Raw genomic sequence first — 115,343 nt, 5'->3', positions numbered from 1 at the left:
CCGGCGTTCGTGCGCCTGCTCGCCGCCCGTCTCCGCCTCGACGTGGCCGACCTCGACGCCGCCGACCCCAGGGCGCGGGCGCTGCTCGCGGAGCGCTGGGCCCGCCAGTTTCGCGTGCTGCCCCTCCACGCCACCGACGACCAGATCGTCCTCGCCACCGCCGATCCGCTCGACCTCGAATGCGAGCGCACGCTGGCCTTCGCCACCGGACGCGCCGTGCGCTTTGCCGTCGCCGCGCCCTCGGCGCTCGCCGAGGCCATCAGCGCCGCGTACAGCGACGGATCGGGGGCCAATCCCCGCCCCGAGCCGCCCCGCGACGTCCAGATGCTGAGCGCCGAGCAGGAGGTGGCGCCGCCGGTGCTTGGCGAGGACGACGGCGCCAGCGTCACGCGCCTCGTGGACGAGATCCTGGCCGACGGCGTGGCCGCCCACGTGAGCGACATCCACATCGAACCCGAAGAGCAGGGCATCGCCGTGCGCCACCGCGTGGACGGCGTGCTGCGCCATGTGCGTACGCTGCCCCGCGGCGTGGCCCGATCGCTCGTGTCGCGCATCAAGATCGTCTCGGGCCTCGATATCGCCGACCGCCTGCGCCCGCAGGACGGCCGGGCCCGCGTGGCCGTGAACGGCACCGCCGTGGACCTCCGCGTGTCCACGCTCCCGGCATCGCGGGGCGAGAAGGTGGTCATCCGCGTGCTCGACCGCCGCTCGGCGCTGCGCTCCCTCGACGCCATGGGCTTCCACCCCGAGGAGCACGAGCGCATCGAGACCCTCCTGCAGTGCCGCGAGGGGCTCATCCTCGTTACCGGGCCCACGGGCTCCGGCAAGACCACCACGCTCTACGCGGCGCTCCAGCGCCTGCAGCAACGCAACGTGAACATCGTGACGGTCGAGGATCCCATCGAGTACCGCATCCAGGGCATCGTCCAGGTGCAGGTGCACGAGCGCGCCGGGCTCACCTTCGCGTCGGCGCTGCGGTCCATCATGCGGCAGGATCCGGACGTCCTGCTCGTGGGCGAGATCCGCGACCGCGAGACGGCGGAGATCGCCATCCAGGCCTCGCTCACCGGGCACCTCGTGCTGTCCACGCTGCACACCAACGACGCCGCCAGCGCCGTCACGCGGTTGGCCGATTTCGGCGTCGCGCCGTACAAGATCGCCACCGCGGTCAAGGGACTGGTGGCGCAGCGGCTCGTGCGCCGGCTGTGCGCGTGCGCGTCCGACGGCGGCCGCCCCGCGGGCGAGGTCGAGCGCCGCCCGCAGGCCGCCGTGGCCGAGCGGACGGTGTGTGCGCAGTGCGGCGGCGACGGATTCCACGGCCGGCTGGCCATCGTCGAGGTGCTCATCGTCGGCGCCGAGTTCGAACGGCGCGTGGCGGCCGGCGATTCCGCGGAACGGCTGGGGGAGGCGGCGCGGGACGGCGGCATGCGCAGTCTGTGGGAGTCGGGGCTGGCGCACGTGCGGGCCGGCCGCACCACGCTCGAGGAACTGCGACGCGTTGCCGCGCCCCCCGCCGCGGGTAACTTCAGGGCGTCGCGTCCGGTGGCGCGATCCGCACCCGTCCAGAGGAGCCCCGTGTTCGAATCCCCGATCAGCGTCGACGTCGGCACCGTGGAGGTCTACGTCGTGCATCCCGATCCCGACGGGTGGCGGGTGCTCGTGCTGCAGCGCGCCGCGGACGTCATCCGTCCGGGCTCGTGGGAGGTGGTCACCGGAAGCATCGACGCCGGCGAACGGCCCGAAGCCGCGGCCGCGCGCGAACTGCGCGAGGAGACCGGACTCGCCGCCGACCGGCTGTACAGCGTGGCCGTGCAGCCGTTCTACCTGCCGCGGCGGTCGACCATCCAGCTCTCGGTGGTGTTCGCCGCGTTCGTCGATGCCCCGGGCGCCGTGGCGCTGAGCCACGAGCACGCCCGCTTCGAGTGGCTGTCCGTGGAGCATGCGGCGCAGCGGTGCACCTGGCCGCGGTCGCGCCGCACCATCGGCGACATCGCGCAGCTGCTCGGCCCCGACAACGTCGCCCGCGTGGACGACGTGCTGCGCATCCGCTAGCCGCCGCCGTCCGGCTTGCGGGGCTCCGCCGGCCGCGCCGCGGTCCGCGACACCACGTCGGGCGAGGGCGCGTTGGGCTTCACCCGCACGCTCTTGGCCGGGATGCCCACGTACACGTGATACGGCCGCACATCCTTGGTCGCCATCGCCATCGCGCCCACCATCCCCTGCTCGGCCACGTGCACGCCGGCCAGGATCGTCGCGTGGTACGTGATCCGCACGCCGTCGCCGATCACCGTGGCCGAGTTGGTCACCTCGCGCGGATCCACGATGCTGTGCGTGTGGCTGTACACGTTGGCGTAGTCGCTGATCGACACGTTGTTGCCCAGCTGGATGCCGCCCCGGTCGTCGAGCAGCACGTGGCGGTGCACCACCACGTCGTCGCCCACTTCCATGTTGTAGCCGAACGAGAACTCGACGTGCTGGAAGGCCTTGAAGTTCTCGCCGCACTTGCGGAAGATGTGCTGCGCCAGCAGCCGCCGGAGCAGCACCCCCAGCCACACGTTCTGCCCGCCGATCGCGGTGCGATCGAACGAATACCAGAGCCAGAGCAGGGGCTTTACCCGCTGGAACCGGGCGTCGTCGCAGTCGGAGTAGTACTCGGGCTCCAGCGTGACGTTGCGGGGGTCCATGGCCGAGAGCGCGAGGCGCGTGGCGTGCGGCAGCTTGGCATCCTCCACCGCCGTTTCCCAGTTGGCGGCGTATTCCGGATAGCAGAGCTCGGTGAGCGTGCGCCGGCACAGGAGCGCGCGGTCGGCGGCCGCGTCGGCGAGCGTCGCGTGCAGTCCTTCGAGCCATTCCGCGGCCACCGTCGAGATGGCGCGCTCCGGCAACCCGCGCAGCGGGAGATAGGTCACGGTTCCGGATCCTCGCGCGGCGATCCCGAACCGCCGTGGTCGCGGTCGCGCTGCATGGCCCGCGCCCGCACGTGCGCCTGCTCGGCTTCGATCGTCCGCTCGATGTTCTGCCAACTGTTGTCCGTCACCGCGCCCATCGTGACCGTGAGCGGCTGGTTCAACTGCAGCCCGTCGTCGAACAGATAGAAGGCGCGCTGCACATCGCGCACCTGCAACCGGTTCTGGCCGAACCCCGGCGTGATCGGCAGCACGCGCAACGGCGTGAAGTCACGCCCCGGCGCGCGAATGGTCAGGTCGAGCGGCGTGAACGCGGCGTCGGGCGCCATGCCGTAGAACGACACGTACCACACGTTGTCCTCGCGCAGCCCGTACTGCTGCGCGTACGCCGCGATCGACCGGCGCTGGCTGGCCAGCAGGTCGTGCAGCGCCCGGTACGCGTCGGGCGACAGCGTGCGAATCACCGACTCGTTCATCGGCAACAGCTGCACCAGCACGCCGTCCAGGGTGAGCTTGATCGAGATGTCGTCCTGGCGGAGCGACCCGTACCCCGCCGGGATCAGGCCGCCGGCGGCGGTGTCGGCGGCCGACGTGGCCGACATCGACCGATTGGGTGCTCCCGCCTGCGGCGCCGAACCGGACGTCCCGGTGGCGCAACCCGCCGCCGCCAGCGCTCCCCACGCACCGAGCACGAACCGTCCCGGCATTCGCAGCCGCCCCATGTCAGACTCCCCCTTCGTCCGGTGGTGCCTCCGATACCTCGTCCCGCCACGACGCGCCGCTCACCAGATCGACGAGCGCCTGGGCCAGGTCGTTCCGGCCCTCGCCGGTCTCCGAGCTGAACGGGATCACCTGATCTTCCGACATTCCCGTCTGCCGCGCCAGCGCCGTCAGACGCTCGGCGCGGGCTGCGCGCTTGAGCTTGTCGATCTTCGTGGCCACGAGAATCGTCGGCGCGCCCAGCTCGGCCAGGAATTCGAGCATGTCCAGATCGTCTTCGGTGGGTTCGTGACGGGCGTCGAGCAGAAGCACCACGCCGCGCAGTTCGCGGCTCCCCGCCAGGTACCCTTCGATCAGCGGCTTCCACTCGGCGCGCCGCGACTTGGCCACGCGCGCGTAGCCGTAGCCCGGCAGGTCGGCGAGCGTGAACTGGTCGTTGATCTTGAAGAAGTTGATCTGGCGCGTGCGGCCCGGTGTATGGCTCACGCGCGCCATCTTCTTGCGTCGCACGAGCGTGTTGAGCAGCGACGACTTGCCCACGTTGGAGCGGCCCGCGAACGCCACCTCGGGCAGCGACGCCGGCGGACGCCAGCCGTCGGCCGTGACCATCGGCCCCGTGAACTCCATCGAGCGGATGACGAGCGGATCGGCGTGCCGGGTGGCCGGCGCGTTCATTGGGTGAGCGCCGCCGCTGACGGCGCGTCGCCGGCAAACGAGCCGTGCACCAGCGCGATGGCCAGCACCTCGTCCATCGTCTTCACCGGATGGAACCGCACCGCCTCGCGCACCTCGGCCGGCAGCTCCTCCACGTCGCGCAGGTTCTGGTGCGGGATGATCACGTGGACGATGTGGTTGCGATGCGCCGCCACCGCCTTCTCGCGCAGCCCACCGATCGGCAGCACGCGCCCCCGCAGCGTCACCTCGCCCGTCATCGCCACGTCGCCGCGCACCGGCACGCCGGTGAGCGCGCTCGCGATCGCGGTGGCGATCGCGATCCCGGCCGACGGGCCGTCCTTGGGCGTGGCGCCGTCGGGGATGTGGATGTGCAGGTCCCGGGACCGCGTCAGTTCGCGATCGATGCCCAGCGCCGCCGACCGCGACCGCGTGTAGCTCAATGCCGCGCTGGCCGATTCCTTCATCACGTCGCCCAGCGTGCCGGTCAGCTGCAGCCGCCCGCGGCCCGGCACCGCGCTCACCTCGATCTCCAGCACGTCGCCGCCCATGGCCGAATAGGCGAGGCCGGTGGCCACGCCCACCTTGTGCTCGAGCGTGATCGCCGTGGGATCGTACGGCGCCACGCCCAGCAGGTCCTTGAGCTCGGCGGTGCGCACCACGTCGGGCGCGGCGGGCGCGGCCGGCGCGGGGGCACCGCTCGCGCGCTCGGCGCGCCGCCGCGCCAGCTTGCGCGCCACGCGCGCGATCTTGCGCTCCAGTTCGCGCACCCCGGCTTCGCGCGTGTACTCCTGGATGATCGCCGGCAACGCGTCCGTCTCCCACGTCACCGTCTCGGGCGCCACGCCGTTGGCGCGGAGTTGCTTGGGCACCAGGAACTGCCGCGCGATGGCCAGCTTCTCCTGGTCCAGGTACCCCGACAGCCGGATGATCTCCATCCGGTCGCGCAACGGCTCGGGAATCTGCGGCAGGTAGTTGGCTGTGGTGATGAACAGCACCTGCGACAGGTCGTAGTCGATCTCGAGATAGTGGTCGTTGAATGCCCGGTTCTGCTCGGGATCCAGGACCTCGAGCAGCGCCGCCGCGGGATCGCCGCGGTAGTCCTGCCCCAGCTTGTCCACCTCGTCGAGCAGGATCACCGGGTTCACCACCTCGGCGCGCCGCATCGCCTGGATCACGCGTCCCGGCATCGACCCGATGTACGTGCGGCGGTGCCCGCGGATCTCGGCCTCGTCGCGCACGCCGCCCAGCGACATGCGCACGAACTTGCGCCCCATCGCCCGCGCCACCGAGCGGCCGAGCGACGTCTTGCCCACGCCCGGCGGCCCCACCAGGCAGAGGATCGGTCCGTCCATGGTCCCCACCAGCGACAGCACGCCGATGTAGTCCAGGATGCGGTCCTTCACCGGCTCCAGCCCGTAGTGGTCCTCGTCCAGGATGCGTCGCGCGTGCGCCACGTCCAGCACGTCGTCGGTGCGGGCCGTCCACGGCAGAGCCAGGATCCAATCCACGAAATTGCGCGACACCGTGCTCTCGGGCGCGATCGGCGACATCCGGCGCAGCTTGCGCACCTCGCGCAGCACCCGCGTCTTCACCGCGTCGGGCAGGCCCTTGCGCTCCACCTGCGCTTCGAGTTCGGCCAGGTCGTCGTCGTCCTGCCCCAACTCACGATGGATGGCCTTGAGCTGCTCCTGGAGGTAGAACTCGCGCTGGTTCTGGAACAGCGAGCCGCGCACGTCCTGCTCGATCTTGTGTTCGAGCCGGAGCAGCTCGATCTCGTTCACCAACGCGGCGTCGAGCAGCCGCAGCAGCGCGTCCACGGTGTCGGCTTCGAGGAACTGCTGCCGCGTCTCCAGCGGCACGCCCAGATGGGCGGCGATGGCGAACGCCTGCCGCGCCGGCGACGGCGCGCTCTGGATGATCGCCACCACCTCGTCGGGGATGCGGCGGTGCAGCGAAACGTATTCCTCGAACTGCGACACCGCCCGCCGGGCCAGCGCCGCCGTGTCGGACGACGCCGCGGCCACCACCGGCTCGGCGTGGGCCAGCGTGGCCCGCAGCACGCCGGCCGACGGCGTGTAGCGCGCCACCCGCGCGCAGGCCACACCCTCGAGCAGCAGCTTGGTGGCCCCGTTCGGAAGCCGCGTGTGCTGGAGAATGCGCACCACCACGCCCACGCGGTACAGGTCGGACGCGGCGGGCTCGTCGGCGTCGCTCTCGCGCTGCGTGACCACCAGCAGGTGCTGGTCGCCGGCCAGGGCGGCATCGACGGCCGCCAGCGAGCCGTGGCGCCCCACTAGCAGCGGCATCACCACGTACGGGAAGAACACCACGTCGCGGAGCGGAAGCACCGGCAGCCGCTCGGCCAGCGGCACGCGCTCGCCGTCGGGGGTGAGGATGGGCATTCTGTAACTTAACGATCCCGGCCGGGTGGGCAGTAGGACGGTAGGGCAGTAGGGGGGTAGGGGGGCAGGGCGGAAAAAAAGCAACGGCGGGCCGAGTCTGCCGGCCCGCCGTGTTTCCGTCCTACGTCTGTCCGTCCTACTCCCCTACCGTCCTACCGTCCTACGCTTCTTTCTTCTTCCGCTGAGGTGCGATCTCCAACAACGGCGGCGTGCCGTTCAGCACCGAGCTCTCGGTGAGCTTCACCTCTTCCACGTCGTCGCGCGTGGGCAGGTCGAACATCACGTCGGTGAGGATCTCCTCGAGGATTGCCCGCAGGCCGCGCGCGCCGGTGCCGCGCTTGAGCGCCTTGGTGGCGATCGCGCGCAACGCGCTGTCCTCGAACGTCAGCTTCACCTCTTCGAGCTCGAACAACTTGGCGTACTGCTTGGTGAGCGCGTTCTTGGGCTCCTGGAGGATGCGCACCAGCGACTCCTCGTCCAGCGAGTTGAGCGCCACGGTCACCGGCAGGCGCCCCACCAGTTCGGGGATCAGCCCGTAGCGGAGCAGGTCGTCCGGCTCCACCTCGGCAAACGGGGTCTTGCTCACCACGCCGGGCGCGGCCGCGATCTCGGCGCCCGAGAATCCGATCTGCCGCTTGCCCGTGCGCGCCTCGATGATCTTCTCGAGGCCGTCGAACGCGCCGCCGCAGATGAACAGGATGTCCTTGGTGTTGATCTGGATGTATTCCTGCTGCGGGTGCTTGCGGCCGCCCTGCGGCGGAACGCTCGCCACCGTGCCTTCCAGGATCTTGAGCAGCGCCTGCTGCACGCCCTCGCCCGATACGTCGCGCGTGATGCTGGGATTCTCGGACTTGCGCGCGATCTTGTCGATCTCGTCGATGTAGACGATGCCGCGCTCGCACTCGGCCACGTTGAAGTCGCCCGCCTGCAACAGCCGGACGAGGATGTTCTCCACGTCCTCGCCCACGTAGCCGGCTTCGGTGAGCGTGGTCGCATCAGCGATCGTGAATGGCACGTCGAGAATGCGGGCCAGCGTCTGGGCCAGCAGCGTCTTGCCCACGCCCGTGGGGCCGATGAGCAGGATGTTCGACTTGTCCAGCTCCACGTCGTCGTCGCGCAGCGACGCCGAATTGATGCGCTTGTAGTGGTTGTACACCGCCACGGCCAACGCCTTCTTGGCCTTCTCCTGGCCGATCACGTACTGGTCCAGGATGTCCTTGATCTCCTGCGGCGTGGGAACCTGGGTGATCGCCTCGGCGACCTCCCGCTCCTCGTCCTCCGCCAGGATCTCGTTGCAGAGCGCGATGCACTCATTGCAGATGTACACGGACGGGCCCGAAATGAACTTCCGGACCGAGTCCTTGGACTTTCCGCAGAACGAACAGCGCAGGTGTTTGTCGTGGGACATGCTGGACACTCAACTCACCCCGAGGGATACGCCGGACCGGTCGCGCACTGTCTGAGGATATACAGCCGACGCACAACCGGTCAAGGAACTGACGAGCCAGGCTCGTGAATGTTTTCACGAGCCCTGGCCAGAATGGTGACGCAGTCTACTTCTTGGCCGCCTGGGCGGCGATGGCGTTCTCGGCCGCCGGAATCTCGGCCGCGTTGGTGATCACCGTGTCCACCAGCCCGTATTCCTTGGCCTCGTCGGCCGACATGAACCGGTCCCGGTCGGTGTCCTTCTCCACCTGCTCGATGGGCTGGCCGGTGTGCTTGGCCATCAGCTCATTGAGCTTGGCCCGCAGGTACAGGATCTCCCGGGCCTGGATCTCGATGTCCGATGCCGTGCCCCCGCCGCCCGACTGCGACGGCTGGTGGATCATGATCCGCGAATGCGGCAGCGCGAACCGCTTGCCCTTGCGCCCCGCCGCCAGCAGGAAGGCGCCCATGCTCGCCGCCATCCCCATGCAGATCGTGTTCACCGGCGCCTTCAGGTACTGCATCGTGTCGTAGATCGCCAACCCCGCCGATACGCTGCCGCCCGGCGAGTTGATGTACAGATGGATGTCCCGCTCCGGATTGTCCGCCTGCAGGAACAGCATCTGCGCGATGATGATGTTGGCCACGTCGTCATTCACCGGCGTGCCGAGGAAGATGATGCGGTCCATCAGCAACCGCGAGAAGATGTCGTAGCTGCGTTCGCCGCGGCTCGACCGCTCGATGACGTAGGGAGGATAGATCGTCGACATGGGTGTGTGGCTCATCAGTTGGCCTGCTCCACGGTGTTCCGTTCCAGCAGCCAGCCGAAGACCTTGTCCTCGGTGAGGCTGCGCTCGATTTCCTTCAGTCGCCCCGCCTTCTGCAGCGACGCGTACACCTGGCCCGGCTCGGCGCCCCGCTTCTGCGCCACCTCGGCCACGCGCTCGTCCACATCCGCTTCCGTGGCCGCCAGATGCTCCCGCTCGGCCAGCGTGTCGATGATCAGGTCGCGGCGCACCTGCCGCTCCGCCACCGGCAGGAACTCCGACACGAACCGGTCGCGCTCGTCTTCCGTTACCTGGTACACCTGGAGATAGGCGTCGATCATCTGATTCACCCAGCTCGGAGGCACGTCGAACGGATTGGCCGCCGCGATCTGCTCCACCAGCTGCTGCCGCACCGCCGCGTCGGCCTCGCGCACCGCGTGCTCGGCCAGATCCTTGCGCACCGTGGCCCGCAGCCCCTCCAGCGACTCGAAGTCGCCCACCTCGCGGGCGAACGCGTCATCCAGCGGCGGCACCGACTTGCGCTTCACTTCCTGCAGCGCCACCCGCACCGGCTTGGTCTTGCCGCGCTGCGCCTCGTCCGGGAAGTCCTCCGGCCAGCGCACCGCGCGCTCCAGCGTCTCGGACGGCGCCATCTCCATGATCAACTCTTCGATGCCCGGGATGGCCTGGTTGCCGCCCAGCACGATCGTGTACTCGCGCCCCTCCGGGATCTCGCCGTCATCCTCGGCCGTGGCCAGGAGGACGGTGACCATGTCGCCCGGAAGCGGACGCTCCAGCACCGGCGACCACGCCGCGCGCTGGTCGCGAAGCTGTTCGATCTGCTCGTCCACGCCGGTCTCGGCCACCTCGCCCGCCGGGCGCTGGACCTTGAACCCCTCCACGCGCGCCAACTCGATCTCGGGCCGCACCTCGAGGTGCAGCTCGAACGTCATCCCCTCGCCGTCGTCGAACTTGAGGTCGTGCACGTGGGGCTGGGCCGCCACCTTGAGCTTCTGCTCATCGATGACCTGCTGGAATGCCTCCTGGACCACCCGCTCGATGACTTCCTGGCGGATGGCGTCCTTGAACCGCTTCTTCACGAGGTCCGGCGGCGCCTTGCCGGGCCGGAAGCCGGGCAGGCGCACCGTGGAGGCGTAGCGGCGGGCGGTGGTCGTCTCCACGGCCTTGATCGCGGCGGCGGGCACGCTGACCGCCAGCAGGCGCTCCACGCCGGCGCTCTTCTTGGTGGTGATCTGGATGTCCATGTCGTCTGAGTTGGGCGCCGGCGGCGGCCTGAAAGCCCCACCGCCGGAAGGGGGTGGCCGAGCGGCCGCCAGTCACCTGAAAGCTAACCCGGGGGGGAGGGGGGGCCTAGGGTCGAACCCCCGCGATTGAACTCCGTACGTGGCGATGCGAGAGGGGGGACTCGAACCCCCAAGCCTTGCGGCACAGGATCCTAAGTCCTGCGCGTCTGCCAGTTCCGCCACTCTCGCGATGACCATGAAACTATGCATGATCGCGCACGGCGCCACACCGAGCCGCCGCCCCGAATAACGAAGGGGGCCGGCGCAACGCCGGCCCCCTTCCAAATCCCACCGTCCTACCCTCCTACCGTCCTACCGTCCTACTGAATTTGAATGTTCACGGGCCGCGTCTGCTGTGCCCGCGCATTGTACACCAGCAGTTGCAGGTAGTCGCCCTTCTTCACCGAGTTCACGGCCTTGGTCAGATCGTCCAGGCTGTGGATCTCCATCCGCTTGGGATACATGCTCCGCACGATGATGTCGCCGTTGGGATCCAGCCCCGTGCTCGTGGACGACGGATCCGGATACGCCGGTCCGGTGGGCGACACGTTGGTCACCAGCAGCCCCTGGCGGTACTCCGTAGGAATGCTGTCCTGTTGCACCATCCCACTGGGCACGGGCGCCACGGAGATCCCCAGACGGGACTCCGCCTTGGCCGCGCCGCCTCGGGAGTTGTTTCCCTGATCGTTGCTGGCCACGGTCGTCGTCGCGCTGCTGGGCGGCGTGCCGAGCTTCACGGCAAACGTCTTCTGCTGGCCGTACCGCATGACGTCCAGGTTCACCGTCTGGCCGGGCTCGTAGTTCCGGATCATGCGCTGCAGCGACGCCACGTCCTTCACGGGCTGGCCGTTGACGGCGGTGATCACGTCACCTGCTTCCATGCCCGCCTTCTCGGCCGGGCTCGGCCCGTTGTCGTCGGTGAAGCCGCCCACCAGGGCGCCGTGAATACTCGCCAGCCCCGACACCTTTGCCGTGGCCGCGTCCACTTCAGTGATCGACACGCCGAGCACCGCGCGGCGCACCTTGCCGTACCGGATCAGGTCGTCCATCACCTTGCGGGCCAGGGAAATGGGAATGGCAAATCCGTACCCGGCGTAGTACCCGGTGCCGCTGGCCAGCGCGCTGTTGATGCCGATTACCTGGCCCTGCAGGTTCACCAGCGGACCGCCGCTGTTGCCCGGATTGATGGCCGCATCCGTCTGGATGTAGTCCTGGATCGAGTACTGCGACTTGAGCAGGTTGCCCAGCTGCCGTCCCTTGGCGCTCACGATGCCCGCGGTCACGGTGAAGTTGAGTCCCAACGGATTGCCGATCGCCACCACCCACTGGCCGATCTTGGCCGCGGAATCCTCGCCCAGTGATACGGTGGGCAGGTTGTCGGCGTCGATCTTGATCACCGCCACGTCGGTGGTCGGGTCGCGGCCCACCACTGTGGCCTTGAACGTGCGGTTATCCAGCAGCTTCACGGTCAGCTTGTCGGCGCCCGCCACCACGTGATTGTTGGTGAGGATGTAGCCGTCGCGCGAGACGATGAACCCCGATCCGCTCGATTCCTCGGGCTGGTTGTTGGGTGGCATCTGGAACTGATGGAAGAACTGATCCAGCCCCGGGGGCATGTTGTTCTGGCCCCGCGCCTGCGGCTTGGGCTGCGTCTCGGCCTGGATGGATACCACCGCCGGCGTGACGTTCGTGGCCACCCACTCGAAGGCGTCGGAGAACGCGTCCGCCATCTTCACCGACGGCGGCGGTGTCAGCGCCGCCGTGCTGAATTGCGGCCGCGAGGCCTGGGCCCAACTGAGTCGCGTCAGGTTGAACCCCGACGCGAAGATGAGACCGCAAAGGAAGGCCACCGTGACGGCGGCGCCGAGCTTGATGCGAGAGCCTGTAGACATGTTCGTCATTCCACGTGTGAGTCAGGATGTCGGGTTATACACAGGTCCGAGCCGTTGGTTCACGCCGGCGCCTGCCGCCGGTGCGCTGTTTGGACACATAGCCTGCGCCCGCGGTTTCCGCGAGTGGATCGCGAAATCGAGAGCGGGCGCCGGAAGTTTTTCTCCGGCGCCCGCTCTCGTTCGCTACGGTCGTTAACTACTTCTTGGTGTCGTCCACGATCTCGTAGTCGGCCTCGACCGCGTCCTCGGATTTCTCACCCTCGGCCGCGCTCGCGCCGTCCGGCGCGCCGCCTTCCGGCGCCGCCTGCGACTGCGCGTAGAACGACTGGCCCGCCTCGGCGAACGTTTTGGACAGATCCTCCTGCGCCGCGCGGATCTCCCCCATGTCGTCGCCGCGCAGCGCCTTGCGCGAACGCTCCACGGCCGCGTCCAGCTTGCCCTTGAGGTCCGCCGGGAGCTTGTCCGACCACTCCTTGGCGTTCTTCTCCACCTCGTACGTCATGCTGTCCAGCCGGTTGCGCGTGTCGATCTCCTCGCGACGCTCCTTGTCGGAGGCGGCGTTCTTTTCCGCGTCCTTCACCATGCGGTCGATCTCGCTCTCCGACAGCCCGCTCGACGCCTCGATGCGGATCTTCTGTTCCTTGCCCGTGGCCTTGTCCTTGGCCGCCACGTGCAGGATGCCGTTGGCGTCGATGTCGAACGTGACCTCCACCTGCGGCACGCCGCGCGGAGCGGGCGGGATGCCCGTGAGCTGGAACTTGCCGATGGTCCGGTTGTCGCGGGCCAACTCGCGCTCGCCCTGCAGCACGTGGATCTCCACCGTGGTCTGATTGTCGTCGGCGGTGGAGAACACCTCCGACTTCTTGGTCGGGATGGTCGTGTTGCGCGGGATGAGCACCGTGGTCACGCCGCCCATCGTCTCGATGCCCAGCGACAGCGGCGTCACGTCGAGCAGCAGCACGTCCTTCTGCTCGCCGGTGAGCACCGCGCCCTGAACGGCGGCGCCGATCGCCACCACTTCATCGGGGTTGACGCCCTTGTTGGGCTCCTTGCCGAAGAACTTCTTGACGATCTCCTGGATCTTGGGAATGCGCGTGGAGCCGCCCACGAGCAGCACCTCGTCGATCTCCTCGGGCTTGAGCCCCGCGTCCTTGAGCGCCTGCTCCATGGGCGGCAGCGTGCGCTGGATCAGATCGTCCACCAACTGCTCGAACTTGGCCCGCGACAGCGTGTAGGTCAGGTGCTTGGGACCGCTCGCGTCGGCCGTGATGAACGGCAGGTTGATGTCGGTGGACATCGTGCTCGACAGCTCCATCTTCGCCTTCTCGGCGGCTTCCTTCAGCCGCTGGAGCGCCATCGGGTCCTTGGAGAGGTCGATGCCCTGATCCTTCTTGAACTCGGCCACGATCCAGTCGATCACGCGCTGGTCGAAGTCGTCGCCGCCCAGGTGCGTGTCGCCGTTGGTGGACTTCACCTCGAACTGGCGCGAGCCCTCCACGTCGTACAGCTCGAGCACCGAGATGTCGTACGTGCCGCCGCCCAGGTCGAACACCGCCACCTTCTCATCCTTCTTCTTGTCGAGTCCGTATGCCAGCGCCGCCGCCGTGGGCTCGTTGATGATGCGCAGCACCTCGAGCCCCGCGATCTTGCCCGCGTCCTTGGTGGCCTGCCGCTGCGCGTCGTTGAAGTACGCCGGCACGGTGACCACGGCCTTGGTCACCGAGTGCCCCAGGTAGTCCTCCGCCGTCTGCTTCATCTTCTGGAGGATCATCGCCGAGATCTCGGGCGCGGTGAACCGCTTGCCCTGCACCTCGACCGTGGCCACATCGTTGGGGCCCGCCAGCACCTTGTAGGGCACGCGCGACGTCTCGTTCTTGACCTCGCTCATCTTGCGCCCCATGAACCGCTTGATCGAGAACACGGTGTTCTGCGGGTTCGTGACCGCCTGCCGCTTGGCCACCTGGCCGACCAGGCGCTCCCCATCCTTGGTGAACCCGACAACCGAAGGCGTCGTCCGACCACCCTCCGCGTTCGGAATCACGACGGGGTCGCCCCCCTCCATGACCGCCACGACCGAGTTGGTGGTACCCAGATCGATGCCGATGACTTTGTCCGCCATGTCTTCCCCTGTGAGTGGATGCGCGGCATGCACGACGCCGTTGACGCCGGCATCTATCGCAAGTCAGGGGCCGGATATCTGCGCCAGTCTGGCAGAATCGCCCCCGCTCAGCCATTCTCAAGTCTGACAGTCTGGCGCCAGTGCCCTGGGCCTGACGCCAAGGCAGCCCCGGACCGCCATGCACGCCCCAATCCACGCATGATCCCGCTCAGCGACGAGAACGTCTCCCTCCGGCCGCCGGTCATGACCTGGGCGCTGCTGGCCACGATGTTCGCGGTGTGGATCTTCGTCCAGGGCGCCGGGCTGAGCGACATCAGCCTGATCAGCAGCGTGTGCAACCTGGGGATGGTGCCGGGAGAGATCACGCACCTGGCCCCGTTGGGGTCGGCGCTGCCCATGGGCAACGGCCTGGCGTGCGTGATCGACAACGATCGGATCAACATCTTCACGCCGCTGATCTCGATGTTCCTGCACGGCGGATGGCTGCACATCCTGGGCAACGCCGTGTTCTTCTGGGTGTTCGCGCGCGCGGTGGAAGACACGATGGGGCCGGGCCGCTTCCTGGCGTTCTACCTGATCTGCGGGCTCATCGCCGCCGCCGTCCAGATCGCCTCCGACCCGGCGTCGCCCGTGCCCACGGTGGGCGCGTCGGGCGCCATCTCCGGCGTCATGGGCGCTTACCTGGTGCTGTATCCCCGGGTGCGCGTCCACATGCTGTTCATTTTTGTGATCTTCTTCAAAGTGTTCCGCATCCCGGCGTGGATCGTGCTCATCTGGTGGTTTGCCGTGCAGCTCCTCACGGCCCTCCCCTCGCTGTCCGCCGGCGTGCCCGACCTCTCCGGCGGCGTGGCGGTGTGGGCCCACGTGGGCGGGTTCCTGTCGGGCATGCTGCTCATCCGCGTGTTTCTCCGCCCCGACTACATGGAACAGCGCCGCCGGCTGGTGCCGGTGGCCTGACCCGGCACCCTGAAAGGGGCCGCGCCGGCTCCCGACGCCGGGTATTCCCCTTCAAATCCGTCCGTTTTCACCCTCTTCCCGCGCCTTGGGCCCGCCGGATAGGTTCCGGCACCCCAACCTCCTTGGCCCCCCAATGTTCGGTCGGCTCATCCCGCACGACGAGCAGTTCTTCCAGGCTTTCAACCAGTTGGCCAAACAGTTGGTGGCCGCCGCCCGCAAGCTCGCCCAGCTCTTCGACGACGCGGAGCACGCGGCGGCGCACGTGCGAGCGCTCAAGGAAATCGAGCACCAGGCCGACGACATCACGGCCGCGGTGAACCTCCGGCTCAACCGGAGCTTCATCACGCCGTTCGACCGCGAGGACATCCACATGCTGGTGTCGCGGCTGGACGATGTCGTGGACCTGATCGACGGCGCCGCCCGCCGCTACGAGATGCTCCACATCAAGGCCGTGCGCCCGCAGGCCAAGGCACTGGCGCGCGTGCTGGTGGACGCCGCCGATCACCTGCACCTGGCCGTGGAGGGGATCAAGAAGCCCGCCGAGGTCACCCGCCAGGTGGCCGAGGTGAAGCGGCTGGAGGAGGAAGCCGACGCGATCTATCAGGAAGCCGTGGGCGGCCTGTTCGCCAACGGCGGCGACGTCCTGGACGTGCTCCGGTGGAAGGAGATGTACGACACGCTCGAGCGCACCACCGACTATTGCATGGGTGTGGCGCAGGTGCTGCAGAGCATCTCCCTCAAGAACGCCTGACGTGGCCGCGTTCATCGTCGGGATCATTCTCGTCGCGCTCGTCTTCGATTTCAGCAATGGGTTTCACGATTCGGCCAATTCCATCGCCACGATCGTCGGGACCCGCGTGCTGAGCCCCCTCGCCGCCGTGGTCTGGGCCGCCACCTTCAACTTCGCGGCGCTGTTCGTGGTCAAGACGGCGGTGGCCACGGCGATCGGCTCGGGGATGGTGGAGATGAGCATCGTCACGCCGAACGTGATCCTCGGCGCGCTGCTCGGGGCCCTCGCCTGGAACATCATCACCTGGTACTTCGGCATCCCGTCCAGCTCGTCGCACGCGCTCATCGGCGGCTACGCCGGCGCCGCCATCGCCAAGGCCGGCATCACGGCGATTCTCTGGGGCACCAAGTGGAAGCAGACGCTCGCCTTCATCGTCATCTCGCCGGTCGTGGGCCTGGTGGCGGGCTACTTCCTGATGGTCGCCGTGTACTGGATCTTCCGGCGCAGCGCGCCGGCCCGCGTGGACCGGTTCTTCCGGCCGTCGCAACTCGCCAGTTCGGCTCTGCTCTCGCTGTCGCACGGCGGCAACGACGCCCAGAAGACCATGGGCATCATCGTCGCGCTGCTGGTGGCCACCCAACCGGTGTTCGCGCACCAGACCGGCCTGCTGCACCACCTCTACGTGACCGATGCCAAGACCATCCCCCTCTGGGTGGAGGTGTGCGCGTACACGTCCATCTCTCTGGGCACGCTGTTCGGCGGGTGGCGCATCGTGCACACGATGGGCTCGCGCATCACCAAACTGCGGCCCGTGGGCGGCTTCTGCGCCGAGACCGGGGGCGCGATCTCGATCCTCTTCGCCACGCGGTTCGGGATCCCGGTGAGCACCACGCACGCGATCACGGGTTCGATCGTCGGCGTGGGGGCCACCCACCGCCTTTCGGCGGTGCGGTGGGGGGTGGCGGGCCGGATCGTGTGGGCCTGGGTGCTCACCATCCCGGCCGCCGGCGGGTTGTCGGCGGTGGGCTATATCCTTCTGCGGGCGCTACTTGGGCCGTGACGCAGGCGTGACATCGCCGCTACGACACGGTCACCGCCCATGCGGAGGCGGTATACTAGAGTAGGAGGAATGTCCGTGCCGCCCACCGTGCCCACCGCGTCTACCCCATCGCTGTTCTTCAATCGCGAGCTGAGCTGGCTGGCGTTCAACCAGCGCGTGCTCCATGAGGCCGAGGACGACCGGAACCCGCTCCTCGAGCGGGTGAAGTTCCTGTCCATCTTCGCCTCGAACCTGGACGAGTTCATCATGGTCCGCGTGGCCGGCCTGCGCCGGCAGGTGGTGGCCGGGGTGCAGCACACGCCCCCGGACGGGCTCACGCCGCAGGAACAGCTCGACGCGATCAGCCGCAAGATCGGCGAGCTGCTGGCGGTGCAGCGCGAGTGCCTGCGCGAGCTCCTGGCGCGCCTGGGGGATCACGGCGTGCGGCTGGTGCCGGTGGACGAGCTGCTGGCCGGCGAGCGCGCCGCCATGGACGCGTACTTCCGGCGCGAGGTGTTCCCGGTGCTCACGCCACTGGTGGTGGACCCCGGGCATCCGTTTCCCCATATCTCCAACCTGTCCATCTCGCTGGCCGTCGAGATCCGCGATCCCGACACGGGCGCGGTGCGGTTTGCGCGGGTCAAGGTGCCCAAGAGCCTGCCGCGCTGGGTGCCCATCGAGGGGCGGGTCACGCAGTTCGTGCCGCTGGAGGAATTGGTGGGAGCGCACCTGGACGCGCTCTTCCCGGGCGTGGACGTGCTCGACTGGTATGCCTTCCGCGTCACCCGCTACTCCGATCTCGAGCTGCCCGAATTCCTCGACGAGCCCGAGGATCTGCTGGCGACGATCGAGGAGCAGGTGTTCAAGCGGCGGTTCGGCGAGGTCATCCGCCTCGAGGTGGTGGACGCGATGCCGGCCCATCTGCGCCAGCTGCTGCTCGAGGAGCTGCGCGACGAGCGCGACGTGCTGGCCGGCGCGCTCACCGACCGCGACGTGCACGAGGCCGGCGTGCTGCTCGGCCTGGGCGATCTGCTCTCGCTCGCCGCGCTCGACCTGCCGGCGCTCAAGGACGCGGCGTTCACGCCGGCCACGCCGCCCGGTCTCCGCGACACGTCGCGCTCCATGTTCGACGTGATCCGGGAACGCGACATGCTGGTGCACCATCCGTTCGATTCGTTCACGGCGAGCGTGGAGCGGTTCATCGAGGAGGCGGCGCTCGACGATCAGGTGCTGGCCATCAAGATGACGCTGTACCGCACGTCGGGCGATTCGCAGATCGTGGACGCGCTCACCGAGGCCGCGCAGCGGGGCAAGCAGGTGGCGGTGATCGTGGAGCTCAAGGCGCGGTTCGACGAGGTGAACAACATCAACTGGGCGCGGACGCTGGAAGAGGTGGGCGTCCACGTGGCCTACGGCTCGGCCACGCTCAAGACCCACGCCAAGACGGTGCTCGTGGTGCGGCGCGAGAGCGACGGCATCCGCCGCTACGTCCACATCGGCAGCGGCAACTACAACTCGCGCACGGCCCGCATCTACACCGATATTGGGCTCTTCACCTGCAACCCGCAGATCGGCGAGGAGGTCACCGACCTCTTCAACGCCCTCACCGGCTTCTCGCGCAAGCGGTCGTACCAGACGCTGCTCGTGGCCCCCACGGCCATGCGCGCGCGCTTCATCGAGCTGCTGGAGCGCGAGTCGGCGCACGCCCAGGCCGGACGCCCGGCCCGCGTGATCGCCAAGATGAACGCGATCGTGGACGAGGAGATCATGCGCGCGCTGTACGCGGCGTCCGCGGCCGGCGTGGACATCGATCTCATCGTGCGCGGCATCTGCTGCCTGCGCCCCGGCATTCCCGGGGTCAGCGACCGTATTCGCGTGACCAGCATCATCGGGCGGTTCCTGGAGCACTCCCGCGTGTGGTACTTCGCCAACGGCGGAGCGGGGCAGTACTACCTGGGCTCGGCCGACTGGATGCCGCGCAACTTCGACCGCCGCGTGGAAGCGGTGGTGCCGGTGGAGGACCGCACGCTGCATCCGCGGCTGCGGGCGCTGTTCGAGACGCTCCTCGGCGACAACCGCCAGGCGTGGGACCTGGACGCCGACGGCATCTGGCACCAGCGCACGCCCGACGGACCGGTGCGGGCCACGCACGTGATCCTGCTGCGCGATTCGTGGGGGCGGCCGGCCGCCGACGTGACCGACGAGATGCCGGCGGTGCCGCAGCACGCCGGCACCGCCCCCTGATATCGGCGCCCCGCTAGACCTCGAGCGCCGCCGAGGAGTGCACGGCGCCGTCGGGGGCCACGATCTCCACCGGACGCCTGGCCACGCGCGCCAGCAGGTCGCTCTTCCGCTGCGCGCCCCACACTTCCAGGCGCAACGCGCGCCCCGAGCGCGCCGGCACCGGCGTCACGCGTAGCGCCCGCCGCAGCCAGCGCACGCGCACGTCGCGCACCGCGCCCATGTGCCCGCGGTCCAGGCCGTCGGCCAGGCGCAGGATGGCGGCCAGCCGGCGGATGCGCTTGCGCACGTCGGGCGCCAGTCCGGCCAGGCTCTCGTCGCGCTTGCTCGGCCGCTTGCCGCGGTGGTAGCGCGCCACGTTGGCCACCATCACCTGCTCGGAGGGCGACATGCCCAGCAGCTCGGCGTGCAGGATGAGATGGTACGAGTGCTTGTGATGGCCGCGGAACCCGATGTGGTAGCCCACGTCGTGCAGCAGCGCGGCGTCGGCCAGGATCTGCCGGTCCTCGGGCAGGCACCCCAGCCGCGGCCCCACGCCGTCGAACAGGCGGAGTGCCAGCGCGCGCACGCGGTCGGAATGCACGGCGTCGAAGTGGCAGCGCGCGCCGAAGTCGCGCACCGATTTCTCGCGCGCCTGCCCGGGATCGGCCACCGTGGGCACCACGCGCGCCGCTTCGAGCAGCAGCCCCTCGCGGATGCCGTAGGCCGACACCTGCAGCGTGCGCGCCTCGATGCGCGCCATCACCTCCATGCCCACGGCGATGCCGGCCACGATGATGTCGGCGCGCCCGGTGTTGAGCCCGGGCACGCCGCGCCGCTCCGCCGGCGTGAGCCCCGCGAGCATCTCCAGGATCCGCTCCACGTCCACGTGCGGGATCGCCGTGCCGTGCACGCTGCGCGCCGTGGTCATTCCCTGCCGGGCCAGGTACATGCCGGCCAGGTTCGTGAACGTGCCGCCCGACGCGATGAGCCGCGCGCCGCGCCATTCCCGCACCGGCAGGTGCGGCCGGATGAGCTCGCGCGCGTGCCGGCGGAGCTTGGCCAGGCCCTTGTGCGCGTCCCGCCCGCCGAGGAACCGCTCGCTCAACCGCAGCGCGCCCAGCGGAAGCGACGCCAGATGCTCCACCATGCCGTCGGAGCTGAGCGCCAGCTCCAGCGAGCCGCCGCCGATGTCCATCACCACCGCGCGCCCCGCGCCCAGCTCGAAGTGGGCCAGCGCGCTGCGGAACGCCAGCCGGGCCTCCTCCTCGCCGGAGAGCACGCGCATGCGGAGACCGGTGGCGCGCTTCACTTCGGCCACGAACGCGTCGCCGTTGGACGCTTCGCGCACGGCGCTCGTGGCCACGACCTCGATCCGGCTGGCGTGCTGCTGCCGGGCCAGCATCGTCATCCGGCGCAGCGTGTCCAGCGCGCGGGCGATCGCGCCGTCGTCCAGCGCGCCGCGTTCGGTGAGCCCCGACCCCAGCCGCGGGGCCGCCTTCATCTCGTCGGCGATCTGGATGCGGCCGTCCGGCCAGACGTCGGCCAGGATCTGCCGCACGGAGTTCGACCCGACGTCGATGGCGGCGATGCGCTGCGGACGCCCGGCGACGGCGCGCGTCACGCCCGCGCGATCGCGCGCGCCTGAGCGGCCGGTCGCATGACGATCTGCGCCTCGGCCATCGCCATGCGGTAGTCCGCGATCAGGTCGTCGAAGATGCGATCCCATCCACGCTGCGCGGCAAAGGTGAGTGCGGCATCGCGCATCGCGGCCAGGCGCGTGGGCTGCGCCACCGCGGTGCGGATGCCATTGGCAAGATTCAATCCCGCGCCCGGATAATACAAGAGGCCGCGGCCGCCCGTGACGAGTTCGCGCGTGGGATCGGCGTCGGCGGCCACGATCGGCACTCCGGATGCCATCGCTTCGAGCAGCACGTTGCCGAACGTGTCGGTGGTGGACGGGAACACGAACAGGTCGAGCGAGGCGTAGAATCGGCTCAGCGCCTCGCCCTCCAGGCGGCCGAGGAACCGCGCCGACGACGGCGCGGCCCGCCGCAGCGGTTCCAGGTACGGGCCGTCGCCCGCGAACGCGAACACGAACCGGCCCGGCGTCGCGCGCTCCAGCAGGTGCATGGCGGTGAGCATCGTCTCCAGCCCCTTCTCCCGCGCCACCCGCCCCACGTTGCCCACCAGCAGACGCCCGTCCCGGACGCCGAGTTGCTCGCGCAGCGCCTGCGACCGATGCGCCGGATTGAACTGCGCGGTGTCCACGCCGCGGCTCCACACCTTCACGCGCTTGAAGCCGCGGTGGCGCAACTCTCCCGCGACCGACTCGCTGGGCGCATACGTGCGCCGCCCGCCGTTGTGGAACCAGCGCAAGAACGCCCACCCCGGGGTGGCCAGCAGCCCCAGCCGATAGAACCGCGCGTACGCGCTGAAGCTCGTGTGGTACGACGTCACGAGGGGGATCCCCAGCCGCGCAGCCGTCCGGCGGCCGGCCATGCCCACGCCGAACGGCGTCGCGGCGTGCACGAGCGTTGGCCGCCAGGCGCGGACCTCGGCGTGCACCGCGGCCGGATTCGGGAGCGCGATGCGCAATTCGGGGTAGGCCCAGAAGGGCACGCTGGGCAGTCGCCGGACGTCGGTGTCAGGCGTCGTGCCGGGTCCGTCCACCGTCCACACCCGCACCGTGCCGCCTCGCGCCACGACCGCCCGCTCCAGGCGCTCCAACGTGCGCGTCACCCCGTTGAGCTGCGGCAGGTGCGTGTCGGTGAACAGCGCCACGCGCAGTGGCGCATCCCGCGCGATCATCAGAGCCGCGCGTAATGGAATTGCCGCCGCACCTGCAGCCACCGATCCAGATGGATGACAATGCTCTCCGCGGTGGCGCGGTGCTGTAGGTCCGACGGGTGCAGCGCCACCCGGGTGACCCAACAGTGGCGTTCGGCCATCCAGCGCGCCCCGGCAATTGCCGCTGACGCGTGGGCCCGCAGTAGTGTGCGGCCGCTCCACCGGATCACGGGCGACGGGATGCGCGTGGCGCGGGCGTGCAGCCGGATCTCGCGTACGTCCTCGCTGATGCGCAGGCCGGCCCGGCGCACGGCGCGGTAGCTGGCTTCACGCGCCAGCCACGCCGGCGCGGCGAATCCGATCGGGTCGAGCCCGAGTCCCCGCAGGCGCGCCACCCCACGATTGATGCGCTCGCCGGCCTGGCGCTCGTCGAGCGTCAGGAACTCCCCCTCACGGTCCGTCCGACCCCATGCGCGCACGGCGTCCGCGAAGCCGCGCCGCAGGCCCGCTTCGTCGTGCCGTTCGCCGTGCAGGAATACTTCGGCGCCTTCGCGCGCCTTGGCGCGCAGCCACGCCGCGAACCGCGGATGCTCCTCCAGCGGCCACCGCCCGTGCCAGTTGGGCACCACGAACAGCGCCGGCGTCACGCTGCGCTCCGCGCACAGATCCCAGAGGGCGCGCACGTCGCGCTCCAGCGCCGGCGTCACGTCGTGGATCGAGACCAGAAGCTTCATGTCCTCACCAGCCCACCGTAGACGATGAACAGTCGCGCCAACACCGCCTGCCAGTCGTGCTCCCGCTCGGCATAGGCGCGCCCGCGTAACCCCAGCGCCGGAAGGTTCTGTTGCAGTAGTGCCCGCAGCGTCTCGGCCACCGAGTCCGGCGATGCGGTGGCGAACGCCGCGCCCGAGCCCGAGCGCTGCACCATCTCCGCCACGCCGCCGCGATCGGCGCACATCACCGGAACACCGCTCGCGAGCGCTTCCAGGGCGGCCAGCCCGAATGTCTCCACCGAGCTCGGCGCCACGCACAGGTCGGCCGCTGCCATCAGGTGCGCCAGCCGCGTCCGACTGGCAACGTGCGGCAGCCATCGCACGCGAAGGCCCCGGGCCCGCGCCCTCAATGCGCCTGCGCGCGGCCCATTGCCGACGATCACCAGCTCGGCGTCCATGCGGGACTCGGCCACGCGCCAGCCGTCGATCAGCGTCTCCAGTTCCTTGTCCCGTGCTAGGCGGCCCACGTACAGCACCATCGGCCGCGTCGAGAGGCCCGCCATGCGCCGCGTCCATGCCCCCCGCGCGCGGAGGGCCGGATTGAACAGCGCGAGATCCACCCCCAGAGGAACGCGCGTCGTGCGGTCGATGCCCGCCGCGGCCAGCTCGCGGGCCACGAAGTCCGAGGCCACGATCGTCGTCGCGAACTGCCGGTCCAGCGCACGCAGGTATCGCCACGCCAGCTGCTCGGCCAGGCGCCGGTGCGGCGCCGCATGCTCGGGTGACGGCGCGATCATGCGCGGCAGATGGCTGTGGTAGAACGCCACCAGCGGAACCTCGGTCCCGCGGGTCGCTTGCCGCAGCAGCCAGGGCACCAGGCCGATGCTCCCCACCTCGATCACGTCGGGCCGCTCGTGCTCCACGATGCGGCGGGTCGATCGCGTGGCCAGCATGAAGCGGTATGGCGCTTGCGTCGGCACGCGGGGTCCTCCCAGGCGATAGCACCGCATGCCGCGGGTCTCCGTGATCGCGTCGCGGCGCCCCGGCACGACCACGACATGGCGCAGTTCCGGGTGCGCCTCCACGTACTTGGCCTTCTCGAACAGGTAAGTGCGCACCCCGCCGCTGGTCTCGCCGAAGAACTCGGTGATGTCGAGCACCGATCGCCGCGCGTGCGGGCGGAGCCGCGGGGGCAGTGCCTGCGCGCCGATGTCCAGCCCGCGTTGCGGTCGCGGCACCTCGAGCAGGGCCCGCTCCACGGCCCGCTCTCCCCGCGGGTCGGCGTCGGCCGCTGACGCGGCGCGCGATACAGCGGCCGACGTCACCACGCCAGCACCGCGAGCGCCGCGGCCACGGCAATCAGCTGGCCGGCGATCACGTCGCCCGGATAGTGCACGCCCAGCAGCACCCGCGTCAGTCCGATCGCCGTCGCGCACAGCACCACCGGCACCGCCAGAGCGGGGAACAGCACCGCGTACACCACGGCAATCGACATCGCCGCCGCCGCGTGGCCTGACGGGAACGAGAACCGGTCGGGTTCGACGATCGCCGGTCGTCCGTGGGCGGAACACGACGGCCGCGGGCGCCCCACGCTGCGTTTGAACAGTTGTACGATCAGGTGCGACACCACCAGCGCCGCCAAGGGCTTCCATCCGGCGCGCGCCATGCCCCGGATACCCATGAGCGGGAGGGCCGCCACCGTCACGCTGCTCCACACGCCGCCCGCATGGGTGATCGCCACGAGCAGGTTGCGCAGCGCGCGCCGCGATGACCGGTCCAAGGCCCATCGGGCGTACAGGTCGCGATCGTGAGTGGCGAGTCGAGAGAGCAGCGCGGTTGCCATGCTGCCGGGGACACTAGAGGTGGTGTGTCACGTCCCCCCGCGAACGGCGCAACGAAGCTGTCACCGGCACGACGCGTCTGCGCGTTCCCTCAGGTCGGCCGCGCCGCGCCCTCGTCGGGCAGGAACACGCTGATCGTCGTGCCCCGTCCCACCGTGCTGTCGGCCCGCACCGCGCCGCCGTGCGCTTCGGCCAGATGCTTCACGATGGCCAGCCCCAGGCCGGTGCCCCCCTCTTCGCGCGACCGCGCCGCATCCACGCGATAGAACCGCTCGAACACGCGCGGCAGATGCTCCGGCGCGATCCCGATGCCCGTGTCGCGCACCCCCACCCACACGCCGCCGGCCTCGCGCGCCGCGAACAGCGTCACCGAGCCCGCGGGCGTGTAGCGCACCGAATTCTCGATCAGGTTGCCGAGGATCTGGCGCAACGCGGTGGCATCGGCGCGCACCGGGGTCGCGTCGTCGGGGATGTCCGTGGCCAATGCCAGCCCCTTGGTTCTCGCCGCGCGCTCCACGCCGGCGATCACGTCCGCGGCCAGTGCCCGGAGATCCAACGGCCGGGGATCGGGCTTCCAGCCGCCCGATTCATACCGCGACAGGTCGAGCAGGTCGTCCACGATGCGCTGCATGCGCTGCGCGCTCGACCGGATCATCCCCGCGAACCGCTGCCGGTCGTCGACGCCGAGGTCGGGATCGAGCAGCGTTTCGGCAAAGCCGCTCACCACGGTGAGCGGCGTCTTGAGCTCATGCGAGGCGTTGGCCACGAATTCGCGGCGCACGTTCTCCAGCCGGCGGCGGGCCGTGAGATCCAGCAGCGCCAGCACCGCGCCGCCGCCGGGCAGCGGTCGGGCCACGAGCGCCAGCACGCGGCCGCCGAGTTCCACCTCGCCGGTGTCGGGCGACTCGCCGGCCATGCCCGCGCGCAGGGCGTCCCGCAGGGGCCGGCCCGGCGGAAGCCGGTCGGCCGCGAACGGAACCGGGTCGGGCACGTCGAGCAGGCGGCGGGCGCTGCTGTTCAGCCGCACCACCTGGTTGCGCGCGTCCACCACCATGATGCCTTCATCCAGCGCCTCGATCGTCGCGCGCATCAGGCCTTCCTCGGCCTGCAGCGCCGCTAGCCGTCCGGCCAGCTGTTCCGCCATCCGGTGGAGCGCCGCCGCCAGATCGCCCACCTCGCCCGGCGCGTTGAGGCTGGGCCGGCGGGTCAGGTCGCCGTCGGCCAGCGCGCGCGCCACGTTGCGCAGCTCCACCACCGGCCCCGACACGCTGCGCGCGAACAGCGCCGCGATCAGCAGCGCGCCGAGTAGCGCGAACAGACCGGCGGCGATCACGTCGCGCTGCGCTCCCCACACGATGTCGTTCAGCGTGTCGAGGCTGATCGAGACCCGCACGAATCCCAGCGGGTGCCGCACGGCCACGTAGAGCTCCTCGTCCCCGGCGCTGGTGCTCTGCCGGTACGAGCTGCCCACGCCCTCGGCGCGCGCCTGCACCACCTCGGGCCGCGTGCGGTGATTCTCCAGCCCCGACAGCTCCGCCGCCGTGAACTTGGAGTCGCCGCGCACGCGCCCGTCGTCGCCGATCAGCGTCACGCGGCGGTCGAGCGCCGCGCCGGCGGCGTCCGCCAGCGAGTCGGCGTTCGCGCCGGCGCGCCAGCTGATCGACACCAACCGCGCCGACCGCGTGAGGTCCTGCACCGTCTCGTCGCGCAACCGGTCGCGCAGCCGCCCGCCCGCCAGCGTCACGATCGCCGCCACGAGCAGGACGATGACGACCGCCGATCCGAGCAGGAGCCGCCGCGTGAGGCTCACGAGCCGCGCCAGGCCGGTCCGCGCAGCCGGTAGCCGAACCCGCGCACGGTCTCGATGAGATCGCCCGCCTCGCCCAGCTTGGCGCGCAGGCGCTGCACGTGCATGTCCACCGTGCGCGTCTGGATGTCGGGGGCCGCCTCCCACACGGTCTCCAGCAGGTGCGCGCGCGCCTGCACGCGCCCCCGGCGCTCGTACAGCAGCAGCAGCAGCCGGTATTCCGTGGGCGTCAGCTCCACTTCCTGGCCGCTCACCCGCACCCGGTGCGCCGCGCGGTCGATCTCGATCGGGCCGTGCGTCACCACGTCCGTGGGGCCCACGCCGTTGGCCGTGACGCGGCGCAGGATGGCGCCCACCCGCAGCACCAGCTCCTGCGGGCTGAACGGCTTCGTGAGGTAGTCGTCGGCGCCCACCGACAGCCCCTCGATCCGATCCTGTTCCTCGCGCCGCGCCGTGAGCAGCAACACCGCCGTGTCCCGCGTGCTCTCGCCGGCCCGCAGCTCGCGCAGCACGTCCAGCCCCGACATGCCCGGGAGCATGAGGTCGAGCACGATCAGCATCGGGCGCTCCTGCCGCGCCGCCGCCAGCGCGTCGGGGCCGTTGGCCGCCGTGCTCACCCGGTAGCCCGCCTTGGCCAGGTGGAAGGCCACGAGCGCCACGATGTCGGCCTCATCGTCCACCACCAGCACCCGGGCGCCCGCCGTGGGCGCGATCGGCGCGGCCGTCACCGGGCGGCGCCCTCGAGTTGCAGCCGGATGCGGGCCACGATCATGCCGATCGCCACCGCATTGTGCCCGCCCCGCGGCACGATCACGTCCGCATAGCGCTTGCTCGGCTCCACGAATTGCAGATGCATGGGCTGCACGGTTTTCACGTACTGGTCCAGAATCTCCTCCAACGGCCGACCGCGCCGCGCGATGTCCCGGCGAATGCGCCGGATGAGTCGGATGTCCGCGTCCGCGTCCACGAACACCTTCACGTCGCAGAGGTCGCGCACCTTCTCCTCCACGAACAGCAGGATGCCGTCGATCACCACCACCTCGGCCGGCGGAACCGTCACCTTCTGCGGGCTCCGCAGGTGCTGCACGAAATCGTACACCGGCTTCTCGATCGACGCGCCCGCCGCCAACTCGCTCAGCTGCGACTCGAGCAGCGCCCAGTCGATGGACTCCGGATGGTCCCAGTTGATCTTCCGGCGCTGCGCGATCGGCAGCTCCACGTAGTTCTTGTAGTAGGCGTCCATGTCGATGAACGCCACCGACGTGCCCGCCAGCGCCTCGGCCACCCGTCGCGCCACGGTGGACTTGCCGGAGCCGGTCCCGCCGGCGATCCCGATGATCAGCGGCTTCACGCCGTGGCCCGATGATGGGTCCGATGTGACTCGAATCTCGCCGAGTCGAAGCCGGAACGTAGCGAATGAGGTGTCACGATCCTGTATCGTTGGGGGAGGGAGTGACGCGCCTTTGAAAGCTGGCCAGCCCGCGATCCGCGCGTCAACCGCGGGCTCCCGGCTCGCCCGTGCGGCGGCTAGCTTTTTCCCATGAAGAGAACGCGCGTCCTCGTGGCGGTGGGGGCCCTCCTGGGCGCCGCGTGGCCGCTCGCCGCCCAGAGGCCCGCCACGGTCGACCTGGTGGTGGCTGCCACCACCGACGTGCACGGCTATCTGCGGGGCTGGGACTACTATACCAACCGCCCCGACAGCGCGCGCGGCCTGTCGCGCGCCGCCACCATCGTCGACTCGCTGCGTACTGCGAATCCGGGCCGCGTGGTGCTCCTCGATGCCGGCGATCTCCTCCAGGGCAGCCCCCTCGCGTACGTCGCGGCCCGCATGCACCCCGAGCAGCCCAGCCCCGTGATCGCCGCCATGAACGTCATGCGCTACGACGCCGCGGCCGTGGGCAACCACGAGTTCAATTACGGCGTGCCGGAACTCCGCCGCGCCATCGCCCAGGCCGCGTTTCCGTTCCTGGCCGCCAACGCGGTGCGCACCACCACGGGCGCCCACGCCTTCGAGGCGTGGACCATCGTCGAGCGCCGCGGCGTGAAGATCGGGATCGTGGGTGCCACCGCCCCGGGCTCCGACCTCTGGGACCGCGACCACCTGGCCGCCGCCCACCTCACGGTCCGCGACGCCGTGCCCGCCATCGGAGACGCGGTCCGCGCGGTGCGCGCCCACGGCGCCGACGTCGTCCTCGTCACCCTCCATGCCGGCCTCGACGAACCCTCGAGCTACGACACCGCCGGCACCGGCGTGGCCAGCGAGAACGTTGCCGCGCGCGTGGCGCACGAGGTGCCGGGCATCGACCTCATCGTCTATGGGCATTCCCACAAGGAGATGGCCGACACGGTGATCGGCGGCGCGCTCCTCATGCAACCCAGGAACTGGGCGGCCAGCGTGGCCGTGGCGCATCTGGAACTCCAACGCGCCGCGGGCCGCTGGACGGTGGCACGCAAGTCCAGTCGCATCATCCGCGCCGCCGGCCACGCCGAGGACCCACTCGTGCTCGCGGCCACGGCCGACATGCATCGCCTCACCGTCGCCTACGTCACCGCGCCCATCGGCTCCACGCCGGTGGCCTGGCGCGCCGACTCCGCGCGCGTGGTCGACACGCCGCTTCTGGACTTCATCCTCGACGTGGAGCGCCGCGCGGCGGGCACCGATCTCGCGTCCACGGCCGCGTTCTCGCTCGATGCGTCGCTCGCCGCCGGCAACATCACGGTGGCCGAACTCGCCGCCCTGTACCCGTACGACAACACCCTGCGCGCCGTGCGCATCACCGGCGCGCAGTTGCGCGAGTATCTCGAACAGAGCGCGCGGTACTATCGCACGCTCGGCACCGGCGGGTCGCTGGTCGATCAGTCGGTGCCGGGCTACAACTTCGACGTCGTCTCGGGTGTGGACTACGTGATCGATCTCTCCATGCCGGCCGGCCGCCGCATCACGTCGCTCACCCGCAACGGCCGGCCCGTGACTCCCACCGACACGTTCACCATGGCGCTCAACAACTATCGACAGACGGGCGGCGGCGGCTACGCCATGCTCGACGGTGCTCCCGTGGTGTACGACCGGCAGCAGGACATCCGCCAGCTGCTCATCGACGAGGTGCGCCGCCGCCACGTGCTGCGCCCGCAGGATTATGCCGCGCGCAACTGGCGGCTCGAGCCCGCGGCGGCCGTCGGCGAGGCATACCGCGCCATGCACCGCCCGCCGGCCCAGGGCTCCCGATGAGCGATCCCATGCGAGTGTTCGTCAACGCCGCCCCGGTCTCGGTGCCGCGCGGCGCCACGGCCCTCGACGCCGTCCGCGCCTGGAACGCCGCCGAGGCCGATGCCGTCGTGGCCGGGACCCGCATCATCACCGACAGTCGCGGGCTGCCCATCGACGGCCAGACCGCGCTCCAGGCGGGCGCCATCTTCCGCCTGCTTCCCAATCGCGGCGCCGAGTCCGGCGACGCTGAACCTTTCGACTGAACCCGAATGCCCCCCACGATCAACCGGGAACTGCTCCGCCGGCTTCCCAAGGCCGAATTGCACTGCCACCTCGACGGCTCGGTGCGTCCCGCCACGCTCCTCGACCTGGCTCGCGAGTACGACCAGCCCATGCCGCGCCCCGACGCCGAGTCGCTCCGCGACTACATGCTCGTGGCCGACGCCCACAATCTCGAAGACTACCTGCAGCGGTTCTCGGTGACGCTCTCGGTGATGCAGACCGCCGAGGCGCTGGAACGCATCGCCTACGAGCTGGCCGTGGATGCCGCCGCCGACGGCGTGCGGTACATCGAGGTGCGCTATGCGCCCATTCTCAACGTGCGCCACGGCCTCGCCCTCGGCGACGCGGTGGAGGCCCCGCTGCGCGGCCTCGCGCGCGCCGAGCGTGAGCTCGGCATCGTCGGCCGCGTGATCATCTGCGCCATTCGCAGCATGGCCCCCGACGTCTCGCTCGAACTCGCCGAGCTCGCCGTGGCCTATCGCGCGCAGGGCGTGGTGGGGTTCGATCTCGCGGGCGGCGAAGCCGGCCATTCCGCCGCGCTGCACGAGCGCGCGTTCCGCTATGCGCACGCCCACGACCTCGCCTGCACCTGCCATGCCGGCGAGGGCGACGGACCGGAATCGGTGCGCCAGGCGCTCCACACCTGCTGCGTCGATCGTATCGGACACGGCACCCGCATCATCGAAGACCCGGCGCTCCTCGATTACGTGAACGATCGTCGCATCCCGCTCGAGATCTGCCTCACCAGCAACGTCCAGACGCGCGCCGCGGCGTCGTACGACACGCATCCGCTGCGCGCGTACTACGATCGCGGGGTGAACGTCGTGCTGAACACCGACAATCGCCTGATGAGCGGCACCACGCTCACCGACGAGTACGAGCACGCGGCCCAGCGGCTGCACTTCTCGTTCGACGAACTCGCGCGCGTGTCGCTCAACGGGTTCGAGAGCGCGTTCCTTCCTTTCGAGCAGCGGCGCGCCCTGATCGCCGACGCCGAGCGTGAGATGGGCCGCCTGCGCCGGAGCGGGGTCTGATCCCGCCGTTCGGCGCCGAGGCGGCGCGCCAGGCTGCCGCCGCGGTGAGCGCCCGCGTCGGCGCGTTCCATCCCGTCGCGGCCATCATCCTCGGCTCGGGTCTCGGCGGGCTCGCCGAGCGCATCCACCATCCGGTGGTCATTCCGTATCGCGACATCCCCGGGTTTCCCCCGTCCACCGTGGCCGGCCACGCCGGGGAACTCCTCGCCGGCACGCTCGCCGGCCGTCCCGTGCTCGCCCTCGCCGGCCGGTTCCACATGTACGAGGGACACGACGCCCGCCTGGCCGCGTTCCCCGCACGCGTCCTGCGCGCCCTCGGCGCTCCCGTGCTCATCGTCTCCAACGCGGCCGGCGGCATCCGGCGCAGTTTCGCGCCCGGCACGCTCATGCTCATCCGCGACCACGTGAATCTGATGTTCCGCAATCCACTCATCGGCGGCGTGGAGCCGGGCGACGAGCGCTTTCCCGACATGTCCGATCCGTACGACCCGGTGCTCCGCGGACTGGCGCGCAGCGTGGCCGACGCCGCGAGGATCGCGCTCGAGGAGGGCGTGTACGCGGGCCTGCTCGGCCCGAGCTACGAGACCCCGGCCGAAGTGCGCATGCTCGCCACGCTCGGCATCGACGCCGTGGGCATGTCCACCGTGCCCGAGGTGATCGTGGCCCGCGCCCTCGGCATGCGCGTGCTGGGCGTGAGCTGCATTACCAATCTCGCGTCGGGGCTGTCCGATGCGCCGATCACGCATGCCGAGGTGATCGACACCACCGCCCGCGCCGCGGCCACGTTCGAATCCCTCATCACCGGCGTCGTCGCCGCCCTCTGACCGCGGGGCGCAATCGTTTCGCCGGCTCGGTCGTCCTAGGCATGGCGGCGCCGGTTGGTGAGCGGCGGCCGCCGGACCCTCTCTCCGCAACCGCCTTGCGACTCCTGACGTTAGCGCGTGATCTCCGTCGTCGAAAAGCCCGCGAACGGCAGCAACTGTTCGTGTGCGAAGGCGTGCGCGCCGTGGAGGAGTTGCTCCGGTCGCCCATCACGCCCAGCGGCGTGATCGTCGCCCCGCAGCTGCTCGAGGCCCCGCGCGGCGCCGCCCTGCGCGACGCCATTCTCCAGGCCGGCGTGCCGGTGGAGGAGGTGGCCGCGCGCGACTTTCACACCGCCGCCGAAACCGATTCGCCGCAGGGCGTGCTCGCCATCGCGCCCGTGCCGGCCCACTCGCTCGACCACATCGCCGCCGCCGACGGCCTTCGCGTCGTCGTGCTCGACGCCGTGCAGGACCCCGGGAACGTGGGCACCATCCTCCGCACGGCCGCCGCGCTGGGCGCCCACGCCACCGTCGCCCTCCCGGGCACGGTGGATCTGTGGAATGCCAAGGTCGTGCGCGGCGCGATGGGCGCGCTCTTCCACCACCGCTGTCTGAACGCCACGTGGGACGAGCTCGACGCGTTCCACCGCCGCGTGGGGCTGTCGTGGTGGGTGGCCGACGCCGGCGGCACGCCCCTCGGCCGGACGCCGCCGCCGGCGCGCCTCGGCCTCGTGGTCGGCAACGAAGGCGCGGGGGTGTCGGCGCAGGCCCGCGAGCGCGCCGATCACATCGTGGCCCTCCCCATCGCGTCGGCCGTGGAATCGCTCAACGTCGCCGTGGCCACCGGCATCCTCCTGTACGAGCTTCGCCCGTGAGCCCCGACCTGTACTTCGAGATCGTCGCGTTCGTGTTCGGCGCCGTCATCGGATCGTTCCTGAACGTCTGCATCGGACGCTGGCCCGCCGAGCTGTCGGTGGTGCGTCCCCGCTCGCGGTGCCCCAACTGCGGACACCAGTTGGCCTGGTTCGAGAACATTCCCCTGCTCAGCTGGCTGGTGCTCCGCGCGCGCTGCCGCTGCTGCGACGAGCCGATCTCCGCCCAGTACCCGCTGGTCGAGCTCGCCGTGGCCGTGATCTGGACGCTCACCGTGGTCAACTTCGGTCCCTCGCTCACGGCGTTTCGCGTGGCCACCACCGTCACCGTGCTCCTCGGCGTCGCGATCACCGACGGCAAGCACTATCTGATCCCCGACGGGTTCACGCTGTTCGGGCTGGGGTTCACCCTCGCGCTGGCCACGTACGCGTGGTTCGGCGGCGACAACGGACCGTTCGCCGGGCTCGGCGACGCGGTGATCGGCGCCTGCGCGGGCGCCGGCCTGATCGCCATCGTCGGCTGGCTGGGTGAGGTGGCGCTCAAGAAAGAAGCGATGGGCCTCGGCGACATGACCCTGATGGCGTTCGTCGGCGCGGCGGTGGGGCCCACGCGCGCCATCTTCACCGTGTTCGTGGGCGCGGCGATCGGCGCCGCCGTATTCCTGGGCGTCGTCTATCCCGTGGCGTGGATGCGCCGCGGCCGCCGGTCCGCCCAGGCCGAGTTGTCCCTGGGTGAGCCCGGGTTCGAACCGCCGCTCGTCCCATTCGGCGTGTTCCTTGCGCCTGCGGCCGTCGTGACATTGCTTTGGGGTAATGCGCTGTTCGCGTGGATCACGGGCGGCTGACCGCCCACCGCTTCGCTCCAACGGATGATCGACGAACCGCCGCGCGCCTCGAGCGGCGCGCTGGGACGCTTCACGCGCGACCTCACGGCGGACGCCCGCGCCGGGCGCCTCGAGCCGGTGCGCGGCCGCCAGGACGAGATCGCCCGCGTCATCGACATCCTCCTGCGACACGGCAAGAACAATCCCGCGCTCGTCGGCGCCGCCGGCGTGGGCAAGACGGCCATCGTCGAAGGACTCGCCCAGCACATCGCGGCGGGCACCGTCCCGCTCGCCCTCCGCAACGTGCGCGTGCTGTCGCTCGACCACGTGGCGCTCCTCGCCGGCTCCACCTACCGCGGCCAGTATGAGGAGCGCATCCGCGTCCTCGTCAACGAGACACAGGCCGCCCCCGACGTGATCCTGTTCATCGATGAGTTGCACAACCTCATCGGGCAGGGCACCGCCATGGGCACGGCCATGGACGCCGCCAACATGCTCAAGCCGGCGCTGGCGCGCGGCGACTTCCGCGTCATCGGCGCCACCACCGACGAGGAGTACGGCCACTGGGTGCTGGGTGACGCCGCGCTCGAACGGCGCTTCCAGAAAGTGGCCGTGCGCGAGCTGAGCGTGGAACACACCCTCGACGTGCTGCGCGCCCGCAAGGAGCGCCTCGAGCGCCACCACGGCGTGCTCATCGGCGACGACGCCCTCGAGGCGGCGGTGCGGCTCACCGATCGGCACGTTGCCGACCGCCGCCGGCCCGACAAGGCCATCGATGCGCTCGACGAAGCGTGCGCGCACCTGCAGGCGCTGGCGGTGTACACCCCGCGGACCGAGGCGCTGCTCCAGGCGCGGCGCGTCAGGCGCGATCCGCCGCGTCCGCGCGCCGCGGCCGCGGAGCCGCTGGAAAGCGAAGATCCCATCGAATCGATCGCCAAGACGTCGTTCGATGTCCTGGAGCGGTTCGGGGCCGGGCTCGAGGCGGCCTTCGCCGCCGGAGCGCCGAGCGTCGAGGCGAGACCCGCCGCGCCGCCGCCCAGGCCCGCGCCGCCGTCCGCCGACGCGTCGCCGGCCGCCGGCCCCGCGCTCGATGCCGAGCTGGCCCGGCGCTTGATGGACGAAGGCGTTGTCGTTCGCGGCCACGACGTGGCACGCGTGGTCGCACTCATGTCGGGAGGTCCTGTCACGTGGGAGTGAACAATCGTTGGATCGCCGGCGCGCTGCTCGCGGCCGCCGTCACGCTGGCCGGCTGCGGCCGCCGCAACGGCAAGACGGGGCAGGGGCCCTACGCCGACATGGTCGCCGCCGCCGTGCCCAAGATCGAGAAGGCCGTGGGCGTGCCCTTCAAGACGCCGCCCAAGCTCGAGGTGCGCACCCGCGAACAGGTGCGCGATTTCCTGATCAAGAAGTTCGACGAGGGAACGCCGGCCGCCGAGGTCGCCGGGCAGGAGGCGGCCTACAAGGCGTTCGGGCTCATTCCCGATACCCTCAACCTCCGCAAGTTCCTCGTCGATCTGCTCACCGAGCAGATCATCGGCTACTACGATCCCAGCGCCAAGGTGCTGTACGTGGTCAAGGGCGCGCCCGACGACCTCGTGAGCGTCACCGTGACGCACGAACTCGTGCACGCCCTGCAGGATCAATACGTGAACCTCGATTCGCTCCAGCACCTCACCGGCGACAACGACCGCGAGATGGCCATCCAGGCCGTGATCGAGGGCGAGGCCACGTACGAGCAGATGTCGATCATGACCGGCGGCCAGAACATCGCCACCCTCATGCCCGGCGGCTGGGACCGCGTCCGCGAGATGATCCGCGAGAGCCAGAGCTCGCAGCCCGTGTTCGCCTCGGCGCCGGAGGTCATCCAGGAAGAACTCCTCTTCCCGTACCTGAGCGGCGCCGAATTCATGCGGCGCTTCAAGGCCCACGAACCCGGCAAGCTCCCGCTCACCGATCTTCCCGTGTCCACCACCCAGATCCTGCACGAGCCGGCGTTCTTCGGCACGCCGCGCGACGTGCCGGCCCAGGTCACGCTCCCCGCTACGGTGGGCCGGACCATCTACGAGAATGATCTCGGCGAGTTCGACACCCGCCTGTTCCTCTATCGCCACACGCACGACCAGACCCTGGCCGTCAGCGCCGCCGAGGGATGGGACGGCGAACGCTTCCGCATCCTCGCCGAGCCCTCCGGCACCGCCGTGGTCTGGGTCACCGTGTGGCATACGCCGGTCGAGGCCGCCAGGTTCGTGGACGCCCTCGGCCAGGCCACCGAGAAGCGCTACCGCACCCCCAACCCCACGCTCGCCGCCAGCGGGCGCCGCACCTACCGGGGAAGCAAGCGCACCGCGGAGATCACGCCCACCCTGATCGACGGACGCAGCGTGGTCCTGTACGTGGACGTTCCCGCCGGCAGCTCCACGGCGCTCATCAACCTCTCGGCCGTCCGCCTCAAGTAGCGCCGCGCCCGCGGCGCTACATCCCGGCCAGGCGCGAGAGCGAGAATCCGATCACCGCGATCAGCCCGCCCAGGATGTAGCCGATCAGGATGATCAACCGCAGCTCGCGGTTGATCACGCCGCGGATCAGCTCCTCCAGTCGCTCGAAGCTGAACGCCAGCACCTTGCGCTCCACCATCGCCTGCACGTCCAGCCGCTGGATCAGGCCCGGCAACTGCCCCTCGATCAGCTCCCAGATCGCCGGCGCGAACGTGGCGCCCAACCGGGTGGAACTGTCCGGCGGGAGCCATCGCCCCGGGCGCCCCAGCGGCTTGTCCAGCACCCGCTGGACGGCCGACCGCGCCGCGTCCTCCACCAGCTCGCGCGAGCGCGGCGTCCGCGCGGCCGACACGATCCAGTCGGTGAACGTGTCGTCATCGAGCGGCGCCAGCAGATCACCCCACGTCTTCTGCTCGGCGCGGGCGAGCGCCGCGTCCAGCTTCTCCACCAGCAGCCCCCGCGTCTCCCCGGCGCGCAACACCCGCAGCAGTCCGCTCGATACCGTGTCCATCACCGCCAGCGCCCGCTCGCTGTCGGGCGCGCCCACGATCTCGGCCAGCGGCTTGGCCAGGTACGACGTGATCGCCTCGTGCACGGCCGCCGTGATCCGCTCGCGCACCGCCGGATCCTCGAGCAACTCGCCCAACTGCTCGGCGCCCTCCTTCTCCACCGAGTCCAGCGCCTTGTCCAGCGTGCGCTCGGTCACCACCAGCTTGGCGATCACCCGCTCGTGGAACTTGAGATCCTGCACGAACCGCGAGAACAGCCCGTGCAGCCGCACCCGGATGCGCTCCCGCGCGCCGGGATCGCGCAGCACGCCGCCCAGCTTCTCCACGGCAATCGGCAGGTAGGCTTCGATGCCCCCGTCGATCGCCGACACGAACGCCGGTGGCACCTGGTCCATGAGCGGTTCGGTGGACGCGAGCATCGCCCGGCCCCGCCGCTGCACGTAGTCGCGCACGCCGCGCTCCAGCTCGTCCGACTGCGAGAACTCCTCCGTCCACTGCGCCGCCCTGGCCGTGATCGCGGCCCGCCGTTCCGCCGTGAGCACGTTGCCCACCAGGCGATCGCGCAATTCGGCGCGCCGCCGCGCCACGAACGTCCGCGCCCGCTCCTCGAACTCCGGCGACTCCACGAAGTCGGCCAGCCGCTCCACCACGATCGGAACCCCCGCCATCAGCACCCGCTCCACCTCGAGCAGCACCGAGGGCGGCAGCACCTCGCGCAACGATCCCCGCTCGGTGTCGAGCACGTGGCCCACCACCAGCGCCAGCGTCTCGTCCAGCTTCTCGCGCACGCCGGCCCGCGTGAGCTCGGCCATGATGTCGGGCGGCGTGAGCAGGCGCTCGCCCACCGTGCGTCCCAGACTGCGCGCCAGCCGCGCCTGGTTCTTGGGGATCGCGCCCTGGAACCCCAGCACCTTGCGGCGCGGATGGAACAGCATCCACACCGCCACCGTGTCCGACGCGCCGCCGGCAATCGTGCCGATGGTCACGTGCACGGCAAACTGGAGCCACGGATTTTTGGGATCGAGCATCACGGACCCGGCCGGCCCTTACGGCGCGTCGGCGGCGAGCGACTCTCCCGACGAGGGCGTCTCGCGCGACGTCCCGTCGCCGGACCGCCGCCGCGGGGGACGCGCCCGCCGGCCTTCCGGGTCGAGCAGCGCGAGCTGCAGCACCTGGTCCATGCGATCCACGAAGGTGAACGCCATGTGCTGGCGCACCTCCGGCGGCACGTCGCGCAGATCCTTCTCGTTGGCCTTGGGCAGGATCACCTCGCGCAGCCCCGACCGGTACGCCGCCAGCACCTTCTCCTTCACGCCGCCGATCTCCAGCACCTTGCCGCGCAGCGTCACCTCGCCCGTCATCGCCAGGTCGCGCCGCACCGGCCGCTGGCTCAGCACGCTCGCGATCGCCAGCGTGATCGTGATCCCCGCGCTCGGGCCGTCCTTGGGGATCGCCCCCGCCGGCAGATGGATGTGCAGGTCGTGCTCCTTGAACGTGGAATCGGCGATCGCGAGCTGGCTGGCCCGCGATCGAACGTACGAGTGCGCCGCGTCCACGGATTCACGCATCACGTCGCCCAACTGCCCGGTCACCGTCAGCCGCCCCGAGCCCGGCATGCGCAGCGCCTCGATCACGATCAGGTCGCCCCCGCTCGCCGTCCACGCCAGCCCCGTCACCACCCCCACCTCCGGCTCCTGCTCGGCGGGTTCGGTCACGTAGTGCGGCACCCCCAGCAGCGCCTCCACCCGCCCCTCGTCGATCACCCACGCGCCCTCTTCACCCTCCGCCTTGCGCCGCGCCCGCTTGCGCAGGATCGCCGCCAGATTGCGCTCGAAATTGCGCAGCCCCGCCTCGCGCGAGTAGCGGTTGGAGATGAAGCTCAGCGATTCGTCCGTGAACTGGATGTCCACCTCGCCCAGCCCGTGCTCGCCCAGCAGCTTGGGCACCAGGTAGCGCCACGCGATCTCGACTTTCTCCTCCACGGTGTAGCCCGCGATCTTGATGACCTCCATGCGGTCGCGCAACGGGCCCGGGATGTCGAACAGGTTGTTCGCCGTGCAGATGAACAGCGCCGACGACAGGTCGAACGCCAGATTGAGGTAGTGATCCGTGAACGTCCTGTTCTGCATCGGATCCAGCACCTCGAGCATCGCCGCCGCCGGATCGCCCGACGGCCCGCCCCCCGACATCTTGTCGATCTCGTCGATCATCAGGATCGGGTCGTTCACCTGCACGCGGCGCAGCGCCTGCAGGATCAGCCCCGGCATCGCCCCCACGTATGTGCGCCGGTGCCCGCGGATCTCCGCCTCGTCGCGCACGCCGCCCACCGAGATCCGGTAGCACGCCCGCCCGATCGCCGCCCCGATCGCCTCGCCCAGCGACGTCTTGCCCGTGCCCGGGGGCCCCACGAAACAGAGGATCGGTCCCTGCGAGGCCCCGCCGCGCAGCTTGCGCACGGCCAGGAATTCGAGAATCCGCTCCTTGGCCTCGTCCAGCCCGTAATGCCGCGCGTCCAGCGCCTCCTGCACCTTGGCCAACTCGATCTCGTGACGGCCCGAATTTGTGCTCCACGGCAGCGCCAGCAGCCAATCGAGGTAGGTGCGCACTACCTGATACTCGCTCGATGCCGGCGCCAGCATCCGCAGCCGCTCCGCCTCGCGCTTCGCCTCCACCAGCGCCTTCTCCGGCAGCCCCGCGTCCTCGATGCGCTTGAGCAGATCCAGCACGTCCTTCTCGTTCGGATCGGCTTCGCCCAACTCGCTCTGGATCGCCCGCAGCTGCTGGCGCAGGTAGAACTCGCGCTGGTGCTCCTCGATCTTCACCTCGGTCTGCTTCTTCACGTCCTCCATCACGCGCGCCCGCGCCACCTCGCGCTCCAGCCGCGTGAGCACAAACCGCAGCCGCTGCCCCACGTCCAACCGCTGCAATACCTCGTCGCGGTCGGCGATGCGGAAGCTCAGGTTCGTGGCCGCCAGATCGGCAAATCGCCCCGGGTCCGCCACGTTCATCCGCAGGATCGACGGCACGTCCGCCGAGATCTTCTCCACCAGGTCGGCCAGCGTCTCCGCCGAGGCGATCACGCGCGTGATCAGCTCGCGCCCATCGCCCGCGTCCACCGGCGTCTCGGCGGCGTCGCGGACGATCGCCACCGGATACGGCTCGGTCTGCTGGATGCCCTCGATCAGAATGCGCTGCATCCCCTGGAGCGTTATCTGCACCGTGTTCCCGGGCAGGTTGATCCGCTCGTGCACCCGCGCCGCCACCCCGATCCGGTTCACCAGCGTCTCGGTGTCCAGCGGATCCTCGGCCTCTCCCGTCGCCACCACCAGCGCCACCACCACCCCGGGCTCGGGGTTCTCGTTCAACAGCGAGAGGTTCTCGGGGGCGCCCATCTGCACGGCGATGGTGCCGTGGGGGAAGACGATCGTGGACCGCAACGCCATGAGCGGCAGCGTGCGCGGTAACAGCGCGTCGAAGAGGTCTTCCTGCCGAGAGACCTTGGGCATTCGCCTCACAGGGTGGGATGCGAGTCGGACGGCGGAGTCGGATGGGCGCGCCAGGCCCTGCGCCACAGTCCGTTCCCTTGTCTTAAATCATAACAGCATCTAGGTTTAAGGGCTATGTTCGATGAGCTGAGTGCCAAGCTGGAATCCGCGTTCTCGCGCCTCCGTGGGCGCGGGGTGCTGTCCGACGCCGACATCAAAGAAGGGCTGCGTGAAATCCGGCGCGTCCTCCTCGAAGCCGACGTCAATTTCCAGCTCACGCGTGAGTTCCTCGAACGGGTAGAGAAAAAGGCCGTCGGCGTCAGCCAACTCCGCACCGTCTCGCCCGCCCAACAGCTCGTGAAGATCGTCCACGACGAACTCACGACCATGCTCGGCGAGCGCCGCGAAGGGCTCAAGCTCAGCTCCGTGCCGCCCACGGTCGTCATGATGGTGGGTTTGCAGGGATCCGGCAAGACGACCACCGCCGCCAAGTTGGCCCGCAAGCTCAAGGCCGAGGGACGCTCCGCTCGCCTCGTGGCCTGCGACGTCTACCGCCCCGCCGCCATCGACCAGCTCGAAACCCTCGGCCGCGAACTCGACGTCCCCGTCTACGCCGACCGCACCACCACCGACGTCGTCAAGATCGCCACCGCCGGCCTCGACCAGGCCCGCCGCGCCCGCGACCGCGTGGTGCTGGTGGATACCGCCGGCCGGCTGCAGATCGACGACGACATGATGGCCGAGCTCGTCCGCCTCAAGCACGCCATCCACCCCGACGAGATCCTGCTCGTCGCCGACGGCATGACCGGCCAGGACGCCGTGCGCATCGCCCAGGGCTTCGACGAGAAACTCGGCGTCACCGGCGTCATCCTCACCAAGATGGACGGCGACGCCCGCGGCGGCGCCGCCCTCTCCATCTACGGCGTCACCAAGAAGCCCATCAAGTACGTGGGCGTGGGCGAGAAGACCGACGCCCTGGAAGAGTTCCACCCCGACCGCATGGCCGGCCGCATCCTCCAGCAGGGCGACATCGTCACCCTGGTCGAGAAGGCGCAGACGGCGTTCGATGCCGACGAGGCCAAGAAGCTCGAGAAGAAGGTGCGCAAGGAAGGCATGGACCTCACCGACTTCCTCGCCGCCATGAAACAGATCGAGAAGCTCGGCCCCCTCGAGGGCGTCCTCAAGCTGCTGCCCGGCGTCAATACCAAGATGCTCAAGCAGGCCAAGGAGGCCGACCCCCGGCGGATGAAACACCTCGAGGCGATCGTCCTCTCCATGACCCTCGCCGAGCGCAGGGACCCGGGCCTCATGAACGGCTCGCGGCGCGCCCGCGTGGCCAAGGGCAGCGGGCGGTCCATCTCCGAGGTCAACCGCCTGCTCGACCAGTTCCGCGAAATGCGCAAGATGATGAAGAAGGCCTCGGCCGGCGGCGGGTTCCGCCCCGGCATGTTCGGCATGCGATAGATTATTGGTAGGTCGTACCACCGGGTGCGGCCGGGAAATTCCCGGCGCGCGAGGAGCCCGAAGCAGTGCCATTCACGTGTGAGAGGAGCGTACCACCATGGCCGTCAAGATCCGCCTGCGCCGCACCGGCCGCAGCAAGCAGCCCTACTACCGTATCGTCATCGCCGACTCCCGCAGTCCGCGCGACGGCCGGTTCATCGAGATCATCGGGCAGTACGCGCCGCGCCAGGGCGAGACGGCGCTCAATCTCAAGACCGATCGCGTGAATCACTGGCTCGACAACGGCGCCCAGCCCACCGACACGGTGCGCTCGCTGCTCCGCAAGGCCGGCGTCCTCAAGACGCGCCACGAGGCGCGGCTCGCCGAGAAGCTCAAGGCCAGCGCCGTCGCCGTCGACGCGCCCACCGAGAGCTAGCCCGCCAGGCACGGCATCGGGACATGACCACGCCCGAGTTCCTCATCGTCGGGCGGGTTCGCAAGGCACACGGCATTCACGGCGAACTCGTCGTCGAGCCGATCACCGACGGGCCGGACGCGATCTTCGCGCCCGGCCGTCGCGTTCTTGCGGGCACGCATACCGGGGAGCTGCCCGCCCACCCCCGCGAGCTCCACGTGAGCACGGTGCGCCCCATGGGCGACGGCTTCCTCGTCAAATTCGACGAGGTGCCCGACCGCACCGCCGCTGACACGTGGCGCGGTCGCTACCTGCTCCTGCCCAGCGCCGAAGTGCCGCCGCCCGACGAACACGAGATCTACGTCCATGACCTGCTCGGCATGCGCGTGGTGCTCGCGTCCGGAGAGCCCGTGGGCGATGTGGAAGAGGTGTACGAACTGCCCCAGGGCCTCGCCCTCGACATCCGCCGCGCCCGCGGCACCGTCATGGTCCCGTTCGACGACCGCGTCGTGACCGCCGTGGACCGCGAGGCGCGCCTCATCACCATCGATCCGCCCGCCGGGTTGCTCGACTGATGCTCCGCGTCAACGTCGTCACCATCTTCCCCGACTTCTTCGCCGGCCCTCTCGGGCTCAGCATCCCGGCGCGCGCCAGGGCCGCCGGCAGCGTGGAGTACCGCGTGGCCGACCTCCGCGACTACACGCACGACCGCCATCGCACGGTGGACGACTATCCGTACGGCGGTGGGGCGGGGATGGTCATGAAGCCCGGACCGTTCTTCGAAGCGGTCGAAGCGCTCGAGGCCCGGGCCCCGATCGTGCTCGTCTCGGCGCGCGGCCGGCAGTTCACGCACGCCGATGCGGCGCGCTTTGCCGCGGGCTCCGAGCTCACCGTCCTCTGCGGCCACTACAAGGACGTGGATCAGCGGGTGGCCGACCACCTGGCCACCGAGGAGCTGTCGCTCGGCCCGTTCGTGCTCAGCGGAGGCGAGCCGGCCGCGCTGGCCATCATCGACGCCACGGTGCGGCTCCTGCCCGGCGCGATGTCCGATCACGACAGCGCCCGCACCGACTCGTTCTACGACGACGCGGGCTTGAGCGCCCCCAGCTACACCCGCCCGCCGGAATTTCGAGGGCTGGCCGTGCCCGAAGTCCTGCTCTCCGGCGACCACAAGCGCATCGCCGAATGGCGCCGCGCCGAGGGCGCGCGGCTCACCAGGCACGCCGACGACCGCGACCGCGGGTCCTCCGAGGAATAGTCGCTGGCCTGGCGCACTGGCGTGGATCGCCCTGGTGGTTTAATTTTGCTAGTCTGCGCCCGATAACTCGATATTTCACGGGCCCTTAGCCCGGAGTGACATATGCACGCGTTCATCGAAACCCAAAAAGAATGGATCCGCACCGACCTGCCCGCCTTCCGTCCCGGCGACACGCTCCGCGTGAATGTCCGCGTCAAGGAAGGCGATAAGGAGCGCATCCAGGCGTTCGAAGGCGTGTGCATCGCGCGTCGCGGCGCTGGTGTGAGCGAGACGTTCACCGTCCGCAAGATCTCCAACGGCGTGGGCGTGGAGCGCATCTTCCCCGTGCACAGTCCGATGATCGGCGATCTCGTGATCGTGCGCCGCGGCCGCGTGCGTCGCGCCAAGCTGTACTATCTGCGCCACCTCACCGGCAAGGCCACGCGCATCAAAGAGCGCAAGGCCAAGGTGGCGGTTCCGGTCACGGGTTCCGCCGAGGCCGAGTGACCGATGGCGGCCGGCGGTGACCGCCAGGCGGCCCGCGGCCGGCGTCACCGTTGGAGCCCGCTCGAACGCGAACTCCGGCAGACCATAGGCCCGCTCATCGCGGGCGTGGATGAAGTGGGACGGGGCCCCCTCGCGGGCCCCGTCGTCGCATGCGCGGTGGTCATGCCCCCGGCACTCCGCGCCATCGCCGGCGTCGACGACTCCAAGCAGCTCTCGGCGCGCGACCGCGAGCGACTGGCCGCGCTGATCCGCGAGCGGGCCCTGGCCGTGGCCCTCGGCGCCGCCAGCGTGCGCGAGATCGACGAGATCAACATCTACAAGGCCACCGTGCTGGCCATGCGCCGCGCGCTCGCGCGACTGACCGTGCTGCCCGACCACGTGATCGTGGACGGCAAGCCCATCCGCACCCTCGGCGTGCCGCACACCGCCGTCGTGGGTGGCGACGGCCGGTGCTACAGCGTGGCGTGCGCGTCGATCGTGGCCAAGGTCACCAGGGACCGGCTCATGCGGTCGCTGGCCCGCCGGCACCCGCTCTACCACTGGGAGCGCAACGTGGGCTACGGTACGCCGGCCCATATGGAGGCGCTCTGGGTGCACGGCGCCACGGTGCACCACCGGCGGTCGTTTCTTCCGCGAGAGCAGGGCGAGATCTTCGGGTAGCCGGATGTTGGTGGGCACCAATACGGCGCGATACAGGTGTTCCGTCCGCAACTCATTGCCCTGCATCCTATTATGAAATTCGCGCCGGGAATGCAGCCATAATCTGGCCAGACATCCCATAGGATGACATGTGACGCTTGGCTCCCATTGGATGGTTAGCCATCGGGACATTGCAGGTATCAACGCCGTGCGTGGTCCTGCGAGTCGCTCTTTCCCGCCCTTACGAGACACCAGTTTCGGTCTCGGCTCTCCGCCAAGCATTACCCCCCCACCCGCCACCCACCCGGGCGGCGTCTACCGGAGGATTACCATGCGTTTGGGACGCTGGAAGCTGTTCGCGGCCGGTGCGGCCGCGCTACTCCTGATGGTCACCGCGTCGTCCGTGAAGGCACAGGGTACCGTGACCGGACGCGTTACGGCCACCGGTACGAACGAACCGCTCAGTGACAGCCGCGTGATGCTCGCGGGAACGAGCCTCCGGACGGTAACCGGAGCGGACGGCCGATATACGCTCCGGGACGTACCGGCGGGCGCGGTCGAGGTTCGCGTCATTCGCGTGGGCTACCGCGAACTCAAGAAGCCGGTCACCGTCGTCACCGGTGAGACCGCGACGCTGGACTTCTCGATGACGCAGGCGGTCGTCCAGCTGTCGGAGATCGTCACCACCGCCACGGGTGAACAACGGCGCGTGGAGATCGGAAACTCGGTGTCCACCCTGGGCAACGTGGACCAGAAGGTCGAGACCACGCCGGTCAACAACCTGGCCGACCTGATGGTGGCCAAGTCGCCGGGCGTGGTGGTGCTGCCGGGCGCAATGACGGGCTCGGCGCCCACGGTCCGCATCCGCGGCATCGGCTCGCTGGCCACCGCCGGCAGCGGCATCAGCAACGACCCGATCTACGTGATCGACGGCGTGCGCATGAACACGAGCACGCTCAACCTGGGCACGGGCGGCACGAGCGCCAGCCTGCTCAACGACCTCGATCCCAACGAGATCCAGGACGTGGAGATCGTGAAGGGGCCGTCGGCGGCTACGCTGTATGGCACCGACGCCGCCAACGGCGTGATCGTGATCACCACCAAGCGGGGCCGGGCGGGCGCCACGCGCTGGTCCTGGTTCGGCGAGCAGGGCGCGGTGGACGATCGGAACAAGTATCCCACCACCTACGCCACGTGGGGGCACAGCGCCACCACCGGCACCCTGCAGCGCTGCACGCTCGTCAGCCAGAGCCTGGGTAGTTGCGTGGCCGACAGCCTCACCTCGTTCAACGTGCTGACCAATCCGGCCACCACGCCGTTCACGGTCGGCAACCGGAACATGTACGGCATGCAGACCAGCGGCGGCTCCGACCAGGTGCGGTTCTTCGTGAGCGGCGACGTCCAGAACGAGATCGGGCCGATCACGATGCCCAAGTTCGCGCAGGCCACCCTGGTGGACACCATGGGCACGCCGATGCGCGACGAATGGCTGCACCCGGAGCAGTTCCAGTCGTACAACCTGCGCACGAACCTGAGCGCCAGTCTCTCGCCCAGATTCGATCTCACGATGACCGCCGGGTATTCCAATACCAACCAGCGGCTCCCGCAGACGGACAACAACACCTACAGCTTCATCTACAGCGCCCTCAACAACCCGGGCTTCAATCACAGCGGCCTGGGTTACAACGAACTCGGCTCGCTCGGCGAGTTCCGCAACGGGTACGGCGGCTTCAGCCCGGCGCAGACGTTCCAGGTGTACCATGCCAACGGGACGCAGCGCTTCATCGGCTCGGCCGACGCGCAGTGGCGTCCGTTCTCCTGGATGACCAACCAGGGCACGGCCGGCATCGATCTGGCCAACAACGACGAGATCCAGATCTGCCGGTTCGGTGAGTGCCCCAACTCGGGTACGCAGCGCCAGGGCAGCGTCAGCCAGACCCAGACCAACTTCCGTAACGTCTCGGCCAAGCTGGTGAGCAACTCGCACTGGCAGGCGCGGTCCAACCTGATCGTGACCACCACGGTCGGCGCCGACTACACCAACGGCGAAACCGACGGCGTCTTCGGCAGCGGCACCAACCTTCCGCCGGGCGCGCAGACGGTTGGCGCGGCGGCCACCAAGAACGCCGGCAACACGTTGCAGACCGTGAACAAGACGCTCGGCGTGTACGTGCAGGAAGAGGCGGCGTTCCGCGATCGGATGTTCCTCACCGTCGCCGCCCGTACCGACCAGAACAGCTCGTTCGGCACGCAGTTCCAGCGCATCGTCTATCCCAAGGCGAGCCTCTCGTGGATCATCTCCGACGAGCGCTTCTTCCCCAAGTACTCGTGGCTCAACCAGTTCCGGCTGCGTAGTGCGTACGGCGCCTCGGGCGTGTCGCCCGGCGGCACGGTAGCCCTGCGCACCTACGCCGCGCAGACGGCCAACATCGCCGCCATCGCCGGCACCACCAATAGCGCCGACCTGCCGGGCCTCCTTGCGGCGGCCCTCGGCAACCCGAACCTCAAGCCGGAACGTTCGGCGGAATTCGAAGGTGGATTCGAGGCCACGGTGGTCGACAACCGCGCGCACCTGAGCTTCACCTACTACAACAAGCAGACGCACGACGCGCTGATCAGTCAGCAGCTCGCCGCGTCGTCCGGCGCCTCGTCGTTGTCGGTGCTCAAGAACCTGGCGTCGGTTGAGAACTCGGGCCTCGAGCTCGAGGTCGACGCGTCGCTCATCGACACGCGCGCGCTGGGCTGGGACGTGACCGTCTCCGCGTCGCACAACAGCAACAAGATCCTGTCGCTCGGCAAGGATCCCAGCGGCAAGCCCAACCTGACCATCGGCACCGGCGTGTATCGCGATTCGGTCGGACTGCCCGTGAACGCGGCGTTCTCGCGGCCGTACACCTTTGCCGACTCGAACCACGACGGCATCATCACGCCGAACGAGGTGACGGTCTCGGGGAAATACGTCTACGCCGGCTACACGGCGCCGCGTGACATCTTCTCGGTCACCAACGGCTTCGACCTGTTGAACCACAAGCTGCGCATCACGGTGCTGACCGACTACAAGGGTGGCAACATCCTGTACAACCAGTCGTACAGCTTCTATTCGCAGAACTTCTCCACCTGGTACTCGAACAACCTCAAGTCCACGTCGCTCAAGGATCAGGCGCGTGGCGTGGCCAACTCGAGCGCCAAGAACCCCACGCCGTCCAACTATGGGTTCCTGGAGAATGGCCAGTTCTGGAAGCTCCGCGAGGTCTCGGCGGCGCTGACGCTGCCGCAGGTGGTGGCCAACCGGATCCGGGCGCGCGACGCGCAGCTCGTGTTCTCGGCGCGCAATCTCCACACCTGGACTCCCTACACGGGCGTCGATCCCGAGTCGAACTATGCCACGGGCGACACCCAGACCGACTTTTCCACTCTCGCGCCGCCGACGTATTTCATCGTGCGCCTGAATCTCCACTACTAAGACCCCGTCGAGGACGATCTAACGATGAAGAAACTCAGCCATCGGGCTCGAGGGGCTACCGCGGCACTCGCGGTCGCCTGCGGCACCCTGTTCCTCGGGGCCTGTGACGTACAGAATCAACTGCTCCAGCCGCAGCAGCCGGGCGTCATCAGCCCGTCCGCCGTGACTACCGCCACCGCGGCCGACGCCCTCTACGCGGGCGCCCTGGGCCAATGGAACAAGGTGATGAACGGCAGTCCCACCAACAGCGGCAGCAACCAGGAGGCGCTGTGGAACTGGGAGGCGCTGTTCACCGACGAAATTCGCTCGGTGGATACCTTCTCGCAGCGCAACGACGACGACCAGCGCAACCTGGCCACGAACGACGTGGTGCTGACGGCCCTCTACAACGCGGCGCAGCAGGCGCGCGGGCGTGCCCGCGACGCCATCAACGCGCTGGCGACGTACGATCCGTCCGCCACCGGCAAGCAGCACGTGGGCGAGATGTATCTGATGATGGGGTACATCGAGATGGAGATGTCGGAGGCGTTCTGCAACGGCATTCCGTTCGGCGAGACGGTGAACGGCGTGCCGCAGTACACGCAGCCGCTCATGGATGCCGATGGCTTCAAGCTGGCCAGCGCCCGCATGGACACGGCGCTCACGTATCTCACGGCCTCGGACCCCGGCACGCTGAACATCAAGTACGCGGCGCTCGTGACCAAGGCGCGTGCGCAGGTGGACCTCGGCGACTTTGCCGGCGCCGCAGCCACGGTGGCGTCGGTGCCCACCAACTTCCAGTACAACTTCACGTACTCGCAGACCACCTTCGACAACGAATGGTGGGTGGAAGGGCCGAGCGTCAAGCGCTACTCGGCGGGCGACAGCGTGGACGTGGCGGGCCAGATCTTCAATGCCATCCCGTTCGCCGAGTTGAACGACCCACGGGTGTCGATCACCGATACGCACCAGAAGGCCGAGGACAACCACTCGGACTTCGTGCAGGTGAACAACTGGGGGCGCGACGATCCGACGCCGCCGCTCACGGGAATCGACGCGCAGTTGATCGTGGCCGAATCCAAGCTCCAGACCGGTGACATCGCCGGGATGATGGGCATTCTGAATGCGCTCCGCACGTCGCCGCAGGTGATCGGCGTGTTCAAGATCCCGGCCATGGCACCGTTGCCCATGCCGCCCGACAAGACCACGGCCACCAACGTGTTCTTCCGCGAGAAGGCGCTCTGGCAGTTCGAGCGCGGCTATCGGATGGACGATCTGCGCCGGCTGGTCCGGCAGTACGGCCGCACGCAGGACCAGGTCTTCCCGTCGGGCGGTTTCACGCGCAACGGCACGCCGTCCGGCCAGTTCGGCACGGAGGTTGCATTCCCGGTGCCCGATTACGAAATGACAAACCCCAACTTCCACGGCTGCATCGACAACAACGCCTGATCCTTCGGGATGGGCCGCGCGGTCGGCGGCATGATGGAACGCAGTGAGCGCGGGGGGCGACGAGGGTGTCGCCCCCCGCGTTCGTTTTCTGCGGCGTGGTCGGGCACTTCTATATGAATGATTGGCCGAATGATTGGCTGGGATCCACCGACGATTCACGCGTGCATTGATCGGCGCCCATCAAACTGGAATACCATCTCGCTCGCTCAGCCCGTGTCGCATGCATGACGCGGGCTGTCGCGTTTGCGTGACGGGGCGTTCGGCCATGCCGCGCATGCGGCGGAAGCGCGATGCGAGAAGCAACTGTATGGGCGCCACTCGTGTTGTACGCATCGCGCGACATGATGTGACGCGCCGCGATGATCTCACAGTTACTAGGTCATAGTTCGAGAGACGTCGCGCGGTGGCCATATGTGGAATCGTATTCCAAGGGCAACCATCCTTCAGCGACGATCTCCAAAGCGAAGCGCTCCACCCCCCAGGAATGGACGCTAGCAAGTACCGCGTCAGGCTCGCGAATCCGACCCACCGCTGGACATGAAGTGATGCTGCGGCAACCGACCGTTCGGTTGTCGCACGCCTAATGGCGATTGCCGTTCAGGACCGGCGCGTGACCCCCCGTCGCGCCCGGAGTTTTCGGCCGTGCCGCAAGGGGAGCGGCGATCACTGGAGGCAGACAATGCGATTGGGACGCTGGAAGCTGGTGGCGATCAATGCAGCCGCGCTTCTGCTCCTGGCGCTCAGCGGCGGTTCGCTGCGCGCTCAGGGAACGATCACGGGGCGAGTGACGGCTCAGGGCACCAACGAGCCGGTCGGCGACGCGCGCGTGACCGTCGTGGGCACGAGCGCGGCTACCGCCACGACGCAGGATGGTCGATACACGATTCGCAACGCCCCGGCGGGCGCGCACGAGGTGCGTGTGTTGCGTGTGGGCTATCAGGAACAGAAAAAGTCGGTGACGGTCACTGCCGGACAGACGGTCACGGTCGACTTCTCGCTGGCGGCGAGCGTGGTCAAACTGCAGGATGTGGTGACCACCGCCACGGGCGAGCAGCGCAAGGTGGAGCTGGGCAACGCGATCTCCACGCTGGGCGATGTGTCCAACCGCGTGGAAACGTCGACGATCACCAACCTGGCCGATCTGATGGTGGCCAAGGCGCCGGGCGTCGTCGTGCTGCCGGCCAGCATGACGGGTGCCGCGCCGGTGGTGCGCATCCGCGGCCTCAACTCGCTGTCGTTGAACAACGACCCCATCTATATCGTGGACGGCATCCGCATCAGCTCGGGCACGATCGGCGTGTCCACGGGCGGTACGTCCGAGAGCTTCCTGAACACGCTCAGCCCGGACGAGATCGAGGACGTCGAGATCGTGAAGGGTCCCTCGGCGGCCACGCTGTACGGCACCGACGCGGCCAACGGCGTGATCGTGATCACCACCAAGAAGGGGCGGGCCGGCAACACCAAGTGGACCTGGTCGGCCGAGCAGGGACAGGTCAAGGATCGCAACAATTACCCCGCGCAGTACGCGCTCTGGGGGCACAACCCCGCGAGTCCGGCCACGCAGATCCGCTGCCTGATGGCCACCAACCTGCCGGCGGGCACGTGCGTGGTGGACAGCACCACCTCGTTGAACATCCTCAGCACCCCGGGCATCACCCCGCTCACCACCGGGAATCGCAATCAGTACGGCGTGCAGATGAGCGGCGGCTCCGAGGCGGTGCGGTTCTTCGTGGGCGGGTCGCTCGAGAACGAGCTCGGCCCCCTCAAGATGCCAGACTTCTCGGTGGCGCGGTTCAACGCCGCGGGCACCCAGATCCGCGACGAGTGGATGCACCCCGAGCAGTACCAGCAGGAGAACCTCCGCGCCAACCTCACGGCTTCGCTGAGCCCCACGTTCGACCTCACGGTCAACACCGGCTTTGCCAAGACCGACCAGCGGCTGCCGCAGGTGGACAACAACAGCTTCAGCTATCTGTACAACGCGTGGAGCAACCCGGGATTCCAGCACTCCGGGCTCGGCTACAGCAACATCGGTGCCCTGGGTGAAGACAAGCACGGGTACGCGTTCTTCACGCCCGGCGACATCTTCCAGCGGCTGGTGCAGACCGGCATCCAGCGCATCACGGCGAGCACCAACGCCAGCTGGCGGCCGCTCTCGTGGATGCAGAACGACGGGACGGTGGGCATCGACCTGGCCGTGCGCGACAACCTCACGCTCTGCCGGTTCAACGAATGCCCCAACTCGGGCACCACGCGGCAGGGCTCGATCACCGACGCTCACAACAACAACCGCGACTTCACCGCCAAGGTGATGAGCACGTCCACCTGGCAGGCCCGGTCGTGGGCCAACCTCAAGAGCACCATCGGCGCGGACTACCTGAACGCTGAGAACGACGGATCCAGCGCCAGCGGCTCGCAGCTGCCGCCGGGCGCCCAGACGGTGGGCGCGGCCGCGGTGCTCAGCGCCTCCAACATCCCGGCCACGGCCGTGAAGACGCTGGGGCTGTACATCCAGGAGCAGGCATCGCTGCGCGACCGGCTGTTCGTCACCCTGGCCGTGCGCACCGACCAGAACAGCGCGTTCGGCACCAACTTCCAGCGCGTGATCTATCCCAAGGCGAGCGTCTCGTGGATCCTGTCCGACGAGTCGTTCTTCCCCAAGTTCTCGTGGCTGGACCAGTTCCGGCTGCGCAGCGCCTACGGCGCGTCGGGCGTGCAGCCCGGCGCCACGTCGTCGCTGCAGACGTTCACGGCTTCCACGGTCAACATCAACAGCGTGGACACACCAGGCCTCCGGGCCAACGCACTCGGCAACGCCAACCTCAAGCCCGAGAAATCGTCGGAGTTCGAGGGTGGGTTCGACGCGCGGATGTGGAACAGCCGCCTGAACCTGGAGCTGACGTACTACAGCAAGCAGACCAGGGACGCGCTCATCAACCTGCCGATCGCGCCCAACGCGGCGCCGTCCACCACCAGCGTGATCGCGAATATCGCGTCGGTCAAGAACGACGGCGTCGAAGCCACGGTCAATGCGCAGCTCGTGGACCTGCACCAGATCGGCTGGGACGTGACCATCACCGCCTCGCACAACAGCAACAAGGTGGTGTCGCTGGGCACCAATCCATCCACGGGAAAGCCCTATCCCACCATCGGCACCGGCTCCATCCGCGACACCATCGGCCTGCCGGTGAACGCGCTGTTCTATCGCACCTATACCTGGAGCGACGCCAACAAGGACGGCTACATCTCGACCAGCGAAGTCACCGTGAATCCGAACTTCTCGTACATGGGATCGTCGCAGCCGCGCGATATCGTGTCGCTGCAGAACGGATTCGACCTGTTGAACCGGCTGGTGCGCATCAACGTCCTGCTGGACTACAAGGGCGGCTACAGCCTGTACAACGCCACGACGTCGTTCTATTGCCAGCAGACCAACTCCTGCTACACCGAGTCCAACCAGAAGTCGGCGCTGTGGGATCAGGCGCGCCTGGTCGCGCTCCGCTACCAGAATCCGTCCACGGGCGCAGGCTACCTGGACAACGGCCAGTTCTGGCGCCTGCGCGAGGTGTCGGCGGTGGTCAATCTGCCGCGCCGCGTGACCCGCTTCCTCGGCCACGCCGAGAGCGCCAACCTCACGCTCGGCGCCCGCAACCTCCACCTGTGGACCAAGTACACGGGCGTCGATCCGGAAGAGAACTACAACAGCTCCGGCACCGGCACCGGCGACGTGCAGAACACCTTCTCGACCACGGCGCCGCCGACGTACTTCACGTTGCGCCTCAATCTCCACTACTGATTCCTTCGAGGACGATACTCTCATGAAGAGCCATATTGATCGCGCTCGATGGACGGTCGCGGTTGCGGTCGGACTCGGGCTGACTTTGGTGGGCGCCTGTGACATGAACAAGCAGCTGCTGCAACCGCAGCAGCCCGGTGTCATCAGTCCGTCCGACGTGGTGGGCGTCACGGGCGCCGAAGCGCTACGCACCGGCGCCCTGGGCCGCTTCCGCGACTGGACCGTGGGCGGCGGCAACAACAACCAGGAGAACATGGTGCTGGAGACGGGCCTGTTCACCGACGAGTACAAGTCGGGCGACACCTTCTCCCAGCGCAACTCGTGGGACCAGCGCAACGTGCAGTCCAACGACGCGGTGGTCTCCCCGGCGTACACCACCATGCAGCAGGCCCGCGGCGGCATCCAGGACGCGATCCTCGCGCTGCAGCAGTACGTGCCGGGCACGCCGTCGGAAACCGGGCAGATGTACTTCCTGCTCGGCTACACCGAGATGCAACTGGGCGAGTTCTTCTGCAACGGCATCGCGCTCGGTTACACGGTGAACGGCTCGCCCAACTACACGCAGCCCCTCACCAACCAGGCCGTGTTCACCGTGGCCGGCACGCACTTCGATTCGGCGCTGGCGCTGACCACCGGCACCGACGCGTTCAGCGTGCAGATCCACAACGCGGCGGCCATCGCCAAGGCGCGCAATCTGGTGGATCTGGGCCAGTTCACGCAGGCCGCGGCCGCGGTGGCCGGCGTTCCCACCAACTACCAATTCACGATGACGTACGCCCAGACCAGTCAGGACAACGACATCTGGATCATGACCACCAACGTGCGCCGGTATACGGTGGGTGACAGCTTCGACATCGTGAACGGCGCCACGAACATCATCAAGAATGCGCTGCCGTTCGCGTCGGCCGGCGATCCTCGCGTGCCCGTGACCGGAGCCACGAACAACTTCGCCACCAAGTCGTTCGACGGCGCCACGGCGTACGTCGGTCAGGCGCTGTGGGGCCGGGACGACCCGAACGTGATCGTGTCGGGCATCGACGCGCGGCTGGTGGAAGCCGAGGCCAAGCTGCAGGCGGGAGACATCCCGGGGATGATGGTGATCCTGAATGCGCTGCGGGCCAGCACGCAGACGCTCGGCGTGTACAAGGTGCCGGTCATGACCGCACTCGCCACGCCGGGGAACGCCACCGACGCGCGGGCCCTGTTCTTCCGCGAGAAGGCCTTCTGGCAGTTCGGCCGCGGGATCAGGATGGGCGATCAGCGCCGGCTCATCAGGCAGTACCACCTGACGCAGGACAACGTGTTCCCCACCGGCGTCTTCTTCAAGAACGGCACCTACGGCACGGACGTGAACTTCCCCGTACCGGACGTCGACAAGAGCAATCCCAACTTCACGGGGTGCATCGACCGCAACGCCTGATCCCTCGGGACGGGCCGCGTGGTGAGCGGCACGATGGGATGCTGGGAACGTGGGGGGCGACGATGGTCGCCCCCCACGTTCGTTTCCCGCGCGGCAGCGCCGCCGCCGCGGTCACTTGCAGTGGCGGGTTGACGCGGGCGCGTCGCGCTGCGAGCATCATGCAACCTCGGAGCGACGATGACGCCACCTTCCGGAATGTCCGACGGACCCCAGCCCGGCCCCCTGGCCGGCGTGCTGACCGACAACCCGCAGCCGGGCACCATGCCGCACGGGTTCTTCGGCCATCCACGCGGCCTCTCGACCCTGTTCTTCACGGAGATGTGGGAGCGCTTCAGCTACTACGGCATGCGCGCGTTCCTCATTCTCTACATGGTGCACGTGCTCGGCTTCGACGACCGTCACGCCGGCTCGGTGTACGGCACGTACACGGGGAGCGTCTGGGCGGCCACGATCTTCGGCGGCATCATCGCCGACCGGTGGCTGGGGCAGTACAAGAGCGTGCTCATCGGCGGCATCATCATCGCGCTCGGGCACTTCACGCTGGCGTTCCACCCGCTGCCGTTCTTCTATGGCGGGCTGGCGCTGATCGTCATCGGCACGGGGCTCCTCAAGCCCAACGTGAGCGGCATCGTCGGGTCGCTGTACGAGACCAACGACGCGCGTCGCGACGCCGGCTTCTCGATCTTCTACATGGGCATCAACCTCGGGGCCGCCATCGGTCCGTTCATCGCCGGCTACCTGGCCCAGGAGGTGGATTGGCATCTCGGGTTCGCCTGCGCCGGCGTGGGGATGACGTTGGGCCTCATTCAGTACGTGCGCGGCCGGCGGCATCTGCAGCCGGCCATCGACCGGCTCGAGCGACAGCGGCGTGAGGCGGCCCAGGCGGCCGCGGCGGCCAAACGCCTGCGGGCGGCAGGCGGCGCGCAGGCCGCGTCGGCGGAGCCGGTGTTCTGGGGATTCACCAAGGTGGAGTGGAAGCGGCTGGCCGCGATGGCGGTGTTCTTCGCGTTCGCGGCCGTGTTCTGGGGCGCCTACGAGCAGGCGGGCTCCACCCTGAACCTGTTCGGCGACCGCTACACCCGCACGGTGATCCTGGGCTACAGCTTCCCGTCCAGCTGGTTCGTATCGGTCCAGGCGATTTTCGTGATCCTGCTCGCGCCGGCGTTCGCGTGGCTCTGGATGCGGCTCGGGAAGCACGAGCCGTCCACGCCCGCCAAATTCGCGGCCGGCCTGTTCTTCATCGGGATGTCGTTCGTGCTGCTGCTCATCCCGGCGTACGCGCTGCAGGCCTCGCCGAGTATTCGCGTGGCCCCGTTCTGGCTCATCGGCTGCTATTTCATCCAGGAGTTGGGCGAGTTGTCGTTGTCGCCGGTGGGACTCTCGGTGTTCACCAAGCTCGCGCCGGTGAAGATCGTGGGCCTGATGCTCGGCGTGTGGTTCCTGGCCGACGCGGTGGGGAACAAGGCGGCGGGGTACGCGGCGGGGTTCATCTCGTCCGCGCCGCTCCCCGAGTTGTTCGGCGTGATCGCGGGCGTGTGTCTGGGCGCGTCGGTCGTCGCGGCGCTGATGATCAAGCCCGTGAAGGGGCTGATGGGCGGGGTGCACTGACCCGCCTGTCGGCTCAGCGCGTGAGCCAGATGAAGGTCACGCAGCCCGATGACGCGATGGTTCCCGAGGCGTTTGCCATGGCAGCTGCCGCCATGCTGGCGCCGATGTCCAGCGCTCCCGCGCCCGGGTCGGTATGGGGCGCGCCGGCCGGCAGGTCCGTGGTCGTGTACGTCTCGATGCCGGCGACGTCGAACGGACTGACCAGGGCGTCGATCCCCTCGTTCAGGACGTGTCCCGTGCGCCGCGGCAGGAGCACGTGCACGCCGTCGATGTAGACGTTGCCCTCACAGATGCCGCGCCCGAAGTAGTGGGCGTCGGACACCAGCATCAGCCCCTGGATCTTGTCGCCGGTGATGAATGCCGTGGAGGGCGCGGCGCTGGTGAGACGTCGTTCGTAGAAGCCGTCGCGCCGGAGCGTCGTGCTGGTGTCGCTCTTCCCGAGCCAGACGGCATGGCCGCCCACGACGACGATCGTGGGCAGCAGGTGTCCCATGCGGAGCAGCGTCGTGGTGACCGGCGTCGAGTCGGCCAACGACATCGGGACGGCCAGGAGCGCGGGCTGGTATCCCAGCTTCTTGATCGTGACCACCGTGCCGCCGGTGTCGGCAAAGAAGACCGCGGCCGTTCCGGTCTTCGTGGTGCGCGTGGTGAGGTGGGTGAGCATGTCCGAGACGTCGGCGCCCTCGATCGGTTCGCCGGTCTCCTCGTCGAACACGCCGAGTACGCGGAAGTGCACAGGCCGGGTGGCGCTGGTGTCGGGCCGTGCGGCTGCGCGGGCGGTGTCCGCCTGGGCGCGGGCCGGGCGGGAGGCGATGACCAGTGCGCCGGCCGCCGCGAGCCAGGCGGCAAGGGGTGGGAATCGCGGGCGCATCGGTCGCAGCATGGGGGCTCCCGGGGATGCCGGTGGAATCCATTCGCGGACTCTGATACAACAATTGTATACAGTCCCTGCGGTGTCAAGCACGTGCTCCCCGGCCGGCCATTGCGAGCCGGCTTGCGTGCGGCGGGGAGACGCCCTACTATTGTCCGTATGTACGGACAATATGACAATTGCTCCCCCTGCGCACCTCCGCTCCTGCCGGATGCTCGTGACACCCGCTGCCCGCGGTACCGGAGGCTGTGCCGATCATGACTGGCGAGATGTCTGCGTTCACCTTTCTCGTGGAAGTGTTCGGGGCCTCCATCGCCGGCGGGGTTCTCGGGTCCATCGCCGGCATCGGCGGCGGCGTGATCATCGTCCCGGTGCTCACCGTGTTCCTGGGGATGGACATCCGGTATGCCATCGGCGCCAGCATCGTTTCGGTGATCGCCACCTCGAGCGGCGCCGGCGCCGTGTACGTCAGGGACCGCATCACCAACATCCGCATTGCCATGTTCCTGGAGGTGTTCACCGCACTGGGGGCGATCATCGGCGCCGCGCTCCTCGCCCCCTACATCCCGGTGAACTGGCTCTCCATCCTGTTCGGCATCACTCTCCTGACCTCGCTCATCCCGATCTTTCGCAAGTTCGGCGAGGAACTGCCCGAGGGCGTCGTGGATGATGCCATGGCCCGCCGGCTCCGCCTCGACGGCTCGTACTTCGACAAGCGCCTCAATCGCGAGGTCACCTACCACGTCACGGGCATCCCGCTGGCCTCGGGCTACATGTTCGTGGCCGGCATCGTCTCCGGGCTCCTCGGCATCGGCGCCGGCGTGGTGAAGGTGCTGGCGCACGAGATCGCGATGAAAGTGCCGTCCAAGGTGTCCACCGCCACCAGCAACTTCATGATCGGCGTGACCGCGGCGGCGGCGTCCGGCGTCTATCTCAACCGCGGGCTGGTGCTTCCCTTCGTCGTCGCGCCGGTGGCCACCGGGGTCCTCGTGGGAGCGTTCGCCGGGACCAAGCTGATGGAGCGGATGTCCAACAACCACATCCGCCTGGTGTTCGCGGTGGCGCTCGCACTGATCGGGGGACAGATGCTCGTTCGCGGACTGGGGGTACTCTGATGACTGTCGACGACACGACCCACGGCGCGGCCGGTCCGGTCCGCCACGAAGATCGCATTGCCATCGAGGACGTCTCGAGCTGGGTGCTGCGGATCGGCGTGGTGGCGAGCGTGGTCATCCTGCTCGTGGGCCTGGTCCTCTCGTTCGTCCATGGCGGGCTGACGCGGCACATCATGGAGACCAAGACCTTCGACCTCAACTTCGCCGCGCTGCGCCAGGGGATCATGACCCTCCAGGGATTCGCGTGGCTCGAACTCGGCATCTTCGTGCTCGTGCTCACGCCCATCCTTCGTGTGTTCACGGCGATGGTGCTGTTCGCGTTCGAAGAGCACGACGTGCTCTACACCAGCGTCACCTTTCTCGTGCTCGTGATGACCCTGGGGTCGCTGCTGTTCATTCACTGATCGGACGGCTCATGGAAGCGCTGAACCGCGAGAGTCCGATGCCGTTGTGGGCGCAGCTGGAAGCCCTGCTGCGTGCCCGCATCGCCTCGGGCGAGTTCGCGGATCGCTTTCCCACCGATGCCGAACTGGTCCGCAGCTACGGCGTGAGCCGGCACACGGCGCGCGCCGCGATCGCGCGGCTGCAGGCCGATGGGCTGGTGGAGCGGGAGCGCGGACGCGGCAGCCGGCTGCCGGTGGCCGCCGAACTCGAACAATCCATCGCGCCATTCTACAGCCTTGCCGCATCGATCAGCGGGAAGGGGATGGCCGAGCATTCCCTGGTCCAGCGCCAGGCGCTGGAGCGCAACGGGGAGGCCGCGTCACGCCTGGGCCTCGCGCCAGGCACCGGGCTGGTGCACATCCAGCGGATCCGCTTTGCGGGGGACGAGCCGCTCGCCCTGGACGATTCGTGGATCGTCGCCGATGCCGGCGATGCCCTGTTGCGGGCGGACCTTGGCCGCGGCTCGCTGTATGAACTGCTGGCCGGCCTGGCCAACGTGCGCGTCACCGGCGGGACGGAGCGGATCCGTGCCGCGCTGCCCGGCGCCCCCGTGCGCAAGTTGCTCGCGCTCCCGCGGGGCGAAGCCATCCTGGTGGTGGAGCGGGTGGCGTTTGCCGGCGACCGTCCGGTGGAGTATCGGCACAGCGAGGTGCGCGGCGATCGCTTTGCGTTCGTGGCCAACTGGAGCCGTCTGCCGCCGGCCCTCTGAGGCCACGGTCGCCAGACGACGAGTGACCCGGGCGGGTCTCGAACCCGCGACCTACGGATTAAAAGTCCGTTGCTCTACCAGCTGAGCTACCGGGTCGTGATGCAGCAAACTTCGCACATCGAAAAGAACTACACAACTCGGGTAAACGGGGCAGGGAACGGCTGACGGCGGGAGCTACGCCCACGCTTGCGCGACCGACGCGCGGGGCCCGCCCTACGCCTGCTTCGAGAACGCCGTCCCGAACAGCCGGTCCCAGTATCGCATGGTCACGCCGAAGTTCACTTCCGGAATGGCGTGGTGGATGCGATGCTGGGACTGGAGATGCCGGTACCAGGCGAACGGCAGCTTGTAGTGGTGCAGGCTGTGATGGAAGAAGCTGTAGCCCACGAACCCCGCAAACCATCCGGCGAGCAGTGCCGAGAAGCCGTGTACGCCGAGGCCCGTGGCCACGAACTGCTGCAGGGGCACGAACAGGATCGGCGTGACGATGAACGGCATGGCGATGTACGCCGTGGGATTCTCGTGATGCCGGTCGTGGCCCCGGCGCGTGATCGCCAGGCCCGGGACGTGGTACACCCAGCGGTGAAAGACGTATTCCGAGAACGTCCACGCGAATACGCCGGCCACGAACAACCCCGCGATCTCGATGCCGCCCACACGCAGGCGGAGCACGTCCCACGCCAGGAAAAACAGCATCAGCGACAGGTCCATCGCGTACGTCGCCCAGTAATTGCCCCTGGATTCCGACAGCCGCACCAGCCACGAGTCCGGCGGCTGGTCGATCGGGGACATTCCGTCATGAGCCAAGGTCGCCGTCCAGGTCGGGGGTGAAGGCACCGCCGGGCTACAGCCTGGCGCTCGTCGTGACACCGATCGCCACCGTCAGCACGGTTCGGACGATTTGACTCGATTGGGCCCCAAACGTCGCACATCGCCCGGGCGGGCGCAACTCGACGCCCTGGTGAGCGCCTTGCGCAAAGACGCATATTCACTCGCCCGCAACGGCATAGGGTGTTCGGCGGGTCGGCGGGTCGGCGGGTCGGCGGGTCGGCGGACCGGAGGAGGGAGCGTGGCCAGAGAACAGGGGCTCCAGCGCCAACTGCTCAAGCACGTGCTGCGCAACTCCGGTGGCATGAGCGCGGGCGAACTGCTGTTCGACCCCGTCACCGCGCTCCCCGGGCTGCCGCTGTTCGTGCGGCAGGTGGAGGAGGCGCTCCGTAGCCGCAAGACGGTGGGCATTCTCACGGTCAACATCGCCCGGTTCTCGAAACTCGAGGATGTGTACGGCTGGGAGCTCTTCGACGGCATCGTCCGCGGGGTGGCCCATGCGCTCAGGGAGATCAAGGACGAATCGCTGCGAAAGGACGATGCGCTCGCCGAGCTCACGATCAACGGAAACGTGTTCATCCTGATGCTGTCGCCGGCCCGGACCGCGAGGACGTTCAAGTTCAGCGATCTGCTGATGATCAAGGCGCGCATCGCCGAGCGGCTCGACGCCCACGTCGCGAAGACCCTGCATCCGGACCTGGTCTACCGGTTCAATTACTTCATCGGCGCGGCGATGATGAAGAAGGATCCCGCGGTCCGGCTGGAGCGGCTGATCTATCGCACCATCGACGAGGCGCTCGCCGACGCGACGTCGGAGGAACACGAACTCGTGCGGCGGCGGGCGCGCAAGCTGCGGGCGATCCTCACCGGCCGCCGCCTCATCACGCAGTTCCAGCCCATCCTCGACCTCCGCTCCCACCGCGTGCTCGGGTACGAGGCGCTGAGCCGCGGGCCGAAGGGGGAATTCACCTCGCCGGACGTGCTCTTCCGGATCGCCTATGAGGCCGACCTGGTCGTCAAGCTCGATGCCGTGTGTCGCGGGAACGCCGTGCGCTCGATCGGCAAGCTGGAGTCCGATCAGCTTCTGTTCATCAACATGGAGCCGAGTTCGATCTTCGATCCCAGGCTCATGGAGTCCATCCCGGCGCGTCGCAGGTCGCAGATCGTTTTCGAAATCACTGAACATGCCGCGATCGCCGACTTCCAGACCTTTCGACAAGCCGTGCAGATCGTGAAGCAGTGCGGCCTCAAGTTCGCCATGGACGACGTGGGGTCCGCGTATTCGGGGCTGCGCATCGTGTCGATGATCGAGCCCGACTTCATCAAGCTCGACATGGAGCTCACGCGCGAGGCGCGGCACAACCGGGTGAAGTTGGAGCTCCTCAAGGCCATGGTGGGCTTCTGCGCCGACGCCCGGATCCCGATGATCGTCGAGGGGATCGAAACGCCGGAGGAGCTGGATACGGTGACCCAACTCGGCGTGCAGCTGGTGCAGGGGTACCTGATCGGCCGTCCGGCGGCGCTTCCGGTCAGGGGAAAGGCGCGGCCGGCGCGTGCGATCCCGTCATAGGGCGGCGTCGAGCGGTCGGTGCCGCTTGAAGATGAATTCCGGCGCCAACGCGATCCCGATCACCGTCACCGGCAGGATCTGCTGCGCCTGGATGAGGATGGCCACCGCGATCGCGGCGCTCTGATTGAAGCCGAACGCGACGGCCGCCGCGGCGTAGAGCGCCTGGAACAGGCCCACGTTCCCCGGCGTCAGGTGCACCACGAATCCCAGGTTCACCGCGATCACCGCGGCCACCGACCCCGTGAGGGTGATGGGAAAGTGCACCGCCGCCGCCGTCAGATGAAACGTCGCGATCTGCAGCACCCACGATCCCACCGACAACAGCAGCGCTTGTACGATCGATGCCCCGGTGGACAGGTGCGAGATGGTGTGCATGAACGTCCTGCCGTGCCCGCGCAGCTTCTCGAAGCGCCGGCCGCCCGTCGCGGCAAGCCCTTCGCCGATGTCCATGCGATACAGCACGATCATCAACGCGGCGAGGGCGGCGAGGGTGGCCGTGGCCTCGGGCCGCCAGCGCGCTACCTCCCCGGGCAGCGGCAGCACCCAGAGGCCCAGCACCACCACCAACACGTACCCCACGAATCCGGTCAACCGGTCGAGCGTGAGGGTGGCGAGCACCTTGGAGTGGCTCACGTGCGTCGCGCGCGCCACGAAGACGACCTGCGCCGCCTCGCCTCCGTTGGCCACCAGCACATTGTTGAGCCCCGCTCCCGCGAACGTCGCTTTGAGCGCCAACCCAAACGATGGCGCGCCGACGCGTCGCAGGAACAGCCACCACCGCACGCCCTTGAGCGCCAGCGAGACGAGGTTCACGACGAGGGCCGCGACGAGCAGTTGCGGCGACGCCGTTCGGATCTCCCGCCAGGTGACTCCCCACTGCACATGGCGGGCGGCCACCACCAGGAGCACGATGGTGGCCAACGAGACCGCGACGCGCAGGAACCGGCCGAGCACGGTCCTCGCGCGGCCCGGTGCCGTGGGGCTGGGCACCGCTCCGGCCGTGTGTGAAGCCGGCGGCATCGAGGGGGCGCGCGGCGGAGCCATGGGATGAAGCTACCCACTTTCATGAAGCGAGATCGACCCCGTGCCGGCTCAATAGGTTGGGGCCGCACGGATCGCCCCCCCCCAACCGGGGCCCCCCACGCCCCCCAAAGGCCGCCCCCAGGTTGCCAATTGTGCAGCGGCGCGAAGTATGCTATCATTGAGGATGCAGTAACGGCGCCGTCCGGCGTCGGACATCCCTGGGGCGGACGAGGACCCGGCAGCATGCGGGTCCTTTTTTCTTCAGGGAGCTCCTTCGGGAGGCCATCGTGATGGCGTCATTCACGAACACACCAGGTACGTCGGCCAGTACGGCATCACCGGACTCCGACACACCACACATTTAGGGGTTCCACCATGCGTACGACCGGCACTGTCAAGTGGTTCAACGACGCCAAGGGCTTCGGTTTCATCACTCCCGCGGACGGCCAGAAGGATTGCTTCGTGCATCATTCGGCCATCCAGGGCGGCGGCTTCAAGTCGCTGGCCGAAGGCGAGAAGGTTGAGTTCGACGTCGTGCAGGGCCAGAAGGGCCCGGCGGCTGAGAACGTCACCAAGCTCGGCAACTAACACGGCTGCGTTGGGCCGCCTCGGCGGCCCGTCCAATGCCCCGCTCGACCTCAGGTCGGGCGGGGCATGGTGCATTCTGGGGGGACGTTTCGCGCCCGCCGACTGGCAGCGGGCAACGCCTACTGCGTGGGTTGGCCGAGGGTGGCTGGCAGCCCCAGTGACCGCAGCACCGCCAGGAACTGCGGGCTGGACCGGATGGGATCGAAAATCGGCGCCCGCAACGGTTCGAGGCTGAACTGTGGCGCGCGGTCCCTGGCCGCCGACTGGAGCGCCTGCAGCGCGGCCGTGGTGTCGCCCAATCCCAACATGGCGTGGGCAGCGGTGAGCGCCGCATCGGGGCTCTTGGCCTTGGCCGCCGCGTCGGCGATGGACCGGGCCTGCTGCGCATCGCCCGCCTTGGCGTACGCATAGGCCAGCATGTTCGATACCGCGTTGGACGCCGGGTGCCGCAGGGTGGCCAGGCGACGCGCCGCCTCGAGCGGGGCAAGGGCCGAGTCGGCGTCCCCGCCGAACAGGTACACCATGCCGAGGGCCAGGTGCGGGTTGTATATCGCGGAGTCCAGTACCAGGGCACCGCGTGCCGCGGTCAGGGCGCGCGCATGGTTGCCGGAAATGGCCAGGGCCACGGCGTAGGCGGCAAGAGTGGTGGCCGACGTCTGATCGAGGACCGTGGCGCGGCGCAGTTCGGCCACCGCCTCGGTCACCCGGCCCTGCACGAGCAGGTTCTGGCCCAGGCCCAGGTACGAGGCGGCGTTGCGCGGATCGATGGAGATGGCCTTGCGGTAGTCGCGTTCGGCGTCGGTCCACCGGAAGGCGGCGTTGTACAGCGCGGCGCGGGCTTCGTAGGCATCGGCCAGCGTGCTGTCGAGGGCGATGGCGCGCGTGGCGGCCACGATGCCGCGGGCCACGGCGGAGTCGGCGGGGTTGGTCTCGTCGAGCGGGAGCAGCGAGTACGCCCGCGCCTTGAGCGCGTATGCCTTGGCGAACGTGGAGTCGCGGAGGAGCGCGCTGCTCAGGGTGTCGATGGCCCGGTGCAGGGCGCGGGCGCCGCGTCGGCTCACGTAGCCGGTGGCGATGGTGTAGGCCTGGTACGCCGTGTCGTCCTTGGTGCCGCGGTCCGCCAGCGCCCGCGGCGACGACCCCAGCTGTGGCTCGAGGGCCTGGACGATGGACGAGGAGATGTCCTGCTGCACCGCGAACATGTCGCGCATGGTGCGATCGAAGACGTCGGCCCACACGGAGAATCCGCTGGCGGTGCTGACCAGGCGGGCGGTGATGCGCAGGCGCGTGCCGTCCTGTTGCACGGTGCCTTCGAGCACGTACCCCACGTGGTACTTGGCGCCCAGTTCCTGCTCGGTGGGGTACTGGTTGGGTCCCACGGTGGCGGGAGCGCGGAGGGCCACGCGCAGGCCCGGCAGCTGGGTGAGCTCGCTCACGAGTTCGCTGGTGATGCCGTCGGCCAGGTATGCGTCGGTGGAGTCGGCGCTCAGGTTGACGAACGGCACGACGAGCACGGCGTGCGTCTGGGTGGAGTCGGCGGCCAGCGTGGCGGGGGGAATGAGTGGCGTGCGGCGGCTGCGCACGACGCCGGTGACCGCGGCCGCCACGACCACCAATGTGACGAGGGCGGCGGCGACGCGGCGCCGCCGCCTGCGCGGCATGCTGAGGGTGGCCACGGCGCCGTCGCTGACGACGCTCGGATCCTCCAGGGCATTCACGATCTCGCGTGCCGTTTGCGGGCGGTGGTCGCGGTCCTTTTCCAGGCATTGCATGATCAACGCCACGAGCCGCGGGGGCAGCCCGGCCCGGATGTCGCCGAGCGGGCGCGGCGTCTGGGAGAAGTGCGCGGCGAGGAGCGCCTGGGGCGTGAGGGCGGCGAACGGCGGGCCGCCGGCCAGCATCTCGTACGCCATCACGCCCAGCGAGTAGATGTCGGCGCGGCCGTCCACGTCGGGGTCGGCGGCGATCTGCTCGGGCGCCATGTAGGCCGGCGTGCCCACCGTGGTGCCCACCTGCGTGAGGAAGCTGGACGCCGGCGCTCTGGCGGCGCGCTGGGCCGAGAGCACGGCCTTGGCGACGCCGAAATCCGTGACCATCGCCGAGCCCGAGGCGAGGAGCACGTTGTCGGGTTTGATGTCGCGATGCACGATGCCGCGTTCGTGCGCGTAGGCCAGCGCGCGGGCCACGTCGCGGAGGATGGTCACCACCTCGCGCACCGGCATCGGCCCCGACTGCATCATGTGCGCGCGGAGCGACTCGCCTTCGATGAACGGCATCGTGAAGTAGGGCAGGCCGTCCACCTCGCCCGACGTGAGCACGCCCACGATGTGGGGATTCTGCAGCGTGGCGGCCACGAGGATCTCGCGCGTGAACCGATCGAGCGACACGGCGGCCGCGAGCTCTGGCGACACGACTTTGACCGCAACCCGCCGGCTCAACGCCTGGTCGAAGGCCACGAACACACGCGACATGCCGCCGCCGCCGAGTTCGCGCTCGACGGTGTACGTGGGGCCCAGCGTATGTTGCAGCGCGTCGCGGATTTCAGTCATGAATGGTAGAGTGCCGTACGCGTGCGGGTGGCGCACCCGACCCCGTTCGCGCTCGTCGATGCCACTGTCAGAGTATACGCTCCGCGGGCAGAAAGCGCGGCGTTACCGCTGCTCTGAACATACGCGCCGCGTGCCCCTTTTGTTCCCGCGCGGTGTCGTCGGATTGCCCACACGGGATCCGCCGTTTCGCCGACGGCGCCCGTGGGCTACTCTCCTCACATTGCCTGCCACGCGCCCATCCGTGCAACCCCATGGAGGAGATGTGCCGGTTACCGAGAACCCGAATGCGGGCCAGACGCCGGCCCCTGAATCGCCGGTGCCGCAGGCCCCGTCGCTGGGGCCGATCCTCGCGCCCCGGAGCATCGCCGTGGTGGGGGCGTCGCGGACGCCGGGGACGATCGGCCACCAGTTATTGACCAATTTGATCACCGAAGGGTTCACCGGCGCCGTATACCCGGTGAACGCCAAGGCGCGCGCCGTGTGTTCCGTGCGAGCGGTGCCCTCGGTGTCGGACCTTCCGGAGCCGCCCGACCTGGCGGTGATCTGCGTGCCCAAGGAATCGGTGTTGGAGGTGGCGGACGAATGCGGCGCGATGGGCGTGCGCGGGCTGGTGGTGATCTCGGCCGGATTCCGCGAGGTGGGGGGCGACGGAACGGCGCTCGAGCGCGCGCTCGTGGACCAGGTGCGCCGCCACGGCATGCGCATGATGGGGCCCAACTGCATGGGCGTGATCAACACGCATCCCGGCATCTCGATGAACGCCACGTTCGCGCCCGGCATGCCGCCCACGGGCCACGCCGCGTTCGTGTCGCAGTCGGGGGCGCTGGGAGTGAGCGTGCTGGACTACGCGCGCGAGTACGGCATCGGGATCGCGCAGTTCGCGTCGGTGGGCAACAAGGCCGACGTGAGCGGCAACGATCTGCTCGAGCACTGGGAGCATGACGACAACGTGCGCGTGATCCTGATGTACGTGGAGAATTTCGGGAATCCGCGAAAGTTCCTGGAGATCGCCTCGCGGATCACGCGGCAGAAGCCGATCGTCGTGGTGAAGTCGGGGCGCTCCCGGGCGGGCGCGCGGGCCGCGTGGTCGCACACCGGCGCGCTCGCGGCTAGCGACACGGCGGTGGACGCGCTGCTGGCGCAGGCCGGCGTGCTGCGGGCGGCGTCGGTGGAGGAGTTGTTCGACATCGCGATGGCGCTGGGCGTGACGGCGCTGCCGCGGTCGCGTCGCACGGCCATCGTCACCAACGCCGGCGGGCCGGGGATCCTGGCGGCCGACGCGCTCGACGCGGCCGGCCTCGACGTGGTGGAGCTGAGCGCGCAGACGGTGGACGCGCTGCGGCCGCTGTTTCCGCCCGAGGCGTCGATCCGCAATCCGCTGGACATGATCGCGTCGGCCACGCCCGACGGCTACCGGCGCGCGGTGACCGCGTTCCTGGCCGATCCTGCCGTGGACGCCGTGCTGCCGATCTTCATTCCGCCGCTCAATTCGGAGCAGGAGGCGGTGGCGCAGGCGATCGCCGAGGCGGCGCGCACCAATCGCGACAAGCCGGTGCTGGCGGTGCTCATGGGCCGCCGCGGACTGCCGGAGGGGCGCGCCGAGCTGCACGCGGCGGGGATTCCCGCGTACGTGTTTCCCGAATCGGCGGCCCGCGCGCTGGCGGCGCTCAATCGGTACCGGGACTGGATCTCGCGGGAGCCGGAGCCGGCGGTGGCGCTGCCCGTGGATCGCGACGCGGCGGCCGCCATCGTGCGCCGCGCGTTGGCCGAGGGGCGTGAGCACCTGAGCGAATTCGACGCGCTGCAGGTGCTGGCCGCGTACGGCATTCCGGTGGCGCAGGCTACGCTGGCCACGGGGGCCGACGCCGCGGCTGAAGCGGCGTGCGCGCTCGGCTTTCCGGTGGCGCTCAAGATCGTCTCGCGCGACGTGATCCATAAGAGCGATGTGGGCGGCGTGCGTCTCGGGGTGCGGTCGGCGGCCGAGGCCCGCGCCGCGTTCGACGAGATCATGGCGGCGGTGGCGTCGCACGCGCCCAATGCGCGCGTCGACGGCGTGCTCGTGCAGCGCCTGGTGCAGGGCGGCCACGAGACGATCGCCGGCGTGGTGCGCGATCCCACGTTCGGACCGCTGGTCATGTTCGGGCTGGGCGGCGTGTTCGTGGAGGTGCTGCGCGACGTGGTGTTCCGGATCGCGCCGCTCGACCGCCGCACGGCCAACGAGATGGTGCGCGGCATCCGCGGACTCGGCATCCTCACCGGCGCGCGGGGCACCGAGCCGGCCGATCTCGCGGCGATCGCCGATGTCCTGCGGCGGCTGGCCCAGCTTGCGCTGGACCAGCCGGAGATCCTCGAGCTGGACGTGAATCCGTTGTTGGCGCAGGGGGGCGGCGCCATGGCCCTGGACGCGCGGGTGCGGTTGGCCCCCGCGCGCTGACCCGCGCTACTTGGGGAGCCGCGGGCTGGGGAGGCTCACCAGCACCGACGTGATGAGCAGCACGAGGCCGGCGAACGCGAGTTCGAGGCGAGCCGACCGCTGGATCTTGGCCGACGCGGCGTGCGTGCCGAGCGACGGCCGCACGCGGCGCCAGTTCCAGGCGCCCAGGGCGAGCACGATCGCCACCACGCACAGCTTGACGACCAGCGCGATGCCGTACGAGGTGGTCCAGAGCGCCGCCACGAACTTGAGGTGGCGCACGGCGGTGACCACGCCCGAGAGCACGAGCACGGCCACCGAGATCAGGGCCAGGGGCGAGAAGGCATTGATGAGATCGGCGATGGTGAGCGCCTTGTCCTCGTGCGTCTGATCGCTGCCCAGCACCGCGGGCACCGCGATCGTCATCAGCACGAACAGCGTGCCGATCCAGAGCGAGCCGGCGAGCACGTGCACCGGATTCACCAGCGTCTGCCAGTGCAGGCTGAGGATGTTCACCAGCGCCGCGGCCACGGTGGCGAATCCGGCCAGCGGCCAGCCGGCCGGCACGCGCGCCAGCGCGAGCAGGAAGCCGACGATGGCCAGCGCGGCGAGGACGAGCCGCACTCCCGTCTCGCCCTGGCCCGCCGTGAGGATGGTGGCGAGCGCGAGGTGGCGCTCCGCCATCACGCGCGCGATCCCTGCCGCCAGCAGGCCCGTGGCGAGCAGCATGCCCACCAGCCCGACGCCGGCGGCGCGCCGCGAGGCGATGGTCAAGATCGTGGTGCGCGGCGCGTCGGCGTCGGGGCGACCGAGCGCGCGCCCGAGCACACCATACCGGAGGCCGATGACGCCGAGGGAGAGATACTGGCCGATGAAACCGAGCAGTTCGCGAAGCGGGTCCGACAAGTTCATGGGACAGCCCGTGGTGAAAGGTGGATCGGTGCGCGGGGCACCCGTCCAACCTATCCCACCGCCCGGGATTTGGAAAATCCTCGGGGGCGGCTATCCCACGCGGGCGCGCAGCGCGGCGATGATGCGCTCCGCGGAGGGCCCGAGCTGCGCGCTCACCGCTTGGACCATCGCCACGTCGGCGGCGGTATATGCGCCGGAGGCGCCGGTGGTGGCCTCGTTCTGGATGCGACGCGCCAGCTTGCGAATGGCGGCCGTATTCTCGTGGGTCTCCGCCTCGCGCGCCGACGCGGCCTCCACGCTCACCGCGTAGCGCACGAGCGTCATGGCGTCGTTCATCGAGAGCGGCAATCGGGTCTCGGCGTCGTCGGCGATCATCGTGCGCTCCTCGGGGTGGCTACTGGAAGATACCCCATCCGCCGGGCGCGCGGCGCGGCGTGGTCAGTCGGTGAGCCCGGGGCGGTCGCGGACGGTCATCATCGTGCCCTGCATGAGGGCCACCAGGGTGCCCTCGCCGGCGGCGTCTCCGTCGTGGGCGCGCAGCTCCCCCTCACACACGGTGATCGTGCGGCCGGCCCGGCGCACGCGGCCCACGGCCACGAATCGACGGCCGGCGGCGGGCGCCAGCATGTTCACCTTGAACTCCACGCTCAACACGGCGGCGCCGGGCGGCATCAGCGTGAGCGCCGCGTAGCCGCACGCCGAGTCCACCACCGACGACACCACGCCGGCGTGCAGGAATCCGTGCTGTTGCGTGAGCGCGTGGCGGAACGGCAACTCGATGGCCACCTCGCCGGGCCGCACCACCGCGAGCGAGGCGCCCAGCGTGGCCATGAAGCTCTGGCGCGCGAAGCTGTCGCGCACCCGCTGCTCGAACGCCGGATCGACGGGCTCGAACCCGGTCATGGCGCGCCCCCGCGCGCGATCACGCGGCCGGCGTGGCCGAACGCAGTTCCGACGGCGGCACGGCGCCGATGGATCGGGTGCTCCCGCCGAGCAGGCGGCGGTGGTAGTCCACCTGGCCAAGGTGGAAGGTGAGATGCGTGGCGAGATGGATGAGCATGTCGGCCGTGGACACCTGGTGGCCCGACACGCTCTGCGGGAAGGTCTGCGCGAGCTCGGGCTCGGTGAGCCGCGCCGTCACGGCGCCGATCTCGGCGCACGCCAGATCGATCTCCCGCAACAGTTCAACGCGCGGAACATCGCGCGTGGCGAACTCGGCGTCGCGATGGCGCAGGTAGCCCGTGCCGCCGAGGAGCGCGCCCACGAAGTGGCGCAGGTTGCCGGCCAGGTGGAGCGTCAGCGTTCCCGCCGAGTTCGGAATGGCGGGGGTGAGGCGCCAGATGTCGGCTTCGTCGTCGTACGCTTCGAGTTCGCGGCGCAGCCCGTGCAGATCGCGCACGAGCACGCCGCCGATCAGTTCCGCGGTGGTCATCTGTGGCTCGTCTCGTGAAAGTGGGCGGTCAATGGCGCACGGCCGAGTCGATGAACTTGGTGAGATCGGCGCGGAACCGCGTCATGGACGGCTGGTCGATGTACACCATGTGTCCGGCGGTGAACCGGCCCACCGTGATGTCGTTGCGGCGGACTTCCGGCGACACATTGAGGTGCGCCAGCGTCCATTCCACGGCGTAGTACGGCGTGGCCGCGTCGTAGTAGCCTTCGGCCACGTAGAGCTTCATCCACGGATTCTTGGCGAAGGCGCGCTCGAGGTTGGGCGTCACGCTCGCGTAGCCGTTGGTGACGGGGAAGGGCCAGCGGCCGATGCCGCCGCCGAGGATGTAGTAGAGATCGTCGATCTTGTAGTCGAGCTCGTTGGTCAGGTACGAGGTGAGCACCGGCGTGAAGGAATTGCGGATGTTGACCTCGCTCGGATCGCCCACGCCGCCGCCGCCCCGCCCACCGGTGCCGGTGAGCGCGTACGCGGTGAACCGCCCGTCCAGCCGTCCCACCACCTGATCCTGGTCGCGCATGAGTTCCTGATCGAACTCGTTGAGCGGCACGCGCAGGTCGCTGCGCGCGATCACGTCCTTGGAGAGCCCGGTGAGCCGCGCCATGTCGTCCACCACCTTCTGGCGGTCGGCGGCCGGGAGCCGCGCGCCCTGGTACAGCGCCGACGCGTACTCGCCCGACGCCCACTGCTCGGCCATCGCCGCCACGTTGGCCACCGGCATCGCCTGCAGGTCTGGCGCCAGCTTCTTGTGGTACCAGGCCGTGGCCGCGTACGTCGGGATGAAGTTCACGAACCCGATGTCGTTGCCCTTGGCCTGCGACGACGCCTCGAAGTCGAGCACGGTGCTGATGAGCACCACGCCGTTCACCACGATGCCGGCGTCGGCGAGCGTGCCCGAGAGACCCGCGGCGCGCGTGGTGCCATAGCTCTCGCCCATGAGGAACTTGGGCGAACTCCAGCGGTTGTAGCGCGTGAGATACAGGCGGACGAACTCGCCCACCGTCTGCAGATCCTCGTTGAGCCCCCAGAACTTCTCGCCCAGCTGCGGCGACGCGGCGCGGCTGTAGCCGGTGCCCACTGGATCGATGAACACCATGTCCGTCTGGTCGAGCAGCGTGTTCGGGTTGTCCTCGTACGTGTACGGCGGCGGCCCCGACTCGCCGTCCGGCGCCAGGCGCACGCGCTTGGGGCCGAAGGCGCCCAGATGCAGCCACACGCTCGACGAGCCCGGCCCGCCGTTGAAGATGAACGACAGCGGACGGGTGGACGGGTTCTGGCCGTCCTTCACGTACGCCTCGAAGAAGATCCCGCCTTCGGTGACGCCGGTGGTGGTGTTGCGAATGGGCAGCATGCCCGCGTACGCCGTGTAGGCGATGGTCTGGCCGTTCACCGTGATCGTGTGGTGCGTGACCACCGGCGGCACCTCGGTCATGGCGATCACGCGCTCGGGATTGCCCATCGCGGTGTCGCGCAACCCGGCCGCAGCCCGCGCGGCGCGTGGCCCGCCCTCGCTCTCGGCGCCGGTGCCGCGCCCGCCGCGCCCCGCGCGGCCGCCGCTCTGCGCGGCAGCAGGCTGCGGAACCGCCAACACTCCGCCCACGATCAAGGCGATCAGTGCACGACTCGCGATCCGGGGAATGCGACGGGGCGCCTCGGCGCCGCCCGCACGATGCGTTCGTGACATGCCGGGAACTCCAGTGATGATGGGACGGAAGGGGACGGTGGGGGCCGCGAGAAACGGCGTCGCATTCTCCCGGCGCGACGAAGCTATCAGCAGAACGCGCGGTCCGCTACACGGCGGGCGCCGGGCGGCGGTGGCGGGGCTTCCCGGCCGTCGTAGATTGCCCTGGAACCCCGAGGCGCGGCGCAGCGGCGCGCCAGGAGACCACACGATGGACACCGAAGCAGGGGACGAGCGGTCGGCGCCGGGCCGGCGGGACTACGTGGGCGACGGCATCGTGGTGCACTGGGATCCGGTGGTGTGCCAACATTCGGGCATCTGCGCGCGGTCGCTGGGCCGCGTGTTCCGCCCGCGATCCCGCCCGTGGGTGCACGTGCACGAGGCCGGCGCCGACGACATCGCGGCCACGATCGACCGCTGCCCGAGCGGAGCGCTGGGCTACACGCGGCTCGAGCGCGACGACGGCTGACGGTGCGACGCGGCGCGCTTACGCGCTGCCGCCCTCGAACCCCTTGACCTTGTCCAGCCGACGCACATAGCGGGCGAGTTCCTTGAATTGCGCGCCGAGGAACGCCGCCACGAGCTCCGCCGCCACTTCGGGGCCGATCACGCGGCCGCCCAGGCACAGCACGTTCATGGCGTCGTCCTCCACGCCCTGACGGGCCGCGTAGGTGTCGTGGCAGATCGCGGCCCGCACGCCGGCAAATTTGTTGGCGGCCACCGAGATGCCCACGCCGCTCCCGCAGATCAGCACGCCACGCTCGGCGCGTCCGTCGCCGATGGCCAGGGCCACGGCATGCGCGAAATCCGGGTAGTCATCCCCTGGATCGAGCCGTTGAGCCCCGCAATCGAGCAGTTCGTGCCCGCAGGCCGCGATCGCGCGCGCCACGCGCTCCTTGAGCGCGAATCCCCCGTGGTCCGTTCCGAGCGCGACGATCATGCGGTTCAATCTAAAGTTCCATGTTCGCGGAGCTAGACCTTGTCGCGCGCCGTCCTTATAGTGGAGAGGTGAAACGCACTGCCTCCGCACTCGTGGCCGCGTTCGCGCTGGCCGCGTGCGCGCAGCATCTTGCGCCCGCGCCGGGCCCGGCGCCCGATCCCGCGCCCCCGGCCGTAGGTCCGCCGGCCGCGACGCCGGCCCTCGTCCCGGGCGCAACGGCCGCTCCGCCAGCAGCGCGCACGGCTGCCGATTCCGCCGCTGCCGACTCGGCCACGGTCAGCGACAGCGAGGTGGCGACCAGCGCCTCCAAGATGTTCGGCGATTCCGCCGTCGCTCCCGCCGCCGGCCCCGCCAAGCCCACCTGGGACCTCGACGTGCGCTCGTACGAGACCCGCGATCGCGTGCAGCATTACGTGTCGATGTTCACCGGGACGGCCAGGGAGCACATCACGCAGCGTCTGGAAGACGGCACGCGGTACGAGCCGATGATCCGCGCCACGTTCCGCGCCGCCGGGATTCCGGAAGACATGTACTACCTGGGGCTCATCGAGAGCGGCTTCGACCCCAACGCGTACTCCAAGGCGGCCGCGGTGGGGATGTGGCAGTTCATGGCGTCCACGGCGCGCGGCGAAGGGCTCCGCGTGGACTGGTGGATTGACGAGCGGCGCGATCCCGTGAAGTCGACGGCCGCCGCGGCGCACTTTCTCAAGGAGCTGAACGACCAGTTCGGTTCCTTCTATCTGGCCGCGGCCGCGTACGACGGCGGGCCGGGACGCATCTCGCGCGGCCTGGCCCGCTACGCCGACGACTTCCAGGACACCACGGGCAACGATCTGTATTTCCAGTTGGCCGACAAGGACTACCTGCGCCGCGAGACGCGCGAGTACGTGCCCCAACTGATCGCCGCCGCCCTCGTGGCCAAGGATCCGCGCCGCTACGGCATGGACATCAAGCCCGAGTCGGCCTTCGTCTACGACTCGGTGCGCGTGCCGCCGCTCACGCCCCTGGCGGCGATCGCCAGGGCCAGCGGCACCACCGTGGCCGTGGTACAGTCGCTGAATCCGCAGGTCCTGCGGGGGATGGCCCCACCGGACGATTCGCTGGAGGTGCGCATTCCGCTGGGGTCGCGCGCCGCATTCGACAGCCTGTTCTCCGCACTCCCCCGATCGGACCGCGTGGGCGCGGAGTACGTGCGCTCCAAGTCGGGTCAGTATTTCGAGACCATTGCCCGCAAGCACGACCTCACGGCGCGCGACCTGGCCGAGTTCAATCCGCGCGTGAAGCACTACCGCAGCGGGCACCTGGTGCCGGGCCAGGAGGTGCTGGTGCCCACCAGGGTCGTGGTGGCGGCCGCGCGCTCCATTCCGGATCCGTCCATCGAGCGCTACTCCACGGCCGGCGGCCGATACGTGGTGCGCAAGGGCGACACGCTGGGGCGGCTGGCCCTGCACTACCACACCACGGTCAGGCATCTGATGGAACTCAACGGCCTGCATCGCCCCGTGATCCTCATCGGGCAGACCCTGATCGTGTCGGGCACCGCGCGGCGGGCCGCCGCGCATCCGGCGGCGAAGAAGAAACCCGCGAAGGCCAAACGCCGGTAGCGCCGCGGCGGCGCCCCGGCACCGGTCAGTCGATGACGCCGGGGCCCTTGTAGCCCTTCATCAGGATGCGGTCGTACCCGTTGGTCGGGTTGCGGCCCTCGGCGGTGGCCGTGCGGACCGCCACCTCGCCACGGTTGTAGACCAGAAGGGCGAGGTCGATCTTGCCGCTGTACTGCTCGACGAGCGTGTGGAGATACCGGAACCCGATGTGCAGGTTGAGCTCCGGGTCCAGCAGCTGGTCGGCCCGCACGCCCTTCTGATAGAAGCGCGCCGTGGCGGGCATGAGCTGCGTAAGGCCCACGGCCCCCGCCTGGCTCACGGCCTTGGGGTTGAAGTCGCTCTCGAGATTCACCAGCCGGAAGGCCAGCTCCGGGTCGATGCCCTCGGCCAGCGCCACGTCGTAGATCTTGGCCGTGAGATCGGCCGAGACACCGTAGCGCCCGGAATAGGTGATGATCTCGTTTGCGCGGTCGAGCCGTTGCTGGAGGTAGTTCAACTGGCCCTGGGTGCTGGCGAGCTGACCCCGGAGGGACGCGGTCTCGCTGAGCGGGGCCGAAGACCGCTCGTGCCGCACCACGGCGGCCTGCGCCAGGTCGGTGGACGGAGACGGATAGAGCACCAGGATGATTGCCGCGGCAGCTCCAGCGCCAGCAATCGCGAGCAAACGTTTCATCCGACGGCGGCGTCGGATGGCGTCTCCCCGGTGCACGTACGTGCCAGTTAGATCGCGCATAAAGTCTTTGATTGCAGGAACTTAGGTTCTTCTGGCGATCCTGCCGCCTTCCTGACTATAAACGACTTGGGCCCCGGCATCAACCTCTGGACCAGTCCCCTCTTTGTCCACCTGTTTTTTCCTGGAGGGCGACCTCGCCGATGGTCATCGTCCGGTCAATGGCCTTGGCCATGTCGTATACCGTGATCAGCGAAATGCTGACAGCGACGATGGCCTCCATTTCTACCCCCGTGCGGCCCGTGGTTCGCGCGGTGGCTTCGGCGCGAATGCCCGGCAGGGAGGGGTCGGCCGTGAGGCTCACCTGCACGTCGTCCAGGGGCAGGGGGTGGCAGAGGGGGATCAGGTCGGCGGTGCGTTTGGCGGCCATGATGCCAGCCACGCGGGCCACGCCGAGGACGTCCCCTTTCTTGAGGGACTGGGCCTGGATGGCGGCCAGGGTGGCCGGTTGCATCCGGATGCTCCCGGAGGCGCGGGCGGCGCGGGCGGTGACGGGCTTGGCGGATACGTCCACCATGCGCGCGTCGCCGTCGGGCCCCACGTGCGACAGTCGCTCGGTCATCGGAGTACGGCCTCCAGTTCACGCAGAAGCGTGAAGGTGACGAGTTGGGGATTGGCGTTGCCGGCGGTGAGTTCCTTGGCGCGTTCCACGGCCTGCACGGCGAGCGCCGCGCCGAGCGCGGCGGACTCATCGGAGCGCGCCGACGCCTGGTGCGAGCGGTCGTGCAGGAGGGTGGTGAGGGCGTCGAGGGCGTCGGCGAACTCGCCGCGAGCCTTGGTGCTGCCCTGGATGAATGCCACCCGCATGCGGTCGGCGCGGTCGCCGCGCGTGGCGGCATCGAGCAGGCGGCGGGCGCGGGCCAGCGCGTCGCCCAACGCCGATTGGGCGAGCAGCGCTCCGGGCGCGCCGTGGGCAATGCGCAGGCGGTCGTCGCGCTCGGCGGGGAGCGAGAGCGACTGGAGGTGCTGGGCCACGCGTGGATCGCCCAGGAACTGGTCCATGTCCCGGTCGCTGAGCCGGGGCACGCGGAGCGCGATGACGCGCGAGCGAACGGTGGGGAGGAGCGCGCCGGGCTCGCTCGTGGTGAGGATGATGTTCGTGTTGGCGGGCGGCTCCTCGAGGAGCTTGAGGAAGGCATTGGCCGCCTGGTCGGCGCCTTCCTGCGACACCATGCGCTCGGCGTCGCCGATGATGAACACCTTGCGGGCCGCCATCGCCGGCGCGAGCGCGGCGGCCTGCACGAGGGTGCGCACCGTGGCCACGTGGATTCCCTCGCTGCCGCTCGGGGCGGCGTACAGGCCGCCGGCGGCCACGCGCTCGGCGATCGCGTCGGCGTAGTCGGCATTCACGTCATCGGACGAGGCGCCGCCGTCCTTGAGGCGCGGGCGGGGGAAGACCCAGTGGAGGTCGGGGTGCGCCACCGCGAGCGCGTAGCGGCAGTGCTGGCATTGGCCGCAGGGGCGCTCCGCGGTGGCCGAGCACAGGAGGCCCTGGCCCAGCCAGAGGGCCAGGCGCTGCTTGCCCACGCCGGCCGGTCCGTGGAGCAGGAGGCTGCCGGGAAGCGCGCCGCGGCGGAGCGCGGCGTCGAGCCGGTGGCGGAGGGCGGCGTGGCCGAAGAGCGGAACGATGGACACGCCGGGAAGATACCGCGGCGGGGGCGGTGTGGGATGAGGTGGCGCGGCGGCCGATCGGCGGGTGTTGGGGTATGGATGAACGCGCCCGGCCCCGCCGCTCTTTACAATGCAAAGTACTTGCCAACCCTGCCCGCCGACGCCATGATACACCGTATGCCAACCTCGGCGCCCCCGCAGCGGCCAGCCGTGCCGCCGCCCGACGTCCATCGGCGGGCGATGGACAACCTGCGGTTCATCCGCGAGACGATGGAGCGCGCGGCCACGTTCACGGCCGTGTCCGGCTGGGGGGAGGTCATCATCGGCGTGAGCGCGGTGGTGGCGGCGGTGGTGGCGGCGGGCCAGCCCACGCCGCAGCGGTGGGTGGGGATCTGGATGGCGGAGGCGGCGGTGGCGGGCGGCATCTCGGCGTGGGCCACGTCGCGCAAGGCGCGTTCGGCCAACGTGCCGCTGCTGTCGGGGCCGGGGCAGAAGCTGGTGCTGGCGTTCGCGCCGGCGATGCTCGTGGGGGCGGCGCTCACCGTGGCGTGCGTGCTGCGCGGCATGGAGGGGTTGCTGCCCGCCGTCTGGATGTTGCTGTATGGCGCGGGGGTGATCGCGGCGGGTGCGTACTCGGTGCGCATCGTGCCGGTGATGGGGGCGGCATTCATCGGCGTGGGCACGGTGGCGCTGTTCGCGCCGCCGTCGTGGGGAACCGGGCTCCTGATCGCGGGGTTCGGCGGGCTCCACATCGTTTTCGGTTCTCTGATTGCGCGGAGGCACGGTGGCTAAGCACAGCGCGGTTCCCAAGGAAGACGCCGAGCGCGGGCGGGGCGGACGCCGCGCCCAGCCCGGATTGAGCGCCGTGCGCGGCAAGGCGCGCGACGAGCCGGGGAGCGCGCTGGAGCTCGATCGGCTGATCCACGAGCGGATGCGGCTGGGCATCGTGAGCGCGCTGGCGGTGAACGAGCGGTTGAGCTTCAACGATCTCAAGGCGCTGCTGGAAACCACCGACGGCAACCTGAGCGTGCACGCGCGCCGTCTGGAAGAGGCCGGCTACGTGACGTGCACCAAGGCATTCGAAGGCCGCATTCCCAAGACGCACTATGCGCTCACGACGGCGGGGCGCCGCGCGCTCGAGCGCTATCTGGGACACATGGAGGCCCTGATCCGGGCCACCCGCGAGGGCTGAGCGCATGTCTGCGATGCAATCCGGCGAGGACGGTTCGGCGATGCCGGCGCCGCTGCACGTGGCGATCATCATGGACGGGAACGGCCGATGGGCCACGTCGCGGGGGCTGCCGCGCACCGCGGGCCACCGGGCGGGAGTGCGCACGGCGCGATCCATCGTGGAAACGGCGCGCCGCGCCGGCGTGGGCACGCTCACGCTGTACGCCTTCTCGGCCGACAACTGGGGGCGTCCGCGCGGCGAGGTCACGGCGCTGTTGCGGTTGTTCAGGCGCACGCTGCTGAGCGAGTCTCGGCGCTGCCTGGAGAACGGGGTGCGGTTGTCGGTGATCGGCCGGCGCGACCGGCTGCCGGCGCTGCTGCGCGACACGATCGACGAGGCGGAGGCGATGACGGCCCCGTGCGGAGCGATGCAGCTGCGCGTGGCGGTGGATTACTCGGCGCGCGACGCGATCCTGCGCGCCGCGGCCATGGCCGGCGACGCCCCGGTGAGTCGCGAGCGGTTTGCGGAGCTGCTGGCGCAGGTGGATCACGCCGGCGGCGGGGCGCCCGACGTGGATCTGCTGATCCGCACGGGCGGCGAGCAGCGATTGAGCGATTTCCTGCTCTGGGAGTGCGCCTACGCCGAGCTCGCGTTCACGCGCCGCATGTGGCCCGACTTCACGGGCGATCAGTTCCTGGAGATGCTGGCCGACTTCGAGCGGCGCGAGCGCCGGTTCGGCGGCGTGCCCGAGCAGGCGGCCAGCTGACCGGCGCGGGCTAGGAGTGCGTCTCGAGCCCCGACACCACGCGCACGGTGTCGCGGGCGATGAGCAGTTCCTCGTCGGTGGGGATCACCCACACCTCGACGCGTGAATCGGGCGCGCTGATGCGCCCTTCGGCGCCGTGGACGGTGGCCGCGTTGCGGTCGGCGTCGAGCACCACGCCGAGCCAGGCCAGCCCATCGCAGATCTGGGCGCGCACCGTGGCCGCGTTCTCGCCGATGCCGCCGGCGAACACGATGGCCTCGGCGCCGCCCAGCGCGGCGAGGTAGGCGCCGATGTATTTGCGCACGCGATAGCAGAACAGATCGATGGCCAGCTTGGCCCGGCGGTCGTCGTGCTCGCTGGCTTCGGCCAGCAGTTCGCGCATGTCGTTGGTGAGTCCGGAAATGCCCAGCAATCCCGACTGCTTGTTGAGCAGCCCTTCGACCTCGCTGAGGGTGAGCCCTTCCTTGCCGGCGATGTAATCGAGGATCGCGGGATCGAGGTCGCCGGAGCGGGTGCCCATCATGAGCCCCTCGAGCGGCGTGAACCCCATCGAGGTATCGATCGAGTCGCCGGCGTTGATGGCACACGCCGAGCAGCCGTTGCCCAGGTGGAGGGCGATGATCCTGGTCTGCTCGCGGGTGCGCCCGGTGAGCTGGCGGTAACGCCACGACACGTAGCGGTACGACGTGCCGTGAAAGCCGTACCGGCGCACGCGGTGGCGGCGGTAGAGCTGGTACGGAATGGCGTACAGGTGCGCGCGCTCGGGGAGGGTGTGATGGAACGCGGTGTCGAACACGGCCACCTGCGGAATCCCCGCGCCGAGCACGGCGCGGGCCGCGGCGATGCCTTTGAGGTTGCTGGGATTGTGCAGCGGCGCGAGGTCGATCGTGTCCTCGATGGCGCGCTGCACCTCGTCGTCGATGCGCACCGACAGCCGGAAGCGCTCGCCGCCGTGGGCCACGCGGTGGCCCACCGCTTCGATGGACGCCACGGTGTCGATGTCCACGCCCGAGTCGGGGCCGGCCATCCAGTTGATCAGGAAGTCGAGCACCGCGCGGTGGTCGCGGGCCGCGACCGTGCCGCGCACGGGCGGCCGGCCGGGCACGGTGAGCGTGTAGACCGCCTCGCCGCCGATGTGCTCCACGCTGCCGCGGGCCAGCTTCTCGTCGCGGTTGTCGCGCATGCGCTCGGCGTCGGTGCGCACGAGTTGGAACTTGAGCGTGGCCGACCCGGAGTTGAGCACGAGCACGTTCATGGGTGCGTCCCGGTCAGATGACGAGGCCGACGCGCGCCGCCGCGGCGCGCGCGTTGGAGAGCGCCGTCTCCGGCGTGGGCCCGGTGGCGGACAGATGGCCCATCTTGCGGCCGGGTCGCGCGGTCTTCTTGCCGTAGAGGTGCAGGCGTACACCGGGCAGCTCCAGCGCCGGCGTGAAGTCCGGCGGCTGGCCGCCCTGCCACAGGTCGCCGAACAGATTCACGATCGCCGCCGGTTCCACGATGCGCACGTCGCCCAGGGGCAGATCGCACACGGCGCGCACGAGCTGCTCGAACTGGCTGGTGGGGCACGCGCGCTCGCTGGCGTGATACGAGTTGTGCGGACGCGGCGCCAGCTCGTTGACCAGGAGCTGGCCGTTGCCGGTGACGAACAGTTCCACCGCGAGCAGGCCCTCGATGTTCATGGCGCGGGCGATGCCGAGCGCGATGTCCTGGGCGCGCGCCGCGAGATCGCCGGGGATCGGCGCCGGCAGCACCGACCAGGCGAGCACCTGATTGGTGTGGTGATTGAGGGCGGGCGGATACGCCACCGTCTGGCCCGACGGGCGCCGTGCCACCAGCACCGAGATCTCCATGGCCAGGTCGAGCGCGCGCTCGGCCACCGCGTGGCGTTCCCCGAGGGCGCGCCACGCATCGGCGCAGGCCTCCACGGCGTGCACGCGCACCTGGCTGCGGCCGTCGTAGCCGCCGTGGCACGACTTCACGAAGCAGGGCCCGAGGTCGCGGATGGCCTGTTCCATGTCGGCCGGCGAGCGCACGTCGCGGTAGTCGCCCACGGGGAACCCGTGCTCGGTGAGCCAGGCCTTCTGCCGGCCGCGGTGCTGGATGTGGGCGATGATCGCGGGCGCCGGGCGCACGGGCGCAAAGTGCAGCGCGGCTTCGAGGCCGGCGGCGCCGATCTGCTCGATCTCGAGCGTGACCACCTGGCAGCCGCGGGCCAGTTCCGCGGCCGCGGCGGCGTCGTCGAACGCCGCCGTGATGAGGCGATCGACCACGGGGCGGGCGGGGCACTCGGGATCGGGATCGAGCGCCTGGACGGAGAACCCCATGGTGCGCGCGGCCTGCGCCGTCATGCGGCCCAACTGCCCGCCGCCGAGAATGCCGATGGTGGCGCCGGGGCGAATGACGGTCATTTACCGAGGTGGGCTCGGAGGTCGGTGTCGAGCAGGACGTCGGCGGTGCGGCGTTCGCGCCAGGCGCGCAGACGGTTGCGCACGTCGGGGCGGTTCTGCGAGACGATCGCGGCGGCGAGGAGGGCGGCGTTCACGGCCCCCGGTTCGCCGATAGCGAGCGTGCCCACGGGTACGCCCTTGGGCATCTGCACGATGGAGAGCAGCGCGTCGAGTCCGTTGAGCGTGGTGGCGGGAATGGGCACGCCGAGCACGGGGAGGATGGTCTTGCTGGCCACCATGCCCGGCAGGTGCGCGGCGCCGCCGGCGGCGGCGATGATGACCTCGAGCCCGCGCGCTTCGGCGCCGGCGGCGTACTCGAACATCCAGTCCGGGGTGCGATGGGCGGACACCACGCGCACCTCGTGGGGAATTCCGAGCGCGGCGAGCGTCTCGGCGGCGGCTCGCATGTGCACGAGGTCGGACTTGCTGCCCATGATGACGCCCACCCACGGCGCCGGGGCGCGAGGGGTGGTGGAGCGGGGCGCGCGCGCAGGGGGCATGACGGGGACCCGAGTTGAGTGGGTGCACGGAGGGTGCGCGCGGAAATATAGGCCAGGCGGCGGGGATGCTCCACCGTGGAGCGGGGCTTTCGTGGGAGGGCGGGGCGGCCTATTGTTTCGGCAACGGAACCGTTGATGCGTCTGCCGGCCCCTCCGACGTGATGCCGTTCGCAACGCCGTGAGCCCGATGTCCTTGATCCCACCCACCAACGAGGGCCCGCCGCCCTCCCCTGCATCCGCCCCTCCGGCCCGGGTCCACCTGCCCGAGGCGGAGCTGGCGTCCACGCCGCTCGACCGCGCGCAGATGCTGGCCGAGGTGATGGACTATGTGATCAAGGTCTCCAAGCCCACGCCGCTGGTGCTGCCGCGGCCGCGGGTATGGATTCCGCTGTTGACCCTGGCCTCGTTCATCTTTGCCCTGTATTCGTGGGCGGTGAAGCCGGCGTGGATCTGGGGGCCGCAGGTGGATCCCGACGTGGTGGCGGCCACGCACGACCCGGACATGCGGTTCGCGATGTTCCTGCTGGCGCAGCAGATCCTGAAGTATCGGGAGGAGTTCGGGGTCGTGCCGGCGACGCTGTCACAGGTGGGCGCGAGGATGGACAGTGTGAAATACGTTCCGCTCACCGACACGTCGTTCAGCCTGCGGTACGAGTCGGACCACCCGATCATCTACTACTCCACCGGGTCCACGGACGAGTTCCTGCGGAACGCGCTGGATGTGGTGAGGTCGTCTACGCCCTCGAAGACGCCATGAGGCGCCGGCGCGGGGGGTTCACGCTCATCGAACTGCTGGCGTCGATGACGATCATCGCGATCCTGGCCGGGATCATGATTCCGAAGACGGGAGATTTCATCAATCAGGCCAAGGCGACGGCGGCCGTTAGCGACATCCAATACGTGCAACAGGCGGTGAACAGCTACCTGGCGGCGGCTCCCACCGACTCCACGAGCCTGCCGCCCACAGCGGCGATGGGGCAGGTGCCGGATGCCTTCAGACCCGACTTGGGGGCCAATTACTCATTCATCAAGGGCGACTACACGCTCCAGTACAACAACTGGACGTTCTATCAGAGCGTTGGCGGCCAGACGACATCGCAGACAATCATCGGGATCACGATGCAGACCAAAAACGCGCGGTTGGGCGCGCTCGTGATGGAGAAATTGCCGCTACCGCACTTCCAGTGGGGGCAGAACGACACGCAGGACTACACGTTCATCGTGTACGGCCTGCAATAGGCCGCCGGCCGGCCGGGCCGAACGCGAACGGGGCCGCTCGTGTGAGCGGCCCCGTTCGCCAAAGATCAGGCTCCCCAGGTAGGACTTGAACCTACGACCCTCCGATTAACAGTCGGATGCTCTGACCAACTGAGCTACTGGGGAATGGTCGATGAAAGCTATTCGGCGGGGCGATGAAGTCAACGGAATCGCCGCTCAGCCGGCCACTTCCCGAGGGGCGCCATGCAGCGCCCGGTATTCGGGAAACTCGTGGAGCACGGTGCGCAGCCAGCGCCCGGTGTGCGAGGTGGGATGCCGCGCCACGTCTTCGGGGCGGCCCATGATCACCACCTCGCCGCCCGCGTCGCCGGCCTCGGGGCCCAGATCGATCACCCAGTCGGCCAGCTTGATCACGTCCAGGTTGTGTTCCACGAGCACGAGGGTGTGGCCGGCGTCCACCAGACGGTCGAACACCTGGGCGAGCTTGCGGATGTCTTCCAGGTGGAGCCCGGTAGTGGGCTCGTCCATGATGTAGAGCTTGCGCCCCGTGGTGCGGCCGGCGGTGGCCAGTTCACGCGCCACCTTGAGCCGCTGCGCCTCGCCGCCCGACAGCGTGGTGGCGGGCTGCCCCAACTGCAGGTAACCCAGGCCCACCTGCTGCAACTGCCAGAGCGCCTGGCCCAGCTTCTCCTCGCGCGGGAAGGCGCGGATGGCCTCGTCCACGGTGAGGCGGAGGGTCTCGTGGATGTTGCGGCCGTTCACGCGCACGTCGAGCACGTCGGCCTTGAACCGCTTGCCGCCGCACTCGTCGCACGGCACGAAGACGTCGGCCATGAACACCATCTCCACTTCGATGTAGCCGGCGCCCTCGCAGGTGGGACAGCGGCCGCCGGCCACGTTGAAGCTGAACGTGCCGGCCGTGTAGCGCCGTTCGTGGGCGAGCGGCGTGGCGGCGAACAGGCGCCGGATCTCGTCGAACGCCTTCACGTAGGTGACGGGGTTGGAGCGCGGCGACTTGCCGATGGGGCTCTGGTCGATGCTCACCACGTCGTCCACGGCTTCGGCGCCCGACAGGTGATCGTAGCTGCCCACGCGCTCCCCCAGGTGCTGCTTGGCCGACGTCTCGCCGCGAAGCGCGGTTTCGAGCGCGCGCATGAGCACGTCGTGCACGAGGGTGCTCTTGCCCGAGCCCGACACGCCGGTGATGACGGTGACGGCCCCCACGGGGATCTTGACGTCGATGCCCTTGAGGTTGTGCTCGCGGGCGCCGGTGAGCGTGATCCAGCGCGGGCCGGCGCGCCGGCGCTTGGCGGGCACGGGCACCTCGCGCTCGCCGGTGAGGTACTGGCCGGTGAGTGGGCTCGACCCGGCGCGCGAGAGCGGACCCGCGAACACGAGCTCGCCGCCCTTGTCGCCGCTGCCCGGCCCGAGCTCCACCATGAAGTCGGCGGCGCGGATGGCTTCCAGGTCGTGCTCCACCACGAGCACGGTGTTGCCCGTGTCGCGCAGGCGCTGGAGCAGGCGCAGCAGGCGGTCCATGTCGCGCGGATGGAGCCCGATGGACGGCTCGTCGAGCACGTAGAGCGTGTCCACGAGGCGGGAGCCCAGGGAGTTGGCGAGGCCGATGCGCTGGGCTTCGCCGCCGCTGAGCGTGCGCGTGGCACGGTGGAGCGTGAGGTAGCCCAGCCCCACGTCGGCCAGGAACTGGACGCGGCTGCGCGCTTCGTGCAGCACGTGCGCCGCCACCTGGCGCTCGAACTCGGAGAGGACCAGGGCGTCCATCCACCGGAGCAGGGCGTCCACGGGCAGGGCGCTCACCTCGGCGATGGTGCGGCCGCCCACCTGCACGTTCAGCGCTTCGGGCTGCAGCTTGGCGCCGCCGCAGGCGCCGCAGGTCTGCGCCGTCTGGTACTGGCGCAGGAACACGCGGATGTACTGCTTGTAGCGCTTCTCTTCCAGATCCTTGAGAAACGGGAGCATGCCCTTGTAGCCCTTGGCGCGGGCGTGGAGCAGGGCGTGCCGGGCCTTTGCCGAGAGGTCGCGCCACGCCGCGTCCATCGGGATCTGCTCGCGCCGGGCGAACTCGGCCAGGGCGCGGCGCTTGTTGTCGTAGCGCGGTTTGGTCCAGGGGTCGAGCGCGCCGTCGCGCAGCGACCGCTCGGGATGCGGCACGATGAGCGCCTCGTCGTACTCGAGCACGGCGCCGAAGCCGTTGCAGGTGGCGCAGGCGCCGCGGGGGCTGTTGAACGAGAACAGCTGCGGCGTGGGCGCCGGCGCGGGCGTGCCGTCGTTGGGGCACTCGAACCGTTCGGTGAACCGCAGCCGGTGCGGCGTGCCGGCCGGCGGCGCGTCGGCCAGTAGGATGACGCAGTCGCCCTCGCCCTCGGCGAATGCGGTGCCGATGGCTTCGGCCAGCCGGCCGCGCACCTCGGGGCCCGCCGCGAGCCGGTCCACCAGGACCAGCAGTTCCTTGGCGAACGTGACGTCCACGGGCGCGGTGAGCAAATCGTCCAGGTGCGTGATGGCGCCGTCCAGACTCACGCGCAGGAAGCCCTGGGCGCGCAGGTTCTCCACCACCACGTCGTGGGTGACCTCCTCGGACATGCGGAGGGGATACGCGACGGCGAATCGCGTGCCCGCGGGGAGCGCGAGCACGGCGTCGGTGGCCGACTGCACCGTGTCGGGCCGCATCTCGCGCCCGCACTTGGGGCAGATGGTGTGCCCCACGCGGGCCCAGAGCAGGCGCAGGTAGTCGTAGATCTCGGTGGCCGTGCCCACCGTCGAGCGCGACGTCTTGGTGGGATTGCGTTGCTCGATGGCCACGGCGGGCGAGAGCCCGTCGATGGCGTCCACATCGGGCTTCTCCATGCGCTCGAGGAACTGCCGGGCGTACGCCGACAGCGACTCCACGTAGCGGCGCTGCCCCTCGGCGTAGATCGTGTCGAAGGCGAGCGACGACTTGCCCGATCCGGACGGCCCGGTGACCACCGTGATGGCGCGGCGCGGGATCTCGAGATCGAATCCCTTGAGGTTGTGCTGGCGGGCCCCGCGGATCACGATCGCTTCTTTCATGCGGGGGGGAATCTAGCGTTGACCGCCCGCGGGCGAACGGGCTAGCATTCGCCGCATGACGGACGCCGCCGCATATCACGACGAAGACGCGCTGGGCAAGTCGTACGACTGGCGGTTGATGCGGCGGCTGCTGGGCTACGTGCGGCCGTACGGATGGTTGGTGGCGGCGTCGCTGGTGCTGCTCATGCTCGACGGCCTGCTGCAGCTGGTGGGGCCGCTGCTCACGCAGCGCGTGATCGACGTGGCGCTGCCCAACCACGACGCGGCGATGGCCACCCGGGCCGCCGTCCTGTTTGCGGCGTCGCTGGGGGCGGCGTTCCTGGCCCAGTTCGGCGACACGATGTTCACCAGCCTGCTGGGCCAGCGCGTGATGCGCGACCTGCGGGACGACCTGTTCGCGCACCTGCAGCGGCTTCCCATCCGATTCTTTGACCGCACCCCCGTGGGCCGTCTGGTCACGCGGACCACGGCCGACGTGGAGTCGCTCAACGAGCTGTTCACGGCCGGGGTGGTGGCGGGGCTGGGGGATCTGTTCACGCTCGCCGCGATCGGCGTGATGATGATCATCACCGATTGGCGGCTGGCGCTGGCCGCGTTCGGGGTGATCCCGTTCGTCTATCTCACGTCGCATCTCTTCCAGCGCGCGGTGCGCACGTCGTACCGCGACATCCGGACGCGACTGGCCCGGATCAATGCGTTCCTGCAGGAGCGCATCACCGGGATGCGGATCCTGCAATTGTTCGGCATGGAGCGGCCGGACGCCGCGGAGTTCGAGCGGCTCAACGCGCGGCACCTGGACGCGCACCTGCGGTCGATCGTGTACTACGCCGTGTACTTTCCGGCCATCGAAGTGCTCACCACGGTGGCCCTGGCCAGCCTGATCGTGGCGAGCGCGCACCGCGTGCAGTTCGGCGTGCTCACCGTGGGCACCGTGGCCGCGTTCCTGCAGCTGGTGCGGCGGTTCTTCCAGCCGCTGCAGGATCTCTCGGACAAGTTCAACACGTTGCAGCAGGCGATGGCGGCTTCGGAGCGGATCTTCGACCTGCTCGACGAGCCCGAAGCGCTCGGCGGCGCGGGCGGCGAGGCCGCGCCCACGCTCGAGGGCGCGCGGTCGGCGACGATCGCGTTCGAGGACGTCTGGTTCTCGTACGATGCGCCGGGCACGCCGGAATCCGAGCTGCGCTGGGTGCTCAAGGGCGTGAGCTTCGAGGCGCGTCCGGGCCAGACCCTGGCGCTGGTGGGCCACACCGGCGCCGGCAAGACTACGATCGTGAACCTGCTGCTGCGCTACTACGAGCCGCAGCGCGGACGCATCACCGTGAACGGCGTGGACACGCGGCGCATCCCGACCGACACGCTGCGGTCGCTGATCGGCTACGTGCAGCAGGACATCTTCCTGTTCGCCGGCGACGTGGCCGGCAACATCCGGCTGTCGTCGCGGCTCTCCGATGCCGAGGTGGCGCGGGCGGCGGCGCGCGTGGGCGCCGACCGGATCATCCGCCGGTTCCCCGACGGCTACGCGCATCCGCTGGGCGAGCGGGGCGGGTCGGTGAGCGTGGGCGAGCGGCAGCTCCTGTCGTTCGCGCGGGCGATCGCCGCCGATCCCGCGGTGCTCGTGCTCGACGAGGCGACGAGCGCCGTGGACAGCGAGATCGAGGCCGACATCCAGCGCGCGCTGGCCGAGCTGATGGCCGGCCGCACCACGATCGCGATCGCCCACCGGCTGAGCACGATCGTGGACGCGGACGAGATCCTGGTGTTGCACCACGGCCAGGTGGTGGAGCGGGGCGCGCACCGCGCGCTGATGGCGCGCCGGGGCTTGTACGAGCGATTGTATCGGCTTCAGGCCGGCGGCGGTGACCCAGCGCACGGCGGCTCCGAGCGCTTGCCAGCTTCGGGGGTGTTGGGGTAGTTTCTGCCCAACGCCGTATGCCGCGCGGCGCGCCTTCCGGGCGCGCCGCGTTCCGTCCTTTTCGACCGTCGCACCGAGTCCTCATGCCGGTCATACAGGTTCACGACGTACAGCATCCGCTCAAGCGCGGACAGACGCGGCTGGGCAGCGGCCCTGACGCGGACGTCCGCGTCAGCGACGACGCGTCGCTGGGCGTGCAGGCGGTGCTGGACCTCGGGGCCGACGACCAGGCGATCATCCGGCGCGCCGGCGGCGGCAGCGCCGTGAAGGTGAACGGCGTGGCGCTGGGGGCCGAACCCACGCCTCTCATGCACGGCGACAAGGTGGAGATCGCCGGCGTGGAACTGCAGTACTCCGAGGACAGGAAGGCGGGCGCCACCCAGTACGTCTCGGCGGCGGAGATCGCCGAGATCGCCGCCGCCAAGCGCGCCGGTCCGGCACGCGCCACCGCCGCCACGGGCGGCCGTCTGGTGTCGCTGGTGGACGGCAAGGAATACGCGATCGCCGATAGCGGCATCACGATGGGGCGCGACGCCGGCAACGACGTGGTGGTGGCGCAGAGCGAGGTGTCGCGGGTGCATGCCCGCCTCGGTCCCGGCGAGACCGGCTACGTGCTCACGGATCAGAGCACCAACGGCGTGTTCGTGAATGGCGAGCGCGTGTCGGGCACCAAGCTGCTCTCGCGCGCCGACGTGATCCGGGTGGGAAGCGAGGAGTTCCGTTTCTATGCCGACGTGGCGCCGATCGCCCGTTCGGTCGCCGCCCCTGCCGCTCCCACCGCGCCGCCGCCCGTCGCGCCCACGCCCGCTCCGCCGGCGCCTGCGCCGGTCGCTTCGCGTCCCGCGCCGGCGCCCCTGTCGCAGGAGCCCACCACGCTGCCCACGCCGGCGCCCACCGCGGCGCCGGCGCCGGTGCTCCGCCCGGTGCTGGCCGTGCTCGAGATGGCCAACGAGGGACCCGGCAAGGGCCAGACGTTCGACGTGCGCGCCTCGCTCACCCATGTGGGACGCGGCCCGCACAACGACATCGTGCTGGCCGACGAGAGTGTGAGCGACTCGCACGCCAAGCTGCAGTTGCGCGACGACGGGTGGTACGTGGTGGACGCCGGTTCGACCAATGGGACGTACGTGGGCGGCACCCGCGTGGAAGGGGAGCGCCGGCTCGATGGCGCGCCCGACCTGCGGTTTGGCGGCATCAAGATGCGGTTCCGTCCGGTGGCCCAGCCCTCGGACGCCGGCAAGGGCACGCGGCGCATCGCCACGCGGCCGTCCGATCGCGCGTCGGTCGCGCCCGCCGCCACGAAGCGCGGCGTCCCGATGTGGGTGTGGATCCTTCTCGCGCTGGTCGTCGTGGGCGGCGCCGTCCTCTACCGACTGAAGGGGTGATGGTCAGGCTGCTGCACGCCGCGCGGACGGATGTGGGCATGATCCGGTCCGGCAACGAGGACAGCTACGCCGTGGACATGAGCGACACGCGCGGCGTGTTCATGGTGGCCGACGGCATGGGCGGGCACGCCGCCGGCGAAGTGGCCAGCGAGATGGCGGTGCAGATCGTGGTGCGCGAGTTGGGGGCGGTGCAGGATCTCCAGTCCTCCGAGTCGCCGCGGCGCGTGGGGCAGGCGCTCCAGCACGCCAATCGCGCCATCCACGACCGCACGCTCACCGAGGTGGACAAGCAGGGCATGGGCACCACGGCCTCGGTGCTCCTCCTGTCCGGCTCCCGGTACATGATCGGCCAGGTGGGCGATTCCCGCGTCTACCTGCTGCGCGACGGCGCCCTCATCCAGCTCACCAAGGACCACTCGTACGTGCAGGAGCAGGTGGACCTGGGCAACCTGACGCCGGAGCAGGCCCGCTACCATCCCTACAGCAACGTCATCACCCGCTGTGTGGGGGCGAGCCCGGACGTGGAGGCCGACGTCTACGTGGGCGACGCGCACGTGGGCGATGTGTTTCTCGTGGCCAGCGACGGACTCACCGGCATGGTGGACGACCGGCGGCTGCAGCAGCTGCTGATGGCGCGCACGGTGCCCGAGCGCAAGGTGCATGCGCTGATTGCCGAGGCGAACGGCCGCGGCGGGCTGGACAACATCACCGCGATCGTGGTCCAGGTGGAATCGACCGAGGACACGCGCGCCGAGACCACCACCGGCGAGATGACGGCGGCGTCGGACGCGCATGTCTGACGCGGAGACGGTCGCCTCGGTGGCCGAGCTGTATCTGGGGAACATCCTGTACGCGCTGGAACTCTCGGCGATGAGCCTCGAGGAGCAGGGCAAGCCCGAGGACGCGGCGTTTTATCGCGGCATCGCGAGGAAGCTGGCGGAAGCGCGAGGTAGGGCGGTAGGACGGTAGGGGAGCAGGACGGATGACTGCGGGACGCCGTTTACCAACGACCGTCCTACGGGTCCTACCGTCCTACCGCGTCAAGAGGCGGTTCCCGCTCTCCACCATCGCCCGCACCTCGTCCCCCGAGCGCCTCAGCAGCCCCAGCAATGGCTCCGGCGCGATCGCCGCGCGATTGGCCGTGAACACACGCAGCCACCGCGCCGACCGGTAGAGCTCCTCGCTGAGCTTGGGCAGATCGATGGCGCCCGCCCAGCCCTGCGCAGTGAGGCGGCGCACCGACCCATCGCGGCGCAGCACGGGGATGTCGAGTCCCAGCATCTGCGTCTTCACGGGATAGTCCAGCAGCAACTCGCCGGGGGCGAGGCCGAGTTCGCGCGCCAGCGCCGCCTCCACGCGGGCTACGAGCGCGGGGTCCTCGGCAATCCACTCGCATTCGTCGCCGGAAAGCTGCGCCGCGGGACACTCGAACGAGCGCTTGTACAGGCGCCGCTCGCGCAGTCCGTCGAGCAGGGCCGACGGATGACGGCGCGCCAGCTCGGCGAGCAACGCCTCGTCCGTGAATGCCGCCAGCGAGCCGGCATCCAGCGAACCGGCGTGGAGCGCGTCGGCCACGAGGCGTTTGTACATGACCGTCGCGCTGCGCACGGCGTGGTGCCAGTACACGTTGCGGTACATCTGGTACTTGGCAAAGAGCAGCGACTCGAGCGCCGCCAGCCCCTTCTCGACGATGCCCAGCCGCCGCGCGCCGGTCTCGGGATCGGTGACCACGGTCATGGAATTGAGCAGCCGGTCGGCGTCGATCTCGCCGTAGGCCACGCCGCACATGAACGCATCGCGCCGCAGGTACTCGATCTTGTCCAGGTCCAGCGATCCGGAGATCAGCCCCTGGAGGGGGCTCGCGCTCTCCCCGCGAATGAGCGCGATCACGCGCGCCGGCGCGTCGGCGCCGAGTTCGGCGGTGAGCAGGGCGCCGATGGCGCCGCCGGTGACGAGTGGACGGGCCACCTCTTCATGGTGCAGCGCGCCGATCTCCTCGAGCGCGTGCGAGAACGGGTAGTGGCCGATGTCGTGCAGGAGCGCGGCGGCGCGCACCACGCCGGCCTCGGTGCGGAGCGCGTCATCCAGGAATCCGCCCTCGTCGAGCAGGGCCAGCGCACGCCGAGCCAGGTGATACGCGCCGAGCGCATGCTCGAACCGCGTGTGCGTGGCACCGGGATAGACCAGATGGGCCAGGCCGAGCTGGCGCACGTTGCGCAACCGCTGGAACTGCGGGGTGTCCACCAATCGAAGCGCGAACGGCTCGACGGCGATGGTGTTCCAGAGGGGGTCGCGGAGAGTGCGCATGATGGGGAGAGAACGACGGCGGGCCGGGCCCGCGTCGATTCAGGCCTGCGGTCCCGCTCTCGTCACCGCGCCACCCACCGCCTGCTCGAACTGCGCGAAGTTCGCGCGGAACATCGCGGCCAGCTTTGCGGCCTGGGCGTCGTACGCCGCCTGGTCGGCCCAGGTATCGCGCGGCCGCAGCACCTCCGACGGCACGCCGGCGATGGCGGTGGGCACGTGGAGGCCGAACACCGGATCGGGCTCGGACGGCGCGTGCACGAGTTCGCCGCGCAGCACGGCCTGCACCATGGCGCGGGTGTAGCCCAGCTTCATGCGCGAACCCACGCCCGCGGGACCGCCGGTCCACCCCGTGTTGACCAGCCACACCGTGGCGTCGTGCTGGTCGAGCAACTGGCCGAGCATCTCCGCGTACTTGGTGGGGTGCCACACCAGGAACACGGCGCCGAAGCACGCCGAGAAGGTGGCCTGCGGCTCGGTGACGCCGCGCTCCGTGCCGGCCACCTTGGCGGTGTAGCCCGACAGGAAGTAGTACATCGCCTGCTCGCGGGTGAGCTTGGCCACCGGCGGCATCACGCCGTAGGCGTCGGCGCACAGGAAGACCACGTTCTTGGGGTGGCCGCCGCGCCCCGACGGGACGTGGTTGCGGATGTACGGCAGCGGATACGACGCGCGCGTGTTCTCGGTGACCGACTGGTCGTCGAACCGCACGCGGCTGGTGGCCGCGTCGAGCACCACGTTCTCGAGGATCGTGCCGAACATCTGCGTGGTGGCGTAGATGTCGGGCTCGCTCTCGGCCGACAGGTTGATCACCTTGGCGTAGCAGCCGCCCTCGAAGTTGAACACGCCGTGGGGCGACCAGCCGTGCTCGTCGTCGCCGATCAGGTCGCGGTGCGGATCGGCGGACAGCGTGGTCTTGCCGGTGCCCGAGAGGCCGAAGAACAGGGCGGTGTCGCCGTCGGCGCCGATGTTGGCCGAGCAGTGCATGGACAGCACGCCGCGCTTGGGCATGTAGTAGTTCATCACCGTGAACATCGCCTTCTTCAGCTCGCCGGCGTACCGCGTGCCGCCGATGAGGATCATGCGCTGGGCCAGGTTGACGACGATGAACGTGCCAGTGCGCGTGCCGTGGCGGGCCGGATCGGCCTGGTACTCCGGCGCGTGCAGCACGGTGAAGTTGGGCGCGAAGGCGGCGAGTTCGGCCAGCGCCGGCCGGATGAACATGTTGCGGACGAACGCCATGTGCCACGCGTTGGGCGACACGTAGCGCACGGCGAGCCGGTGGGCCGGCTCGGCGCCGCAGTACAGGTCCTGCACGAACAGTTCGTCGCGGCCGTTGAGGTAGGCGCGCACGTCGGCCAGCAGCGTCGCGAAGTGCTCCGGCGACAGCGGCTGGTTCACCTTGCCCCAGTCCACGTCGTGCTCGGCGGACGGTTCACGGACGATGAACTTGTCCTTGGGGGAGCGCCCGGTGTGCGGGGTGGTGACGGCCACGAACGGGCCCATGTCGGCCAACTGGCCCTCGGCGCGCTCGATGGCGCGCTGGATGAGCCGGGGGGCGACGAGATTCCAGTGAACGGTGCCCGTGGGCGTCAGTCCCTGGGCTTCGAGCGTGGAGCCGGGGACGGGCGTCGTCTGCGTGGCCATGCTAAATCCTCGAGAAGATCGTCGGATCGGGTTCGTCGGCGGTCTTGGCCGCGGGGGTGGGCCGCGAGCGTTCCTGCGCGTCCACGACGGCCACCGCCGCCATGTTCACGATGTCCTGCACGTCGGCGCCGCGCTCGAGCACGTGCACGGGGCGTCGCATACCCACGAGGATCGGGCCAATGGCCGTGGCGCCGCCCAGGTGGATGAGCAGTTTGTAGGCGATGTTGCCGGCGCTCAGGTTGGGAAAGATGAGCACGTTGGCGGGCTGCGTGAGGGCGCTGAACGGGTAGTCGCGCGCCATGATCTGCATGTCGAGCGCCGTGTCGGCCTGCATGTCGCCGTCCACGACCAGCGACGGATCGCGCTCGCGCAGGAGCTCCGCGGCCCGCGCCATCTTCACGGTGTCGGGACTGCGCACCGAGCCGAAGTTGGAGTACGACAGCATCGCGATGCGCGGCACGATGCCCATGGTGCGCGTGATGCGGCTGGCCGCGTACCCGATCTGGGCGAGCTGCTCCGCCGTCGGATCGAGATTCACCGTGGTGTCGGCGCAGAACACCACGTGCTTGGGGAAGACGAGCATGTACATGCCGCTCACGATCCCCGCCTTGGGATGGGCGCCGATCACTTCCAGCGCCGGCCGGATGGTCTCCGGGTAGTGCAGATTGACGCCCGACACGAGGCCGTCGGCGTCGTTGCGCGCCACCATGCACGAGCCGAAGTAGTTGCCGTTGAACAGGCGGCGCCGCGCCTCGTCGAGCGACAGGCCCTTGCGCTGCCGGAGCTGCCACAGGAACAGCGCGTACTCCTCGCGCAGCGCCGACGTGGCCGGGTCCTCGATCGTCACGTCCTCCAGCGACACGCCCATGTTCTGGGCCGTCTGCTCGATCACGGCGCGATTGCCGAGCAGCACCGGCTGGGCGATGCCGTCATCGACGAGGATCGAGGCGGCGCGGATGACCTTGGGCTCCTCGCCCTCGGGGAACACGATGCGCTTGGGGCGCTGGATGGCCCGATTGATGAGTCCGCGCATGATCCCGCGGGCCCGTCCGAGCCGCTCCTCGAGCTGCGCGCGGTAGGTCTCGAGCTCGACGAACTCCTTGGCCACGCCGCTCGCCACCGCGGCCCACGCCACGGCCGGCGCCACCCAGAGCAACGCCCGGTGGTCGAACGGGAACGGGATCAGGTACTCGGGGCCGAACTTCACGTCGCGCAGCCCGTAGAGCGCGGCCACGTTGTCGGGCACGTCCTGCTTGGCCAGCGCGGCGAGGGCGCGCGTGGCCGCCATCTTCATCTCCTCGTTGATCTCGGTGGCCCGCACGTCGAGCGCGCCGCGGAAGATGAACGGGAAGCCGAGGACGTTGTTCACCTGATTGGGATAGTCGCTGCGGCCGGTGGCGATGATCGCGTCGTCGCGCACCGAGCGCACTTCCTCGGGCAGGATCTCCGGCACCGGATTGGCCAGCGCGAACACGATCGGGCGCGGCGCCATCCTCGCGATCATCTCCGGCGTCACGGCGCCGGCGGCCGACAGCCCCACGAACACGTCGGCGCCGTCGAGCGCTTCGGCGAGCGTGCGGAGCGCCGTCTTGGCGGCGAATCGTGCCTTGTACGGATCGAGATCCTTGGCATCGCGGTCGGCGTGGATCACGCCCTTGCGGTCGCACATCAGGATGTGCTCGCGCTTCACCCCCAGGCGCACGTAGTGCTCGGCGCTGGCGATGGCCGCGGCGCCGGCGCCGGAGAACACCACGCGCACGGTGGCGATGTCCTTGTCCAGGATCTCGAGCGCGTTGAGCAGCGCCGCCCCGGAGATGATCGCCGTCCCGTGCTGATCGTCGTGGAACACGGGAATGGAGAGCGTCCGGCGGAGCGTCTCCTCGATGTAGAAGCAGTCGGGCGCGCGGATGTCTTCCAGATTGATCCCGCCCACGGTGGGCTCGAGCAACTGGCAGAAGCGGATCACGTCGTCGGCGTTCTCCGATCCCACTTCGAGATCGAACACGTCGATGTCGGCGAACTGCTTGAAGAGGTTGCCCTTGCCCTCCATCACCGGCTTGCCGGCCAGCGCCCCGATGTTGCCGAGGCCGAGCACGGCGGTGCCGTTGGACACCACGGCGACGAGGTTCCCCTTGGCGGTGTACTCGTACGCCTTGTCGGGGTCGTCCTTGATGTCGAGGCAGGGTTCGGCCACGCCCGGTGTGTAGGCGAGTCCGAGGTCGCGCTGATTGCTCAGCGGCTTGGTGGGAACGACGGCGATCTTGCCCGGGCGTCCTTCCCGATGGTACTCGAGTGCGTCTTCGCGTTTGGTCATGGTCAGGACACCAAACTTAGCGGTGGGGAGCGCCCACCGGCACCGGCAACCGGCAAAACACCGAAGGCCCGGCGAGATATCGCCGGGCCTCCGGACCGCCGGGGCCGAGCCCCGGCGTGCTGCTACACCTTCAGCTGATCGCCCGGCCGGGCCGCCATCTGATACAGCACCGGCATCAGGAACACGCTGATCAGGAGTCGCGAGAAGAGGCCGCCCACGATGACGAGCGCGAACGGCTTCTGCGAGTCGGTGCCCACGCCGGTGGCGATGGCCGCCGGCAACAACCCGAACGCGGCCACCAGCGCCGTCATCATGATCGGGCGCAATCGGAGCAGCGCCGCCTCGCGGGTGGCCTGGGCGATGGCCATGCCTCCCAGCCGCAGCTCGTTGGCATACGAGATGTACACCACCGCGGTCTGCACCGAGACGCCGAACAGCGCCAGGAACCCGATGCCCGACGACACGGAGAACGGCGTGCCCGTGAGCATGAGCGCGGCGAGCCCGCCCAACGGCGCCGACAGCACCACGCCGACCACGGTGATGAGCGGGAACTTGAAGTTGTCGTAGAGGAAGAACAGCAGCAGGAAGATGAGCACGATGGTGATCGGCAGCACGATCCGCAGCTGAGCGCGCGACGCCGTGTAGTCCTTGAACTCGCCGCCCCACACGGCGCGGTAGCCCACCGGGAACTGCACCTGCTTGGCCACCCGGGCGCGGGCGTCGTTGACGGCGCCGGCCAGGTCGCGCCCCTGCACGGAGAACTGCACGCCGATGTAGCGGTGGCTGTTCTCGCGGTAGATGAACGACGCGCCGTTGGCGATCGAGAGCGTGGCCACCTGGCGGAGCGGGATCTGGCTGCCGTCGGGCGTGGCGATGAGGATGTTGCCGATCTCCTCGGGCGTGCTCCGGAACTGCGGCTGCAGGCGCACGACGAGGTCGAACAGTTGCTCGCCCTGCACCACCTGCGTGGCGGCAGTCCCGCCCACGGCCGATTCGATCAGATTGTCCACGTCGCCGGCGCCCAGCCCGTACCGGGCCAGCTTGGCCCGGTCGATCTGCACGGTGAGCGACGGCTGGCCCAGCTCCTGCACGAGCGTGAGTTGGGTGATGCCCGGCACGTGCTCGAGCACGTGCTTCACCTCGAGGCCCTTGGCTTCGAGCGTGGTGAGGTCGTCGCCGAAGATCTTCACGTCGAGCGCGCTCTTGAGGCCGGTCTCGGCCTCGTCCACGGCGTCCTCGGCGGGTTGCGTGTAGTTGAACGTGATGCCGGGAAAGGTGCGCAGCCGCTTGTCGATGGCGGCGATCAACTCCGGCTTCGTGTGGTACGGGCCCGTCCATTCGCTGTACGGCTTGAGCCCGACGTAGAACTCCATGTTGAAGAAGCCCGTGGGATCGGTGCCGTCGTCGGGCCGGCCGTGCTCGTCGGCCACGTCGGTGACCTCGGGGAACGACTTGAGAATCCCGCGGATCTGGGGCGCGAACTTGGCCGCCTCGGGAAACGAGATCGTGTAGGGCATGGTGGCCCGCACCCAGAGCGCGCCCTCGTCCAGCTTGGGCATGAACTCGGCGCCGATCGAGGCCGTCATGGCGAGCGCCACCGCGAACAGCGCGACGCTCACGCCCATCACCCAGCCGCGGTGCGCCAGGCTCCAGTCGAGTCCGCGCATATACACGCGCTTGACCCACTCGAACACGCCGTTGCGGCGCTCGCGCACCCCCCGGCGCAATCCCCACGCGCACAGCGGCGGGAGCACGAGCACCGTGATCAGCAGCGAGCCGATAAGGGCGGCGATCGTCGTGTCGGCCATGGGCTTGAACAGCCGGCCCGACGGACCCGAGAGCACGTAGATGGGCAGGAAGCCGGCCACGATGACGGCGATGGCGTACACGATCGGCCGGTCCACCTCGGCGGCGGCGAGCGCGATCACCTCGCGCACGGAGAATTCCGTGCCTCGTCGTTCGGCCAGCCGGCGGAAGATGTTCTCCACCATCACCACCGCGCCGTCCACCAGGATGCCGAAGTCGATGGCGCCGATGGAGAGCAGGTTGGCCGGGATGTGGCGCAGGTCGAGCACGATGAACGCGAACAGCAGCGACCCGGGAATGGCCACGGCCACGATCAACCCCGACCGCACGTCGTACAGGAAGAAGATGAGGATGACGACGACGAGCAGGATGCCGCGCAGCAGGTTGTCCTCCACCACGCGCGTGGTGAGATGGATCAGGCTGCTGCGGTCGTAGAACGGATGGACCTTGACGTCCTTGGGCAGGATCGAATCGTTGAGCTGCCGCGTCTCGGCCTCCACGCGCTTGAGCACGGTCTGCGCCTGCTCGCCCGTGCGCATGAGGATCACGCCTTCCACGGCGTCGTCGCGGTTGTTGAACCCGAACTGGCCCAGGCGCGGCGCGTGGCCGATGTCCACGGTCGCGATGTCCTTGATCAGCACCGGCACGCCGTTCTTGACCGTGATCACGACGTTGCCGATGTCCTCGGTGGTCTTCAGACGGCCCAGGCCGCGCACGTAATAGAACTGCCCGCCCTCGGTGTAGAAGCCGCCGCCGGCGTTGTCGTTGTTGTTGCCGAGCGCGTTCTCGACGTCGGTGATGGAGAGTCCGGCGCCGGCCAGCTTGGTGGGATCGACGTCGACGTGGTACTCCATGGTCTCGCCGCCCAGCGCCGACATGTCGGCCACGCCGGGCACGGCCTTGTAGGCCTTGGACAGCACCCAGTCGTTGATGACCTTGAGCTCCATCGTCGACCGGTCGGGGCTGTCGAGCACGTAGCGGTACACGAGGCCCGACGGCGAGTAGAGCGGCGACACGCTCGCGCTCACACCGGTGGGCAGGGTCACGTTGGGCAGGCGCTCGAACACGCGCTGGCGCGCGAAGTACGGATCCGTCTTGTCGGCGAACGTCATGATGACGTCCGACAGTCCGTACAGCGAGATCGAGCGCAGCACGGTGAGGTTCTCGACGCCGTTCATCTCGGTCTCGATGGGCACGGTGACCAGCCGCTCCACCTCTTCCGAGGCGTGGCCCGGCCACTGCGTGATGATCTCCACCATCGGCGGCGAGAGGTCGGGGTACGCGTCCACCGGCAGACGCGAGAACGACCAGGCGCCGAGGCCGATGAGGGTGAGCGCGAAGATCGCGACCAGGAACGGCTGGCCCAGCGCCGCCCGCACGATGCGATTGATGCGCGACGGCGGCGCCGCGTCCGCCCCGTGTTCCGGAGGTACGATGGGCGTGGTCACTGGCTCTCCGCGAACTGGATGAAGAGCGCGCCGTCGGCCACGACCTTGTCGCCGGCGGCCAGACCCGACGTGGCCTGATAGCTATCGCCCACGCGGTAGCCGTACGTGATGCGGCGCCGCTCGAACGAGCCGTCGGGCAGGGCCACGAACACGAACGGCAGGTTGTCGTTGTCGCGCAACAGCGAGGCGGCGGGGATCAGGATCCCCGTGCGTGTGCTGCTGGAGTGGATCTGCACCTGCACGAACATGTCGCGCTTGAGCAGTTGGGCGCGGTTGTCGGCCACGATGCGCACCGCGGTGGCCTTGGTGCCCGGATCCACCAGCGCCGCCACGTAGTCCACGCGGCCCGGCACCGGCCTGGTGGTGGCGTCGGTGATGATGCTCGCCGCCTGGCCCTTGCTCACGAGGTCGAGGTCGGTGGGATACACGCTGGCCATCACCCACGCCGTGCTGAGATTGGCCACGGTGAAGGTGGGCGTGGCGCCGGCCTGCAGCAGCTGGCCTGGCGTGATGAGCTTCTCCACCACGACGCCGGCGATAGGCGACCGGATCATGCCCTCCACCTCGCCCGACTGCTTGCCGGTGCGGATGGCGGTGATCGTGCTGTCGGCCACGCCGAGCGCGCGGAGACCCTGCACGGCGGCGTCCAGATCGGCCGCGGCCGACGAGGCGTCGGTGCGCGCCTGGTCGAGATCGGCCCGGGCCAGGGCGTCGTTGGCGAACAGTTGCTCGTCGAGTTTGAGGATGCGCTGCGTGTTGCGCGAGGCGTCGTCGGCCTTGCGATAGGTGGCCACCGCCGCGGCGTAGTCGGGCGACGAGACCGCGGCCAGCGGCGACCCGGCCGATACCACGGCGCCGATGTTCACCAGCAGCCGCACCACGGGGCCGGAGATCGGCGCGATGACCTGCGTGGAGGAGTCGCCGTTGAACGCCACGGTGCCGGTGACGTCGAGCGTGGGCCGGAAGGTGGTGTCGGCCAGCGTGACGATCTGCAACCGGGCGCGCTGGGCGTCGGTGACCTTGAAGGTGGACGGCTTGACGATCGCCGTGGTGTCTTCGCTGGCCGAGGATGACGAGGTGCAGCCGGCCACGAGGCCGGCAAGCGAGATGAACGCGGCGGCGACGAGCGTCGCGGGCGCGAGAGAGCGCTTACTCACGAGGAGCTCCAGGGGCGAACGTGGTCAGCGGCACGCCGGCGGCGCGCTCGAGATCGGCGCGCGCCGAGTTGGCGGCGGCGAGGGCATCGGCATACTGGCTTTCGGCATCGAGCAGGGAACGGCGGGCGTCGAGCACGTCGAGCGCCGACAGGCCGCCCAGCCCGTAACTCACGGTGGCTACGCGATACGCCTCGCGCGCCGACGGCAGCAGCTGGTCGCGGATGTAGACCACCTGCCGCATGGCCGCGTCGGCGTTGGCATACGAGGTGCGCACGTCCTGCCCCACGGCGGCGCGGGTGTCGCGATACGTGGCCGCGAGTTCGAGCTCGCGGTGGTGCGTCTCGGCGTAGTCGCCGTTGGAATGCTGCCAGAAGAACAGCGGGATCGGGAACGCCAGGCCGGCCGAATACAGCGTGCCCTGGTCGCTCTTGAAATCGCGATTGCCCGACAGCGTGATGTCGGGAAGGAACGACTGCTCGCGCACCAGCGCGCTGTTGGCCCTGGCGGCGAGCTCCTGCTGCTGCAGGGCCACCAGTTCGGGCCGGGTGCGCTCCGCCGTCTGCTCCACGGCGTCGAGGTCGGGCAGCGGCGGCGGCACCTCGAGCGAATCGAGCAGCGCGAGCGGCGTGCCCAGCGACCGGCCCAGCACCCGGTTGAGGCCCGAGAGCGCGTTGGCCACGTCGCGGGCGTTGCCGATGAGATCGTTCTCGGCCTGCGCCAGATCCACCTGCGCCTTGATCACGTCCAGACGCGGCACCGTGCCGGCGTTGAACCGGGCCTGCGTCTTCTGCAGGAAATCGGCCGCCAGCCGGCGGGCCTCGGTGAAGTCGCGCCGGTGCAACTCGGCCACCAGCACCGCGTCGTACGCCTGGCTGGCCGCGGCGGCGATCTGCTGCTGGAGCAGCCGGTATTGTTCCTGCGACGCGCCGATGTTGGCCACGCCGATGGAGTTCTGCAGCCGGATCTTGTCGGGAAATGGAATGAGGAGCCCCACGCCGATGTTCCGCGACGTGGAGGTGCCCAGTCCGAGGAACCGCGTCTGGTCGTCGAGCGAGGCGATCGCGGCGGGCTGGGGGATGGACATCCCCTCCACGCGCTGCGCCCGCACCTGCGCGGTCTGCTCGCGGGCCACGTCGAGTTGAGGGTTGGCGAGAAGCGCCGTGGCCACGGCCTGACGGCGCGTGATGCGCAGGGTATCGGTGGCGGAAGCCCGGCCCGTGGCCGGACTCCCCTGTTGGGCGAGCGCTGCATTGGCGACACACACCAATGCGCACGTCCACATGGAAGTTCGCATGCTGTTCCTGGAGGTTGTCTGGGGATGGACACACCGACTGCGGCAGGCGCACGGGAGCGCGCCGGGTCCGAAGGCCGCAGTGGTCTCAGCTCACCAGGGGCGGGGCGCGCGAGAGGTTGGTGGGGTCCTGGTCGGGCCGCGGCGCGGCTGCCGCATCGAAGCGGTCCACCGGATTGCCCGCCGCCAGGTGCAGCACGGGCGCCGGCCGCTGCGGCGGCGCGGCGTACAGCGAGCGCACGGCGCACACGGCGCACGTGGCTTCGTTGTGGATGTACGGGTGCTTCGGGTGCGTGCTCTCCACGTGGACCACGCCCAACCGGTCGTTGTGCGGCTCGAAGAGCGGAGCCAGCGCCCACGCGCCCTGGAACACCAGCAGCACGACGAGTGCGGCGCGGCGGAACAGGGAGCTGGGTCTCGACACGGAGCGGAGCAGGGCGGGCATATCCGATCTACTTTACGCGGCGGCCGGCAAAACCGCCAGGGAACGGCGGCCGCCGCGCGGCGTCGGGCTAGCGGCCGGCGGCATAGCGGCGCAGTCGCGCGAGCATCTTGCGGTCGGTCTTCGTGGCGTCGTCCAGCTTGGGCGTCTCGAGCACCTTGGCCACGCGGCGAAAGCGATCGTCGGTCATGAGACGGCGGAACGGCGCCGCCCCCAGCGTGCCCTCGGCGATCAGCTCGTGGCGATCGCGCCGCGAGTCGAACGGCATCTTGGAATCGTTCAGATGGAGCACGCGCAACCGCCGCGCCCCCAGCACGTCGTCGAACCGCGTCCACACGCCGTCGAAATCCCGTACCAGATCGTACCCCGCCGAGTAGATGTGACAGGTGTCCACGCACACGCCCATGCGCTTGCGCTGGGCGGCCGGCACCAGCTCCAGCAGCAGGGCCAGTTCCTCGAACGTGCTGCCGATCACCGTGCCAGCGCCGGCCGTGGTCTCCATGCAGAGTACCGTCTTGCCCGGCACACGTTCCAAAGCTTCGGTGATGGCGTCGGCGTTGCGCTGCACGCCGGCGCCCCGCTCGTCCATGAAATTGCCCGGGTGCGACACCAGGTAGGTGATGCCCAGCGCCTGGCACCGCTCCAGCTCGGCCACGAAACTCTCGATCGACCGGCGCCGCAGCGTCGGGTCGGGACTGGCCAGGTTGATGAGGTACGAGTCGTGGACCACGGTGGCGCCCACCGCCGTGGCGGCGAGGCCGGCGCGGAATGCCTTGCGCTCGGCGTCGTCCACGCTCCGTTCGGCCCAGCGGTTGGCCATCTTCGTGAACATCTGCATGGCCGTGGCGCCGATCGCCTTGGCGCGAGGCGGCGCTTCGGCCGTGCCGCCGGCAATCGAGACGTGGGCGCCGAGCAGTTCCACGGGGGCGGCGGGCGCCGGGGCGCGCCGGGCGCGCGGGGGGCTCACTCGAAGTCGGCCGAGCGCCCGCGCAGCGAGGCGCCGCACCGGGGACAGTGCAACTCGCCCTCGGCTTCGTGGAGGGCGAAGTCGAACACTCGCCCGCAGCTGCAGGACGATTCCAGCCCTTCATGCCCGCAGGCCAGACAGAACTGGTCGCCCTCTTCGTAGGCGCGGAAGCGGGAGCACACGGAACAGCGTTTGACGACGGTCATCGGCGGCGCAGCCAGGTGGTGGGGTCCACGGCGGGCCCGCCGTGGCGGCGGACCTCGAAGTGGAGGTGGGCGGGGAAGTCGGGGTCCGAGATGCCGACCGTGCCGATCACCTGGTCGCGGACGACGTGATCGCCGCGCTTCACGCGCGACGCCTGCAACGATCCGTAGATCGAATAGTCGCCGCCGCCGTGATCCACGATCACGGTGAGCCCGTACAGGCCCAGCTGCGACACGCTCACCACCTCGCCGGCGGCCACCACGTGCACCGGCGTGCCGGCCGGCGCGGCGATGCCGATGCCGTTCCAGCGGATGGTGGTGTTGTTGGACTGCACCTGCCGGCCGAACGGATAGAGGATTTCGCCCTCTACCGGCCAGTCGAGCCTGCCGTAGTCCTCGGTGGTGATGGTGCTCCGGCTGGGCGCCTCGCGCGGGCTCGCCGCGGCGGCTCGCTTCCGGGCCGCTTCGAGCGATGCGATGGTGTTGGTGAGTTGCGACTCGGCGCGGCGCACCGCGGCCAGCCGGGCCTCGGTCTGCGTCACCTGCTGCCGCACCGACACCAGGCTGCGTTGGCGCTGATGCTCCAGCGACCGCAACTCCGACTCCTCCTGCTGCTTGTCGCTGCGGTTCTGGACCACGGCGTCCTGGAGCACCACCAGCCGGTCGCGTTGCATGCCCACCTGATTGCGCAGGTCCTCCACGTGCTTCACCAGCGCCCGGTCGCGCAGCGTGAGGAGGTGCAGATATTTGTAGCGGGCCACGAGGTCGCCGAACGACTGCGCCGACAGCAGCACCTGGAAGGTGAACAGCGGGCCGCGCTTGTAGATGTCCACGAGGCGGTGCTGCAGCACGGCGCGCTGCGCGGTGAGGTCGTCCTCGGCGCGCACCAGGTCGCCCGTGGCGTCGGTGACATCGGAGTCGATCGACACCAGTTGGTGGTCCAGGGTCTCGACGATGCGGGCCGTGGCGGCGGCGCGGCTGTCGAGGTTGGCCACCTCTTCGGACAGGTCGTGGGCCGAGCCCTGCAGGGAGCGCATGCGCTCTTCGAGCTGGGCGCGTTCGCGCCGGATCTGGTCGAGCGTGTCGCGCTGGGCCCGGAGCTTCTGCTCGGTCTGCGACTGCTGCTGGGCGCCGGCAGGGCGGGCGGCCAGCGCCAGCGCGACGGCGATGCCGGCGGCGGCGAGGGCGCGCCTCACACCGCGCGTAGGTGCCTCCCCACGGACACCGCGCTGCCGATCACGCCGATGAGCGCGCCGGCGGCCACGCCGAGCATGGCCTGCCCCGGATCGAAGAACACCGTGTGGAAGTGCAGGTAGTGGTCGATGAGGTGCATGCCCATCCACGTGAAGAGCAGCGCCAGCAGTCCGCCGAGCACGCCCTTCACGAATCCTTCGAGCAGGAACGGCCGCCGGATGTATCCGTCGGTGGCGCCCACCAGGCGCATGATCGCGATCTCGTCGGCGCGGGCCAGCACCGCCATGCGGATCGTGGCGGCGATGATGATCACGGCCACGGCGGCAAAGGCCAGCCCGAGCGCCAGCCCCGACACGCCGGCGATGTTGCGCAGCCGGTAGAGCTGCACCAGCCAGTCCTCGCCGTAGCGCACGTCGTCGATGAACGGGTAGCTCTTGAGCCGCTCGGACACGCGCTGCACGGTGGCCGGATCGCGGAAGCCCGGCTTGAGGCGGACGTCGATGGACGCGGGGAGAATGCCCGGCTCGAACACGTCCTTGAACTCGGCCAGTTCGTGGCGGGCCCGTTCCAGCGCCTGCGACTTGGACACCAGGTCCACGCTCTGCACTTCGGGGAAGGCGGCGATGTCGCCGGCCGCCGCCGCCATGGCCTGGGCGTCGGTGCCGTCGGCCACGAAGGCCCGGATCTCCACGCGCTCCTCCACCTGCTGCAGCGCGGCCCGGATGTTGAGCGCCACGAGGCCGAACAGGCCGAACGCGAACAGCGAGAACGCGATCGTGGTGATGCTGAGCAGGCTGAGCAGCGGGGCGCGACTGAACGTCGCCGAGGCATCGCGGACGGTGCGTCTCATGCCGTGGGCTCCACGGAAGCGGCCGAGTCGAACACGATCTGGCCGCGATTGAGCTCGATGGTGCGGTAGTCGGCGTTGCGCACGAGGTCGAGATCGTGGGTGGCCATGACGATCGCCGTGCCGGCGCCATTGATCTCGCGCAGCAACTGGAACACGCCGCGCGTGGCGCGCTCGTCGAGGTTGCCCGTGGGTTCGTCGGCGATGAGCACGAAGGGATCGTTGACGAGGGCACGGGCGATGGCCACGCGCTGCTGCTCGCCGCCCGACAGCTCGCGGGGAAATGCCGTGGACTTGGCGGCGAGGCCCACCTGGGTGAGCACGCGGCTCACCTTGGGCCCGATCTGGGCCCGCGGGGCGCCGGTGACTTCGAGGGCGAACGCCACGTTCTCCTCGGCGGTGCGCTCCTCGAGCAGCCGGAAGTCCTGGAAGACGATGCCCAGGCGGCGGCGCAGCTTGGAGATCTCGCGGCGCGTGGCGCGCTGCGAGTTCACGCCGCTCACCCGCACCGCGCCCGCCGTGGGCCGCTCGTCGAAGTACGTGAGGCGGAGGATCGTGCTCTTGCCGGCGCCGCTGGGGCCGGTGAGGAACACGAACTCGCCCCGGGCCACCTGGAACGACACGTCGTTCAGCGCCGTTCCCGACCGCGGGTATTCCTTGGTGACCCGGTCGAACCGGATCACGCCGACCGCTTCCGCCGCCGTCAACGCAACGCCTGCTCGAGATCGGCGATCAGGTCGTCGGCGCTCTCGATGCCGATGCTCAGCCGCAGGAATCCGTCGGGGATTCCCGCCTTGGCGCGCTCGACGGGGCTGACGCTGGCGTGCGAGGTGTGGCGCGGCTCGGAGATGAGCGAGTCCACGCCGCCCAGGCTGGGCGCATGCTGGAACACGCGCAGCCGGCGCAGCATGCGGTCCACGCCGCGCGCTCCGCCGCCCACTTCGATGGCCATCATGCCGCCGAATCCGTCGAGCGTGCGCTTGGCGATGGCGTGGTCGGGGTGCGACGGCAGCCCCGGGTAGTGCACCCGGCGAATCTCCTTGAACCCTTCGGCCCACTGCGCCACGCGCATCGCGTTGGCGTTGTGGCGCTGCACGCGCACGTCCAGCGTCTTGAGGCCGCGCTCCAGCAGCCAGGCGGCGAACGGATCGGGGGCCTGCCCCCAGACCATCATCTTCCGGCGCACCTCTTCGATGTACTGCGCCGTGCCCGACACCACGCCGCCCAGCACGTCGTGATGCCCGTTCAGGTACTTGGTGGCCGAGTGGATGGAGACGTCGGCGTCCTGCTCGATGGGGCGGAAGTTGATCGGGCTGGCGAAGGTGGCGTCCACCACCAGCGCGATGCCCGACTGCTTGCAGATGTAGCTCACCGGCTTGAGGTCGAGCACGCGGCAGGTGGGATTCACCGGCGTCTCGAGGAACACGACGCGCGTGTTCTTGCGGATGGCCCGGCGCCACACGCGCACCTCGAGCGGGTCCACCAGCGAGACCTCGATGCCGAGCGAGGCGAATTCGGTTTCGAGCAGCGTGCGCGTGCCGCCGTAGATCCAGCTGCTGGCCACGACGTGGTCGCCCGGCCGGAGCAGGGCCAGCAGGGCGCACGCCGTGGCTCCCATGCCGCTGGCCAGCAGCACCGACGCCTCGGCGCCCTCGAGTGCGGCCATGCGCCGCTGCACCGCTTCGGCGTTGGGCGCATTGCCGTAGCGGGGGTAGCGCAGCCCGTCGCCGGAGCCCACTTCCTGGATGTAGTTCACCGACTGGTACAGCGCCCGCACCACCGGCGCGTCCACGTCGCGTTCGCCCGCTTCCACGCCGCCGTGGAGCGGCAACGAGGCGCGATCGAGGGGACGCTGCTGTCTCTTGGGCATCGTTAGTGACTCACGCATACGCGGGCGGGCGCCCGCGCGAATCCAGATCGGGCTTGACCACCCGGACGATCTCGGAGGGCGACGCGCCGGCGACATCGCGCAGCGCCACATCGCCCCGTGGCATGGCCGGATCGAGGTGCACGGTGGCGAGCTCGTGACGGCGCGGGCCGTACACCCACGCCAACTCGCCGTCGGAGAGCAGCCGCTTGCGCGCGTCGTCGGCGTTCATGAACACCGCCGGTCCGCGCGCCGCGTCGCCCGGGCGCGTGGCGATGAACTGCGCCACCCGCAACGGACGATGGAGCTGCTCATCCACGGTCGCCTCCAATGGCCACGTACTGCTCATCCAGACGCATGAGCAGCCGCCGGCGCCACAGCCCGTCGAGGGTGCTGCGCACCTGGGGCTCGTCCTCGCCGATCTCGCCCGTGAGGTCCGCGGCCATGGCGCGCCCGTGCCGCTTGAGCGCCTCCCAGGCCCGGCGCTCGCGCTCGCTGAGCACACCCACCACGTGCACCCCGTCCTCCTGCTCGATGGCCAGGGCCAGCCCATGGCGCTCCAGCACCGTCTCGATGGCCTCCCAGTGGTCGTCGGTCACGCCGCGGAACAGGAAGTACGCCTCGTGCGGCGGGTTCTCGGCGCAGTAGCGCAGCAGGAGCTTGGCGATCACCTCGTCGGCGCACGAGAAGTCCATCATCGAGACGTGCGAGAAGTCGAGCACGGTGAGCGTGCGCTCGTGCGCCTCGCGCATCAGCAATTCGATCTGATTGCGGACCGCGGCCCCCGTGGGGCGCGTGACCAGATTGGAATACAGGTTGGCGGAAACGGTCTGTCGCAGCACCGAACCGAGGTCGATGTGGTTCATTCCTTGGCCGCCGCGCGCTCGGGGATCGTGACCTGCACTTGAGCGCCGGGAAAGGGGGAAAGGTCTTCTTCCAGAGGAACATCCTCGTCCCACTTGGGGACGAGCGCAATACGCGCCGTGCCGCTGCGGATGGACAGCTTGCCCTCCCAGCGGCCGCAGTAGCGGCGCACGCCCGACAGGCCCTGCCCCCGGCCGGGGTCGCGGAACCGGCTCACCCCCCGGATGACGGCCGCCTCGAGGGCGGCGCCGTCGTCCCAGCGGTCGTCGCGCACCCGGCCCGGCGCCCCCTCCAGGGAGTTGCGGAACCCGATGCCGGCGTCGCACACCGCGATCTGCACCACGCGGCGGCCGAGCCGCTTCTTCCAGGTGTAGGCCTGCACGGCCACCCACCCGCCGCGGCCGGCGTGCTCCACGATGTTCTGGCACACCTCCGACAGCGTCATCGCGAACCCCACCGTGGCCTTGGCGTCCAGGCTCAGTTCGGTGGCGATGATCTGCTGCGCCTTCTGCTGGATGCGGTCCACCACCTCGTGCACGTCCTCGCTCTTGGCCACCGGGGTGACCTCGAGCAGCACGCGCGAGTCGCCGCCCGTGCGCTTGGGCACGGCGCCGTGCATCTCGTAGAGGTCGGCCGCATACCGGAAGAAGTCGGCGCGGGCCCAGTACCCGGCCGTGTCCTCGGCTTCGGGCACGGCAAAGCCCGGCCGCTCCTCGCGGGTCTGGGCCAGCGTCAGGAGGGCGGTGAGCCCGTAGGGCGACGCCCACCGGCAATGGCGGGCATCGACCAGGATCTTCTCGTCGGGAGGCAGCGGCGCCAGCTGCTCCAGCACCTGCTCGAACGACTGGTCGTCGAGCGATGGCGGGACATTGATGACGGTAGTCACGTGGCGCTGAATTCCCCTCGAAGGTGGTGCGCGAGTCCGGTGGCGCCCCGGTGCTCGAGATTGCGTCCCGCGGCGCGATGCGCCGCGCGGATGGCGTCACCCAACTTATCACCCGCGAGGAGCCGAGAGAAATAGGTTGCCCCCCACACGTCTCCACAACCCGTGGGATCGCCGCCGGCGGGGCTTGACACCGCGGTGGGCACCAATTCGGTGCGCAGCGGGCCGGAAATGGCCCCCAGCGGCCGGGGGCGGCGGAGGTCCCCCAGCCGTTCGAAGTCCGGCGCGGCAAAATACACGGCCCCGCGGGCCCCCAGGGTGACCACCAGGCACCGCGCCCCGGCGTCGAGCACCGTGGCCGCGAGCGCCAGCGGATCGGGGGCCAGCAGCGCCATCTCGTCCTCGTTCACCTGCACCAGGTCGAAGCAGGCGCACCACTCCCGCACGTTGGGCAGCGGCCGCGGCGTGCGCAGGCCGTCGGGCTGCAGGGCCAGCATGAGCGAATGCAGATCGCAGTAGATGGGCCCCTTGAAGTGCTGGCGGATGAGCTGCGCCGTCTCGAGGTCCACCTCCCAGCCGGCCAGGAGATTGATGTACAGGGCGTCGAGATCGCGGAGCAGCGGCTGCAGGCCGGCCCAGGTCCAGCCCGGCACCCCGCCGGTGAGCCATTCGCTGCGCCGCGCCTCGGTGTGGTAGCGGATCTCCACCCGGTTGTTGGGATACGGCACCTCCACCAGCGCCGCGTCGGGCGCCACGTGGCGCAGCGTGCGCAGGAACGCCCGGGCCCGTTCGGCCAGGTCGGAACCCACCTTGATCAACGGGACGATCTGCCAGTCGTCGCCCAGCGCCGCATCCAGGCCGCTGAGCGTGTACGTCACGCCCCCCCATTCCTCGATGGGGCCCTGGCGGACGTCGCGGCCGTAGATGACGTCCCAGACGAACGTGCCGATGATGCCGAGCTTCATAATCCCTGCTGTTCCGGCAGTGCGCGGTTCAGCGGTTCAGGAAGGTCCTCACTGCCCCCACCACCCCGGCCGTTCCGGGCAACTCCCCGGGCACGATGCGCGCCGCGTCCACGGCCGGCGCGAACGCCCGGCGCCGCACCTCGGCGCGGAGCGGCACGAACAGCCGGTCGCCGGCGTGCGTCACGCCCCCGGCCACCACCACGACATCGGGATTGAAGATGTTGAGCAGGTTGGCCACGCCGGCGCCCAGATACCGCCCGGTGTCGCGCACGATCTCGTCCGCCACCGCGTCGCCCTGCTGCGCGGCATCGTACACCGTCTGCGCGGTGAGGCGGTCCAGATTGCCCTGCACCATCAGCGGCATGAGCGACTCGGTGCCCTCGCGCACCAGCACCTCGCGGGCCCGCGTGGCGATGGCCGGTCCCGAGGCATACGCCTCCAGGCAGCCGTAGTTGCCGCACTTGCAGTGGCGGCCGTTGAGATCGATGGTGGTGTGCCCGATCTCGCCGGCCACGTCCGACGCGCCGTGGTACAGCTTGCCGTCCAGGATCAGCCCGCCGCCGATGCCGGTGCCGATGGTCAGCCCCACCACGTGGCGGCCGCCGCGGGCCGCGCCCTGCCACCACTCGCCCACGGTGGCGCAGTTGGCGTCGTTGTCGAGCGTGGCGGGCATGTGCAGCCGGCTTGAGATGCGGTCGCGCAACGGGAAGTTCCGCCAGCCCAGATTGGGCGCCACGATCACGAGCCCGCGTTCGCGGTCCAGCGGGCCCGGCGCGCCGATGCCGATGCCGAGCAGCGCCTCGCGCGGCACATGGGCGTCGCGCATGGTGTCGGCCATCGTCGCCTCGATCTGGGCGACGATCAGGTCCACCACGCCCTCGGCCCCGGCCTGGGCTTCGGTGGGCACGGAGCGCACGCCAAAGGTGCGGGTGCCGTCCACGGATACGGCGCCGGTCACGACGTTGGTGCCGCCGAGGTCGACGCCGACGATGTATTGGTCTCGCGAGTTCGCGGTCATGTGGGCTGGGTGGGGACGGACAGAAGATGGCGAACGCGCACCGCCGCGTCACCTGCGGGCAGATCGCGCATGCATTTCCAGTGCCCGAGCGGGCAGGCCGGCGGGCCGTGCTTGTCGCAGGGCCGGCAGTCCAGCCCGCCGTGCTCCAATATCAATGAAAGGGGGGCCAGGGGCCCGAATCCGAACGCCGGCACGGTGGGTCCGAACACGGCCAGCGTGGCGGTGCCCATGGCCGACGCCAGGTGCTGGGGCGCGGAGTCGTTGGTCACGAGCACGCGGCAGCGCCCGATCAACTCCGCCGAGGCGAGCAGCGACAGCGCGCCGGTGGCGTCCACGGTGGCGGGGCCGGCCGCCGCCACGATCTGCTCGGCCAGCAGCCGGTCGTCGGCGCTGCCCACCACCACCAGACGCGCCACGGCAGCTAACTCGCGGGCCAGTTGCGGATAGTACGGCCAGCGCTTGGTGGCCCACACGCTGCCCGGGGCCAGCGCCACCAGCGGACGCCCGTCGTCGGGCGCGCCGGCCAGCAGGGCGTCCACGGCGGCGCGTTCGGCGGCCCCAGGGTAGAGCCGCGGGCGGATGCGATCGGGGGTTGGGTCGCCGTCGGCGCCGGCCAACTGCCAGAGGCGCGCCGCGTGGTGCAGGTCCTTGCGGTACGGAATGGCGCGGGTGTACAGGGCGCGGCCGGCCGAGGTGGCAAAGCCCACGCGGATGGCGGCGCCGGTGGCGAAGGCGAGCGCGGCGCTGCGCACCGAGCCCTGCGCCAGGTACACGGCGTCGGCGCCGCAGGCGCGCATCTCGCCGGCCATGCGGCGGAAGCCGAGAATGCCGCGCGCCGAACGCCGCTTGTCGTACACGATCACGCGGCGCACGTGGGGATTGTTGGCCAGCATCGGGGCCGACGCCGGCGTGGCCACCACGTCCACGGGGCCACGCGTGGCCAGCTCCGCGATCAGCGCCGTGGTGAGCACCATGTCGCCGAGAAAGCTGGTTTGGACCACGAGTGAGGTCATGCGGGCGGGGTCGGAGCCATCTGCCAATCTACGCCCGGCGGGGCCGGCCGGGCATCACGCACGCAGGTCGGGCATCAAGAACGCAGGGGTTCGCAGGGATGCTCCGGATCGAACGGATCCTCCGGATGAATAACTCGGGGGCTTCGGCGGCGAGATCTTCGTGATCACCGGAGCCCCGGCGAACCGACTCTCCCCTCCGGAGCCCCCCAAAGCACTGGCAGTTGATCGGGAGCATCCGTGCGATCCGGAGCCTCCGGCCGATCCCCTCGGTTCTGGAGGCCGGCCAGCCACACCCCGCTAATCCACCTGCAGCACGGCCAGGAACGCTTCCTGCGGGATCTCCACGGCGCCCACCTGCTTCATGCGCTTCTTGCCCTCTTTCTGCTTCTCGAGGAGCTTGCGTTTGCGGCTGATGTCGCCGCCGTAGCACTTGGCCAGCACGTCCTTGCGCAGCGCCTTCACCGACGTGCGGGCGATGATCTTGGTGCCGATGGCCGCCTGGATGGCCACCTCGAACAGTTGGCGCGGGATCAGTTCCTTGAGCTTGTCGGCGATCTTGCGGCCCCACTCGTATGCCTTGTCGCGGTGGATGATCACCGAGAACGCGTCCACGGCGTCGCCGTTGATGAGCATGTCCAGCTTCACGAGGTCGCTGGGCCGGTAGTCGAGCATCTCGTAGTCCAGCGACGCGTACCCGCGGCTGATGGTCTTGAGACGGTCGAAGAAGTCGAGGATGATCTCGGCGAGCGGGAATTCCCAGTCGAACTCCACGCGCGACTGGTCCAGGTACGTCATGTTCTTGTACACGCCCCGCCGCTCGTTGCCCAGCGACATGATCGGGCCGATGTAATCGGCCGGAGCCATGATGCGCGCCTTCACGTACGGCTCCTCGATGCGCCCGATCACGCCCGGGGCCGGCATCTTGGACGGATTCTCGATCAGCTCCATGGTGCCGTCGGTGTGGTACACGTGGTACTCCACGTTGGGCACGGTGGTGATCAGATCCAGATCGAACTCGCGCTCCAGCCGCTCCTGCACGATGTCCATGTGCAGCAGCCCCAGGAATCCGCAGCGGAAGCCGAACCCGAGCGCGATCGACGACTCGGGCTCGAAGTGCAGCGACGCGTCGTTGAGCACGAGTTTGTCCAGCGCGTCGCGCAGCGTCTCGTACTGCTGGGTGTCGGTGGGGTAGAGCCCCGAGAACACCATCGAGTGCACGTCCCGGTAACCCGGCAGCGCCTGCGCCGCGGGGTGCTCGAAGTCCATCACCGTGTCGCCGGCCCGCGTCTCCTTCACCGACCGCACGTTGGCCACCACGTAGCCCACCTCGCCCGGTCCGAGCGAGTCGGTCTCCACCTGGCGCAGCTGGTTCACGCCCACCTCGGCCACCTCGTACGCGTCGCGACTGCCGCTGGCAAAGAAGATCTTCATGCCGGGCTTGAGCACGCCGTCCACCACGCGCACGCTGGGAATGGCGCCGCGGTAGCGGTCGTAGTACGAGTCGAAGATCAGCGCGCGCAGCGGGCCGTCGCGGTCGCCCTTGGGCGGCGGCACCCGCTTCACGATCTCCTCCAGCAGCTCGGGCACGCCGATGCCTTCCTTGGCGCTCACCAGCAGGATCTCGTCGGGGTCGGCGCCGATCAGATCGTGCACCTCCTGCTTGCGCCGCTCGGGCTCGGCGCCCGGAAGGTCGATCTTGTTGAGCACGGGCAGGATCTCGAGCCCGGCGTCCATGGCCAGGAAGAGATTCGACAACGTCTGCGCCTGGATGCCCTGCGACGCGTCCACCACCAGGATCGCGCCCTCGCAGGCGTTGAGCGAGCGCGACACCTCGTACGTGAAATCCACGTGGCCCGGCGTGTCGATCAGGTTCAGCTCGTACGTCTTGCCGTCGCGCGCCGTGTACGACATCCGCACGGCGTTGAGCTTGATCGTGATGCCGCGCTCCCGCTCCAGATCGAGCGTGTCCAGCACCTGCTGCTTCATCTCCCGCTTCTGCAGCATGCCGGTGGCTTCGATCAGCCGGTCCGCGAGCGTGGACTTGCCGTGATCGATGTGCGCGACGATGCAGAAATTGCGGATGAGCGAGAGATCCACGATGCTCGATGCTGGCGACGACAACACGATGCGCGGCGGTCGCACGACGCGAAGCCGAGCGCGCGATGGGTAACCATCAAAGTTAGTCGGGCCGGGCGGTCGATCCAAGCTGCGCCGGTCGCGCGGCGCGCTCTGCGGGCATCCAGAACCCGGGGGTTCAGCCGGATGGCTCCGGATCGAACTGATGCTCCCGATAACTGCAACTCTTGGGGGTTGCCGAGGGGAGACCCGGTTTGCCGGGGCAGCGTCTTCCCACCGCGCCGCGGCTGCAGCGGCCACGAACATCTCCCCGCCAAGCCCCCCATGGTTTCGAGATCCGGAGCATCCGTTGAATCAGGAGCATCCGGGCGAACCACTCCGTTCTGGATCCCCGTCTGAACGCCGGCTCTGCGGACCAACGATCCGGTAGAACTTTGGCGTGGGGCCAAAATGCAGCACCAGTCCGACCTCGAGGGCGGTGGCGCGCAGATAGTTGTACACCTGCCGCGTGGCGGCCCGGTGCAGCTCGTACGTGGACTTGGTCTCCACCACCACCGCGTCGTCCACGATCATGTCGAGACGCTGCTTGCCCAGGAGATCACCCTTGTAGCTCACGGGCACATACACCTCGCGACTCACCCGATGTCCTCGGGCGCGCAGTTCGCGTTCCAGGGCCATGACATACAGGTGCTCCAGAAAGCCGAAGCCGAGGGTGTTGTAGACCTCGAAAAAGGCGCCGATCACCGAGCCGGTGACTTCTTCGCGGAGCAGAGGTTCGCGGGTCATGCCCCAAAATCGCGGGAGGGCTCGCGGATCATGCCAGCAAATCACCGCGGCGCGCATCATTGCGCCGGGCGGGCATCCAGAGCCCAGGGGTTCATCCCGATGCTCCGGATTGGACCGATGCTCCTGATAACTCCAACTGCTTGGGGGCTGCGGGGGCAAGATCGGTGCGCCAGGGGTGCACCGGGCACGAAGCTCTCCCGGCCAAGCACACCCTGAGTTCTTCGATCCGGAGCATCCCTCCCATCCGGAGCATCCGCGCGAAACCCTGCGTTCTTGATGCTCCGCACACGCGCCCGAAAACGCCCCGCTCCATTTGACCCATCCCGCCGCGCCGTCTAGCTTTCGCGACCCGATGGACACTGCCCACGCCACGCGCGCCGACCTGCTGGACCCCGCGCATCTCGCGGCGCTCGGCCACGTGGAAATCGTTGCCCGCTGGGTGGTGGACGGGTTCATGGCCGGCCTCCATCGCTCGCCCCGCAAGGGATTCTCGGTGGAGTTCGCCGAGTACCGCCCCTATCTGCCCGGCGACGACCTGCGCCACGTGGACTGGAAGATCGCCGCCCGCGCCGACCGCCTGGTCATCAAGCAGTACGAGGAAGAGACCAACCTCCGCGCCACGGTCGTGCTCGACGTCAGCCGCTCCATGGTCTGGAGCGGCGCCCAGCTCGGCGCGTTCGGTGCGCGCGACACGGCCCGGCTCACCAAGCTGGCCTACGCCGAGATCGTCGCGGCGTCCATCGCCTTGCTGCTGCTCCGGCAGCGCGACGCCGTGGGGCTGGTGCGCTTCGACGACCGCGTGCGCACCGCCGTTCCGCCACGCGGGCGCCACGGCCAGTGGCGGCGGATCGTCGCCGCGCTCGACGACGCCGGCGCCGGCCGCGCATCCAGCGCCCCCGCCGCCCTCGAACAGGCCGCGCGGCTGCTCGAACGGCGCGGCCTCGTGGTGCTCATCTCCGACCTGCTC

General features: G+C 69.5%; 99 protein-coding genes and 3 tRNA genes (1 of these 102 running past the window's edge). 42 read left to right on the top strand and 60 right to left on the bottom strand.

The window, feature by feature from the left end; translation table 11 throughout:
* A protein-coding gene (locus VNE60_04705) for an ATPase, T2SS/T4P/T4SS family (GenBank protein HVB30809.1) crosses the window boundary here: on the top strand, window positions 1-2,052 show its 3' portion. The gene continues 75 nt to the left of window position 1, outside the view; the window shows 2,052 of its 2,127 coding nt (coding positions 76-2,127); its start codon lies off the left edge, out of view; it ends in the stop codon at window positions 2,050-2,052.
* On the opposite strand, the gene VNE60_04700 is transcribed toward VNE60_04705, so the two are convergent.
* The 10 genes from VNE60_04700 to dnaK form a co-directional block, all read right to left on the bottom strand.
* The gene (locus VNE60_04700; protein HVB30808.1) at window positions 2,049-2,909 is read right to left on the bottom strand and encodes an acyltransferase; all 861 of its coding nucleotides are present in this window, start codon (window positions 2,907-2,909) and stop codon (window positions 2,049-2,051) included. The two genes, VNE60_04705 and VNE60_04700, sit on opposite strands and share 4 nt — an antisense overlap.
* Entirely contained in the window at window positions 2,906-3,628 is a 723-nt protein-coding gene (locus tag VNE60_04695) for a hypothetical protein (GenBank protein ID HVB30807.1), read from the bottom strand. The genes VNE60_04700 and VNE60_04695 overlap by 4 nt, the downstream gene beginning before the upstream one ends.
* Before the next feature lies 1 nt (window position 3,629).
* Entirely contained in the window at window positions 3,630-4,301 is a 672-nt protein-coding gene (gene yihA, locus VNE60_04690) for a ribosome biogenesis GTP-binding protein YihA/YsxC (GenBank protein HVB30806.1), read from the bottom strand.
* Window positions 4,298-6,703, bottom strand: a complete 2,406-nt coding sequence (lon, locus tag VNE60_04685) for an endopeptidase La (GenBank protein ID HVB30805.1) — start codon at window positions 6,701-6,703, stop codon at window positions 4,298-4,300. The genes yihA and lon (VNE60_04685) overlap by 4 nt, the downstream gene beginning before the upstream one ends.
* A gap of 160 nt (window positions 6,704-6,863) precedes the next feature.
* Complete coding sequence (gene clpX / locus VNE60_04680) at window positions 6,864-8,111, bottom strand: ATP-dependent Clp protease ATP-binding subunit ClpX (protein HVB30804.1); 1,248 nt, start codon at window positions 8,109-8,111, stop codon at window positions 6,864-6,866.
* A gap of 145 nt (window positions 8,112-8,256) precedes the next feature.
* Window positions 8,257-8,913 (bottom strand): ATP-dependent Clp endopeptidase proteolytic subunit ClpP, encoded by a 657-nt coding sequence (clpP, locus tag VNE60_04675; GenBank protein HVB30803.1) that lies wholly within the window; start codon window positions 8,911-8,913, stop codon window positions 8,257-8,259.
* Entirely contained in the window at window positions 8,913-10,160 is a 1,248-nt protein-coding gene (gene tig / locus VNE60_04670) for a trigger factor (GenBank protein ID HVB30802.1), read from the bottom strand. Before tig ends, clpP begins: the two co-directional genes overlap by 1 nt.
* Before the next feature lie 146 nt (window positions 10,161-10,306).
* Window positions 10,307-10,388, bottom strand: a tRNA-Leu gene (locus tag VNE60_04665).
* A 131-nt stretch (window positions 10,389-10,519) separates the two neighbouring features.
* Window positions 10,520-12,091 (bottom strand): Do family serine endopeptidase, encoded by a 1,572-nt coding sequence (locus VNE60_04660; protein ID HVB30801.1) that lies wholly within the window; start codon window positions 12,089-12,091, stop codon window positions 10,520-10,522.
* Between the two features lie 196 nt (window positions 12,092-12,287).
* Window positions 12,288-14,210, bottom strand: a complete 1,923-nt coding sequence (gene dnaK, locus VNE60_04655) for a molecular chaperone DnaK (GenBank protein HVB30800.1) — start codon at window positions 14,208-14,210, stop codon at window positions 12,288-12,290.
* A gap of 198 nt (window positions 14,211-14,408) precedes the next feature.
* Between dnaK and VNE60_04650 the strand changes: the two genes are divergently transcribed.
* The 4 genes from VNE60_04650 (at window position 14,409) to ppk1 (ending at window position 19,180) form a co-directional block, all read left to right on the top strand.
* Window positions 14,409-15,167, top strand: coding sequence for a rhomboid family intramembrane serine protease (locus tag VNE60_04650; GenBank protein HVB30799.1), 759 nt, complete (start codon window positions 14,409-14,411; stop codon window positions 15,165-15,167).
* Between the two features lie 133 nt (window positions 15,168-15,300).
* Complete coding sequence (locus VNE60_04645) at window positions 15,301-15,918, top strand: DUF47 family protein (GenBank protein HVB30798.1); 618 nt, start codon at window positions 15,301-15,303, stop codon at window positions 15,916-15,918.
* A gap of 1 nt (window position 15,919) precedes the next feature.
* Window positions 15,920-16,957, top strand: a complete 1,038-nt coding sequence (locus VNE60_04640) for an inorganic phosphate transporter (protein ID HVB30797.1) — start codon at window positions 15,920-15,922, stop codon at window positions 16,955-16,957.
* 75 nt (window positions 16,958-17,032) lie between these two features.
* A complete protein-coding gene (ppk1, locus tag VNE60_04635) occupies window positions 17,033-19,180 on the top strand; it encodes a polyphosphate kinase 1 (protein ID HVB30796.1) in 2,148 nt (715 codons plus the stop codon).
* Window positions 19,181-19,193: 13 nt separating this feature from the next.
* Here ppk1 and VNE60_04630 read toward each other — a convergent pair whose 3' ends face one another.
* The 8 genes from VNE60_04630 to udk all read right to left on the bottom strand — a co-directional run bounded on the left by VNE60_04630 (window position 19,194) and on the right by udk (window position 27,658).
* Window positions 19,194-20,780 carry a Ppx/GppA phosphatase family protein gene (locus VNE60_04630; protein HVB30795.1) on the bottom strand — a complete coding sequence of 529 codons (1,587 nt, stop codon included), beginning with the start codon at window positions 20,778-20,780 and terminating at the stop codon, window positions 19,194-19,196.
* A complete protein-coding gene (locus tag VNE60_04625) occupies window positions 20,777-21,967 on the bottom strand; it encodes a glycosyltransferase family 1 protein (GenBank protein ID HVB30794.1) in 1,191 nt (396 codons plus the stop codon). Before VNE60_04625 ends, VNE60_04630 begins: the two co-directional genes overlap by 4 nt.
* The gene (locus tag VNE60_04620) at window positions 21,967-22,680 is read right to left on the bottom strand and encodes a DUF2334 domain-containing protein (GenBank protein ID HVB30793.1); all 714 of its coding nucleotides are present in this window, start codon (window positions 22,678-22,680) and stop codon (window positions 21,967-21,969) included. The genes VNE60_04625 and VNE60_04620 overlap by 1 nt, the downstream gene beginning before the upstream one ends.
* Entirely contained in the window at window positions 22,677-23,984 is a 1,308-nt protein-coding gene (locus VNE60_04615; GenBank protein HVB30792.1) for a glycosyltransferase, read from the bottom strand. The genes VNE60_04620 and VNE60_04615 overlap by 4 nt, the downstream gene beginning before the upstream one ends.
* On the bottom strand, window positions 23,981-24,502 hold the full coding sequence (locus VNE60_04610; protein ID HVB30791.1) for a phosphatase PAP2 family protein: 522 nt from the start codon (window positions 24,500-24,502) through the stop codon (window positions 23,981-23,983). The genes VNE60_04615 and VNE60_04610 overlap by 4 nt, the downstream gene beginning before the upstream one ends.
* Window positions 24,503-24,591: 89 nt before the next feature.
* A complete protein-coding gene (locus VNE60_04605) occupies window positions 24,592-26,310 on the bottom strand; it encodes an ATP-binding protein (protein ID HVB30790.1) in 1,719 nt (572 codons plus the stop codon).
* Entirely contained in the window at window positions 26,307-27,035 is a 729-nt protein-coding gene (locus tag VNE60_04600; protein HVB30789.1) for a response regulator transcription factor, read from the bottom strand. The genes VNE60_04605 and VNE60_04600 overlap by 4 nt, the downstream gene beginning before the upstream one ends.
* Window positions 27,032-27,658 carry a uridine kinase gene (gene udk, locus VNE60_04595; protein HVB30788.1) on the bottom strand — a complete coding sequence of 209 codons (627 nt, stop codon included), beginning with the start codon at window positions 27,656-27,658 and terminating at the stop codon, window positions 27,032-27,034. The genes VNE60_04600 and udk overlap by 4 nt, the downstream gene beginning before the upstream one ends.
* 189 nt (window positions 27,659-27,847) lie before the next feature.
* Between udk and VNE60_04590 the strand changes: the two genes are divergently transcribed.
* The 8 genes from VNE60_04590 (at window position 27,848) to VNE60_04555 (ending at window position 35,786) form a co-directional block, all read left to right on the top strand.
* Window positions 27,848-29,536 carry a 5'-nucleotidase C-terminal domain-containing protein gene (locus tag VNE60_04590; protein ID HVB30787.1) on the top strand — a complete coding sequence of 563 codons (1,689 nt, stop codon included), beginning with the start codon at window positions 27,848-27,850 and terminating at the stop codon, window positions 29,534-29,536.
* Entirely contained in the window at window positions 29,533-29,778 is a 246-nt protein-coding gene (locus VNE60_04585; GenBank protein ID HVB30786.1) for a hypothetical protein, read from the top strand. Before VNE60_04590 ends, VNE60_04585 begins: the two co-directional genes overlap by 4 nt.
* Before the next feature lie 6 nt (window positions 29,779-29,784).
* Window positions 29,785-30,831, top strand: a complete 1,047-nt coding sequence (gene add / locus VNE60_04580) for an adenosine deaminase (GenBank protein HVB30785.1) — start codon at window positions 29,785-29,787, stop codon at window positions 30,829-30,831.
* Complete coding sequence (locus tag VNE60_04575) at window positions 30,828-31,655, top strand: purine-nucleoside phosphorylase (protein HVB30784.1); 828 nt, start codon at window positions 30,828-30,830, stop codon at window positions 31,653-31,655. Before add ends, VNE60_04575 begins: the two co-directional genes overlap by 4 nt.
* Window positions 31,656-31,750: 95 nt before the next feature.
* Entirely contained in the window at window positions 31,751-32,509 is a 759-nt protein-coding gene (locus VNE60_04570; protein HVB30783.1) for an RNA methyltransferase, read from the top strand.
* A complete protein-coding gene (locus tag VNE60_04565) occupies window positions 32,506-33,351 on the top strand; it encodes a prepilin peptidase (protein HVB30782.1) in 846 nt (281 codons plus the stop codon). The genes VNE60_04570 and VNE60_04565 overlap by 4 nt, the downstream gene beginning before the upstream one ends.
* 24 nt (window positions 33,352-33,375) lie before the next feature.
* On the top strand, window positions 33,376-34,527 hold the full coding sequence (locus VNE60_04560; protein ID HVB30781.1) for an AAA family ATPase: 1,152 nt from the start codon (window positions 33,376-33,378) through the stop codon (window positions 34,525-34,527).
* Window positions 34,524-35,786: a hypothetical protein gene (locus tag VNE60_04555; GenBank protein ID HVB30780.1), complete on the top strand. Its 1,263-nt coding sequence runs from the start codon at window positions 34,524-34,526 to the stop codon at window positions 35,784-35,786. The genes VNE60_04560 and VNE60_04555 overlap by 4 nt, the downstream gene beginning before the upstream one ends.
* 16 nt (window positions 35,787-35,802) lie before the next feature.
* Here VNE60_04555 and VNE60_04550 read toward each other — a convergent pair whose 3' ends face one another.
* Together VNE60_04550 and lon (VNE60_04545) are read right to left on the bottom strand one after the other, a co-directional pair.
* Complete coding sequence (locus VNE60_04550) at window positions 35,803-37,362, bottom strand: DUF445 family protein (protein ID HVB30779.1); 1,560 nt, start codon at window positions 37,360-37,362, stop codon at window positions 35,803-35,805.
* 18 nt (window positions 37,363-37,380) lie between these two features.
* Window positions 37,381-39,840, bottom strand: coding sequence for an endopeptidase La (gene lon, locus VNE60_04545; protein HVB30778.1), 2,460 nt, complete (start codon window positions 39,838-39,840; stop codon window positions 37,381-37,383).
* A 114-nt stretch (window positions 39,841-39,954) separates the two neighbouring features.
* On the opposite strand from lon (VNE60_04545), the gene ffh reads away from it, so the two are divergent.
* From ffh to VNE60_04490, 11 genes are all read left to right on the top strand, one after another.
* A complete protein-coding gene (gene ffh / locus VNE60_04540; GenBank protein ID HVB30777.1) occupies window positions 39,955-41,283 on the top strand; it encodes a signal recognition particle protein in 1,329 nt (442 codons plus the stop codon).
* A 97-nt stretch (window positions 41,284-41,380) separates the two neighbouring features.
* Window positions 41,381-41,698 carry a 30S ribosomal protein S16 gene (rpsP, locus tag VNE60_04535; protein HVB30776.1) on the top strand — a complete coding sequence of 106 codons (318 nt, stop codon included), beginning with the start codon at window positions 41,381-41,383 and terminating at the stop codon, window positions 41,696-41,698.
* A 23-nt stretch (window positions 41,699-41,721) separates the two neighbouring features.
* Window positions 41,722-42,252, top strand: coding sequence for a ribosome maturation factor RimM (gene rimM, locus VNE60_04530; GenBank protein HVB30775.1), 531 nt, complete (start codon window positions 41,722-41,724; stop codon window positions 42,250-42,252).
* Window positions 42,252-42,935 carry a tRNA (guanosine(37)-N1)-methyltransferase TrmD gene (gene trmD / locus VNE60_04525; GenBank protein ID HVB30774.1) on the top strand — a complete coding sequence of 228 codons (684 nt, stop codon included), beginning with the start codon at window positions 42,252-42,254 and terminating at the stop codon, window positions 42,933-42,935. Before rimM ends, trmD begins: the two co-directional genes overlap by 1 nt.
* Window positions 42,936-43,037: 102 nt before the next feature.
* Window positions 43,038-43,421, top strand: coding sequence for a 50S ribosomal protein L19 (gene rplS, locus VNE60_04520; protein HVB30773.1), 384 nt, complete (start codon window positions 43,038-43,040; stop codon window positions 43,419-43,421).
* Between the two features lie 3 nt (window positions 43,422-43,424).
* The gene (locus VNE60_04515; GenBank protein ID HVB30772.1) at window positions 43,425-44,081 is read left to right on the top strand and encodes a ribonuclease HII; all 657 of its coding nucleotides are present in this window, start codon (window positions 43,425-43,427) and stop codon (window positions 44,079-44,081) included.
* A gap of 310 nt (window positions 44,082-44,391) precedes the next feature.
* Window positions 44,392-47,523 (top strand): SusC/RagA family TonB-linked outer membrane protein, encoded by a 3,132-nt coding sequence (locus tag VNE60_04510; GenBank protein ID HVB30771.1) that lies wholly within the window; start codon window positions 44,392-44,394, stop codon window positions 47,521-47,523.
* A gap of 24 nt (window positions 47,524-47,547) precedes the next feature.
* Complete coding sequence (locus VNE60_04505; protein HVB30770.1) at window positions 47,548-48,951, top strand: hypothetical protein; 1,404 nt, start codon at window positions 47,548-47,550, stop codon at window positions 48,949-48,951.
* Window positions 48,952-49,630: 679 nt separating this feature from the next.
* Entirely contained in the window at window positions 49,631-52,747 is a 3,117-nt protein-coding gene (locus tag VNE60_04500) for a SusC/RagA family TonB-linked outer membrane protein (GenBank protein HVB30769.1), read from the top strand.
* Between the two features lie 103 nt (window positions 52,748-52,850).
* Window positions 52,851-54,167 carry a hypothetical protein gene (locus VNE60_04495; GenBank protein HVB30768.1) on the top strand — a complete coding sequence of 439 codons (1,317 nt, stop codon included), beginning with the start codon at window positions 52,851-52,853 and terminating at the stop codon, window positions 54,165-54,167.
* Window positions 54,168-54,344: 177 nt separating this feature from the next.
* Window positions 54,345-55,775 carry a peptide MFS transporter gene (locus tag VNE60_04490; protein HVB30767.1) on the top strand — a complete coding sequence of 477 codons (1,431 nt, stop codon included), beginning with the start codon at window positions 54,345-54,347 and terminating at the stop codon, window positions 55,773-55,775.
* Window positions 55,776-55,788: 13 nt separating this feature from the next.
* On the opposite strand, the gene VNE60_04485 is transcribed toward VNE60_04490, so the two are convergent.
* On the bottom strand, window positions 55,789-56,658 hold the full coding sequence (locus VNE60_04485) for a hypothetical protein (GenBank protein ID HVB30766.1): 870 nt from the start codon (window positions 56,656-56,658) through the stop codon (window positions 55,789-55,791).
* 245 nt (window positions 56,659-56,903) lie between these two features.
* Between VNE60_04485 and VNE60_04480 the strand changes: the two genes are divergently transcribed.
* The 3 genes from VNE60_04480 to VNE60_04470 are packed head-to-tail and all read left to right on the top strand — an operon-like array spanning window position 56,904 to window position 58,914.
* Entirely contained in the window at window positions 56,904-57,761 is an 858-nt protein-coding gene (locus tag VNE60_04480; protein HVB30765.1) for a sulfite exporter TauE/SafE family protein, read from the top strand.
* Window positions 57,761-58,165, top strand: a complete 405-nt coding sequence (locus VNE60_04475; protein HVB30764.1) for a DUF1634 domain-containing protein — start codon at window positions 57,761-57,763, stop codon at window positions 58,163-58,165. The genes VNE60_04480 and VNE60_04475 overlap by 1 nt, the downstream gene beginning before the upstream one ends.
* 11 nt (window positions 58,166-58,176) lie before the next feature.
* The gene (locus VNE60_04470) at window positions 58,177-58,914 is read left to right on the top strand and encodes a GntR family transcriptional regulator (GenBank protein HVB30763.1); all 738 of its coding nucleotides are present in this window, start codon (window positions 58,177-58,179) and stop codon (window positions 58,912-58,914) included.
* 23 nt (window positions 58,915-58,937) lie between these two features.
* Here VNE60_04470 and VNE60_04465 read toward each other — a convergent pair.
* A tRNA-Lys gene (locus tag VNE60_04465) sits at window positions 58,938-59,010 on the bottom strand.
* A 117-nt stretch (window positions 59,011-59,127) separates the two neighbouring features.
* Window positions 59,128-59,706, bottom strand: coding sequence for a sterol desaturase family protein (locus VNE60_04460; protein HVB30762.1), 579 nt, complete (start codon window positions 59,704-59,706; stop codon window positions 59,128-59,130).
* A gap of 277 nt (window positions 59,707-59,983) precedes the next feature.
* Here VNE60_04460 and VNE60_04455 point away from each other — a divergent pair, with 277 nt between their 5' ends.
* A complete protein-coding gene (locus VNE60_04455) occupies window positions 59,984-61,312 on the top strand; it encodes an EAL domain-containing protein (GenBank protein ID HVB30761.1) in 1,329 nt (442 codons plus the stop codon).
* Here VNE60_04455 and VNE60_04450 read toward each other — a convergent pair.
* The gene (locus tag VNE60_04450; GenBank protein ID HVB30760.1) at window positions 61,307-62,356 is read right to left on the bottom strand and encodes a lysylphosphatidylglycerol synthase transmembrane domain-containing protein; all 1,050 of its coding nucleotides are present in this window, start codon (window positions 62,354-62,356) and stop codon (window positions 61,307-61,309) included. The two genes, VNE60_04455 and VNE60_04450, sit on opposite strands and share 6 nt — an antisense overlap.
* A 354-nt stretch (window positions 62,357-62,710) precedes the next feature.
* Between VNE60_04450 and VNE60_04445 the strand changes: the two genes are divergently transcribed.
* Window positions 62,711-62,923, top strand: a complete 213-nt coding sequence (locus VNE60_04445) for a cold shock domain-containing protein (GenBank protein ID HVB30759.1) — start codon at window positions 62,711-62,713, stop codon at window positions 62,921-62,923.
* A 119-nt stretch (window positions 62,924-63,042) separates the two neighbouring features.
* Here VNE60_04445 and VNE60_04440 read toward each other — a convergent pair whose 3' ends face one another.
* Window positions 63,043-65,472, bottom strand: coding sequence for a protein kinase (locus VNE60_04440; protein ID HVB30758.1), 2,430 nt, complete (start codon window positions 65,470-65,472; stop codon window positions 63,043-63,045).
* A 262-nt stretch (window positions 65,473-65,734) separates the two neighbouring features.
* On the opposite strand from VNE60_04440, the gene VNE60_04435 reads away from it, so the two are divergent.
* Window positions 65,735-67,906 (top strand): acetate--CoA ligase family protein, encoded by a 2,172-nt coding sequence (locus VNE60_04435; GenBank protein HVB30757.1) that lies wholly within the window; start codon window positions 65,735-65,737, stop codon window positions 67,904-67,906.
* A 6-nt stretch (window positions 67,907-67,912) separates the two neighbouring features.
* Here the strand turns inward: VNE60_04435 and VNE60_04430 are convergent, their stop codons facing one another.
* The 5 genes from VNE60_04430 to VNE60_04410 all read right to left on the bottom strand — a co-directional run bounded on the left by VNE60_04430 (window position 67,913) and on the right by VNE60_04410 (window position 71,931).
* The gene (locus VNE60_04430; protein ID HVB30756.1) at window positions 67,913-68,797 is read right to left on the bottom strand and encodes a CopD family protein; all 885 of its coding nucleotides are present in this window, start codon (window positions 68,795-68,797) and stop codon (window positions 67,913-67,915) included.
* A 90-nt stretch (window positions 68,798-68,887) separates the two neighbouring features.
* A complete protein-coding gene (locus VNE60_04425; protein ID HVB30755.1) occupies window positions 68,888-69,172 on the bottom strand; it encodes a hypothetical protein in 285 nt (94 codons plus the stop codon).
* A 63-nt stretch (window positions 69,173-69,235) separates the two neighbouring features.
* Window positions 69,236-69,700, bottom strand: coding sequence for a PaaI family thioesterase (locus VNE60_04420; GenBank protein ID HVB30754.1), 465 nt, complete (start codon window positions 69,698-69,700; stop codon window positions 69,236-69,238).
* Between the two features lie 19 nt (window positions 69,701-69,719).
* Entirely contained in the window at window positions 69,720-70,229 is a 510-nt protein-coding gene (locus VNE60_04415) for a DUF664 domain-containing protein (GenBank protein HVB30753.1), read from the bottom strand.
* A gap of 28 nt (window positions 70,230-70,257) precedes the next feature.
* Window positions 70,258-71,931 (bottom strand): hypothetical protein, encoded by a 1,674-nt coding sequence (locus tag VNE60_04410; GenBank protein ID HVB30752.1) that lies wholly within the window; start codon window positions 71,929-71,931, stop codon window positions 70,258-70,260.
* Window positions 71,932-72,139: 208 nt separating this feature from the next.
* Here VNE60_04410 and VNE60_04405 point away from each other — a divergent pair, with 208 nt between their 5' ends.
* Window positions 72,140-72,397 (top strand): (4Fe-4S)-binding protein, encoded by a 258-nt coding sequence (locus VNE60_04405; protein HVB30751.1) that lies wholly within the window; start codon window positions 72,140-72,142, stop codon window positions 72,395-72,397.
* A gap of 18 nt (window positions 72,398-72,415) precedes the next feature.
* Here VNE60_04405 and rpiB read toward each other — a convergent pair whose 3' ends face one another.
* Entirely contained in the window at window positions 72,416-72,868 is a 453-nt protein-coding gene (rpiB, locus tag VNE60_04400; protein HVB30750.1) for a ribose 5-phosphate isomerase B, read from the bottom strand.
* A gap of 68 nt (window positions 72,869-72,936) precedes the next feature.
* Here rpiB and VNE60_04395 point away from each other — a divergent pair, with 68 nt between their 5' ends.
* Window positions 72,937-74,472, top strand: a complete 1,536-nt coding sequence (locus tag VNE60_04395) for a transglycosylase SLT domain-containing protein (GenBank protein HVB30749.1) — start codon at window positions 72,937-72,939, stop codon at window positions 74,470-74,472.
* 25 nt (window positions 74,473-74,497) lie between these two features.
* On the opposite strand, the gene VNE60_04390 is transcribed toward VNE60_04395, so the two are convergent.
* From VNE60_04390 to VNE60_04380, 3 genes are all read right to left on the bottom strand, one after another.
* Window positions 74,498-75,145 carry a transglycosylase SLT domain-containing protein gene (locus VNE60_04390; protein HVB30748.1) on the bottom strand — a complete coding sequence of 216 codons (648 nt, stop codon included), beginning with the start codon at window positions 75,143-75,145 and terminating at the stop codon, window positions 74,498-74,500.
* Between the two features lie 139 nt (window positions 75,146-75,284).
* A complete protein-coding gene (gene moaC, locus VNE60_04385; protein HVB30747.1) occupies window positions 75,285-75,764 on the bottom strand; it encodes a cyclic pyranopterin monophosphate synthase MoaC in 480 nt (159 codons plus the stop codon).
* Window positions 75,761-76,837 carry a hypothetical protein gene (locus VNE60_04380; protein ID HVB30746.1) on the bottom strand — a complete coding sequence of 359 codons (1,077 nt, stop codon included), beginning with the start codon at window positions 76,835-76,837 and terminating at the stop codon, window positions 75,761-75,763. Before VNE60_04380 ends, moaC begins: the two co-directional genes overlap by 4 nt.
* Window positions 76,838-76,990: 153 nt before the next feature.
* Here VNE60_04380 and VNE60_04375 point away from each other — a divergent pair, with 153 nt between their 5' ends.
* Genes VNE60_04375 through uppS form a run of 3 tightly spaced genes read left to right on the top strand, consistent with a single transcriptional unit; the run spans window position 76,991 to window position 78,750 of the window.
* On the top strand, window positions 76,991-77,605 hold the full coding sequence (locus tag VNE60_04375; GenBank protein ID HVB30745.1) for a hypothetical protein: 615 nt from the start codon (window positions 76,991-76,993) through the stop codon (window positions 77,603-77,605).
* Window positions 77,598-78,005 (top strand): transcriptional regulator, encoded by a 408-nt coding sequence (locus tag VNE60_04370; GenBank protein HVB30744.1) that lies wholly within the window; start codon window positions 77,598-77,600, stop codon window positions 78,003-78,005. The genes VNE60_04375 and VNE60_04370 overlap by 8 nt, the downstream gene beginning before the upstream one ends.
* 4 nt (window positions 78,006-78,009) lie before the next feature.
* The gene (uppS, locus tag VNE60_04365) at window positions 78,010-78,750 is read left to right on the top strand and encodes a polyprenyl diphosphate synthase (GenBank protein ID HVB30743.1); all 741 of its coding nucleotides are present in this window, start codon (window positions 78,010-78,012) and stop codon (window positions 78,748-78,750) included.
* A gap of 10 nt (window positions 78,751-78,760) precedes the next feature.
* Here uppS and VNE60_04360 read toward each other — a convergent pair whose 3' ends face one another.
* The 3 genes from VNE60_04360 to purE are packed head-to-tail and all read right to left on the bottom strand — an operon-like array spanning window position 78,761 to window position 81,697.
* Entirely contained in the window at window positions 78,761-80,005 is a 1,245-nt protein-coding gene (locus VNE60_04360) for an acetate kinase (protein ID HVB30742.1), read from the bottom strand.
* A 13-nt stretch (window positions 80,006-80,018) separates the two neighbouring features.
* The gene (gene purK / locus VNE60_04355) at window positions 80,019-81,158 is read right to left on the bottom strand and encodes a 5-(carboxyamino)imidazole ribonucleotide synthase (GenBank protein HVB30741.1); all 1,140 of its coding nucleotides are present in this window, start codon (window positions 81,156-81,158) and stop codon (window positions 80,019-80,021) included.
* Entirely contained in the window at window positions 81,155-81,697 is a 543-nt protein-coding gene (purE, locus tag VNE60_04350) for a 5-(carboxyamino)imidazole ribonucleotide mutase (GenBank protein ID HVB30740.1), read from the bottom strand. The genes purK and purE overlap by 4 nt, the downstream gene beginning before the upstream one ends.
* Window positions 81,698-81,884: 187 nt before the next feature.
* Between purE and VNE60_04345 the strand changes: the two genes are divergently transcribed.
* Together VNE60_04345 and VNE60_04340 are read left to right on the top strand one after the other, a co-directional pair.
* On the top strand, window positions 81,885-82,454 hold the full coding sequence (locus VNE60_04345) for a hypothetical protein (protein HVB30739.1): 570 nt from the start codon (window positions 81,885-81,887) through the stop codon (window positions 82,452-82,454).
* Window positions 82,451-82,936, top strand: coding sequence for a prepilin-type N-terminal cleavage/methylation domain-containing protein (locus VNE60_04340; protein ID HVB30738.1), 486 nt, complete (start codon window positions 82,451-82,453; stop codon window positions 82,934-82,936). Before VNE60_04345 ends, VNE60_04340 begins: the two co-directional genes overlap by 4 nt.
* Before the next feature lie 70 nt (window positions 82,937-83,006).
* Here VNE60_04340 and VNE60_04335 read toward each other — a convergent pair.
* Window positions 83,007-83,080, bottom strand: a tRNA-Asn gene (locus tag VNE60_04335).
* Window positions 83,081-83,131: 51 nt separating this feature from the next.
* Window positions 83,132-85,987: an excinuclease ABC subunit UvrA gene (gene uvrA, locus VNE60_04330; GenBank protein HVB30737.1), complete on the bottom strand. Its 2,856-nt coding sequence runs from the start codon at window positions 85,985-85,987 to the stop codon at window positions 83,132-83,134.
* Between the two features lie 55 nt (window positions 85,988-86,042).
* On the opposite strand from uvrA, the gene VNE60_04325 reads away from it, so the two are divergent.
* From VNE60_04325 to VNE60_04310, 4 genes are all read left to right on the top strand, one after another.
* Window positions 86,043-87,899 carry an ABC transporter ATP-binding protein gene (locus VNE60_04325; protein HVB30736.1) on the top strand — a complete coding sequence of 619 codons (1,857 nt, stop codon included), beginning with the start codon at window positions 86,043-86,045 and terminating at the stop codon, window positions 87,897-87,899.
* 83 nt (window positions 87,900-87,982) lie between these two features.
* Window positions 87,983-89,284: an FHA domain-containing protein gene (locus VNE60_04320; GenBank protein ID HVB30735.1), complete on the top strand. Its 1,302-nt coding sequence runs from the start codon at window positions 87,983-87,985 to the stop codon at window positions 89,282-89,284.
* A gap of 38 nt (window positions 89,285-89,322) precedes the next feature.
* On the top strand, window positions 89,323-90,084 hold the full coding sequence (locus VNE60_04315) for a Stp1/IreP family PP2C-type Ser/Thr phosphatase (GenBank protein ID HVB30734.1): 762 nt from the start codon (window positions 89,323-89,325) through the stop codon (window positions 90,082-90,084).
* Window positions 90,077-90,253 (top strand): hypothetical protein, encoded by a 177-nt coding sequence (locus tag VNE60_04310; protein ID HVB30733.1) that lies wholly within the window; start codon window positions 90,077-90,079, stop codon window positions 90,251-90,253. Before VNE60_04315 ends, VNE60_04310 begins: the two co-directional genes overlap by 8 nt.
* A 63-nt stretch (window positions 90,254-90,316) precedes the next feature.
* On the opposite strand, the gene VNE60_04305 is transcribed toward VNE60_04310, so the two are convergent.
* The 21 genes from VNE60_04305 to VNE60_04205 all read right to left on the bottom strand — a co-directional run bounded on the left by VNE60_04305 (window position 90,317) and on the right by VNE60_04205 (window position 114,376).
* Window positions 90,317-91,591, bottom strand: coding sequence for an HD domain-containing protein (locus VNE60_04305; protein ID HVB30732.1), 1,275 nt, complete (start codon window positions 91,589-91,591; stop codon window positions 90,317-90,319).
* Between the two features lie 39 nt (window positions 91,592-91,630).
* A complete protein-coding gene (gene pckA, locus VNE60_04300; protein ID HVB30731.1) occupies window positions 91,631-93,235 on the bottom strand; it encodes a phosphoenolpyruvate carboxykinase (ATP) in 1,605 nt (534 codons plus the stop codon).
* A gap of 1 nt (window position 93,236) precedes the next feature.
* Window positions 93,237-95,549, bottom strand: coding sequence for an NADP-dependent malic enzyme (locus VNE60_04295; GenBank protein HVB30730.1), 2,313 nt, complete (start codon window positions 95,547-95,549; stop codon window positions 93,237-93,239).
* Between the two features lie 122 nt (window positions 95,550-95,671).
* The gene (locus tag VNE60_04290; GenBank protein ID HVB30729.1) at window positions 95,672-98,803 is read right to left on the bottom strand and encodes a CusA/CzcA family heavy metal efflux RND transporter; all 3,132 of its coding nucleotides are present in this window, start codon (window positions 98,801-98,803) and stop codon (window positions 95,672-95,674) included.
* Window positions 98,800-99,960 carry an efflux RND transporter periplasmic adaptor subunit gene (locus tag VNE60_04285; protein HVB30728.1) on the bottom strand — a complete coding sequence of 387 codons (1,161 nt, stop codon included), beginning with the start codon at window positions 99,958-99,960 and terminating at the stop codon, window positions 98,800-98,802. Before VNE60_04285 ends, VNE60_04290 begins: the two co-directional genes overlap by 4 nt.
* Window positions 99,953-101,254, bottom strand: a complete 1,302-nt coding sequence (locus VNE60_04280; GenBank protein ID HVB30727.1) for a TolC family protein — start codon at window positions 101,252-101,254, stop codon at window positions 99,953-99,955. The genes VNE60_04285 and VNE60_04280 overlap by 8 nt, the downstream gene beginning before the upstream one ends.
* A gap of 85 nt (window positions 101,255-101,339) precedes the next feature.
* Window positions 101,340-101,696 carry a hypothetical protein gene (locus VNE60_04275; GenBank protein ID HVB30726.1) on the bottom strand — a complete coding sequence of 119 codons (357 nt, stop codon included), beginning with the start codon at window positions 101,694-101,696 and terminating at the stop codon, window positions 101,340-101,342.
* Window positions 101,697-101,763: 67 nt separating this feature from the next.
* Window positions 101,764-102,660, bottom strand: coding sequence for a deoxyribonuclease IV (locus tag VNE60_04270; GenBank protein ID HVB30725.1), 897 nt, complete (start codon window positions 102,658-102,660; stop codon window positions 101,764-101,766).
* Window positions 102,657-102,866 (bottom strand): hypothetical protein, encoded by a 210-nt coding sequence (locus tag VNE60_04265; GenBank protein ID HVB30724.1) that lies wholly within the window; start codon window positions 102,864-102,866, stop codon window positions 102,657-102,659. The genes VNE60_04270 and VNE60_04265 overlap by 4 nt, the downstream gene beginning before the upstream one ends.
* Window positions 102,863-104,059, bottom strand: a complete 1,197-nt coding sequence (locus VNE60_04260) for a peptidoglycan DD-metalloendopeptidase family protein (GenBank protein HVB30723.1) — start codon at window positions 104,057-104,059, stop codon at window positions 102,863-102,865. Before VNE60_04260 ends, VNE60_04265 begins: the two co-directional genes overlap by 4 nt.
* Window positions 104,056-104,907 carry a permease-like cell division protein FtsX gene (locus VNE60_04255; protein HVB30722.1) on the bottom strand — a complete coding sequence of 284 codons (852 nt, stop codon included), beginning with the start codon at window positions 104,905-104,907 and terminating at the stop codon, window positions 104,056-104,058. Before VNE60_04255 ends, VNE60_04260 begins: the two co-directional genes overlap by 4 nt.
* On the bottom strand, window positions 104,904-105,587 hold the full coding sequence (gene ftsE, locus VNE60_04250) for a cell division ATP-binding protein FtsE (protein ID HVB30721.1): 684 nt from the start codon (window positions 105,585-105,587) through the stop codon (window positions 104,904-104,906). The genes VNE60_04255 and ftsE overlap by 4 nt, the downstream gene beginning before the upstream one ends.
* Before the next feature lie 20 nt (window positions 105,588-105,607).
* Window positions 105,608-106,774 (bottom strand): PLP-dependent aspartate aminotransferase family protein, encoded by a 1,167-nt coding sequence (locus VNE60_04245; GenBank protein HVB30720.1) that lies wholly within the window; start codon window positions 106,772-106,774, stop codon window positions 105,608-105,610.
* 10 nt (window positions 106,775-106,784) lie between these two features.
* Window positions 106,785-107,090: a molybdopterin dinucleotide binding domain-containing protein gene (locus tag VNE60_04240; GenBank protein HVB30719.1), complete on the bottom strand. Its 306-nt coding sequence runs from the start codon at window positions 107,088-107,090 to the stop codon at window positions 106,785-106,787.
* A complete protein-coding gene (locus VNE60_04235; GenBank protein ID HVB30718.1) occupies window positions 107,083-107,637 on the bottom strand; it encodes a hypothetical protein in 555 nt (184 codons plus the stop codon). Before VNE60_04235 ends, VNE60_04240 begins: the two co-directional genes overlap by 8 nt.
* Window positions 107,634-108,521 (bottom strand): ATP-binding protein, encoded by an 888-nt coding sequence (locus VNE60_04230; GenBank protein HVB30717.1) that lies wholly within the window; start codon window positions 108,519-108,521, stop codon window positions 107,634-107,636. Before VNE60_04230 ends, VNE60_04235 begins: the two co-directional genes overlap by 4 nt.
* The gene (locus VNE60_04225; protein ID HVB30716.1) at window positions 108,518-109,483 is read right to left on the bottom strand and encodes a carbohydrate kinase family protein; all 966 of its coding nucleotides are present in this window, start codon (window positions 109,481-109,483) and stop codon (window positions 108,518-108,520) included. Before VNE60_04225 ends, VNE60_04230 begins: the two co-directional genes overlap by 4 nt.
* A 28-nt stretch (window positions 109,484-109,511) precedes the next feature.
* Window positions 109,512-110,501, bottom strand: coding sequence for an ROK family protein (locus VNE60_04220; GenBank protein HVB30715.1), 990 nt, complete (start codon window positions 110,499-110,501; stop codon window positions 109,512-109,514).
* Window positions 110,498-111,514 (bottom strand): glycosyltransferase family 9 protein, encoded by a 1,017-nt coding sequence (locus tag VNE60_04215; protein ID HVB30714.1) that lies wholly within the window; start codon window positions 111,512-111,514, stop codon window positions 110,498-110,500. The genes VNE60_04220 and VNE60_04215 overlap by 4 nt, the downstream gene beginning before the upstream one ends.
* 297 nt (window positions 111,515-111,811) lie before the next feature.
* Complete coding sequence (gene lepA, locus VNE60_04210; GenBank protein HVB30713.1) at window positions 111,812-113,656, bottom strand: translation elongation factor 4; 1,845 nt, start codon at window positions 113,654-113,656, stop codon at window positions 111,812-111,814.
* Between the two features lie 288 nt (window positions 113,657-113,944).
* On the bottom strand, window positions 113,945-114,376 hold the full coding sequence (locus VNE60_04205) for a GxxExxY protein (GenBank protein HVB30712.1): 432 nt from the start codon (window positions 114,374-114,376) through the stop codon (window positions 113,945-113,947).
* A 352-nt stretch (window positions 114,377-114,728) separates the two neighbouring features.
* Here VNE60_04205 and VNE60_04200 point away from each other — a divergent pair.
* Window positions 114,729-115,343 (top strand): DUF58 domain-containing protein (locus VNE60_04200; protein ID HVB30711.1); only part of this gene is annotated, 615 nt, incomplete at its 3' end.

It is taken from the genome of Gemmatimonadaceae bacterium (assembly GCA_035533755.1).
In the GTDB taxonomy this organism is placed as follows: Bacteria; Gemmatimonadota; Gemmatimonadetes; order Gemmatimonadales; family Gemmatimonadaceae; genus JAGWRI01.
Note: the sequence above shows the minus strand (reverse complement) of the source record. Positions and strands in the feature narration are given on the sequence as shown.

What these genes read in the sequence shown, in the direction of transcription:
- VNE60_04375 (HVB30745.1), top strand. Translation starts at nt 76,991, where the DNA reads ATGCCAACCTCGGCGCCCCCGCAGCGGCCAGCCGTGCCGCCGCCCGAC.
- VNE60_04405 (HVB30751.1), top strand. Translation starts at nt 72,140, where the DNA reads ATGGACACCGAAGCAGGGGACGAGCGGTCGGCGCCGGGCCGGCGGGAC.
- VNE60_04425 (HVB30755.1), bottom strand. Translation starts at nt 69,172, where the DNA reads ATGATCGCCGACGACGCCGAGACCCGATTGCCGCTCTCGATGAACGAC.
- VNE60_04440 (HVB30758.1), bottom strand. Translation starts at nt 65,472, where the DNA reads ATGACTGAAATCCGCGACGCGCTGCAACATACGCTGGGCCCCACGTAC.
- VNE60_04460 (HVB30762.1), bottom strand. Translation starts at nt 59,706, where the DNA reads ATGTCCCCGATCGACCAGCCGCCGGACTCGTGGCTGGTGCGGCTGTCG.
- VNE60_04420 (HVB30754.1), bottom strand. Translation starts at nt 69,700, where the DNA reads ATGACCGGGTTCGAGCCCGTCGATCCGGCGTTCGAGCAGCGGGTGCGC.
- VNE60_04515 (HVB30772.1), top strand. Translation starts at nt 43,425, where the DNA reads ATGGCGGCCGGCGGTGACCGCCAGGCGGCCCGCGGCCGGCGTCACCGT.
- VNE60_04610 (HVB30791.1), bottom strand. Translation starts at nt 24,502, where the DNA reads ATGGCAACCGCGCTGCTCTCTCGACTCGCCACTCACGATCGCGACCTG.
- purK (HVB30741.1), bottom strand. Translation starts at nt 81,158, where the DNA reads ATGACCGTCATTCGCCCCGGCGCCACCATCGGCATTCTCGGCGGCGGG.
- VNE60_04215 (HVB30714.1), bottom strand. Translation starts at nt 111,514, where the DNA reads ATGACCTCACTCGTGGTCCAAACCAGCTTTCTCGGCGACATGGTGCTC.
- VNE60_04275 (HVB30726.1), bottom strand. Translation starts at nt 101,696, where the DNA reads ATGCCCGCCCTGCTCCGCTCCGTGTCGAGACCCAGCTCCCTGTTCCGC.
- VNE60_04505 (HVB30770.1), top strand. Translation starts at nt 47,548, where the DNA reads ATGAAGAAACTCAGCCATCGGGCTCGAGGGGCTACCGCGGCACTCGCG.
- VNE60_04485 (HVB30766.1), bottom strand. Translation starts at nt 56,658, where the DNA reads ATGCTGCGACCGATGCGCCCGCGATTCCCACCCCTTGCCGCCTGGCTC.
- VNE60_04550 (HVB30779.1), bottom strand. Translation starts at nt 37,362, where the DNA reads ATGCTCGATCCCAAAAATCCGTGGCTCCAGTTTGCCGTGCACGTGACC.
- trmD (HVB30774.1), top strand. Translation starts at nt 42,252, where the DNA reads ATGCTCCGCGTCAACGTCGTCACCATCTTCCCCGACTTCTTCGCCGGC.
- rpiB (HVB30750.1), bottom strand. Translation starts at nt 72,868, where the DNA reads ATGATCGTCGCGCTCGGAACGGACCACGGGGGATTCGCGCTCAAGGAG.
- VNE60_04280 (HVB30727.1), bottom strand. Translation starts at nt 101,254, where the DNA reads ATGCGAACTTCCATGTGGACGTGCGCATTGGTGTGTGTCGCCAATGCA.
- VNE60_04590 (HVB30787.1), top strand. Translation starts at nt 27,848, where the DNA reads ATGAAGAGAACGCGCGTCCTCGTGGCGGTGGGGGCCCTCCTGGGCGCC.
- rpsP (HVB30776.1), top strand. Translation starts at nt 41,381, where the DNA reads ATGGCCGTCAAGATCCGCCTGCGCCGCACCGGCCGCAGCAAGCAGCCC.
- VNE60_04620 (HVB30793.1), bottom strand. Translation starts at nt 22,680, where the DNA reads ATGAAGCTTCTGGTCTCGATCCACGACGTGACGCCGGCGCTGGAGCGC.
- VNE60_04495 (HVB30768.1), top strand. Translation starts at nt 52,851, where the DNA reads ATGAACAAGCAGCTGCTGCAACCGCAGCAGCCCGGTGTCATCAGTCCG.
- VNE60_04415 (HVB30753.1), bottom strand. Translation starts at nt 70,229, where the DNA reads ATGACCACCGCGGAACTGATCGGCGGCGTGCTCGTGCGCGATCTGCAC.
- VNE60_04255 (HVB30722.1), bottom strand. Translation starts at nt 104,907, where the DNA reads ATGAGACGCACCGTCCGCGATGCCTCGGCGACGTTCAGTCGCGCCCCG.
- VNE60_04235 (HVB30718.1), bottom strand. Translation starts at nt 107,637, where the DNA reads ATGAACCACATCGACCTCGGTTCGGTGCTGCGACAGACCGTTTCCGCC.
- VNE60_04305 (HVB30732.1), bottom strand. Translation starts at nt 91,591, where the DNA reads ATGCGCACTCTCCGCGACCCCCTCTGGAACACCATCGCCGTCGAGCCG.
- lon (HVB30805.1), bottom strand. Translation starts at nt 6,703, where the DNA reads ATGCCCATCCTCACCCCCGACGGCGAGCGCGTGCCGCTGGCCGAGCGG.
- moaC (HVB30747.1), bottom strand. Translation starts at nt 75,764, where the DNA reads ATGACCGAGCGACTGTCGCACGTGGGGCCCGACGGCGACGCGCGCATG.
- VNE60_04310 (HVB30733.1), top strand. Translation starts at nt 90,077, where the DNA reads ATGTCTGACGCGGAGACGGTCGCCTCGGTGGCCGAGCTGTATCTGGGG.
- VNE60_04390 (HVB30748.1), bottom strand. Translation starts at nt 75,145, where the DNA reads ATGAAACGTTTGCTCGCGATTGCTGGCGCTGGAGCTGCCGCGGCAATC.
- VNE60_04325 (HVB30736.1), top strand. Translation starts at nt 86,043, where the DNA reads ATGACGGACGCCGCCGCATATCACGACGAAGACGCGCTGGGCAAGTCG.
- add (HVB30785.1), top strand. Translation starts at nt 29,785, where the DNA reads ATGCCCCCCACGATCAACCGGGAACTGCTCCGCCGGCTTCCCAAGGCC.
- clpX (HVB30804.1), bottom strand. Translation starts at nt 8,111, where the DNA reads ATGTCCCACGACAAACACCTGCGCTGTTCGTTCTGCGGAAAGTCCAAG.
- uppS (HVB30743.1), top strand. Translation starts at nt 78,010, where the DNA reads ATGTCTGCGATGCAATCCGGCGAGGACGGTTCGGCGATGCCGGCGCCG.
- VNE60_04225 (HVB30716.1), bottom strand. Translation starts at nt 109,483, where the DNA reads ATGAAGCTCGGCATCATCGGCACGTTCGTCTGGGACGTCATCTACGGC.
- clpP (HVB30803.1), bottom strand. Translation starts at nt 8,913, where the DNA reads ATGAGCCACACACCCATGTCGACGATCTATCCTCCCTACGTCATCGAG.
- VNE60_04500 (HVB30769.1), top strand. Translation starts at nt 49,631, where the DNA reads ATGCGATTGGGACGCTGGAAGCTGGTGGCGATCAATGCAGCCGCGCTT.
- pckA (HVB30731.1), bottom strand. Translation starts at nt 93,235, where the DNA reads ATGGCCACGCAGACGACGCCCGTCCCCGGCTCCACGCTCGAAGCCCAG.
- purE (HVB30740.1), bottom strand. Translation starts at nt 81,697, where the DNA reads ATGCCCCCTGCGCGCGCGCCCCGCTCCACCACCCCTCGCGCCCCGGCG.
- VNE60_04245 (HVB30720.1), bottom strand. Translation starts at nt 106,774, where the DNA reads ATGCCCAAGAGACAGCAGCGTCCCCTCGATCGCGCCTCGTTGCCGCTC.
- VNE60_04625 (HVB30794.1), bottom strand. Translation starts at nt 21,967, where the DNA reads ATGATCGCGCGGGATGCGCCACTGCGCGTGGCGCTGTTCACCGACACG.
- VNE60_04585 (HVB30786.1), top strand. Translation starts at nt 29,533, where the DNA reads ATGAGCGATCCCATGCGAGTGTTCGTCAACGCCGCCCCGGTCTCGGTG.
- dnaK (HVB30800.1), bottom strand. Translation starts at nt 14,210, where the DNA reads ATGGCGGACAAAGTCATCGGCATCGATCTGGGTACCACCAACTCGGTC.
- VNE60_04510 (HVB30771.1), top strand. Translation starts at nt 44,392, where the DNA reads ATGCGTTTGGGACGCTGGAAGCTGTTCGCGGCCGGTGCGGCCGCGCTA.
- VNE60_04475 (HVB30764.1), top strand. Translation starts at nt 57,761, where the DNA reads ATGACTGTCGACGACACGACCCACGGCGCGGCCGGTCCGGTCCGCCAC.
- VNE60_04410 (HVB30752.1), bottom strand. Translation starts at nt 71,931, where the DNA reads ATGTCACGAACGCATCGTGCGGGCGGCGCCGAGGCGCCCCGTCGCATT.
- ffh (HVB30777.1), top strand. Translation starts at nt 39,955, where the DNA reads ATGTTCGATGAGCTGAGTGCCAAGCTGGAATCCGCGTTCTCGCGCCTC.
- VNE60_04295 (HVB30730.1), bottom strand. Translation starts at nt 95,549, where the DNA reads ATGACCAAACGCGAAGACGCACTCGAGTACCATCGGGAAGGACGCCCG.
- VNE60_04265 (HVB30724.1), bottom strand. Translation starts at nt 102,866, where the DNA reads ATGACCGTCGTCAAACGCTGTTCCGTGTGCTCCCGCTTCCGCGCCTAC.
- VNE60_04490 (HVB30767.1), top strand. Translation starts at nt 54,345, where the DNA reads ATGACGCCACCTTCCGGAATGTCCGACGGACCCCAGCCCGGCCCCCTG.
- VNE60_04430 (HVB30756.1), bottom strand. Translation starts at nt 68,797, where the DNA reads ATGAACTTGTCGGACCCGCTTCGCGAACTGCTCGGTTTCATCGGCCAG.
- VNE60_04560 (HVB30781.1), top strand. Translation starts at nt 33,376, where the DNA reads ATGATCGACGAACCGCCGCGCGCCTCGAGCGGCGCGCTGGGACGCTTC.
- rplS (HVB30773.1), top strand. Translation starts at nt 43,038, where the DNA reads ATGCACGCGTTCATCGAAACCCAAAAAGAATGGATCCGCACCGACCTG.
- VNE60_04320 (HVB30735.1), top strand. Translation starts at nt 87,983, where the DNA reads ATGCCGGTCATACAGGTTCACGACGTACAGCATCCGCTCAAGCGCGGA.
- VNE60_04470 (HVB30763.1), top strand. Translation starts at nt 58,177, where the DNA reads ATGGAAGCGCTGAACCGCGAGAGTCCGATGCCGTTGTGGGCGCAGCTG.
- VNE60_04660 (HVB30801.1), bottom strand. Translation starts at nt 12,091, where the DNA reads ATGTCTACAGGCTCTCGCATCAAGCTCGGCGCCGCCGTCACGGTGGCC.
- VNE60_04695 (HVB30807.1), bottom strand. Translation starts at nt 3,628, where the DNA reads ATGGGGCGGCTGCGAATGCCGGGACGGTTCGTGCTCGGTGCGTGGGGA.
- lon (HVB30778.1), bottom strand. Translation starts at nt 39,840, where the DNA reads ATGCCCAAGGTCTCTCGGCAGGAAGACCTCTTCGACGCGCTGTTACCG.
- VNE60_04220 (HVB30715.1), bottom strand. Translation starts at nt 110,501, where the DNA reads ATGACCGCGAACTCGCGAGACCAATACATCGTCGGCGTCGACCTCGGC.
- yihA (HVB30806.1), bottom strand. Translation starts at nt 4,301, where the DNA reads ATGAACGCGCCGGCCACCCGGCACGCCGATCCGCTCGTCATCCGCTCG.
- uvrA (HVB30737.1), bottom strand. Translation starts at nt 85,987, where the DNA reads ATGAAAGAAGCGATCGTGATCCGCGGGGCCCGCCAGCACAACCTCAAG.
- VNE60_04445 (HVB30759.1), top strand. Translation starts at nt 62,711, where the DNA reads ATGCGTACGACCGGCACTGTCAAGTGGTTCAACGACGCCAAGGGCTTC.
- rimM (HVB30775.1), top strand. Translation starts at nt 41,722, where the DNA reads ATGACCACGCCCGAGTTCCTCATCGTCGGGCGGGTTCGCAAGGCACAC.
- VNE60_04645 (HVB30798.1), top strand. Translation starts at nt 15,301, where the DNA reads ATGTTCGGTCGGCTCATCCCGCACGACGAGCAGTTCTTCCAGGCTTTC.
- VNE60_04360 (HVB30742.1), bottom strand. Translation starts at nt 80,005, where the DNA reads ATGAACGTGCTCGTGCTCAACTCCGGGTCGGCCACGCTCAAGTTCCAA.
- VNE60_04345 (HVB30739.1), top strand. Translation starts at nt 81,885, where the DNA reads ATGTCCTTGATCCCACCCACCAACGAGGGCCCGCCGCCCTCCCCTGCA.
- VNE60_04480 (HVB30765.1), top strand. Translation starts at nt 56,904, where the DNA reads ATGACTGGCGAGATGTCTGCGTTCACCTTTCTCGTGGAAGTGTTCGGG.
- VNE60_04650 (HVB30799.1), top strand. Translation starts at nt 14,409, where the DNA reads ATGATCCCGCTCAGCGACGAGAACGTCTCCCTCCGGCCGCCGGTCATG.
- VNE60_04205 (HVB30712.1), bottom strand. Translation starts at nt 114,376, where the DNA reads ATGACCCGCGAACCTCTGCTCCGCGAAGAAGTCACCGGCTCGGTGATC.
- tig (HVB30802.1), bottom strand. Translation starts at nt 10,160, where the DNA reads ATGGACATCCAGATCACCACCAAGAAGAGCGCCGGCGTGGAGCGCCTG.
- VNE60_04340 (HVB30738.1), top strand. Translation starts at nt 82,451, where the DNA reads ATGAGGCGCCGGCGCGGGGGGTTCACGCTCATCGAACTGCTGGCGTCG.
- VNE60_04450 (HVB30760.1), bottom strand. Translation starts at nt 62,356, where the DNA reads ATGGCTCCGCCGCGCGCCCCCTCGATGCCGCCGGCTTCACACACGGCC.
- VNE60_04315 (HVB30734.1), top strand. Translation starts at nt 89,323, where the DNA reads ATGATCCGGTCCGGCAACGAGGACAGCTACGCCGTGGACATGAGCGAC.